The 111375-nt window shown below is 66.0% G+C and carries 114 protein-coding genes, 1 tRNA gene, 1 other RNA gene, 2 pseudogenes and 1 other annotated feature (2 of these 119 running past the window's edge); of the genes and pseudogenes, 30 read left to right on the forward strand and 88 right to left on the reverse strand.

The genetic code is table 11. From position 1 onward, the window contains the following. On the reverse strand, positions 1 to 282 hold the beginning of the coding sequence (gene mprF / locus DLJ53_RS17570) for a bifunctional lysylphosphatidylglycerol flippase/synthetase MprF (protein WP_111347574.1). 2370 nt of this gene lie to the left of the window's left edge; the window shows 282 of its 2652 coding nt (coding positions 1-282); its start codon is at positions 280 to 282; its stop codon lies beyond the left edge, outside the window. 220 nt (positions 283 to 502) lie between these two features. Further along, complete coding sequence (locus DLJ53_RS17575) at positions 503 to 1282, reverse strand: DUF1003 domain-containing protein (RefSeq protein ID WP_111347575.1); 780 nt, start codon at positions 1280 to 1282, stop codon at positions 503 to 505. A gap of 450 nt (positions 1283 to 1732) precedes the next feature. Between DLJ53_RS17575 and DLJ53_RS17580 the strand changes: the two genes are divergently transcribed. Then, on the forward strand, positions 1733 to 3628 hold the full coding sequence (locus tag DLJ53_RS17580) for a KUP/HAK/KT family potassium transporter (RefSeq protein WP_202913206.1): 1896 nt from the start codon (positions 1733 to 1735) through the stop codon (positions 3626 to 3628). Between the two features lie 38 nt (positions 3629 to 3666). Here DLJ53_RS17580 and DLJ53_RS17585 read toward each other — a convergent pair whose 3' ends face one another. From DLJ53_RS17585 to DLJ53_RS17605, 4 genes and pseudogenes are all read right to left on the reverse strand, one after another. Next, on the reverse strand, positions 3667 to 4893 hold the full coding sequence (locus DLJ53_RS17585; RefSeq protein ID WP_111347577.1) for a peptidoglycan-binding protein: 1227 nt from the start codon (positions 4891 to 4893) through the stop codon (positions 3667 to 3669). A 277-nt stretch (positions 4894 to 5170) separates the two neighbouring features. Then, the gene (locus DLJ53_RS17590) at positions 5171 to 6226 is read right to left on the reverse strand and encodes a S1/P1 nuclease (RefSeq protein ID WP_162409319.1); all 1056 of its coding nucleotides are present in this window, start codon (positions 6224 to 6226) and stop codon (positions 5171 to 5173) included. A 487-nt stretch (positions 6227 to 6713) separates the two neighbouring features. Further along, positions 6714 to 7769 (reverse strand): annotated as a pseudogene (locus tag DLJ53_RS17595) (IS3 family transposase); the annotation flags it as partial. Further along, positions 7356 to 7470 (reverse strand) — a sequence feature (AL1L pseudoknot). (Overlaps the previous pseudogene by 115 nt.) 105 nt (positions 7770 to 7874) lie before the next feature. Beyond that, on the reverse strand, positions 7875 to 9557 hold the full coding sequence (locus DLJ53_RS17605) for a hypothetical protein (protein ID WP_202913207.1): 1683 nt from the start codon (positions 9555 to 9557) through the stop codon (positions 7875 to 7877). A gap of 454 nt (positions 9558 to 10011) precedes the next feature. Here DLJ53_RS17605 and DLJ53_RS17610 point away from each other — a divergent pair, with 454 nt between their 5' ends. Beyond that, on the forward strand, positions 10012 to 10371 hold the full coding sequence (locus tag DLJ53_RS17610) for a site-specific integrase (RefSeq protein WP_111347584.1): 360 nt from the start codon (positions 10012 to 10014) through the stop codon (positions 10369 to 10371). A gap of 37 nt (positions 10372 to 10408) precedes the next feature. Here the strand turns inward: DLJ53_RS17610 and DLJ53_RS17615 are convergent. Further along, positions 10409 to 10484: transfer RNA gene (locus DLJ53_RS17615), tRNA-Ala, on the reverse strand. Positions 10485 to 10593: 109 nt separating this feature from the next. Between DLJ53_RS17615 and DLJ53_RS17620 the strand changes: the two genes are divergently transcribed. After that, positions 10594 to 11262: a hypothetical protein gene (locus tag DLJ53_RS17620; protein WP_111347586.1), complete on the forward strand. Its 669-nt coding sequence runs from the start codon at positions 10594 to 10596 to the stop codon at positions 11260 to 11262. A 78-nt stretch (positions 11263 to 11340) separates the two neighbouring features. Here the strand turns inward: DLJ53_RS17620 and DLJ53_RS17625 are convergent, their stop codons facing one another. The 13 genes from DLJ53_RS17625 to DLJ53_RS17685 all read right to left on the reverse strand — a co-directional run bounded on the left by DLJ53_RS17625 (position 11341) and on the right by DLJ53_RS17685 (position 22247). Then, the gene (locus DLJ53_RS17625; protein ID WP_111347878.1) at positions 11341 to 11898 is read right to left on the reverse strand and encodes a gamma carbonic anhydrase family protein; all 558 of its coding nucleotides are present in this window, start codon (positions 11896 to 11898) and stop codon (positions 11341 to 11343) included. 154 nt (positions 11899 to 12052) lie between these two features. Further along, entirely contained in the window at positions 12053 to 12883 is an 831-nt protein-coding gene (phnE, locus tag DLJ53_RS17630) for a phosphonate ABC transporter, permease protein PhnE (RefSeq protein ID WP_226577843.1), read from the reverse strand. An 84-nt stretch (positions 12884 to 12967) separates the two neighbouring features. Beyond that, positions 12968 to 13984, reverse strand: coding sequence for a phosphonate ABC transporter substrate-binding protein (phnD, locus tag DLJ53_RS17635; RefSeq protein ID WP_280525510.1), 1017 nt, complete (start codon positions 13982 to 13984; stop codon positions 12968 to 12970). A 13-nt stretch (positions 13985 to 13997) separates the two neighbouring features. Continuing rightward, positions 13998 to 14837 carry a phosphonate ABC transporter ATP-binding protein gene (phnC, locus tag DLJ53_RS17640; RefSeq protein ID WP_111347590.1) on the reverse strand — a complete coding sequence of 280 codons (840 nt, stop codon included), beginning with the start codon at positions 14835 to 14837 and terminating at the stop codon, positions 13998 to 14000. A 270-nt stretch (positions 14838 to 15107) separates the two neighbouring features. After that, the gene (locus DLJ53_RS17645) at positions 15108 to 15311 is read right to left on the reverse strand and encodes a hypothetical protein (protein ID WP_146619999.1); all 204 of its coding nucleotides are present in this window, start codon (positions 15309 to 15311) and stop codon (positions 15108 to 15110) included. Positions 15312 to 15413: 102 nt separating this feature from the next. Further along, positions 15414 to 15866, reverse strand: coding sequence for a secondary thiamine-phosphate synthase enzyme YjbQ (locus DLJ53_RS17650; RefSeq protein WP_111347594.1), 453 nt, complete (start codon positions 15864 to 15866; stop codon positions 15414 to 15416). Further along, on the reverse strand, positions 15863 to 16351 hold the full coding sequence (locus DLJ53_RS17655) for a hypothetical protein (protein ID WP_146620001.1): 489 nt from the start codon (positions 16349 to 16351) through the stop codon (positions 15863 to 15865). The genes DLJ53_RS17650 and DLJ53_RS17655 overlap by 4 nt, the downstream gene beginning before the upstream one ends. Positions 16352 to 16383: 32 nt before the next feature. Next, the gene (locus DLJ53_RS17660; protein WP_111347597.1) at positions 16384 to 17919 is read right to left on the reverse strand and encodes a Do family serine endopeptidase; all 1536 of its coding nucleotides are present in this window, start codon (positions 17917 to 17919) and stop codon (positions 16384 to 16386) included. Between the two features lie 21 nt (positions 17920 to 17940). Next, positions 17941 to 18129 carry a DUF2065 domain-containing protein gene (locus tag DLJ53_RS17665; RefSeq protein ID WP_111347598.1) on the reverse strand — a complete coding sequence of 63 codons (189 nt, stop codon included), beginning with the start codon at positions 18127 to 18129 and terminating at the stop codon, positions 17941 to 17943. After that, positions 18126 to 19574, reverse strand: coding sequence for an SPFH domain-containing protein (hflC, locus tag DLJ53_RS17670; RefSeq protein ID WP_111347600.1), 1449 nt, complete (start codon positions 19572 to 19574; stop codon positions 18126 to 18128). The genes DLJ53_RS17665 and hflC overlap by 4 nt, the downstream gene beginning before the upstream one ends. Further along, a complete protein-coding gene (hflK, locus tag DLJ53_RS17675) occupies positions 19574 to 20791 on the reverse strand; it encodes an FtsH protease activity modulator HflK (RefSeq protein WP_111347602.1) in 1218 nt (405 codons plus the stop codon). Before hflK ends, hflC begins: the two co-directional genes overlap by 1 nt. A 144-nt stretch (positions 20792 to 20935) precedes the next feature. Then, complete coding sequence (locus tag DLJ53_RS17680) at positions 20936 to 21418, reverse strand: dihydrofolate reductase (RefSeq protein WP_111347603.1); 483 nt, start codon at positions 21416 to 21418, stop codon at positions 20936 to 20938. Positions 21419 to 21440: 22 nt separating this feature from the next. Further along, positions 21441 to 22247, reverse strand: a complete 807-nt coding sequence (locus DLJ53_RS17685; RefSeq protein ID WP_111347605.1) for a thymidylate synthase — start codon at positions 22245 to 22247, stop codon at positions 21441 to 21443. 238 nt (positions 22248 to 22485) lie between these two features. On the opposite strand from DLJ53_RS17685, the gene ssrA reads away from it, so the two are divergent. Beyond that, positions 22486 to 22854: a transfer-messenger RNA gene (ssrA, locus tag DLJ53_RS17690) on the forward strand. An 82-nt stretch (positions 22855 to 22936) separates the two neighbouring features. Here ssrA and DLJ53_RS17695 read toward each other — a convergent pair. Continuing rightward, positions 22937 to 23371, reverse strand: coding sequence for a MarR family winged helix-turn-helix transcriptional regulator (locus DLJ53_RS17695; protein WP_111347607.1), 435 nt, complete (start codon positions 23369 to 23371; stop codon positions 22937 to 22939). A 63-nt stretch (positions 23372 to 23434) separates the two neighbouring features. On the opposite strand from DLJ53_RS17695, the gene DLJ53_RS17700 reads away from it, so the two are divergent. The 3 genes from DLJ53_RS17700 to DLJ53_RS17710 all read left to right on the forward strand — a co-directional run bounded on the left by DLJ53_RS17700 (position 23435) and on the right by DLJ53_RS17710 (position 24936). After that, positions 23435 to 23809, forward strand: coding sequence for an antibiotic biosynthesis monooxygenase family protein (locus DLJ53_RS17700; RefSeq protein WP_111347609.1), 375 nt, complete (start codon positions 23435 to 23437; stop codon positions 23807 to 23809). Between the two features lie 108 nt (positions 23810 to 23917). Next, a complete protein-coding gene (locus DLJ53_RS17705) occupies positions 23918 to 24469 on the forward strand; it encodes an SspB family protein (protein ID WP_111347882.1) in 552 nt (183 codons plus the stop codon). Next, positions 24469 to 24936, forward strand: coding sequence for a methylglyoxal synthase (locus DLJ53_RS17710; RefSeq protein ID WP_211100611.1), 468 nt, complete (start codon positions 24469 to 24471; stop codon positions 24934 to 24936). The genes DLJ53_RS17705 and DLJ53_RS17710 overlap by 1 nt, the downstream gene beginning before the upstream one ends. Before the next feature lie 118 nt (positions 24937 to 25054). Here the strand turns inward: DLJ53_RS17710 and DLJ53_RS17715 are convergent, their stop codons facing one another. The 4 genes from DLJ53_RS17715 to DLJ53_RS17730 form a co-directional block, all read right to left on the reverse strand. Next, positions 25055 to 25753: an anti-sigma factor gene (locus DLJ53_RS17715; RefSeq protein WP_111347610.1), complete on the reverse strand. Its 699-nt coding sequence runs from the start codon at positions 25751 to 25753 to the stop codon at positions 25055 to 25057. Next, entirely contained in the window at positions 25750 to 26289 is a 540-nt protein-coding gene (locus DLJ53_RS17720; RefSeq protein WP_111347612.1) for a sigma-70 family RNA polymerase sigma factor, read from the reverse strand. Before DLJ53_RS17720 ends, DLJ53_RS17715 begins: the two co-directional genes overlap by 4 nt. Before the next feature lie 238 nt (positions 26290 to 26527). Further along, on the reverse strand, positions 26528 to 26923 hold the full coding sequence (locus DLJ53_RS17725) for a helix-turn-helix domain-containing protein (RefSeq protein WP_162409323.1): 396 nt from the start codon (positions 26921 to 26923) through the stop codon (positions 26528 to 26530). Positions 26924 to 27014: 91 nt separating this feature from the next. Beyond that, positions 27015 to 27197 carry a hypothetical protein gene (locus DLJ53_RS17730; protein ID WP_111347615.1) on the reverse strand — a complete coding sequence of 61 codons (183 nt, stop codon included), beginning with the start codon at positions 27195 to 27197 and terminating at the stop codon, positions 27015 to 27017. Positions 27198 to 27622: 425 nt separating this feature from the next. Between DLJ53_RS17730 and DLJ53_RS17735 the strand changes: the two genes are divergently transcribed. Further along, positions 27623 to 29410 carry a bacterial transcriptional activator domain-containing protein gene (locus tag DLJ53_RS17735; RefSeq protein ID WP_162409325.1) on the forward strand — a complete coding sequence of 596 codons (1788 nt, stop codon included), beginning with the start codon at positions 27623 to 27625 and terminating at the stop codon, positions 29408 to 29410. A 108-nt stretch (positions 29411 to 29518) separates the two neighbouring features. On the opposite strand, the gene DLJ53_RS17740 is transcribed toward DLJ53_RS17735, so the two are convergent. Beyond that, complete coding sequence (locus DLJ53_RS17740) at positions 29519 to 29824, reverse strand: hypothetical protein (RefSeq protein WP_111347618.1); 306 nt, start codon at positions 29822 to 29824, stop codon at positions 29519 to 29521. A gap of 304 nt (positions 29825 to 30128) precedes the next feature. On the opposite strand from DLJ53_RS17740, the gene DLJ53_RS17745 reads away from it, so the two are divergent. The 3 genes from DLJ53_RS17745 (at position 30129) to DLJ53_RS17755 (ending at position 34387) form a co-directional block, all read left to right on the forward strand. Beyond that, positions 30129 to 31178, forward strand: coding sequence for a YcaO-like family protein (locus DLJ53_RS17745; protein WP_244935101.1), 1050 nt, complete (start codon positions 30129 to 30131; stop codon positions 31176 to 31178). Between the two features lie 63 nt (positions 31179 to 31241). Next, complete coding sequence (locus DLJ53_RS17750; protein WP_111347621.1) at positions 31242 to 32063, forward strand: hypothetical protein; 822 nt, start codon at positions 31242 to 31244, stop codon at positions 32061 to 32063. Between the two features lie 143 nt (positions 32064 to 32206). Continuing rightward, positions 32207 to 34387: an anthranilate synthase component I gene (locus DLJ53_RS17755; protein WP_111347623.1), complete on the forward strand. Its 2181-nt coding sequence runs from the start codon at positions 32207 to 32209 to the stop codon at positions 34385 to 34387. Between the two features lie 4 nt (positions 34388 to 34391). Here the strand turns inward: DLJ53_RS17755 and DLJ53_RS17760 are convergent, their stop codons facing one another. After that, on the reverse strand, positions 34392 to 34628 hold the full coding sequence (locus DLJ53_RS17760; protein ID WP_111347624.1) for a hypothetical protein: 237 nt from the start codon (positions 34626 to 34628) through the stop codon (positions 34392 to 34394). A 335-nt stretch (positions 34629 to 34963) separates the two neighbouring features. On the opposite strand from DLJ53_RS17760, the gene DLJ53_RS17765 reads away from it, so the two are divergent. Then, entirely contained in the window at positions 34964 to 35587 is a 624-nt protein-coding gene (locus DLJ53_RS17765) for a LysE family translocator (RefSeq protein ID WP_111347626.1), read from the forward strand. Between the two features lie 88 nt (positions 35588 to 35675). Here the strand turns inward: DLJ53_RS17765 and DLJ53_RS17770 are convergent, their stop codons facing one another. From DLJ53_RS17770 to DLJ53_RS17790, 5 genes are all read right to left on the reverse strand, one after another. Continuing rightward, positions 35676 to 36200 (reverse strand): superoxide dismutase family protein, encoded by a 525-nt coding sequence (locus DLJ53_RS17770; protein ID WP_111347627.1) that lies wholly within the window; start codon positions 36198 to 36200, stop codon positions 35676 to 35678. A gap of 134 nt (positions 36201 to 36334) precedes the next feature. Beyond that, positions 36335 to 36535, reverse strand: a complete 201-nt coding sequence (locus DLJ53_RS17775; protein WP_111347629.1) for a hypothetical protein — start codon at positions 36533 to 36535, stop codon at positions 36335 to 36337. 371 nt (positions 36536 to 36906) lie between these two features. Further along, complete coding sequence (locus DLJ53_RS17780; protein WP_111347630.1) at positions 36907 to 40275, reverse strand: calcium-binding protein; 3369 nt, start codon at positions 40273 to 40275, stop codon at positions 36907 to 36909. 308 nt (positions 40276 to 40583) lie between these two features. Then, positions 40584 to 41822: a GGDEF domain-containing protein gene (locus tag DLJ53_RS17785; protein ID WP_111347632.1), complete on the reverse strand. Its 1239-nt coding sequence runs from the start codon at positions 41820 to 41822 to the stop codon at positions 40584 to 40586. Positions 41823 to 42461: 639 nt separating this feature from the next. Further along, complete coding sequence (locus tag DLJ53_RS17790) at positions 42462 to 44213, reverse strand: tetratricopeptide repeat protein (RefSeq protein ID WP_111347633.1); 1752 nt, start codon at positions 44211 to 44213, stop codon at positions 42462 to 42464. Between the two features lie 383 nt (positions 44214 to 44596). Here DLJ53_RS17790 and DLJ53_RS17795 point away from each other — a divergent pair, with 383 nt between their 5' ends. Both DLJ53_RS17795 and DLJ53_RS17800 read left to right on the forward strand, forming a co-directional pair. Continuing rightward, a complete protein-coding gene (locus DLJ53_RS17795; protein ID WP_111347635.1) occupies positions 44597 to 44830 on the forward strand; it encodes a hypothetical protein in 234 nt (77 codons plus the stop codon). A gap of 128 nt (positions 44831 to 44958) precedes the next feature. Then, on the forward strand, positions 44959 to 46608 hold the full coding sequence (locus DLJ53_RS17800; RefSeq protein WP_211100620.1) for an arylsulfatase: 1650 nt from the start codon (positions 44959 to 44961) through the stop codon (positions 46606 to 46608). 111 nt (positions 46609 to 46719) lie between these two features. On the opposite strand, the gene DLJ53_RS17805 is transcribed toward DLJ53_RS17800, so the two are convergent. Further along, a complete protein-coding gene (locus DLJ53_RS17805) occupies positions 46720 to 47175 on the reverse strand; it encodes a GNAT family N-acetyltransferase (RefSeq protein WP_226577783.1) in 456 nt (151 codons plus the stop codon). 604 nt (positions 47176 to 47779) lie between these two features. Here DLJ53_RS17805 and DLJ53_RS17810 point away from each other — a divergent pair. Next, positions 47780 to 48694: a calcium-binding protein gene (locus tag DLJ53_RS17810; protein WP_146620002.1), complete on the forward strand. Its 915-nt coding sequence runs from the start codon at positions 47780 to 47782 to the stop codon at positions 48692 to 48694. An 853-nt stretch (positions 48695 to 49547) separates the two neighbouring features. Here the strand turns inward: DLJ53_RS17810 and DLJ53_RS17815 are convergent. After that, the gene (locus DLJ53_RS17815; protein WP_111347640.1) at positions 49548 to 51014 is read right to left on the reverse strand and encodes a DUF1254 domain-containing protein; all 1467 of its coding nucleotides are present in this window, start codon (positions 51012 to 51014) and stop codon (positions 49548 to 49550) included. A gap of 2169 nt (positions 51015 to 53183) precedes the next feature. Here DLJ53_RS17815 and DLJ53_RS17820 point away from each other — a divergent pair. From DLJ53_RS17820 to DLJ53_RS35230, 10 genes are all read left to right on the forward strand, one after another. Further along, positions 53184 to 53450: a hypothetical protein gene (locus tag DLJ53_RS17820; RefSeq protein WP_111347642.1), complete on the forward strand. Its 267-nt coding sequence runs from the start codon at positions 53184 to 53186 to the stop codon at positions 53448 to 53450. A 710-nt stretch (positions 53451 to 54160) separates the two neighbouring features. Next, positions 54161 to 54826: a GGDEF domain-containing protein gene (locus DLJ53_RS17830; RefSeq protein WP_162409329.1), complete on the forward strand. Its 666-nt coding sequence runs from the start codon at positions 54161 to 54163 to the stop codon at positions 54824 to 54826. Between the two features lie 12 nt (positions 54827 to 54838). Then, positions 54839 to 55045: a hypothetical protein gene (locus DLJ53_RS17835; protein ID WP_111347647.1), complete on the forward strand. Its 207-nt coding sequence runs from the start codon at positions 54839 to 54841 to the stop codon at positions 55043 to 55045. 143 nt (positions 55046 to 55188) lie between these two features. Next, positions 55189 to 55398 carry a hypothetical protein gene (locus DLJ53_RS17840; protein WP_111347648.1) on the forward strand — a complete coding sequence of 70 codons (210 nt, stop codon included), beginning with the start codon at positions 55189 to 55191 and terminating at the stop codon, positions 55396 to 55398. 133 nt (positions 55399 to 55531) lie between these two features. Continuing rightward, positions 55532 to 55807, forward strand: coding sequence for a hypothetical protein (locus DLJ53_RS17845; protein WP_111347650.1), 276 nt, complete (start codon positions 55532 to 55534; stop codon positions 55805 to 55807). Between the two features lie 96 nt (positions 55808 to 55903). After that, complete coding sequence (locus tag DLJ53_RS17850) at positions 55904 to 56182, forward strand: hypothetical protein (protein ID WP_111347652.1); 279 nt, start codon at positions 55904 to 55906, stop codon at positions 56180 to 56182. A gap of 572 nt (positions 56183 to 56754) precedes the next feature. Beyond that, positions 56755 to 56958 carry a hypothetical protein gene (locus DLJ53_RS34765; protein WP_146620005.1) on the forward strand — a complete coding sequence of 68 codons (204 nt, stop codon included), beginning with the start codon at positions 56755 to 56757 and terminating at the stop codon, positions 56956 to 56958. A gap of 113 nt (positions 56959 to 57071) precedes the next feature. Beyond that, complete coding sequence (locus DLJ53_RS17855) at positions 57072 to 57305, forward strand: phage antirepressor N-terminal domain-containing protein (protein WP_111347653.1); 234 nt, start codon at positions 57072 to 57074, stop codon at positions 57303 to 57305. Positions 57306 to 58470: 1165 nt separating this feature from the next. Next, on the forward strand, positions 58471 to 58680 hold the full coding sequence (locus DLJ53_RS17860; RefSeq protein WP_111347655.1) for a cold-shock protein: 210 nt from the start codon (positions 58471 to 58473) through the stop codon (positions 58678 to 58680). A gap of 745 nt (positions 58681 to 59425) precedes the next feature. Further along, a complete protein-coding gene (locus tag DLJ53_RS35230; RefSeq protein ID WP_162409333.1) occupies positions 59426 to 59584 on the forward strand; it encodes a hypothetical protein in 159 nt (52 codons plus the stop codon). Positions 59585 to 59756: 172 nt separating this feature from the next. Here the strand turns inward: DLJ53_RS35230 and DLJ53_RS17865 are convergent, their stop codons facing one another. Next, positions 59757 to 60080, reverse strand: a complete 324-nt coding sequence (locus DLJ53_RS17865; RefSeq protein ID WP_111347657.1) for a YnfA family protein — start codon at positions 60078 to 60080, stop codon at positions 59757 to 59759. A 321-nt stretch (positions 60081 to 60401) separates the two neighbouring features. Between DLJ53_RS17865 and DLJ53_RS17870 the strand changes: the two genes are divergently transcribed. From DLJ53_RS17870 to DLJ53_RS17885, 4 genes are all read left to right on the forward strand, one after another. Continuing rightward, on the forward strand, positions 60402 to 60746 hold the full coding sequence (locus DLJ53_RS17870) for a hypothetical protein (protein ID WP_146620006.1): 345 nt from the start codon (positions 60402 to 60404) through the stop codon (positions 60744 to 60746). Positions 60747 to 60929: 183 nt separating this feature from the next. Continuing rightward, on the forward strand, positions 60930 to 61520 hold the full coding sequence (locus DLJ53_RS17875; RefSeq protein WP_111347661.1) for a hypothetical protein: 591 nt from the start codon (positions 60930 to 60932) through the stop codon (positions 61518 to 61520). Between the two features lie 378 nt (positions 61521 to 61898). Beyond that, on the forward strand, positions 61899 to 62204 hold the full coding sequence (locus tag DLJ53_RS17880) for a molybdenum cofactor biosynthesis protein MoaE (RefSeq protein ID WP_111347663.1): 306 nt from the start codon (positions 61899 to 61901) through the stop codon (positions 62202 to 62204). Between the two features lie 43 nt (positions 62205 to 62247). Further along, positions 62248 to 62694, forward strand: a complete 447-nt coding sequence (locus DLJ53_RS17885) for a hypothetical protein (protein ID WP_146620007.1) — start codon at positions 62248 to 62250, stop codon at positions 62692 to 62694. Between the two features lie 121 nt (positions 62695 to 62815). On the opposite strand, the gene DLJ53_RS17890 is transcribed toward DLJ53_RS17885, so the two are convergent. The 4 genes from DLJ53_RS17890 to DLJ53_RS17905 form a co-directional block, all read right to left on the reverse strand. Then, positions 62816 to 63139 carry a hypothetical protein gene (locus DLJ53_RS17890; protein WP_111347666.1) on the reverse strand — a complete coding sequence of 108 codons (324 nt, stop codon included), beginning with the start codon at positions 63137 to 63139 and terminating at the stop codon, positions 62816 to 62818. Between the two features lie 6 nt (positions 63140 to 63145). After that, complete coding sequence (locus tag DLJ53_RS17895; RefSeq protein ID WP_146620009.1) at positions 63146 to 63598, reverse strand: hypothetical protein; 453 nt, start codon at positions 63596 to 63598, stop codon at positions 63146 to 63148. A gap of 82 nt (positions 63599 to 63680) precedes the next feature. Then, positions 63681 to 64187, reverse strand: a complete 507-nt coding sequence (locus DLJ53_RS17900) for a hypothetical protein (protein ID WP_146620010.1) — start codon at positions 64185 to 64187, stop codon at positions 63681 to 63683. An 83-nt stretch (positions 64188 to 64270) separates the two neighbouring features. After that, positions 64271 to 65092, reverse strand: a complete 822-nt coding sequence (locus DLJ53_RS17905) for an N-acetylmuramoyl-L-alanine amidase (protein ID WP_111347671.1) — start codon at positions 65090 to 65092, stop codon at positions 64271 to 64273. A gap of 136 nt (positions 65093 to 65228) precedes the next feature. Between DLJ53_RS17905 and DLJ53_RS17910 the strand changes: the two genes are divergently transcribed. Further along, positions 65229 to 66233 carry a glycosyltransferase family 2 protein gene (locus DLJ53_RS17910; RefSeq protein ID WP_162409335.1) on the forward strand — a complete coding sequence of 335 codons (1005 nt, stop codon included), beginning with the start codon at positions 65229 to 65231 and terminating at the stop codon, positions 66231 to 66233. Here the strand turns inward: DLJ53_RS17910 and DLJ53_RS17915 are convergent. The 49 genes and pseudogenes from DLJ53_RS17915 to DLJ53_RS18150 form a co-directional block, all read right to left on the reverse strand. Then, on the reverse strand, positions 66230 to 67219 hold the full coding sequence (locus tag DLJ53_RS17915; RefSeq protein ID WP_111347675.1) for a phage late control D family protein: 990 nt from the start codon (positions 67217 to 67219) through the stop codon (positions 66230 to 66232). The genes DLJ53_RS17910 and DLJ53_RS17915 overlap by 4 nt on opposite strands. A 4-nt stretch (positions 67220 to 67223) precedes the next feature. Beyond that, positions 67224 to 67448: a tail protein X gene (locus DLJ53_RS17920; RefSeq protein ID WP_111347677.1), complete on the reverse strand. Its 225-nt coding sequence runs from the start codon at positions 67446 to 67448 to the stop codon at positions 67224 to 67226. 9 nt (positions 67449 to 67457) lie between these two features. After that, positions 67458 to 67892, reverse strand: a complete 435-nt coding sequence (locus DLJ53_RS17925) for a phage tail protein (protein WP_111347678.1) — start codon at positions 67890 to 67892, stop codon at positions 67458 to 67460. A 55-nt stretch (positions 67893 to 67947) separates the two neighbouring features. Beyond that, positions 67948 to 71187, reverse strand: coding sequence for a phage tail tape measure protein (locus tag DLJ53_RS17930; protein ID WP_111347680.1), 3240 nt, complete (start codon positions 71185 to 71187; stop codon positions 67948 to 67950). A 158-nt stretch (positions 71188 to 71345) separates the two neighbouring features. Continuing rightward, positions 71346 to 71651: a hypothetical protein gene (locus DLJ53_RS17935; RefSeq protein ID WP_111347681.1), complete on the reverse strand. Its 306-nt coding sequence runs from the start codon at positions 71649 to 71651 to the stop codon at positions 71346 to 71348. A 3-nt stretch (positions 71652 to 71654) separates the two neighbouring features. Next, positions 71655 to 72173 carry a phage major tail tube protein gene (locus DLJ53_RS17940; RefSeq protein WP_111347683.1) on the reverse strand — a complete coding sequence of 173 codons (519 nt, stop codon included), beginning with the start codon at positions 72171 to 72173 and terminating at the stop codon, positions 71655 to 71657. A 32-nt stretch (positions 72174 to 72205) separates the two neighbouring features. Further along, positions 72206 to 73696 (reverse strand): phage tail sheath C-terminal domain-containing protein, encoded by a 1491-nt coding sequence (locus DLJ53_RS17945; protein WP_111347684.1) that lies wholly within the window; start codon positions 73694 to 73696, stop codon positions 72206 to 72208. Positions 73697 to 73791: 95 nt separating this feature from the next. After that, positions 73792 to 74013, reverse strand: coding sequence for a hypothetical protein (locus tag DLJ53_RS17950; protein WP_146620012.1), 222 nt, complete (start codon positions 74011 to 74013; stop codon positions 73792 to 73794). A gap of 3 nt (positions 74014 to 74016) precedes the next feature. Beyond that, positions 74017 to 75633, reverse strand: a complete 1617-nt coding sequence (locus tag DLJ53_RS17955; RefSeq protein WP_111347688.1) for a hypothetical protein — start codon at positions 75631 to 75633, stop codon at positions 74017 to 74019. Then, a complete protein-coding gene (locus DLJ53_RS17960) occupies positions 75630 to 75821 on the reverse strand; it encodes a hypothetical protein (protein WP_111347689.1) in 192 nt (63 codons plus the stop codon). Before DLJ53_RS17960 ends, DLJ53_RS17955 begins: the two co-directional genes overlap by 4 nt. Before the next feature lie 8 nt (positions 75822 to 75829). Further along, positions 75830 to 78151, reverse strand: a complete 2322-nt coding sequence (locus DLJ53_RS17965; RefSeq protein ID WP_111347691.1) for a hypothetical protein — start codon at positions 78149 to 78151, stop codon at positions 75830 to 75832. A gap of 9 nt (positions 78152 to 78160) precedes the next feature. Then, entirely contained in the window at positions 78161 to 79441 is a 1281-nt protein-coding gene (locus DLJ53_RS17970) for a phage tail protein I (RefSeq protein ID WP_111347692.1), read from the reverse strand. Further along, positions 79438 to 80325 (reverse strand): baseplate assembly protein, encoded by an 888-nt coding sequence (locus DLJ53_RS17975; RefSeq protein WP_111347694.1) that lies wholly within the window; start codon positions 80323 to 80325, stop codon positions 79438 to 79440. The genes DLJ53_RS17970 and DLJ53_RS17975 overlap by 4 nt, the downstream gene beginning before the upstream one ends. Positions 80326 to 80338: 13 nt before the next feature. Further along, complete coding sequence (locus DLJ53_RS17980; RefSeq protein ID WP_111347695.1) at positions 80339 to 80713, reverse strand: GPW/gp25 family protein; 375 nt, start codon at positions 80711 to 80713, stop codon at positions 80339 to 80341. A 6-nt stretch (positions 80714 to 80719) separates the two neighbouring features. Further along, entirely contained in the window at positions 80720 to 80920 is a 201-nt protein-coding gene (locus DLJ53_RS17985; protein WP_146620013.1) for a hypothetical protein, read from the reverse strand. A gap of 5 nt (positions 80921 to 80925) precedes the next feature. After that, complete coding sequence (locus DLJ53_RS17990; RefSeq protein WP_111347699.1) at positions 80926 to 81207, reverse strand: PAAR domain-containing protein; 282 nt, start codon at positions 81205 to 81207, stop codon at positions 80926 to 80928. After that, positions 81204 to 81689: a phage baseplate assembly protein V gene (locus DLJ53_RS17995; RefSeq protein WP_202913208.1), complete on the reverse strand. Its 486-nt coding sequence runs from the start codon at positions 81687 to 81689 to the stop codon at positions 81204 to 81206. Before DLJ53_RS17995 ends, DLJ53_RS17990 begins: the two co-directional genes overlap by 4 nt. After that, positions 81686 to 82429 (reverse strand): hypothetical protein, encoded by a 744-nt coding sequence (locus DLJ53_RS18000; RefSeq protein ID WP_111347700.1) that lies wholly within the window; start codon positions 82427 to 82429, stop codon positions 81686 to 81688. Before DLJ53_RS18000 ends, DLJ53_RS17995 begins: the two co-directional genes overlap by 4 nt. A 9-nt stretch (positions 82430 to 82438) precedes the next feature. Then, the gene (locus DLJ53_RS18005) at positions 82439 to 82807 is read right to left on the reverse strand and encodes a hypothetical protein (RefSeq protein WP_146620015.1); all 369 of its coding nucleotides are present in this window, start codon (positions 82805 to 82807) and stop codon (positions 82439 to 82441) included. A 50-nt stretch (positions 82808 to 82857) separates the two neighbouring features. Next, positions 82858 to 83163 (reverse strand): hypothetical protein, encoded by a 306-nt coding sequence (locus tag DLJ53_RS18010; protein ID WP_111347703.1) that lies wholly within the window; start codon positions 83161 to 83163, stop codon positions 82858 to 82860. A 66-nt stretch (positions 83164 to 83229) separates the two neighbouring features. Further along, positions 83230 to 84264 carry a major capsid protein gene (locus DLJ53_RS18015; RefSeq protein ID WP_111347705.1) on the reverse strand — a complete coding sequence of 345 codons (1035 nt, stop codon included), beginning with the start codon at positions 84262 to 84264 and terminating at the stop codon, positions 83230 to 83232. Between the two features lie 3 nt (positions 84265 to 84267). After that, positions 84268 to 84657 carry a head decoration protein gene (locus DLJ53_RS18020; RefSeq protein ID WP_111347706.1) on the reverse strand — a complete coding sequence of 130 codons (390 nt, stop codon included), beginning with the start codon at positions 84655 to 84657 and terminating at the stop codon, positions 84268 to 84270. Next, complete coding sequence (locus DLJ53_RS18025; RefSeq protein ID WP_111347708.1) at positions 84657 to 85736, reverse strand: head maturation protease, ClpP-related; 1080 nt, start codon at positions 85734 to 85736, stop codon at positions 84657 to 84659. Before DLJ53_RS18025 ends, DLJ53_RS18020 begins: the two co-directional genes overlap by 1 nt. Before the next feature lie 67 nt (positions 85737 to 85803). Further along, on the reverse strand, positions 85804 to 86040 hold the full coding sequence (locus tag DLJ53_RS18030) for a hypothetical protein (protein ID WP_111347709.1): 237 nt from the start codon (positions 86038 to 86040) through the stop codon (positions 85804 to 85806). After that, entirely contained in the window at positions 86033 to 87727 is a 1695-nt protein-coding gene (locus tag DLJ53_RS18035) for a phage portal protein (protein ID WP_202913209.1), read from the reverse strand. Before DLJ53_RS18035 ends, DLJ53_RS18030 begins: the two co-directional genes overlap by 8 nt. Positions 87728 to 87738: 11 nt before the next feature. Continuing rightward, positions 87739 to 89601 (reverse strand): phage terminase large subunit family protein, encoded by a 1863-nt coding sequence (locus tag DLJ53_RS18040; protein ID WP_342353599.1) that lies wholly within the window; start codon positions 89599 to 89601, stop codon positions 87739 to 87741. A gap of 37 nt (positions 89602 to 89638) precedes the next feature. Next, positions 89639 to 90244 carry a terminase small subunit gene (locus DLJ53_RS18045; protein WP_162409339.1) on the reverse strand — a complete coding sequence of 202 codons (606 nt, stop codon included), beginning with the start codon at positions 90242 to 90244 and terminating at the stop codon, positions 89639 to 89641. Between the two features lie 267 nt (positions 90245 to 90511). Next, the gene (locus DLJ53_RS34770) at positions 90512 to 91117 is read right to left on the reverse strand and encodes a hypothetical protein (RefSeq protein ID WP_146620017.1); all 606 of its coding nucleotides are present in this window, start codon (positions 91115 to 91117) and stop codon (positions 90512 to 90514) included. Positions 91118 to 91240: 123 nt separating this feature from the next. After that, positions 91241 to 91459 (reverse strand): hypothetical protein, encoded by a 219-nt coding sequence (locus tag DLJ53_RS18055; RefSeq protein ID WP_111347715.1) that lies wholly within the window; start codon positions 91457 to 91459, stop codon positions 91241 to 91243. 72 nt (positions 91460 to 91531) lie between these two features. Further along, positions 91532 to 91708 (reverse strand): hypothetical protein, encoded by a 177-nt coding sequence (locus DLJ53_RS35235; protein WP_162409341.1) that lies wholly within the window; start codon positions 91706 to 91708, stop codon positions 91532 to 91534. A gap of 13 nt (positions 91709 to 91721) precedes the next feature. After that, entirely contained in the window at positions 91722 to 92024 is a 303-nt protein-coding gene (locus DLJ53_RS18065; RefSeq protein WP_111347719.1) for a hypothetical protein, read from the reverse strand. A gap of 28 nt (positions 92025 to 92052) precedes the next feature. Then, on the reverse strand, positions 92053 to 95517 hold the full coding sequence (locus DLJ53_RS18070; protein ID WP_111347721.1) for a hypothetical protein: 3465 nt from the start codon (positions 95515 to 95517) through the stop codon (positions 92053 to 92055). A gap of 89 nt (positions 95518 to 95606) precedes the next feature. Beyond that, positions 95607 to 96350 carry a hypothetical protein gene (locus tag DLJ53_RS18075; protein ID WP_111347723.1) on the reverse strand — a complete coding sequence of 248 codons (744 nt, stop codon included), beginning with the start codon at positions 96348 to 96350 and terminating at the stop codon, positions 95607 to 95609. A 138-nt stretch (positions 96351 to 96488) separates the two neighbouring features. Then, on the reverse strand, positions 96489 to 96878 hold the full coding sequence (locus tag DLJ53_RS18080; RefSeq protein WP_111347724.1) for a spike base protein, RCAP_Rcc01079 family: 390 nt from the start codon (positions 96876 to 96878) through the stop codon (positions 96489 to 96491). Positions 96879 to 96896: 18 nt separating this feature from the next. Next, complete coding sequence (locus DLJ53_RS18085) at positions 96897 to 98027, reverse strand: hypothetical protein (protein ID WP_162409343.1); 1131 nt, start codon at positions 98025 to 98027, stop codon at positions 96897 to 96899. A 65-nt stretch (positions 98028 to 98092) separates the two neighbouring features. Continuing rightward, positions 98093 to 100468 (reverse strand): hypothetical protein, encoded by a 2376-nt coding sequence (locus DLJ53_RS18090; protein ID WP_111347728.1) that lies wholly within the window; start codon positions 100466 to 100468, stop codon positions 98093 to 98095. 4 nt (positions 100469 to 100472) lie between these two features. After that, positions 100473 to 100964, reverse strand: coding sequence for a hypothetical protein (locus DLJ53_RS18095; protein WP_111347729.1), 492 nt, complete (start codon positions 100962 to 100964; stop codon positions 100473 to 100475). Positions 100965 to 101252: 288 nt separating this feature from the next. Next, positions 101253 to 102029: a Rha family transcriptional regulator gene (locus DLJ53_RS18100; RefSeq protein WP_111347731.1), complete on the reverse strand. Its 777-nt coding sequence runs from the start codon at positions 102027 to 102029 to the stop codon at positions 101253 to 101255. 495 nt (positions 102030 to 102524) lie between these two features. After that, entirely contained in the window at positions 102525 to 103253 is a 729-nt protein-coding gene (locus DLJ53_RS18110; RefSeq protein WP_111347734.1) for a hypothetical protein, read from the reverse strand. Continuing rightward, positions 103253 to 103873: a GcrA family cell cycle regulator gene (locus DLJ53_RS18115; RefSeq protein WP_111347736.1), complete on the reverse strand. Its 621-nt coding sequence runs from the start codon at positions 103871 to 103873 to the stop codon at positions 103253 to 103255. The genes DLJ53_RS18110 and DLJ53_RS18115 overlap by 1 nt, the downstream gene beginning before the upstream one ends. Beyond that, positions 103870 to 104325, reverse strand: coding sequence for a hypothetical protein (locus DLJ53_RS18120; protein ID WP_111347738.1), 456 nt, complete (start codon positions 104323 to 104325; stop codon positions 103870 to 103872). Before DLJ53_RS18120 ends, DLJ53_RS18115 begins: the two co-directional genes overlap by 4 nt. A gap of 13 nt (positions 104326 to 104338) precedes the next feature. After that, positions 104339 to 105679, reverse strand: coding sequence for a helix-turn-helix domain-containing protein (locus tag DLJ53_RS18125; RefSeq protein ID WP_111347739.1), 1341 nt, complete (start codon positions 105677 to 105679; stop codon positions 104339 to 104341). Positions 105680 to 105682: 3 nt separating this feature from the next. Then, a complete protein-coding gene (locus DLJ53_RS35240; protein WP_162409347.1) occupies positions 105683 to 105847 on the reverse strand; it encodes a hypothetical protein in 165 nt (54 codons plus the stop codon). After that, positions 105844 to 108321, reverse strand: coding sequence for a DNA cytosine methyltransferase (locus DLJ53_RS18130; RefSeq protein ID WP_342353602.1), 2478 nt, complete (start codon positions 108319 to 108321; stop codon positions 105844 to 105846). Before DLJ53_RS18130 ends, DLJ53_RS35240 begins: the two co-directional genes overlap by 4 nt. Positions 108322 to 108324: 3 nt before the next feature. Next, a pseudogene (locus tag DLJ53_RS36410) lies at positions 108325 to 108426 on the reverse strand (hypothetical protein); the annotation flags it as partial. A 248-nt stretch (positions 108427 to 108674) separates the two neighbouring features. Further along, positions 108675 to 108965, reverse strand: coding sequence for a hypothetical protein (locus tag DLJ53_RS18135; RefSeq protein ID WP_111347743.1), 291 nt, complete (start codon positions 108963 to 108965; stop codon positions 108675 to 108677). Beyond that, entirely contained in the window at positions 108962 to 109858 is an 897-nt protein-coding gene (locus tag DLJ53_RS18140) for a DNA-methyltransferase (protein WP_111347744.1), read from the reverse strand. Before DLJ53_RS18140 ends, DLJ53_RS18135 begins: the two co-directional genes overlap by 4 nt. Beyond that, positions 109855 to 111261 carry an SNF2-related protein gene (locus tag DLJ53_RS18145; protein ID WP_111347746.1) on the reverse strand — a complete coding sequence of 469 codons (1407 nt, stop codon included), beginning with the start codon at positions 111259 to 111261 and terminating at the stop codon, positions 109855 to 109857. Before DLJ53_RS18145 ends, DLJ53_RS18140 begins: the two co-directional genes overlap by 4 nt. Then, positions 111258 to 111375, reverse strand: the 3' portion of a protein-coding gene (locus DLJ53_RS18150; protein WP_111347747.1) for a hypothetical protein. 119 nt of this gene lie beyond the right edge of the window; the window shows 118 of its 237 coding nt (coding positions 120-237); its start codon lies beyond the right edge, outside the window — the gene reads right to left on this strand; it ends in the stop codon at positions 111258 to 111260. Before DLJ53_RS18150 ends, DLJ53_RS18145 begins: the two co-directional genes overlap by 4 nt.

Raw genomic sequence — 111375 nt, forward strand, 5'->3', positions numbered from 1 at the left:
GAGCGCGCAGTAGGAGAGCGCGCTGGCGGCGAAGGCGGCAAGGATCACCCAGCCTCGCGTGTTCGCCAGCGCGGTGCCGATATCCGCGAGCGTGACGTCGCGCAGGACACGATGGAGCTCGGCCGCGATGGAGATCAGCAGCAGCGCGAGAACGGCCAGTCCGAGATAACGGACCGCGGACGGCGGGATCCTTCTGCGAAGCGCTCCGATCCACCCGGACCGGACAAGCCCGGACCGGGCCGCCGCGGGAGTTTCGACAGTCGTGTCTGCAGTGCCACGCATGTGCTTTACTCGATCGGGCAACCAACCCACCGCGGTCGGTGCGCACGCTCCGGCGAGCGGATCTATACTTCATTGCCCCAGGGCTTGGAAGCGCCAGCGAGGCGTCCGGAACGAACCCGCCTGCTGCCGCGTCGATCGATGCCGTCCCGATTTCGACCACCTCGGATGCTGCCTCCGCCCCCGTGCCTTCGGATCGGGGGCGGCGCCCGAACGCCGCGTGTCAATGCAGGCGGGCCAGCACCTCCGCCTGCAGCTGCTCGAGCCGCTCCAGCCGGGCGATGTGCTGGGTGAGCTGGTAGTCGATCTTCTCGTGGATCTGGCGGACCTCGAGCTCGGCCTTCAGGTTGACCTGATAGTCGTTCTCGGCGCGCAGGCGATCCTTCGCCTCCAGCCGGCGCTGGCTCATGATGATGATGGGGGCCTGGATGGCGGCGAGCGTCGACAGCGCGAGGTTGAGGAGAATGAACGGATAGGGGTCGAACGGCACGAAGAGCCAGCCCGTGACGTTCAGGATCATCCACAGCGTGCAGATCGCGCAGAACGAGAGGATGAAGCCCCAGGATCCGCCGAACGCGGACATGCGGTCGGCCATCCGTTCGCCGAAGCTCGCCTGCGCGTCGTAGGCCGTGCCCGCGACCTCGGTGACGAGATCGCCGGTCGTGATGCTCTCGATGACTTCCCGCTCCAGCGGGCCGAGCTCGCCTATGGCCGACGTCAGCAGCTCGGTAATGTACCTCCGCCGGTATTCGTCGAGGTCCCGGCGGCAGATCCATGCCCCCTCGCGCCAGGCGGGGTGGTCGCGCGCGAGCAGGGCCGACACCGTCGGCCGCACGGCGGCGTACGCGACCGCCTGATCGAATGTCACCGGCTGGCCGCATATGACGCACGCGACGTCGGGGACGGGGAGCGTCCCGCCGGTGTCGTCGCGGCGCGACGGGGCGCTGCCGGCCTGTGGTGCATCCGGCAACCCGCGGCCCGGACGTTCGGGGACGATCGACATCAAACGACCTCCGCGACTGCGCGGGATGGAAGACGCGCCGCAGTCGAAAACTCGCCCTCGAAAGGAAGCGTGGCGAAGCGCTCGGGCGGCGTCGCAGTCCGGCACCGCGTCGGCGGCATCTGAGCCTGAAACGGCAATGTGTCAAAGCGGTGCGGCATATCCGAAATGCGGGGTCGTTCCCTCGCCAAACCGGAAAGCCCTCGGCGCTCTCCGGACGCGACCGCTTGACATTCGTCAAGTCCACGACGGTTTGAATGGGGCACGCGCAGGCCGACCGCCGGCGTCTCGCCGGCGCGGCAGCGTCTCGCCGGCAACATGTGACCGCATGCGGATTGCCCCTGCCCTCGCCGTCCCGGACCGTCGGGGCGGAGTTGCCGCAAGGGCGCGGCCGGTCTCCGGTGGGAGGATCGCCGTGAGGTTCGAGGCGGCGCAGGATTCCGGAGGCCGTGCGTGAGCATCGAGAGATCACCGACCGCGCTGGCTGTCCGCGCTCCGGCCGAGCCCGCGCGCCAGGGCCTCGCGCTCGCCGCGCTCGGCATCGTGTTCGGCGACATCGGGACGAGCCCGCTCTACGCGTTTCGCGAGGCGGCGACGGCGGCCGGCGGCGCCACGGCGGTCGAGGTGATGGGTGCCCTGTCGCTGATCGCCTGGGCGCTCCTTCTTTCGGTCTCCGTCAAGTATGTCTCGGTCCTGCTTCGGGTCGACAACGGCGGCGAAGGCGGCATCATCGCCCTCGCCGCCTTGCTCGATCTGCATCGCGCCCGCCGCGGGCGCCGGGCGGTGATGCTCGGTGTGGCACTCGCCGGCGCGGCCATGCTGTTCGGCGACGCTATGATCACGCCGGCGATCTCGGTCCTTGCCGCGGTCGAGGGGCTCCGGATTGCCATGCCCCGGCTGGATCCGGCGGTATTGCCGCTCGCCGCCACGATCCTCGTCGTCCTCTTCGCGATTCAGGGCGCGGGGACCGAGTTGATCGGTCGTTGGTTCGGACCCGTCATGCTGGCCTGGTTCGCGGCCATCGGAACCCTCGGCGCGATCGCAGTCGCCTCGCGCCCCGAAGTGCTGGCCGCGCTCGACCCACGGCATGCGGCAACCCTCCTCGCGACCCATCCGCTGCGGGCCACAGCGATCCTCACCGCGGTCTTCCTCGCGGTCACGGGCGGAGAGGCACTCTACGCGGACCTCGGCCAGTTCGGACGCAGGACCATTGCCCGCGCCTGGTACCTCGTGGTGCTCCCGGCCCTCCTCCTCAGCTACTTCGGACAGGGCGCCCTGGTCCTCGCCGAGCCCCACGCGCTCGACAGCCCCTTCTACCGGCTCGTCCCCGACGCCCTGCGGCTGCCGATGATCGCGCTGGCAACGCTGGCGACGATCATCGCCTCGCAGGCGGTCATTTCCGGCATCGCGAGCCTGGCCCGGCAGGCCATGGAGCTTCATCTCCTCGTGCCGCTGCGCGTGGTGCACACGAGCCGGACCAACGAGCATCACGTCTACCTGCCGGCGCTCAACGTGCTGATCGCCACGGGGACCGTCCTCATTGCGGTCGGCTTCGGCTCGTCCGGCGCGCTCGCCGACGCCTACGGGCTCGCGGTCGCGGGGGCGATGATCACCACCACCATTCTCGCAATCGCATACCTGCGCCGGCGGCATCACCGTCACGCCGCCGTCGTCGTGGCGCTGTTCCTGCCGCTTCTCGCCATCGACGTCACCTTCTTCGGCTCCAGCCTCGGGAAGATCGCAAACGGCGGCTGGTTGCCGCTCACGCTGACCGCGCTGGCGTTCGGCGCCATGGCGAGCTGGCACATCGGGCGGCGCAGGCTCGTCGAGGTGGGCGGGCACGTCGGCACTCCGGTCCCCCGGTTCGCGCGCGAATTCGCCCGCAGCAAGGCGAACATCTCGGCACCGATCGTCGCGTTGATGCGCCCGGGCGAGGGAACCGTCGCCAGCCTCGACCAGCTGCGCCGCATCCTCGGGGTCAATCCGGACCGCGTCGTGATCGCCTCGGTCTGGGTCGGATCGAAGCCGCGGGTCGGGCAGGATGACCGGGCCACCGTGGTGTGCCTCTGCGATGGGATGTGCCGCGTCGACCTCAAGGTCGGTTACCTGCAGCAGATCGACCTTCCGTCGCTGCTGTCGCCGGAACTCCTGCGGCTGGGGATCGAGCCGGACGAGGCGGTCTATCTGGTAAGCCACGACCGCCTCGTGCCTCCGCCACGGATCCGCAGCCTCACGGACCTAGCGAGCGTCGCCTTCATCGTCCTGTTCCGTCTGGCCGAGCGGGCGACCGACCGGCTCCGCCTCCCTACAACGCGCACGCTCGAGGTCGGCGTACACAAGCAGCTCTGATCCCGGAATGCCACTCGCGCCGCCCGTCCATGTTCCGGCTAGCGCATCGACTCCCGGTGCCGCCGGAACGCGCTCTTCACGCAGGCGCCGTCCCGTTCGGCCTTCAGCGTCATGACGGTCGACGGCGACAGGCGGTGCGGGCTGAGCTGCGTGCCGGTCGCCGAATTGAACCGCTCGAGGGCCGCTCGCGACCTTGCCCCCCACACGCCGTCGACCGGACCCGGCTGGCAGCCCAGGCGGTCCAGTTCCTCCTGGACGCGCCGCACCGTCTCCGCAGCCCGCCGGTCGATCGGTTCCGTCGTGGAGCGGACCGCCTCGCTCGTCTCCGACACGATGCGGAAGGCGCCAGCGCCGGCATCGACAAGAACGAGTGTGAACTCCACCGAGCCGCTGACCCTCACGTTTCGGGCGGTCGCCTCGGCGGCGAAGTCGGCGACGCCGGACACGGCACACACGCTCCGTTCGCACTTCGCCGTCGGCGTGCCGCGGACCTGGAGGGAGCGAACCGGATACCGGCCGATGTAGGCCGCGATGCTCGCGACCACCTTCTCGCGCGGCAGCGCCTTCTGGCCGTAGTAGTCGACCACGTCCGCGTACCGGGTTTCGGCGGAATACCTCGCCTGGGCGGCGTTCTGCCGGCTCCCGGCCTCCATGTGCTCGACGACGAAGGCGACGGCCGCGTCCTCCAGCGCACGAGGCTCGGGCGATTCCGGGGCGGCCGCGGGTTCCAGCACGCGGACCATGATTCCCAGATAGCGGGCCCTGTCCGGGGTCAGCTCGGCCATCTGATAAGGTCCGGGCCGGGTCACGAAGTCGATGGCGGCTTCGTTCAATCCGAGCTTGGTGAGATAGGCGCCGACGCGGGCGTTGCCGACGCCTGTTTCGTGCTTCGCGCCGTTCCGCTCGACGTAGGCCGCGTGGAAGCCGATCATGGCGTTCGGCTGCATGGCTCTGGGCTGGCCGCCAAGCCAGGCAAGGGCGCACGCCGACAGGCATTCCGTCCCGTCGATGACCACGGTCCCCAGACCGCGGAGGCGGATCAGCTTGCCGATTTCAATGCCCGCGTCGAGGCTTCCTCCGGGACTGCTCAACAGGACGATCCCGACCGGAACGTCGGAGATAACCTCCTGGAATACGTATTGATCGCCAGGCAGAAGCTCGCCCTCGACGAGAAATATCGGAAGGGTCTCGTCCGCTGGCGGGAGCCGCTGGATCGTGGCCGCTCCCCCCTCGGCCGCCTCGAACACGAAAGCGGCCATGATCACGGTCAGTATCAGTGACTTTGAAAATCCAAGCGCCAACATGGCGCCACTTTGCCGCCTTGTTTTTCACAAGGCAATATTTCGGGCACGACAGATCTCCATTGCCCTTTCGTGACATTCACGATGAGGTTTATTGACGAGTGCGCCCTCGCGGCCGACATCCGCCCGCATGACGCCGCCTCGACCGTGCCGCCACGACGGCGACGGACCGGCCACGCCGGATCCAACGACAGACGATCTCGTGGGCTGCCGGCGGCAGTTCCGCGATGGCAGGTCCCGATCACCGACCCATGAACCGTCGCTGCGCCTCGATGCGGTCCGCCGCGGAGAGGATGACGTCGGCGATGCGGTAGCCGGCAAGGGTGATCCTCTGCTCCGCCGTCACCTGGAGCCGCTCCCAGTATCCGGGCGGCAGCTCGGGCGCATCCGTGACCGGCGAGACACCGTTGAGGATGAAGTTCACCATGTTCTGGACGAGCTTGTCGGCCGACTGGTCCTTGTCGGGGTCGCTGGCCGTCTCCAGGTCGAAGGCCCAGTCGACCGCGATCTGGTGGCTCTCGACGGCCCAGCTCCGAAATGCGTCGGGATCGCCGAGCGGATGAGCCTCCAGCTCGGCAAAGGCGGACCGGGGATGGCGGTTCGTGAAGGTCAGGGCCGCGCGGTCGACTGCTTCGAGAGACGGGACCCGCAGCGCGTTGCTGTCCCAGAGGACGTGGAGGGGAATCGGCGTCCGCGTCACCGGGTCCAGGACGTAGCTCATCGTCGCGCCCGCGTTGCCCGTCGGGAAGTCGGCCGAGAAGAGATCGCCGACATGCATCGGCTGGTGGATGTCCCCGATGATGTGGAGCACCCAGCAGAGGGCGAACGCGCGCTCGGACGGGTCCGCCTCGGGGTTGCCCAGCATCGCGGAGGTCAGCGACAGAGCTTCGAGCGCCTGCCCGGCGGGTCCGCCGCGCCGCGCCTCGGCCGCGGCGACCGCTTCGGGCGGCGCATCCTCGGCCAGCACCGGCCAGCGCGCCGAGTGCCATGTCAGTCGATCGTTCGGAGTGAACTTGCTGTCGTCCGGCCAGCGCGCGCACTCGATGAACATCCGCCGCACGCGCTCCTTCCCCCTGGCGTCACCGACGGCCACCCAGAACGGCGCCGGATCCGGATGCCTGAGAAATATGAGCCCCAGCTTGTCGATCAGGTCGGGACGGGCACGCTCGATCTCGGCGAAAGCGATGGCGGCGGTCACCATGTGTCCGGGATGGTCCCAGGCACGGGCCACGTTCACCGTTGCAGGAAGCGCCGCAAGCGCCACGGCTGCAACTGCGCCAGTCCATCGCTTCGGCATGTCCATTTCCTCCCTGCCCTACGTGTCCTGATTTCGGCCAGCTATGCCTCGGGTCATGATGCCTCGGTTCGTGATGCCGCCTTCCGCGACGCCAATGACTTCGCCCGCCGCCTGGCGTGCAGCGAGGGCTTCGCGCGTCCGGTCTCCCGGCCTCGCTCCCGTCCGGCCCGGAACCGGGTCGACTGACGGCACCGATCTCGATCTTGGCTTCGAGAATCCGAAGGCCGCGAAGTTTCCGATCGAGCAGTGATGGTCTGCGTCTCCAACACAGATCGCCGAGACACTATCCGCCATTCTGTTTCAATGATCCCCATCACGGGCGAGCGAGCCAAGCCCCCTCGCGCGATCGTGAGTTCGGCGTCCGGCCGAATGGCGGCTTCGGGTATTCGCAGGTGGGCCCGGAAACGGCCGCAAGCGGCACTGAACCGCCCCGGCATCACCGGAGGCTGTTTGGTTGAAGTCACGCCGCCATGACTTGCTCATCGGTCATCGTCGCGAATTCGACAGCTTCGAAGGAGCGCCACGGCCCGCGCCGATGAGTGACCTCAGTCTCGTAAAGGCCGTTGATCGTCTCGGCGAGAGCGTTGTCGTAGCTGCCGACGGAAGGCTCGACACCGGCTTCGGCGAGGCGTTCCGTGCAGCGGATGCTGACATATCGCGAGCCGCGGTCGCCATGGGTGCACCAGTCCGCTGCCGTGGACGGGTCGTCGTTCATGCAGGGCATGCTCGAGGGCATCCAGCACAAAGCCGGCATGAATTGCCCGGCTCACCCGCCAGCCGACGATGCGGCGGGCGTAGGCATCGATCACGAAGGCAATGTAGACGAAGCCCGACCAGGTCGACACGTAGGTGAAATCCGACAGCCACAGCGCGTTCGGCGCCGGAGCATGGAACACGCGGTTCACATGATCGAGCAGACATGGCGCCGACGTGCTGTGGGCCGTCGTCCGGATCGACTTGCCACGAATGACGCCTTGTAATCCGATCCCCTTCTTCAGCCGTTCGACGGTGCACCGGGCGACCTCGAGAAGAAACGCTCGATCTCCGGCTTCAGCGCCCGGTCCCGCGTCGCTCGCGGCGAGAGCTTTGGCGAATCAAGCCGCCGGGCGACGTTGCCATGGTAGGTCGATGGGGCGATCGGCAGCACTCGGCAGATCGGCTCGACCCCATACACACTGCGATGATCGTCGATGAACGCGATCATGTCTTCGACCGGGTCGAGCTCCGCCTGCGCGAAATAAGCCGATGCCTTACGCAGGATCTCGTTGGCCTGCCGTCACTCGCGGTTCTCCCGCTCGAGCGCCTTCAGCTTCGCGGCCATGTCCGTCGACACGCCGGCCCGCTTGCCCGCGTCGACCTCGGCCCTCTTCACCCACTCGTTCGGCGAGTGCGCCGAGCAACCGATCTTCGGGGCAGCCGACACGATCGCCTGCCAGCGCGAACGGTGTTCGTGCGCATGCTCGAGAACCGACCCTACCGCCCGTTCGCTCACCTCGGGTGAAAACTTGTTCCTGTCCTGCTCGTCATCGCTCCACCTTCTCAGGAGTTGGAGCCTCCGACAAACCCACGCCGTTCCTCTTGCGACAATTGCCGCGGTGCTTCTGACGGTCGCGTGTAATTCGGCGAGCGCCGCTAAGGGAGGCGCACGCTAGCGGGAGCGGACGAGGCCGGAGAAGGCGGCAACGGCGAGGAGGCTGAGCGCCCAGCCGGCTACCGTTATGAGGTGGATAATGCTCTTCACCAGTACGCCGAAGGGCTGGCGCGTGTCTGCGGACCAGTAGTCGCGCTGACCCGTTTGAAGGGCCGGAAGCATCGCATCGCCCGCGAACATCCACGCGTTGAACTTCGGGAAGCTCCCTGCTTCGGGAAGTGCCCTCCAGCACGCCAGCTGCGACTGGTCGGGCGCTGCGAGTCCCTCCCGGGTGTCCCCGAGCGAAACGAGATGAACCGTCTCGCCGACGGACCTCCCGCACTGCAACCATTCCGGCGAGCGCAGCACGAGCGCGACGTTGGGCCGGATCGCGTCCCGGTTCTCCGCGGCGGCCATCAGAAGCGCACCGACGAACCACAGGGCGGCGAGCCATATCACGGCGAGATGCGGTCGCAACCCGAAGCCGACGGTCACCAGGAGGACCGCGTCACGGACCGTGAGCGCCGTGCGTAGGAGCGGCGAGGCACGGGCGCGACGGGCTCGTCGCTGAAGCCGCTCCTTCTCGAAGAGGACAGCGCTCGCATCCTCGTGATGCCCCATGCGAGCGAGGACACCTGCGAGCGTCTCGTAGGGCTGGGGCCAGAATCCGTCACCTGACCGGGTAGGATCCTGGAGTGCAAGCCAGCGCAGCCGTGTCGCCGCGTCCACCGGCGAGGCGAGGAACCCGCCGTATAGAAAGCCATTGAGCGAAAGGTCGCCCGGCCCGGGCCAGCTAGCCGGAGCGTCGACGAGAAGGCCGACGGTGGTGCCGTTGAGTTGCAGTAGTCCGTTTACTGTCGCGCTCTCGCGCAGGATGAACGCGCCGTCCACCGTTGCGCGTGCGAGGCCGAAGGCGGCTCCGCCCGGAGCCGACAGGTGCGCTCCGGACAGGTCGAGATCGCCGCCGATATGCGCCCCGTCGAGAATTGCCTCCCCCTCCACGCTCGCCCGCCGCAGAGCAAGGTTTCCCGCGACGGTGATCCCGGATGCGTCGAACGCCACCGCGTCCGCCCGCGTGATCTCGAGCCCGATCGCCTCCAGGTCGCTCCCGACGGTGGCGTTCGCCAGCGAGATCCCCCCACGCACCCGTGCCCCTCGTAGGAAGAAGCCGCCACGTGTCTCGACGCCCGAGGCGTCAAGCGCGACGTCGAGTCCGCTGTCGAGGACGGCCGCATCGACGACAAGGCTGCCCCCGATCCGGCCGTTCCCGAGCCGCACCGCACCGTCAACCGCAGTGCTGCCGAGGCTCACGTCCCCGCGTGCCTCGATCCGCTCGGCGAGGAGGCCTGGAAGCGCAGACCCGTCGAGATGAAGGGCGTCTATCACTGCCGCACGCAGGACGAGCGTGCGCTCGAGTCGACAGTCGAAGAGGCCGAGTGAGCGGGCGATGCGGCAGCCCTCAAGGTCGAGCGTGCCCTCCACAAAGGCACCCGCGAGGCGGACCCCCTTCTCGTGGACGAACGGCACATCCTCTCCGCCGAGGAGGAGAACGCGAAGGAACGCTGCGCGGACGGTGCGGGCATCGTCGGGGCCTTCGGGTATCTCACCGTCCCCGAGACGCACGAACGTGCCGTCGCCGAGGCTGGCGAGAACGGCCCGTTCGGCGGTGCCCAGCGGCTCGAACGCCGCGAGGCGGGTCACGGACAGCTTCCGTCCCCGCCGGCTTTGCCAATGAGCCCAGCAAGAAACCGGACCGTCTGAAAGGCGTGGTGACCCGCGAGCAGTGGGCGACGCTGCCGCGCGCCGGGCGTATTCACCAAAGCCATCGTCACCTCTGCCTCACGTTCATCTCGGAACGCCCGGCAGCTGAAGACGTCAGGGACTGTTCCGCTTCGCCAATCGGAGAGGGTCAGCTTATCGCGTGACAGGCCGGCGGCAAGATATTCGCAGGCAATACGTCGTGTGGGACTTTGTCCATGTCGCGATCGACGAGGCCACGCGCCTTGCCGTGTCATGGTCCTAGCTTGATCGTGTGAGAGGGACGCCGCCGCCCGCACCTCGACGGCCTTCCCCGACACGAACGCGTTGCCGATCTCGGTGATGCCGCGCTCGAAGAGCGCTTCGCCCGCGATGTCGGGATCGTTCGCCAACCTCCATGAAGATCAGCTTGTCTTTCGGCGCTTGCTCCACACGAGCACTAGGCGCTTCGAGATGGAAAACCGCCTGCGGCGCGTCTAGATCGGGCAATGCATTCGGGGAGTGGTTCAAGCGGGCGTGCGCGAAGACCGGCGTGACAAAATCGACACATGGTCTGTGTCACGAGTTTGGGTCGGCCGGGGCCGAAGCTGGACTCGGCAAAGCACACATCGGCCCGATGTTGGGCCACGCGAGCCTCTCCGAAGCGGACACCTACACCAAGTCGGTGAACCGGAAGCGCATTGTCGAGGAGGGTATGGCGAGACTGGAGCAGGAACGGGATTTGGAAACCCGCCTGAAAAAACCTGGAAACTCGTGACCTAAGCCGTTGATTTTCCACACGCCTATGGTCGGCGTGGTGGAGCCGAGGGGATTCGAACCCCTGACCTCTGCAGTGCGATTGCAGCGCTCTCCCAACTGAGCTACGGCCCCGTGCGCGGCACGATATGCGAGGCTACGACGCCAAAGTCAACAAGCTTCGTGCGTGTTTGCACCTGAGGACCCCCTCGGGCTGTTGAAAGACCTGTGTGAAGGACCGGACGTGATCGTCTTCATCGAGATTCCCTTCTCCGCCGGACGCGGAGCGTTCCAGGCATTTACCAAGGCCCTGGGCGCCCAACGGGTCGGCTGGCTCGGCCGGAACGCCACCCTGGAGGATCTCACCTCGGCGGGCGCCGCTGACAAGTACGCCCTCGTCGGCGGGCGCTTCACCCTCGACGACGCTCTGAAGATGCAGGGCGTCACGCGATTCGCGACCGTCGCCGGCGACCCCATCCTGCGCATGATCTCGACCTGGAACGCCTGGGAGCGTCAGCACCGCCATCCGGACCACTGGGTCCCGCACACCTTCAGCCTGCGCGAGGCGCTCGACGAGCGGGTGCTGCCGGTGATGGTCTCGACCGAGGCGATGATGCGCTCGCTGCGCAAGAAGGGCGTCGGGACCGAGATCGACCGGATCATGGCCGACCTCACCGCCCTCCCCGTCACCGTGGGCTTCGGCGACCAGCCCGAAGCGTTCGCCGAGACCATCGCCGAACAGCTCGGCCTCGGGCCCGACGACCTCAACCCGAATGCCTTCGCCGAGTTCGGCCGCGCGCCGAACAACACGGGGCTCTACCAGTCGCTGGTCAACGGCACCGTGCCCGACCGCACGCTCCACATGCGCCTCCTGGAGGCGGCCGGGGACTGGCCCGTCTGGACGACGCACTGATCAGCGGTGCCGCCCGGGCGGTATCGCTCGAGCGGCAGGATGGCGCCCGCACCAACGCGGCGGGCAAGCCGGCCTTCGTCAGGCGGCGGCGCGGTTGGCTGCGGTGATGTCGATCTCGCGCAGGCCGTTGGTGAACTTCTCGGCGTTGCGGACGTAGCCGAGCCCCTGCTTGCGCAGCGTCTCGAACGTCGCCTCGTCGAGCTGGCGCACGACCTTGCCGGGCATGCCCACCACGAGGCTCCCGTCCGGGATCTCCTTGCCCTCGGTGATGAGCGCGCCCGCGCCGATGATGCAGTTGTTGCCGATGTTCGCCCCGTTGAGGACGATGGCGCCCATGCCGATCAGCGTGTTGTCGCCGATGGTGCAGCCGTGGATGATCGCCCGGTGGCCGACGGTGCAGCCCTTGCCGATCGTCGCCGGATAGCCGGGGTCGACGTGGACCATGACATGGTCCTGAATGTTCGTGCCCTCGCCGATGGTGATGGTGGTGTTGTCCCCGCGCAGCACGGCGCCGAACCAGATCCCGGTCTTCTCGCCGAGCACGACGTCGCCCATCACGTGCGCCCCCGGCGCGATCCATACGGATCCCGAGGCGGGCAAGGTGGGTCGAACGCCGTCGAGTTCGTAGATCGGCATGGTGTCCTCCAAAGGCAGGCCGGCTCACGGCGCCGGCTCGTTTTCCCCTGGATGATGGGCCGCCGACCCGCATGCTTTCAAGTCGCGGCGAGCGATGCCCTCCGGCGGTCTCGCGCAGGGTCGCTTCGCCGCACCGACAGGCCGCCTGAGGGCCTTACGTCACCATCCGGCGCAGGCGCTGGGAAACCATGTCCGTCAGCATGACCGTCAGGATGACGATGATGAGGATCGCGGAGGCCTCCGGATAGTAGAACCCGCGAATCGATTCGAAGAGGATCTGCCCGATGCCGCCGGCGCCGATGACCCCCAGCACCGTCGCCGAGCGCACGTTCGATTCGAAGCGGTAGAGGGAATAGCTCATCCACAGCGGCAGGACCTGCGGGATGACGCCGAACACCACCTCCTGAATGCGCGTCGCGCCCGTCGCGCGGATCCCCTCCACCGGCCGCGGGTCGATCGCCTCCACCGCCTCGGAGAAGAGCTTGGCGAGGACGCCCGTGGTGTGGACGAAGAGCGCCATCACGCCGGCGAACGGTCCGAGCCCCACGGCCACCACGAAGAGCACCGCGAAGACGATCTCGTGGATCGCGCGGAAGGAGTCCATCAGGCGGCGCACCGGCTGCCAGATGTACCAGGGCACCATGTTGTGGGACGACAGGATGCCCATCGGCACCGACAGCGCCACCGCCAGGATCGTCCCCCACAGCGCGATCTGCACCGTGACGACCATCTCCTCGACGTAGTAGCGCCACTCGGAGAAGTCGGGCTTCGTGAACTCCGACGCGTACTCGCGCATGTTCGCCGAGTCGGTGAAGAGATAGGTCCAGCGTCCCATCTCCGCCGGCCCCCAGCTCCAGGCGAGCAGCGCCAGGAGGACGAGCCACATCGCGGCGTTGATGAGGGTTCGCGACCAGTCCCGTTTCAGCTCGAGACTGCGGGTCGGCATCCCCGCACCGCCCGCCCTGTGGCCTGCCGTATCGCTCATGTTGCGTCGCCCATGGTGCGCCTTGCAAAAAAGACGGCGAGCCACAGGGCTCGCCGCCGGACGTGTCGATGGATCGCGGCGCGATCAGCCCTGCTGCGCGTTGGCGTCGATCTGCGCCTGGAACTCTTTCTTCTGAGCCTCCAGCGCCTCGACCTTCGCCGCCTTCTCCTCGTCGGAGAGCTTGTCGTCGGCCTGGATCTTGGCCTGCTCCTTGGCGATCTCCATCACGCGGATCGGCAGGAGCTGGTCGTTGTTGGAGGCGCGGAAGGGCGCCCAGGCGAGACCCTCGAGCACGGCCTTCTCCTCGGCGACGTCACCGGCGGAATCCTCGGTGCCGTAGGTCAGGAAGAAGGTCTTGATCTTCTCCTTCACGTCGGCCGGCAGGTCCTTGCGCCACACGATCGGGTCGGAGGGGATCAGCGGCGACTTCCAGATGATCTTGATCTTCTCGAAGGCCTTGGGGTTGTTGGCCTCGATGCGGGCGAGGTTCTCGGTGTTGTTCGCCGCCGCGTCGACCTGGCCGTTGGCGACGGCCATGGCGTTCGTCTCGTGGTTGGCGTTCGTCACGTTCTTGAAGCACGCCTTCGGGTCGACGCCGTTGGCCGCGAACACGAAGGTCGTCGGGACGAGGAAGCCGGAGGTGGAGTTCGGGTCACCGAGGCCGAAGTTCAGCGACTGGTCGCACTTCAGGAGATCGTCGAGCGAGTTGAGCGGCGAATCCTTCGGGGCGAGGATCAGCGACCAGTAGCCGGGGTTGCCGGCCGCATCGACGGTCTGGACGAAGATCTCGCCGTCCGAACGGTCGACGGCTTCCATCGCCGACTTGTTGCCGAACCAGGCGACCTGCACCTTGCCGAAGCGCATGCCCTCGATGACGCCGGCATAGTCGGACGCGAAGAACGGGTTCACGGGCATGCCGATCGCCGCTTCCATGTCCGACAGGAACGGCTCCCACTGCTTGCGCAGGTTCTGCTGCGACTCGGTGGAGATGATGCCGAAGTTGATCTCGGTCACCTCTTGCGCCACGGCGGGCGCCGCGATCGCGAACGACAGGGCCGCCGCGCCAAGCGTCTTGACGATGTTCATCGTGCTTCTCCTCATGTGGTTTTTCGGATCAGGCGGTGGCCAGCTTCGGGCCGTGCAGGATCCCTTCGCGTGAGGCGTGCGGCTGGAAGGGTGCGTCGGGCAGCACCAGCTCCTCGGACGCCTCGCCGTAAAGCTCTTTCAGGAAGTCGGAGGTCAGCGCCGTGGAGGGGCCGTCGAAGGCGACCGCCCCGTCCCGCAGCGCGATCGTGCGCGGGCAGTAGCGCCGCGCATACTCCACCTGGTGAAGCGAGACGAGGACGGTGATGCCCTCGTCGCGGTTGATGGTGGCAAGGGTCTCCATGACCTTCTTCGCCGAGGCCGGATCGAGCGAGGCGATCGGCTCGTCGGCGAGGATCACCTTCGCCTTCTGGACCAGGGCCCGGGCGATGGCGGCGCGCTGCTGCTGGCCGCCGGAGAGCGTCGAGGCGCGCCGGTGGGCCGTGTGGGCGATGCCGACGCGGTCGAGCGCCACGAGCGCGGCCTGCTTCTCCGCCCGGGTGAAGAGGCCGAGCGTCCCGCGCCACTGCGGCACATGGCCGAGCACGCCGACGAGGACGTTGGTGATCACCGCGAGGCGGTTCACCAGGTTGAACTGCTGGAAGATCACACCGACACCGCGGCGGATCGTCTTCGCGTCGGCGGAGAGGCGGCCGTTGTGCTGCATCGTGCGCTCGCCGATCCGCACCAGCCCGCCCCGGGCATCGCCGCGGACGAGCCCGGCGATGTGCCGGATCAGCGTCGACTTTCCGGAGCCGGACGCGCCGATCAGCGCGACCATCTCGCCCGCCTCGACCGACAACGAGACGGCGTTCAGGGCCTTCTGGCCGCTGAACGACTTCGACAACTCTTCGACGCGAACGTCCGCCATGGGCACCTCGTTTGCTGGAGGTCCCTTAACGGTCGGACTTAACGGATATGTGCAGGTACGATGACGGTTCGGTGACGGTGGAACCGGCTGGTATCGTGTGACTTTACTTGCGGCAATCTGCGCCGCCGTCCGCGAACCTCCGCCGGCGGCCCGCAGAACGCGACGGTTTCCGTCAAACGCGTCGACAATGCCGGGCCAACTTCGGGCGTTGAGGGGACGGACACGCGCCCGGGACCGTGCCGGGTCAGGGCCGCCCTCCCCGACCCGTCGTCAGGTATGGCGGCGCAGCGCCTCGTTGAGCAGCCTCAGTACGGTCTCGACGCCGCCGACGCCGCTCGTCGCGATCTTGTACTCGATGGCCGCTTGCAGCTCGCTGTCGATCTCCGCCGTCATGGACAGATGATCGTAGGCCACGTCGGGCGCCTCCGACGGGTCGTCGTCACTCTCGAAGAAGGGTGGGTTTTGCCTCAGCATCAGCACAGACCTCTGGACCCACGAGCATCAATCTCACGACGCTAGCAACGGAATGGCCCCGATGGCAACCTGTAATATCATATGATCTAAATTTTACGTTGATTATCGTCCAACATAAGTGAGATCGATCGAGCGGTGCCGCCCGCCGTCCCGGTGCTCGATGAGGTAAAGTGCCTGCCAGGTGCCGAGCCGCAGGCGGCCGGCGGCGACTGCGATCGTCACCGCCGTATCCGACAGCATCGCCTTGATATGGCCCGGCATGTCGTCCGTGCCTTCGAGGCTGTGGACGTAGGGCCGGTTGCGGGGGGCGAGGCGGTCGAGCGCGTCCAGAAGGTCGGTCTGGACGTCGGGATCGGCATTTTCCTGCACGGTGAGCGACGCGGTGGTGTGGGAGACGAACGCGTTGAGCAATCCGTCGCCGAGCGCGTTGTCGCGCAGGAAGCTGCGCAGCGCGGCGGTGACGTCCGTGAAGCCCGGGCCGCGGGTCGCGACGTCGATGCGGCCGTGGACGACCCGGCCGACCGCGGCCTCTCCCAGAGTCTCGACGTGGATCAATTCGTCCCGGCCGTCAGCGCGTCGACGAGACCGCGGAAGCTGCGCAGGGCGTAGCCGGTGACCTCGACGGCGTCGTCGATGTCCCGCCGGGCCTTTTCGACGTCGATCCGGTCGTCGGGGCTCGCCGTGGCGACAGGCGCCGGGCCCGCCTCCCCGTCGGCATTGGCGCCGATCTCCGCACCGCCACGGGCGATGGCGGCGATCTGGCCGAGGCGCCGCTCGAGCACCTCGACGCGGGCCTTGAGGCGGCGGTTCTCGTCCAGAAGTGCCGTGGCGGGCGCCTCGGCGTCCTTCGCCGGCACCAGCGTCTCGCAGACCCAGCCCGAATCTCCGGCGCTGCAGGAGGCGATCTCGCCGGTCTCCCGATCGAGGCGCAGGATGTTGGGGCCGGACGGCTCCATCTGGAAGCGTCCGGACTGTGCCGCCGCGGGCGCCGCGAGGACGCTCGCGAGGGCCACCACCGTCAAGCCTTGCCGTACGGCCATGATCGTCCTCCCCGCACGGACAACGCCGTGCGTTACTGTTCGATCCTCAGCGCGGTGAAGCGCAGGGCGCCGTTGGCGCTGGAGAGCGTGAGAAGCGCGGTGTTGCGGTTCTTCTCCTTGAGGGCCTCGATCTGCTCGGCGACGTCCTGCGGCGAGCTCACGGGCTTCTGTCCGACCTCGATGATCACGTCGCCCGCGGTGATCCGCTTCTCGGCCGCGAGGCTTCCCTCCTCGATGTCGACCACCAGCACGCCCTTGACGTCGGCGTCGATCTTGTAGGTCGACCGGAGCTCGTCGGTGATCGCCGAGAGGCCCATGCCGAGCAGCGTCACCTTCGGGGTCGTGTCGGGATCGGCAACGACCGGGTCCTCGGTCGTCGGCGCCTCCTCGGCCTGCGGCTCGGGTTCGGCGGCAGCAGCGGCGGCCGCGGCGCGCGCCTCGTCCTCGGCGAGCAGGCCGATTTCGACCGAAACGGTGATCTCCTCGCCGTCGCGCTGGACGCCGAGGTCGACCGCGCGGCCGATCTCCGTCTGCGCCACCAGCAGCGGGAGCTGGCGCATCTCCTGGATCTCGTGACCGTCATAGCGCAGCACGACGTCGCCGGTGCGCAGACCGGCCGTCTCGGCCGGTCCCTCCGCCGTCACGCCGGCGACGAACGCCCCATGCGGCTTTTCGAGCCCGAGGCTCGTCGCGAGCTCCGGCGTCACCTTCTGCAGGCGCACGCCGAGCCAGCCGCGGCGCGTCTCGCCGTACTGGCGAAGCTGGTCGATCACCGCGGTCGCGATCTCCGCCGGGATGGCGAAGCCGATGCCAACCGAGCCGCCGGAGCGGGAGATGATCGCGGTGTTGATGCCCACCACGTCGCCGTCCATGTTGAACAGCGGGCCGCCGGAGTTGCCCTGGTTGATGGCCGCGTCGGTCTGGATGAAGTTGTCGTACGGGCCGGATCGAAGGTTCCGGTTCCGCGCCGAGACGATGCCGATCGTCACCGTCCCGCCGAGGCCGAACGGGTTGCCGATCGCCATCACCCAGTCGCCGACCCGCAGCCGCTCCGTGTCGGCGAAGTCGAGCGGCTTCAACGGCGTCTCGGGCTCCACCTTGAGGAGCGCGATGTCGGTCTTGGGGTCGCGACCGACGATGGTCGCGTCCAGCACTGTGCCGTCGGCGAAGTTCACCACCACCGCCTCGGCGTCCTTGATGACGTGGTTGTTGGTGACGACGAAGCCGTCGGCGGAGATCACGAAGCCCGATCCCATCGACTGCGCCCGGCGCTGCGGCGGGCCGTCCTCACCGAAGAAGTCCTCGAAGAAGTCCCGGTAGGGCTCCTCGGCGTCGCCGTCGCCCTCCTCGCCGTCACCGTCGGGGATGGGGGTGGAGCGCTCGGCGACGATGCGCTCCGTGGTCGACACGTTGACCACCGAATTGAGCAGCGACTCTGCAAGGTCCGCGACCGAGCGGGGACCGTGCTGCTCCTGCGCCAGCGCCGCGTCGGTCGTGATGGCCAACGGGGAGATCGCCAACATCGCGCCGGTGAACGCGGCACACAATCGACGGGTGATCAGACTCATCTGGCTCCTCCCAGCGCCGCACTACGCGGCCCGTACGATCCACACAACAAGCACCCCGACCGCTGCCGCGACGAGCCCGGCCATCCGTAATACATCGTCCGGGGTCGTCGTCAGCTTGGTCATCATGTCACGCATCGTGCCGGGAGCCAGAGCGTACAAAGCGCCTTCCAGCACCAGCACGAGTCCGATCGCGCTGACCAGATCGCTCACTGCTGAGCGTTGGTCTCACCAGCCCCGTCGACAGTGCCATTCGCCCCGCCACTGTCACCGGCCGGAGCGGTCACATTCGCGTCAGAGGCATCGCTGCCGCCGGCCGCTGCCGTCCCCGATCCGGTCGTGTCGTCGGTCGGCGTCGACCCGGCGGAGGACGCGCTGTCGTCCGGCTCGGACATCGCCGGGATGTCCTCCTGCGGGATCGCCTCGCCGGCACCGGGGGTGGCCGCCTCGCTCGCCGTGCCCGACGGCTGGGGCACCGAGATGTCGACCGCGGCTTCCGTCGCGCCCTGCTCCGGCTCCGCCTGCTGGATCGCCTGATCCGCCTGCTGGAGAGCGGTGCCGACGTCGCCGGTCGTCGCCGGCAGCGTGCCGACGGCGGCGGGATCGACGTGGGTCAGACCGCCGGACAGCTCCTTGATCTCCTCGCGCACGGCCTCGGGGTCGGCGCCCGAAGGCGCGTCGGTGAGGACCGAACCGGTCTCGGCGGCGGCCTGGTCATCAGGCGCCTCTTCGGCCGGCGCGGCATCGGGGGCGGCGCCGCCCGCGGCCTGCCGCGACCCGATCAGTCCGCTCGGACGGCCGGCCGGATCGGCGAAGAAGCGGAAGAACTCCGCGTTCGGCGACAGCACGAGACGCGTGCCCTGCGAGCGCAGGCCGGTCTCGTAGGCCTGCATCGAGCGGTAGAAGTCGAAGAAGTTCGGGTCGAGCGTGTAGGCCGCCGCGAAGATGGCGCTCTTGCGCGCGTCACCCTCACCCCGGATCTGCTCCGACTGGCGCCGCGCTTCGGCGCGCAGCACCGTCGCGGTACGGTCGGCGGCCGCCTCGATGCGGCGGGCCGCCTCGGCACCGCGGGCGCGGATCTCGCGGGCTTCCTGCTCGCGCTCGGTCTTCATCCGGCGGAAGATCGCCTCGGAGTTGGCCTCCGGAAGGTCCGCACGGCGGATCTTCACGTCCACCACCTCGACGCCGATCGCCTGGGCGCGGTCCGCGACGTCCGCCGCGATGCGGCGCATCAGCTCCGGACGGTTGTCACGCACGATGTCCTGGAAGGTCGCATCGGCGAGGACGGCGCGCAGCGAGGCCTGAACGAACGTGCTGAGGCGCTGGGCACCTTCGTTGACGTTGTTCACCGTCTGGTAGAACTCGACCGGGTTGCGGATGCGGTAGCGCATGAACGCGTCCACCACGAGGCGCTTCTGGTCGGCGGCGATGATTTCCTGCGCGGGAACGTTCAGGTCGAGGTTGCGCTTGTCCAGGATCAGGACGTCCTGGATGAACGGCACCTTCACGTTGAGGCCCGGCTCGCGGATCGTGTTCTTCACCTGGCCGAACTGCAGGACGAGCGCCTGCTGGGTCGGGTTGATGATGAAGAGCGAGTTGAGCGCCGCCACCACCGCCAGAATGACGACGATGACGAATGCAATGAGACCGGCGCGCATCAACGGTTCCCCTGGCTCTGGGTCGTATTGCCCGACGCGCTCTGGCTCATGCGGTCGAGCGGGAGGAAGGGCACCACGCCGTTGCCGGCCGACTCGTCGATGATGATCTTGTCGGTGTCGGAGAAGACGCGCTCCAGCGTCTCGAGGTAGATGCGCTGGCGGGTAACGTCCGGCGCCTTGGCGTACTCTTCGTAGACCGAGAGGAAGCGGTCGGCCTGACCGGTCGCCTCGGCGACGACCTGGTCGCGGTAGGCCTGGGCGTCCTCGACGATCTTGGCCGCCTCACCGCGGGCCTGCGGCACCACTTCGTTGGCGTAGGCGTCGGCACGGTTCTGCGCCGTCTCCTGGTCCGCGCGGGCGGCCTGGACGTCACGGAACGCGTCGATGACCTGCTCGGGCGGGTCCACCTTCTGCATCTGCACCTGGGTGACGTCGATGCCGGCGTCGTACTGGTCGAGGGTCTGTTGCATCAGCTCCTGCACGGCGAGCTGAATCTGCTGTCGCTCCTGGGTCAGGATCGGCTGGATGTTCCGCCGACCGACGACCTCGCGCATCGCGCTCTCGGCGACCTGCTTCACCGTGCCTTCAGGGTCTTCGATGTTGAATAGGAAATTGGCCGGATGATCGCGGTCGACCTGCCACTGAACCTTGAAGTCGATGTCGACGATGTTCTCGTCGCCGGTCAGCATCAGGCTCTCGGCCGGCATGTCGACGGTCGAGCCGCGGCCGCTGCCGCGCGTGCCGATCACCAGCTCGCGGATACGCAGGACGTCGGGCGTGTAGACCTCGCCGAACGGGTACGGGACATTGTACCGCAGGCCCGGCATGGTGTTGCCCACATGCCGGCCGAGCACCAGCTCGACGCCCACCTCGCCCGGACGCACCGTGTAGAAGCCGGTGAGGCCGTAGATCACCGCGACGACGATCGCCGCCAGCGCCACGCCGCGCGCGCCGATGCCGCCCAGCGACGGACCGCCGCCACCGCCGGACGGGCCACCGCCGCCGCCCTTCTTCGGGAAGACGCGCTTCAGGCGTTCCTGGCTGCGGCGGAGCAGCTCCTCGAGGTCGGGCGAATTCTGCGGATCCTGTCCGCCGCCACGGTTCGGTCCGTTGCCCCACGGGTTGTTGGGACGGTTCGGTCCGTTGCCCCACGGGCCATCGCCGCCTCCCCAGGGTCCACCGCCCTTACCGCCGCCCGACTGGTTGTTCCAGGGCATTCTTGCTCCCTTTGCCGCCTAAGCCTTTGATGCCGGGCGCGAAGCCCTTCGCAGCGCACATAATGGTGCTGGTTGTCTTCGCAAACGCGGCGAAACGCGCGCCCTGCGTGTGCCGTTATAGGCTGACGGACCTCACAGCCGCAATCAAGCCGATTTCGGCAACCTTACGTAGGTCTCGAAGTCGAAGCCATACTCGTCGCGCGGGCCGCGCTCGCCCGGCGCCGTCTCGGCGAGACGGAAGCGCGCGGTGTCGATCGTCGGAAACACGGTGTCGCCCTCCGGCTCGCCATGGACGCGGGTGATGTGGATCGTGTCGGCGTGGGCCATGCCCTCGGCGTAGATCGCGTTGCCGCCGATCAGCGCCACCGGCCCCTCCGCCGCGGCGAGCGCGGCGTCCAGCGAGGGGAAGGTCTCGACACCGTCGATGGCCCGCGACGTCACCACCAGATTGCGCCGCTGCGGCAACGGCTTACCGAGTTCCTCGTACGTCCGCCGGCCCATGATGACCGTCCGCCCGACCGTCAGTGCCTTGAAATGCTTGCGATCCGAGGGGATGTCCCAGGGAAGGTCCCCGCCCTTGCCGATCACGCCGTTGCGGCCGACCGCGGCCACCATGATGATGCTCAACGCTTCGTCCTCACCCTCTCCGTCAGACTGCGACGGGGGCCTTGATCGCCGGGTGCGGATCGTAGCCGACCACGCGGATATGCTCTGCCTCGATGGCAAAGAGATCGCGCGGCGCAGCCGAAAGATCGAGCGCCGGAAGCGGCCGCGGCTCGCGCTTGAGTTGCTCCTCCACCTGCTCGAGGTGATTCAAATAGATGTGCGCATCGCCGAGCGTGTGGACGAGGTCGCCAGCCTCCAGCCCCGTCGCATGCGCGACCATATGCGTCAGGATCGCGTACGAGGCGATGTTGAACGGAACGCCGAGGAAGACGTCCGCCGACCGCTGGTAGACTTGGCACGAGAGGCGCCCCGGACCGTCCTCCTGCGGGGCGACGTGGAACTGGAAGAGCAGATGGCACGGCGGCAGCGCCATCTCGTCGAGCTGGCCGACGTTCCAGGCCGAGACGATGTGCCGGCGCGAGGCCGGATCGGTCCGGATCTGCTCGACGACGCGGGCGAGCTGATCGACCGGGCCGCGCTCGGTCGGCCAGGCGCGCCACTGCCGGCCGTAGACCGGGCCGAGCTCGCCGTCCGCGTCCGCCCACTCGTCCCAGATCGTGGCGCCGCGCGCCCGGAGCTGGTTGGCGTTGGTCTCGCCCGCGACGAACCATAGGAGCTCGGCGATGACGGACTTCATGTGCACCCGCTTGGTGGTCACCAGCGGGAGGCCCTCGGACAGGTCGTAGCGCGTCTGGTGGCCGAACACCGAGAGCGTGCCCACGCCCGTCCGATCCGCCTGGCGCACCCCTTCAGCGAGGATGCGACGCAAAAGGTCGTGATAGCTCTTCACGTGTCGCTCTCCGGCGTCTCGTTACCGTGTCGTCCGGCTGCGGGCGGCGTTCGGGTCACCGAAGCCGGCCACGTTCTGCCAGAGGGACACATCAGTCGTCCCCCGGCCCGGGTTCAAGTGGTGGAGCCATGCCTTTCCACGATTGCGGTCGCTCGCCCCCAGCTGGTGCCCTCTCGCCACGAGGCGGCGCCCCGGTAGCTCGTGCCCCGGTGCCAATCTTGCAACGCGACGGCACGTACCCCTTCTCCTGCGGGGACGGATCGCCTATATTCCATCCTGCCAGCGACGGTTGGCTATGGCGATAAACGAAGTGCGGAATAAGCCTTTCGGACCCGGGGGCGGTACCCGGCGCCTCCACCCAAGCGGCCTGCTCCTTCCTTGCGGGGAGCCGGCCGTTTCGGCGGGGGCGAAATAGGATCGACGAGGGTGTAAAGGCATTTTTTTCGCTCGGCATGGTTCCGCCGATATCGGGCCACCTTTGTAGTTGCGAATGACAACTATGCCGAGGCACGTCTCGCTGCGTAAGCGGCGCGACACCTCAAATTAAGTCCTCCTACCGCAAGTAGGAGGCGGGGTCGGGAGGCACCTGGCAACAGAAGCCCCCACTTTACCCTCCCCCAGCTCTTCAATCGTGACACGCACCCGGACACGGGGACGCCGTCGCGCGCCTGACGTGCCCGTCACTTTCGTCACTCCTGGCAGTTGGCGATGGCGCGCTGGATCAGGCCCACGAGCGCCCGGCGCTCCTCGTCGGTGAAATCGCGCAGCGCCTCGTCGTTCTGCGCATGCGCGGCCCCCTTGGCCTGGGCCTCCAGCGACTTTGCGTATTCGGTGAGATTGACCGTCTGCGCGCGCCGGTCGGTCTCGTGCGGCCGTCGGACGATCAGCCCGTCCCGCTCCATCCGGCGCAGCGTGTTGGCCATCGTCGCCTGCTCCACGTCGAGGCGCTGGATCAGCTCGGCCTGCGTCTGGCCGTCCCGCTCCCAGAGCTCCAGCAAGACCGGGAACTCGCCCGTGCTGAGCCCCAGCGGCGCAATCCGCCGCGTCAGCCCGCGCGCCATCAGCCGCGCGAGGTGGTTGACGACGTAGCCGGTCGACTCGCGGCGATCGAACGGCACATTCATAGCTTGCTATGCAAATCAGGAACTATTATATAGCTTGCTATCCTTATCGGATGGAGACACCCCATGCACACCCTCCTCGACAACGTTCCCGCCCACGCGGCGAACACCGACCAAGGCGCCGCCATGCCGCGTCCGGTCACGCTAATCAATGTCTTCGAGGTTCCCGAGGGCCAGCGCGAGGCGACCCTCGCCGGCTGGGAGCGCGCCGCCGCCTTCCTGTCGGTGCAGCCCGGCTACCTCGGCACCGCGCTGCACGAAAGTCTCGCACCGGATGCGAGATTTCGCTTTATCAACGTCGCGCAGTGGACAACTCCCGACGCCTTCAGGGCGGCCGCCGCCGCGATGCGCGAGCAGCGCATTTTCCCCAAGATCCCCGGCCTTGCGATCCATCCGGCGCTCTACACCGTGATTCGGAACGCCGCACCCGAAGCCGCCTGACGCGCCGGATCGAGGAAAATCGTCGCGGAACTGCACAGTTGCGTGCAATCGTGTGTTGGATTGCGTCAGCCCCTGCGCTACCTATCGCGGACCGAAGGAGGCGTGGTCGTGGCTGACGATCTCATCCGATACGACGTTCTAGTACAGGACGCCCTGCGCGGTGTCGTGCGCAAGGTGATGCGCGAGGTCGCGGAAGGCGGACTGCCGGGCGAGCACCACTTCTACATCGCGTTCGACACGACGGCGCCGGGCGTGCGCATGTCCTCGCGCCTGCGCCAGCAGCATCCCGAGGAGATGACCGTCGTCCTCCAGCACCAGTTCTGGGACCTCGCCGTCTCGGACCACGGCTTCGAGGTCGGTCTCTCCTTCGGCGGCGTGCCGGAGCGCCTGCTCGTCCCGTTCGCCGCCGTGAAGGGCTTCTTCGACCCGTCGGTCCAGTTCGGACTGCAGTTCGACCCGGCCACCGCCGGACAGAACGGCGAGGCGGGAGCGCCCGAGCCCGCCATCGGCTCGATCCCCACCGCCGGCGTCCCCGCTCCGACGCCGATGCCGGTCGCCGAGCAGGACGACACCGACAGGACGGCGCCCGACGACGAGGAAAAGAAGCCGAGCGAGGGCGCCGAAGTGGTCTCCCTCGACGCGTTCCGGAAGAAACCGTAGTGGACATCCAGAAGCGAATTGCGCTGACGGCACACGATGCGATGAAGCCGTCGCTGGCGGCCTGGGCCTTCGCCAACGAGCGCGCCCTCGCCCAGCACCGCCTCACCGCCACCGGCAACACCGGCCAGCTCCTGATGCGCGAGACGGGCCTCTCCATCGACCTCGTCCGTTCCGGCGCGCTGGGCGGCGACATGGAACTCGGCGCGATGATCGCCGAGGGCAACATCGACATCCTGATCCTATTCGCCGACCCCGTGACGCGCCAGCCGCACGACGTCGACCCGTCGGCGCTGCTTCGCGTCGCGACGCTGGCGCAAACGGCGATCGCCATCAACGAGGCGTCGGCCGACTTCCTCATCCGCTCGGAGCTGATGAGCCGGATCTACCGGCGCCCGCACGCCCAGGCGGCCCTGCCGTCGGCACGCAAGCGCCTCTCCGCCCGCTCGGACGTCACCGAGCTGAGCTGACCCGCCGCGACGCCGTCACGCGCGGCGTCCACGGTCACTGCCGTTGCATGCGAGTTTTGGCCGGCCCCTGCCGCCGGTGCTTTTCGCTCTCCCGCGACCCGAACGTCGCAGGCGCCGCTCAGATGCGCGTCAGGGAGCCGGAGCCGAGACGCTCGCCGGTCGGCTGGCCGGTCGGCGAACCGCCCATCGGCTCGGACGTCACCACGAACTCCGATGTCGCGTCGATCATGTTCGCCGCCCCCTCGGGGAGCGACATGTGCGAGCGCTCCGAGCGGTCCAGCACGCCGAGCGACATCGGCGTCCCGGAGGCCGGCACGACCCAGAGCTCCGCGACGCGCTGCTCGGCCCCGGGCGAAACCGGCTCGACCACGAGCTGCCCGTCGTCGTCGACGCGGGCGAGCGCGATCGTCCCGTCGAGCCTGACGATCGCCGCGATCCAGTCCTGTTCCGGCGCCGTCACCCCGAGGAGGTCGGGCCGCATCACGGTGACCACCAGACAGGCGACCGCGATGCCCGACGCGGCCATGAACAGCAGCGCCGCATCGCGCCAGAACGCGACGGCCCGGCGCGCCTGCCGCAACACCTTCTCGTCCGCGCCGAAGAGCCGCGCGGTGATCGCCCGCCAGACGCGGGACGGGGCGGAACGCGGGCGCAGCCCGTCGGCCAGCGGGCGGAATTCCTCCTCCCAGCTCCAGACGGCCTGCGACAGCTCCGGGTCGTCGATCAGCGCGGCCTCGAAGCGGCGCCGCTCCGAGCCCTCCTCCAGCCCGAGGGCATATTCCCCGGCATCGATGCGGTCGCTCTCACTGATACTCATCCCGTGAGGCACTCCTTGAGAGCCGCCAGTGCACGCCGCATCCGGCTCTTGATCGTGCCGAGGGGCGTGCCGTCACGGTCGGCGATCGCCTTGTAGGTGACGCCGCCGAAGTAGGCGATTCGAATGAGCCGGCCGTCGGTCTCGCCGAGGCCGTCGATGCAGTCGACGAGGCGCTTGGCCTCCGCCGACGCGAGGGCTTTCTGGTCGGGGCGCATGGCCGCGTCCGCGACGTTCTCGGCCGCCTCCAGCGCCGCCGCGGGCGTGCGCTTGGCCCGCAGCCGGTCGATGCACTGGTTCCGGGCGATCGCCACCATCCAGGTGGTGGCCCGGGCGCGCGAGGCGGCATAGCGCTCCGCATAGCGCCAGATCTTCACGTACGCGTCCTGCATCGCGTCCTCTGCCTCCCCCTTGTCCTGGAGGATACGTAGGCAGAGGGCGTAAAGCTTCGCGTTCGACCTCTCGTAGAGCATTTGGAACGCGCGCCGGTCCCCGAGCGCGGTCTTGTTCAGAAGCTCTTCCAGACTGGCTTCGTCCATTCCACCGCAGCCCCAGCTCACCGCACGCCCCGCGCCACGGCCGACGGGTCATCCGCGGGCGTGACGGGGAGAGTGGCGGCCGAGGTGGAGCGCGCCGTCCGACCGGAACCGGTCGTGTCAGCGCCACCGTGTCCATGGCCGCACGTTCGTCTTCAGCGCGCTAGCCATAACGATGAAGCCGACCAGAAACAATCGGCGGGCCGGCCCCCGGCGTCGTGCGCGGCGGTGCGGCGGATGCTCAGGCCGGGACCGGACGTCTCGATCCGACCAGAAGCTCGATGACCCGTGCCTGGTCGCGTGCGGTGGCGTGGCGGTAGAGGTCGGCGATGGCGCCGGGGTGCGCGCGCCAGCCGGGCAGCTCCACCGGGTCCTCGCGCGGCGCGCGCTCGTCCCGGACCAGGTCGCAGAGCGGGATGTCCAGCGCGTCGGCCACCGCCTTCAGCCGCACGATGGAGATGTTGCCCTTGCCATGCTCCAGCTGCGCCAGGAAGCGCTCGGATACGCCGCTCCGCTCCGAAAGGACGCGGCGTGAAATTCGTGACTTGTTGCGCCTGAACTTGACCCGCGCCCCCACGCTGGCCAGGAACGAGTCGCGAAGTCCGGTCTCCTCAACCTCGAAAAGGTTGTCGTCCAAGATTGGCTCAATCATTCCGTCCCCACATGTTCTTATAGATGAACAGAGTCGAGGATTAGCCTCTTGCGCATCGTGTTTGCGGCGGCTGGTCCTAGGTGATCGTCAGAGGTTCCGACAGCATTTCGAGGCACCACTGGTTGGCCTCGCCCGGCATCATCTCCAGCGCGAGCAGCGCGGCGGACAGGAAGCGGGCGCAGATGACCTGGCCACCGCCCTCGGCTTCCGCCCGGGCATACTCGATCAGCCGGCTCAGAACCTCGCGATCGTTGAGCATCGTGACGTGATCGCCATCCCGGCTCGGTTGAAAACAACCTGACATTTCCAAGACCCTTTCTCAGTCAACCCGACGTGACACCGGATACGTAATATGTCATCGTGATTTCATCGTGAATTGACCAGGATTGAGCTAGATCAGACGATGGGATTGCGAAATGTACTGATCCTTCGGGCGATTTGGCTCCACCGGTTGGCAACGCCATGATGACAGCACCCGTCGGCCTGCAGATACGTTTGTTGGGAACACCATCCGTCGCGCACGGCGCCGACCGAATCGAGTTTCCGAGCCGGAAATCAGCCGCACTTTGTCTATATCTTATTGCAAATGGTGGCCGCCACATCGAGCGGAGCCAACTTGCTGCCTTGCTTTGGGGCGACAACGACGCTGAAGCCGCACGCGCTTCACTGCGCAAGTCGCTGTCATTGCTGAGGGCGAACGAGGCGACCGCCCAGCTGATCGGATCCGACCGCGCCCACGCCTGGTTCGCCGGCGACCCCACCCGCTCCGATCTCGCGACCTTTAATCGTTGCCTCGGTGCAGGGACCGAGCGCGCCTACCGCGAGGCCGCGCGCCTCTGGCGCGGCACCCCGCTCGCCGATCTGGAGACGGGCGAGGCCCTGTTCGACGAATGGATCGCGCAGTTTCGTGCCGAAACCATCGGCGTCACCCACAAATGCCTCGCCAAGCGGCTCGATTCGATGCCCGAGGCGACGACGCCCATCAACCTGCAGATCGCCTGCTGCGAACTCCTGATCGCCATCGAACCCTCCGACTCGGAGGCCAACGAGAGGCTCCTCCGCCTCCTGCTGCGCGACGGCCAGAAGGCCGCGGCGGCCCGCCAGCTTCGCAGCTATATCAACGCGTTGAAGGAGCTCGACCTGACGCCGCCGCGCGAGCTCGTCGACTCGGTTCGCCGTGCCGCGGCGCAGGGCAAGGCCGAGCCCTTCCCCAACGCGAACGTCGAGTACCGGCCGAAGCGTTACGCGGACCGGCCGCACGTCGCCCTCATCCGCGCGCGGCCGACCGGGCAGTCCGTGCCCGACCTCATAAGCTTCGCTCACTCAGAAGTGATCCATCAGCTCACCCGATTTCGCTCGATGCGCTGCTTCGAGCGGGACGACCGGGACGAGGTGGACAACCTGAACAACGGCCTCATCAGCCGGATCGGCTTTTCCGACGCCCTCGACCACGACTACCGCCTCCTCCTGTGGGACGAGCCGCGGGCGCGGTCGATCTACCTGCGCTGCGTGAACGCGCGGCGGCAGGACACGGTGTCCTGCGTGCGGATCGGCTACGACTGCCTCGAGGACCGTGTCGCGGCCGAGACGATCATCGCGACCGCGATCAACAGCCTCGAGCAGGACATCGTGATGGACGACCGTCCGCGCACGAGTTGCTCCCCGTTCGACCGCTGGCTCGAGGCCTACCAGCTCCTCACCCAGTGGAGCGAGGCGGCGGCGCGGACCGCGATGCCGATCCTGGAGGACCTCGCCAACGACGACCAGGGCCGGCGTCTCAGCCTGGTGCACTCGTCGATCAGCTCCCTCCTGATGATTCGACGCCTCACCATCCCCACCGCGGCCAAGATGGCGCTCGCCGACCAGGAGCGGGCGCGCGAGGCCGCACTGCAGGCGATCGCGATCGACGCGCTGGAGCCGTTCAACCACGTCGTGCTCGGCTGGATGCGGATGCAGGCGAACGAGCACGACACCGCCCTCCTCTCCTTCGAGGACGCGGTCGCGCTGAACCCCTACTCGGCGGCGACCGTGGTAGCAGCGGCCGAGGCGAACGCGTTCGCGGGGAACGTCGTCAAGGCGCAGAACCTGGCGGACAGGGCGCTCTCCCTCTCGGGCCGCTACACGCCGGCGTACTTCTACGCCTACCTCGCCAACATCGCCTATCTCCGCGGCGATCTCGACGGCTGCATCGAGTGCCTGCGCCGCGCGCCGGAGAGCATCCACACCGCCATCCTCCTCGTCGCCGCGCAGTCCGAGCGCAATGACACCAAGGCGACGGGCGCCGCGCGGGTCCGCTTCGAGCGCGAGCTGCGCCGGGCCGAGCCGTACGCCCAGATCGACGGCACGACGCTGTCCAAGTGGCTGGTGTCGACGACGATGCACCGCGACGCATCCGTGCGCCGGCGCCTGTTCAATTCCCTGGAGCGTGCGGGCGTCCCCATCGCGTACGCGAGCGGCGGATCGATGGCGTAGCGTCCGCTGCGATGCGGGCGCGGCGCTTCAAGCACCAACCGTCGGCGTGGCAGCAGAGCCGCCTGGCCGGGAGTGCGCGCGGCCGGTCCGGTCGAGTCCGGGGACGGGTTAGCGGACGGGGCGGCAGCAGCCCAGAACGGCCATCGTTCCGAGCATCTTGAGGTAGTCCTGGTCCTGTACAGCGAGGCGGGTCTCGTCCACCTTCGCCGGCAGGACGAGGTGGAGCGTGCTGTCGTCGTCCTCGTGCAGGACCACGTTGAGGCCCTCCAGGCTCTCCTCGGACACGCCGCAGGCGCGCAGGTACGCGGCGGGGTCGGCGCGGAACGCCTCCCGCTTTTCCGGATTGTTCGCGGCTTCGCCGAAGGCCTGGCCGATCTTCGCGATGGCCGACTTGCTCACGGGAATGCGCGCCATGGTCTCACCTCTCACGTCGCGCTCGACGGGACGCTCCGCTTGATCCGACAGTTCGATGCAGGGAGAGTCAATTTGAGCGCTGAAGAACATGCAAGACGCTTCCTTGGTTAACCCTGACAAATCTCAACCACTCGGCCGGACGATCGAACTGCCGATCCGCGCGCCCGACCTCGACCACGTCACGCTCCGCCTCGTCCGCACCGTGATCGACGGCTGCCCCGCGGCGTTCGTGACGGCACGCCCCGAGATGCCGCCGTCCGCCCCCGCCTGGTTGAGCGATTGGGCCGCCGCATCGGGACGCGCAATGACCCTCGAAGATGCCCAGATCGGAGCCGTCTTCGAAGCGATCGAACGGGCAAGTCTCATCAGCGAAGGGCCGGACGACCCCCGCCCGAAAAACCGATCAAACCTGCCGTTGCGTGAGGACAATAACTATTGGCACCTGAGCGGGCAACAACTCAGCCGGCTTAAATCGTATGATGAACGGGAGGGCATCGCGACCGCCGGTCCACCCGGCGAGGTCGCGTGGATGCCTGCCTTCGACCTGCTGACGGATAAGGAGCGCCTCGTCCCCTGCACCGCCGTCTTCAGCAACGAGGACGTTCGGCTCGGATGGCCGGCGCTCATCTCCTCGTCGACCGGCGCGGCCGCGCACACCGACGTCGAATCGGCGATCAGGACCGCCGTGCTGGAGCGGGTCGAACGCGATGCGGTGGCGATCTGGTGGTACAACCGCCTCCCTGCGCCGCGCCTCGCGAAGCCGGAGATGATGGCGGCCCTTCCCCCGGCCCTCGCGGCGTGGCTGGCGGAGCGGCGGCGCATCACCTGGGCGCTCGTCACCGCCACGGACCTCCCCGTTCCCGCCTTCGTCGCCCTCTCGTCGGCGCCGGACGGAACCCAGCCCGCCCTCGGCACCGCGGCCCACCTCGACCCGCGGATCGCGCTCCGGTCCGCGGTCCTCGAGATGCTCCAGTGCGAGATCGGCCTGACCCACATGCGCGAGCTCCAGGCGACGGCGGACGCACCGCCGCGCCCCGCGCTGCTGGTCTGGTCCGACGCGACCAACGCGCTCGCCACGCCCTACATCGCCGGTGAAGGCGCCGCCCGGCTCCCCCCGGCGATCGACTTCGAGACGCTGCTCGGCGCCTTCGCCGAGCACGGCATCGACATCGCCGTCGCGGATCTGACGCGGCCGGAGTTCGCGATTCCCGTCGTGAAGGCGGTCTCGCGCACGCTCCGGGACTGGCAGCCGCGCTTCGCGTCGGGGCGTCTCTATGATGTCCCCGTCTCGCTCGGCCGCCTTGCGGCACCGCGGCGGGAGGCGGACCTCAACCCCGTCCCATTCGTGATTTAGCGGTCCACGCGAATTCCGGTACATCGGACGCCAACGCGCCAAAGTACGGACGATAGACTGCCCATGACATCCCTCCGCTTGTCGATCCTGTTGGTCTCGACCCTTGCCGCGCTGGTGCTGGCCGGCTGTGTCGGCGGTGCCGGGACGGAAGGCAGTGCCTTCAGCGAATCCTGCGCCGCGCCATCCTCGATCGGCGACCGCGACGACAACCTGTCGATCTTCGGCAACGCCTGCGCCAGCGTCGTGGAGTTCAGCGAAGGCGGCGAGACGTGGCGCATCCAGACCTTCCGCAAGGGCAGCGGCCCGCTCTTCGTGGTGCCGCACGACGACGAGAACGCCGCCCTCGCCACTGCCGCCGCCGCGCTTCAGAAATACGGCGGCACGGTCACTGTGGTGGAGACCGGCGGACGGCGCTTCAACGGGCGGATCGACCCCAACCGGAACTTCGACGGCGGCCGGCTCTCCTGCGGCAAGCCGGGCCGCAGCCCGCAGTTCGTCGCGGCGATGGTGCCGGGCGGGCGGCCGATCATCGCCCTCCACACCAACAGCCGGGGCTCGGCCGGGACCGGCGGCAGCGGCACGATCTCGATCAACTCGGCGACGCCCGGCGCCACGGCCTTCCCCGCGTCCGGCCCTCTCGCCAGCGAGGACGCCATGGTGATCCTCGCCAGCACGCGCGGCGCGGACGCCCATCGCGGCCTCGTGGAGCGGCTCAACAAGGCCGGCGTCAACGTCATGGTGGAGACGGTCGACCTCTCCAAAACCGACTGCTCGCTGTCTCACTACGCCGCCGCGAACGGCATCACGTACGCCAACGTCGAGGCCGCGCACGGCGACAGCGCCACGCAGAAAGCGATCCTCGATATCGTCATGCGTGAGTTATGAGGGCGTGACTTAACCGCCTCGGCGCAGACCCAACCGCTGCGCCGACGACATCGAACGACGCCAAAGCGTTGACACCGCGGTCCGGCGGCGGCAGCGTCCGCCCATGCCCCGGCCCGCCGGGCGCCTCATCCACGAGGCCAACCATGACCTATACGTTTACAACCGCCGGCGGTGTCGGGATCACCCGGACCGACCAGCTCGTCGACTATGCGACCGCGCTCGATCGGTGGATCTCCCGCCTCGATCATGAACGCGGCTGCGTCTTCACGTCGAGCTACGAGTTTCCGGGCCGCTACATCCGGTGGGACTTCGCTCTCGTCGATCCGCCGCTGGCGATCGAGGCGAAGGGGCGCACCGTCACGGTGAAGGCGCTCAATCCGCGCGGCCGGCCGCTGCTTCATGCCGTCGAAGCGGCGTTCGCGTCGGGCGACCTCGTGGCGACGCGTGACGGCGACACGGTCGTTACGACCGTGCCGGAGCCGGACGATGCACTCCTCTTCGAGGAAGACCGCTCCCGCCGGCCGAGCGCGTTCACCGCCCTGCGCGCGCTGCGGGCGTTCTTCGCCACCGGCGAGGATGCGCAGCTCGGGTTCGCGGGCGCCTTCGGCTACGACCTCGCCTTCCAGTTCGACCCGATCCCGCTGGTGCTGGAGCGGCCGGAGAACCAGCGCGACTTCGTGCTCTATTTCCCGGACGAGATCCTCGCGGTCGACCACTACTCCAAGCAGGCGACGGTCGCCTCCTACGAGTTCTTCTTCGGCAGCGAGAGCACCGAGGGCGTGCCCCGCGTCCCCTCGCCCCGCCCACTGGCGACCAAGCGCAACAGCGCCGAGGACGACCACAAGCCCGGCGAATACGCCGACACCGTCCGCCACGCCTTCGAGTACTTCAAGCGCGGCGACCTCTTCGAGGTGGTGCCGAGCCAGACCTTCCGCGATCCGCTCTCCGACGCGCCGTCCGCGATCATGCGGCGCCTGACGCGCATCAACCCGTCCCCGTACGGCTTCTTCATCAACCTCGGCGAGGACGAGTACCTCGTCGGCGCGTCGCCGGAGATGTTCGTGCGCGTCACCGGACGCCGGGTGGAGACGTGTCCGATCTCCGGCACGATCAAGCGCGGGCGCGACGCTATCGAGGACGAGGAGCAGATCCGCAAGCTGCTCAACTCGGCCAAGGACGAGACCGAGCTCACCATGTGCTCGGACGTCGACCGCAACGACAAGAGCCGCGTCTGCGAGCCGGAATCGGTGCGCGTCCTCGGTCGGCGGCAGATCGAGATGTATTCGCGCCTCATCCACACCGTGGACCACATCGAGGGGATCCTGCTCGACGGCCGCGACGCGCTCGACGCGTTCCTGTCGCACGCCTGGGCGGTGACGGTGACCGGCGCGCCGAAGCGCCGGGCGATGACGTTCATCGAGGCCAACGAGCGCAGCCCGCGCGCCTGGTATGGCGGCGCGGTCGGTCTCGTCCACCTCAACGGCGACCTCAACACCGGCCTGACGCTGCGCACGGTTCACATCCGCGACGGCATCGCCGAGGTGCGTGCGGGTGCGACCGTGCTCGCCGATTCCGACGCCGACGCAGAGGAGGCGGAGACCGTCCTCAAGGCGTCCGCCATGCGCGCCGCGATCCGCGGCGACGGCAGCAACACGGTAACCGCCAAGGCCAAGCCGAAGCCGGGCGCGGGCAAGCGGGCTCTGCTGGTCGACCACGACGATTCCTTCGTCCACACCCTCGCCGGCTACCTGCGTCGCTGCGGGCTCGACGTCGTGACGATCCGCGCCCCGATCGACCGGGCCACCTTCGCGCGAATCAAGCCGGACATCGTCGTGATGTCGCCGGGTCCGGGCATTCCCTCCGACTTCGACTGCACGGCGACGATCCACCTCGCCGAATCGCGCCGCCTGCCGGTGTTCGGCGTCTGCCTCGGCCTCCAGGCGATGGTCGAGGCGCACGGCGGCAAGCTCGCCTTCGCCCCGCCGATGCACGGCAAGGCCTCGACGCTGGTGACGGAGAAGGACTCGGCGCTGTTCGACAACCTGACCGGACCGCTGACTGTCGGCCGCTACCACTCGCTGGTCGCCGACCCCGAGGCGCTCCCCGACGGATTCAACATCACCGCCCGCTCGCCGGACGGCGCGATCATGGCGATCGAGCACCGCGAGCTTCCCATGATGGCGGTGCAGTTCCACCCCGAGAGCATCATGTCGCTCGGCAACAACGTGGGCCTGTCGATCCTGGAGAACGCGATCGCCGCGCTCTTCGACAAGGAACCGTCGTCCAGCGGCGCGACGGCCTCCTCCAACGAGGCGGCGGCCTGAGGCACTACCCTCTGGCGCGCCGCCACTGCAGCGCCAGGCCGAACCCGATGAGGGGAAGGCCCAGGGCTAGGTTCGTCAGCGTCTCCTGATCGGCGCGCCACCCGGCGATGTCGATCAGGCCTCGTGCGGCGAGGACGACCCCCAGTACCGCCGCCACCAGGCCGAAGAACTCCCGCGCGACGTAGTAGAGCAGCCGCCCGAAGACGCCGAGAAGCCTCGCCAGCAACTTGATGATCGGCATCGTTCTCCCCCGTCGCCCGCTCCGCGACGTGGGGATCGGGCCGCTCCGCGTAAACCGGCTGCGACAACCCGCAGGTCTTTCGGTCCCGGACGCGGTCGGGCCGGGCGTCGATGGCCGCTCCCTCCAGGGCGCATCCGCCGGCACGCTTCGCCCTTGATTCGCATGACATCGAGCGAGGCCGCCGCCCCTGTCCGTCGGGCTGCACTCGCCCGCATCAAGCGTCCCGGCTCTTCGGAGCGGCGTCGTTCCGCGCGTCTAGGGGCATTTTTTCGTAGCAAGGCGGGCGGTGGAGGAGTCAGAGTGGTCGGCGTCTGATCCGTTGCCGGAGGACCGCCATGGATGCCGCCACGCTCGCCGCCGTCGCCATGCTCTGGACCGCAGCCGCGATGATGCCGGGGCCGAACTTCCTCATCGTCGCGACCACCGCCGTCCAGTCGGGACGCCACCACGCTCTCGTCACGGTGGGAGGAGTGGTGCTCGCTGTCTGCATCTGGGCCACGGCGGGCTACCTCGGGATCTCGACCCTCTTCGCCCTCGCGCCCTGGCTCTACGCCACCTTGAAGCTCGCCGGCGGGATCTACCTCATCGTGGTCGGGATCACGCTGCTGCGGGCGTCCGGGCGCAAGGGGGCATCCGCCCCGGCACCGGAGGTCGCCGTCACGCGGCGCCTGTCGCGCAGCTTCGTCACCGGTTTCGTGGTCAACATGTCGAACCCGAAGACTGCCATCTTCATGGCCAGTATCTTCGCGACGGTCCTGCCGGCGCACGCCCCCGTGAGCCTCGGCGTCACGACGATCATGCTGACGACGGCGATCTCCACGCTCTGGTACGGGTTCGTCGCCGTCGTCATGTCGCGTCCCGCGGTGCAGCGCTTCTATCGCGACCGTCGCGCCTGGGTGACGCGCGCCGCGGGCGGGCTGTTCACGTTGTTCGGCGTCAAGGTCGCCGCCTGGGGCTGACAGCCGGCGCGGTGCGGCAGCCCGTCCGACTGGCCCGCCCGGAGGAGAAAGCCACTCCGGGCGGCGCCGTTTTGTCGTCGCAGGCTCTCTACTCGATGACCGCGCAGGCGATGCGGCTTCCGGCGTCGCCCGCCGGCTGAGACTCGTAGTCGTCGGCGCCGGAGTGGATCATGAGCGCCGACCCGTCTTCGTCGAGGAGCGGGTTGGTGTCGCCCTTCACGGATACGCGGTCGTTGAAGACCTCGACCTTCAGGACGCCGTCGCTGCCGACGTGGACGTTGGGCATGTCGCCCGGATGCGGCCCCCCTTCGACGAGGAAGCCGTGCTTCATGTCACCGGCGTAGTGGCCGCCGGCGGACTTGAAGCCGTCCGCCGCGTCGCACTTGCCCGTTTCGTGGATGTGGAAGCCGTGCACCCCTTCCGGCAGACCGGTGATCTCGGTCTTGATGAGGACGCCGTTGGGCGTCTGCTCGAAGGTGATGGTGCCGAGCGCGCCGCCTTCGGCCGAGATCATGTTGCCGGCCGCGGTCTCCGAGACCTGGGCGGTGGCGGGCGCGAGGCCCGCCGCCAACAGGGCGGTGCCGGTGCCGAGGGCGAGTAGGACGTTGCGCATAAGGGTCTCCTATGGTCGCGGCGATTGCCGCGTCTTGAAGCAAAACCCTGCCCCGGCGTCGAGTGTTCCGTGGTGCGACGGTTCGCGATCGCACGGTGCGTTTGCGCGTGTCGGCCGGCTTCGATCGCCCGGCGTCAGTCGATCCGGGGCATGGCCTTATCGCCGAACTTGCGATGCCAGGCGGGTCCGGGGCCTCGCATGTAGTGCCGTTCCGGGTGGTAACGCTCGGCGGCGAGGGTCCGGGCGAAGTCCGATGCGGCGTGCATCCAGCTCCGCAGTCGTCCGGGTGTGCCGAACGGCGCCACCGTATCGATGTGGTCCAGTTTCCAGTGCATGACGCGACACTCCGAGAGGCTGCAAAAGGAAGACGGTCCTCCTTCAATGCCGCGATGACAGGACTGGCTGTCGCGGGGCTTGCGGCACGCTGTGCGGAATGCCGCCGGCCGCGCATGCTGCCCCGCGGCTGACGCGAGGCTCCCTTCGCCCGGTCGGCCCGAACGCGGCCCATTCTCCCGAGTGTTCACCGTCTGAACGAAAGTGCAGCCGTTCCGCCGGGAGCCGACGCTGCTCCCATATCGGATGACTGGTATCGCCATCACCGACGGGTCAGGCCGGAGCGGCCGCCACGCAACGTCCGGCAAGCCCCGCTCGAGTGTGGAACCGGCGTACCGGCGGCTCGTTGCCCCGAGTGACGGCAGCCGGACGGCTACAGGATGAAGTCCGATGCGGCGAGCGATAGGATCCCGTTCAGCTCGATCTGGAGTTCGGGTGCGGGGTCCCCGTCGGTGTTGGCACTGACGATCGTGCTGTCTCCGGACGTCGTGAAACCGAGCTCGCCGGCCGCGAGCGACCCGCCGCGTCCGGCGAAGACGAACGTCTGGTTCCCGGGCTCGGCGCTGTCGGCGTCGATGGCCGAGAGGTCGAGGCGGTCCACGCCGTGCACGAAGTCGAGCACGATGTCGCGCCGCGCCGCGCCGACGCCGGTATCGCCGGGGCCGAACATCACGAGGTCGCGGCCCGCGCCGAGCGAGAAGGTGTCCTGGCCGGAGCCGCCCGTCAGCGTGTCGTTCCCGTCGCCGCCGACGAGCGTATCGGCGCCGCCACCGGTGGTCAGCGCGTCGTTGCCCCCCTCGCCGCGGACATAATTGTCGAGCCCGTTGCCGGTGATGACGTTGCCGGCCGCGTTGCCGTAGCCGGAGTTCACGCCCGCGCCGAGGATCAGGCGCTCCACATTGTCGGCGAGGTGGTGGTTGGCGACGGTGGCGACCACCGTGTCGGTCCCCTCCCCGGCGTTCTCGGACACCGCATCGTCGTTGCTGTCGACGAGATAGAGATCGTTGCCGCCGCCGCCGCGCATCACGTCCCGGCCGGTTCCGCCGTTCATCGTGTCGTCGCCGTCGCCGCCGACGAGGGTGTCGTTGCCGCCACCGGCTGCGAGCGCATTGTCCGCCGCGTTGCCTTCCAGCGTGTTGTCGCCGCCGTTGCCGCTCCCGGACGCGGTGCGTCCACCGAGAACCAGCCGCTCGAGGGTCGAGGCGAGCGCATATCCGTCGATGTAGGTGACGACGGTGTCGGTGCCCTCGCCGGCCTTCTCGTCGACCACGTCGCCCGCGAGGCCGACGACGTAGGTGTCGTCACCGGTCCCGCCGACCATCGAGTCCGCGCCGGAGCCGCCGTCCAGCGTGTCACTGCCCGCGCCGCCGACCATGGTGTCGTCGCCGTTGCCGCCCTCGATCTCGTCCGCGCCGCCCTCGCCGCGCAGGTAGTTATCGAGGTCGTTGCCGACGATGACGTTGTCGAGGTCGTTGCCGTGGCTGGCGTTTGTCCCGGCACCGAGGATCACCTTCTCGACGTTGTCGGCAAGGTGGGCGTTGGAGACGTAGGTGAGGACGGTGTCGAACCCCTCGTCCACCTCCTCGCGCACGACGTCGGCGGGGATCCCGACGATGTACATGTCGTCGCCCGTGCCGCCGCGCATGGTGTCGGCATCGGCGCCGCCGTCGAGGGTGTCCGCGCCGGCCGCGCCGATGATGGAATCGGCGCCCGCGCCACCCGCGAGGCTGTTGGCGTAGCGGTTGCCGACGATGATGTTGCCGAGCTCGTTGCCGGTGCCGTTGCTGGCGATGTCGGTCAGTTCCAGCCGCTCGACCCAGCTCGCCAGCGTGTAGTCGGCGGCGGAGGAGACGACCCTGTCGCTTCCTTCGCCGCTCTCCTCGCTGATCACGTCGTCGGAGCGGTTGACGAGGTAGGTGTCGTCGCCCTCACCGCCCGTCATGACGTCACGGCCGGCACCGCCGTCGAGGGTATCGTCGCCCTCCTGGCCGTAGAGGTAGTCCGTCCCGCCGAGCCCTGACAGCGTATTGTCGAGGTCGTTGCCGAAGAGGGAGTTCTTCCCGTCGTTGCCGGTCGCGAGCCGGGCCGTCCCGGTGAGGATGAGGCGCTCGAGGTTGTCGCCCAGCGTGAAGCCGGTGCTGGAGACGACGGTGTCGGTCCCCTCGCCCGCCTCCTCGAGGATGGTGTCGACACTGGCGTCGACGATGTAGCGGTCGTCGCCCGCCCCGCCGATCAGCGTGTCGAGGCCGGTGCCGCCGTCGAGGGTGTCGTCCCCGGCGAGGCCCTTCAGGACGTCCGCGCCGGCGAGACCGGCGAGGATGTTGCCGATGGCGTCGCCGACCAGCGTGTCGTTGCCCTGCCCGCCTTCGAGGTTCTCGATCCCGCTGAAGGTGTCGACGCCGTCCACCGTCAGCGTCGCCGCGCCGAGGTCGGCGCGGAACGCGCGGGTCTGCGCGGCGAAGCTCACGGTGTCCGACCCCTCGCCGCCGACGAGGGTGTCGTTGCCGGACCCGCCGACGAGCAGGTCGTCGTCCCCGCCGCCGTCGATCCTGTCGTTGCCCGAACCGCCGAGGAGCGTGTCGTTCGCATCGCCGCCGGTCAGGCTGTCGTGGTCGCTGCCGCCGTCGATGCTGTCGGCGCCCGTGCCGCCGTCGATCGTGTCGTCCCCGCCCGCACCGGAGAGAGTGTCGTTGCGCGCATCGCCGGAGATCTCCTCGGCGAGCCGGCTGCCGAGGAAGCTGTCGCCCTGCGTGGTCAGCACGAAGCGCACCGACTCCACGTTGCGGATGACGCTGCCGTCGCTGAACTGGTAGACGACGTTGGCGCCGTCGACGACGGCACCGCCGCTGATGGCGGGGTTCGTCCAGCCCGACTGGTGCCCGCCCTGCTCGCCCTTGCGGGTGAAGAAGACGTTGTCGACGCCCGGGCCGCCGTCGAGCGTGTCGGCGCCGCGGCTGGTTTCCATGAAGTCGTCGCCGTCGCCGCCGAACAGGTAGTCGCTGCCGAAGAGGCCGAGCGCGCCGCCGTCCTCCGTCAGGTAGTCGTTGCCCGCGCCGCCGACGAGGTAGTCGTCGCCGCCGGCACCGATCAGCGTGTCGTTGCCCTCCCCGCCGTCGAGCGTGGTGTCGCCGGTGGGCTGCTCGGTGAGCTGGTCGTAGCTCATCGGCGTCGCGGCGAGCCTGTCGTTGCCCGCCTCGCCGTTGACGACGTCGCTGCTGTCGCCGCCGAAGATCGTGTCGTTGCCGTCACCGCCGAAGATGGTGTCCGTCGACGCTCCGAGGCCGATGAGGTCGCCGAAGCGCGTTCCATGGAGGACGACGGCCGAGAAGTTGCGGATCTCGGTCCCGTCGGCAAAGTCCACGTTGGAATAAGGCTGCGCCGCGTCGGAGAAGCCGACGGATGTCATCTGCAGCCGCGCCGCGTCGAGCCTGCGGTCGAGGAACAGGAGATCGGCACCGCCCGCCCCGCCGTCCAGCGAGTCAGGCCCGCCGAAGCTCTGGATGGTATCGTCGCCGAAGCCGCCGAGGACGGTGTCGGCTGCCGTGTTGTACTGCGGATCGGCCGGGTCGCGGCCGTCGGCGTCGGTCAGGAAGTCGTCGCCCGCGTCGCCTTCGATGAGGTCGGCACTGGCGCCGCCGATCACCGTGTCGTTGCCGGCTTCGGCCTGGACGGTGTCGGGCGCGTCGCCCAGGACGATGACGTCGTCACCCAGCGTGGCGGTCTGGTCGTCGCTCTCGTCCATTCTCGTTCCTTCGCCCGTCCCCTCGGCCGCGGCCGGCGGCCTGCCCGCTCGCCTCCCCGCCCGCACCGAACGTGCCGCAGCGGCAACCTTTCGGTGATGATCTTTTAGACGGCGCGACCACAGTTTGTGTCAATTGGCTATATCATCGGTCAGGATGATTTGACCAATGGGACACCACAGATGACGGGCAATTAAAGAAAGCGATGGGGAAATAGCAGATATATTGCCAGCGCATCGACCCGATCACGCAAAAGCAGTCAGCCGAATATTGCTGATGTCGGCCGGCGCCCCCGCCGATACCGCTGTGATCAGCTGGTGACCGGGATCATGCTGCGGTTGGCCTTCGCCTCGTAGAGGCGGCGGTCGGCGGCGGTGATGAGCTCGCCGAGCGAGGCGCCGTCGGTCCCGAGGTCCGCCCAGCCGATGCTGGCCGACACCGAATAGGGCGGACGCGCCATCCGCGTGTTCCTCGTGAGGTCGCGGAGCTTCGCGGCGATGCTGGAGGCCGAGGGCGGATCGCAGTTCGGCAGGACGATGAGGAACTCGTCCCCGCCGATGCGGTAGATCTGGTCGGTGCTGCGGACCGTGCCCCTCATCAGGTCGGCCAGGAAGCACAGCGCCTCGTCCCCGGCCATGTGGCCGTGCCTGTCGTTGACGGACTTGAAATTGTCGAGGTCGACCGCGAGCAGCCCGAGGTGGGACTTCTTGGCGAGCGCCTCGTCGACGTACCGCTCGCCCTCGCGCGTCAGCGCGCGGCGGTTGCGGACCCCGGTCAGCACGTCGAGGAGGCTCTCCACGTGCAGGGCCTCGTAGCGCTGGCGGTAGGTCAGGACGTCGAAGACATCCGCGATCGAGCCGCCGAAGGTGGCACCGGCCCGCTCGGCGAAGTGCAGATAGAGCGAGATCAGGGTGCTGTAGAAGAACGCCGCGGCCATCTTGCCGACGAACCCGCCGTACCCGGCACTGACCGGCACGTCGAAGAAGATGTGCAGCGCGGCGAAGAAGAGGACATGGTCGGCGGCCAGGATGACGACGGTGGACAGCCACACCCGCACGAACAGCGGCATGTGGGCGATCCGCGACAGCCTCTCGTACAGGAGGATGACCGCGATGCAGTCGACGAAGAGCAGGAACGTGCCCCAGACCGTGAGGGACGCCGAGTCGACGACGATCTGGACCGTCTTCTCGCCCCCGAGCATCGGCGCGGCGGTCTGCTGACCGATCAGCAGCAGAAGGCCGACGATCAGAAGGTTGCCGAAGAACAGCCCGTAGATCGGCTGGCGGACCGTCTCGGCGTCCTCCCGGATATAGACGAGCAGCAGCAGCGGGAGCTTGCCGGCGAACAGGATGACCGAGCCGGGCGTGTACATGATGTCCGCGACGCCCACGTACACCGTCGCGGCGAGGTAGGTCTCGACGAAGGTCAGGGCGCAGAGGGCACAGCAGAAGGTCCCGACGCCGAACACGTCGCGGCAGCGGAACAGGGTCAGCATTACACCGTAGTACAGTGCGCCCTGTGCAATCGCGAACGCTGCGTCGGTCGCCATTCCGACCCTACCTCCCGTCCGGACCGTTCAGTAGGCCGGGAGTCTCAGCAAGGCGAGCGTTCCGCGCTTCGGGACAGAAACACGCCATAACTCAAAGCCACCTGATCATAATATCTTGGCGCCGTCTGTGCGCATCGAATTGTCTATAACCGCCTCCGCCCCCGGGATCTAGTTTGAGCATTCAAGCAATTCACAAAATGGGGAGCGCAACCTTTACGGGACAGTATGGTTGCAAATGTTTTTCAATGCCGTCCAATTCTACTTGCCACCGTAGAACCGCCCCACGGAACGCGCGGTGATCGACGGCACGTCGGGGCGTGATCTCGCCCACCCTGTCGTTGCGGCGGGCCGATGGAACGCTCGACTTTCCTGCCTAGCTACTGCCTAAAACATGACCAGCTCGCCGAATTCGGCAGAAATGTCAGCGCATAACGGCAACCGTCGGGTGGCGCACCGGTGGGCAGGAGCCTCCCGGCCCGGGTATCGCCTCCGGAACGCCGCTCCCTCGACCCGATTCGGTCCCCTGGAAGGCGCGACCGGCGGCCGGCCGCACGGCACGCACGCCATGCTTGCAACCGATCCCGGCGACGGCGGCCGGGTTGGTTTACCATGTGCAAAAATTGCCGGGGCGGGCGGCGCTCAACTGCCGGCAGCGACACGCCGGGCCTGCTCCAGACCGGCGGTCAGCGCTTCGACGATCTCGTCGGTCGCACCGTGGCGGCGGAAGTAGGCCGCGGGGTCGCGTATGAGCGGGCCGTATCCGGCCATCTTGGCGAGCGCCTCGCGGGCGATGTCCGGCTCGCCGAGTTCACCCGCGGCGATGGCGACGAGCGCCTCGCTGATCCCGATCCCATCCGCCACGGAGCCCTGCGAGATCTCCAGCATTTCCTGGTAGCGCCCGTTCATGAAGTGATCGATCGAGATGAGGTGGTTGTACCAGACCGGCGGATCGACGCTTCGCGCGATCGCGCGCTCCAGCAGCGGAATGCCCTCGTCGAACCGCCCGCGCACGGCGAGCCGCCATCCCAGCTGAGCCAGCGCGTCCGGGTCCGAGGGATTGAGCGCGACCGCCTCGCGCGACAGCCGCTCCCCTTCCGCGTACCGGCCCATGTAGTGGTTGATCGAGCCGAGCGCCTTGAGCGCGAGGACGTTGTGCGGGTCGAGCGCGACCGCCTTCGAGGCCGCCGTGTACGCCCTCTCGTAGGCCTCGGCCTGCGGCAGACCCTTCAGGAACTCGAACCGGCCGGCATCGAGGTAGAGCCAGCCCAGCATGGCAAGGGCATCCGGGTAGTCGGGATCGCGCTGCACCGCGGCCTGGAGGCACGAGAAGACCGGCGGGAATGCCTTGTTCGAGAAGCTGCGGCGATAGATGTACGCCCGCAGGACGCAGACATAGCTCGCCATGCTGGCGTCGAACTGCGTGGCCGCCAGCCGGTTCCCGACGTCGCGGCTGACGACGCCGTAGGGCTGCGCGAGGACGCTGGCGATCTCGCCGGCGAGGTCGCGCTGCAGGTCCATCAGCGCGGCGGGGACCAGCGGGCGATCGTAGCTCGCGGACCAGATGACCTGACCGGTCCGCGCATCGTAGAGCTGCACCCCGATGCGCGCCGTCTCGCCCTCGACACCGACGGTGCCGCTGATGACGTACGCCACCCCGAGGTCGCGCCCCGCCTGGACGAGGGCGCCGTGGCCGCCGTCGACGTCGACGCTGACCGGCCGCATGTAGACCCGCAGGCTCGGGAAGCGCATCAGGTGATCGATCAGCTCCTGGCTGATCCCAGCGGCGAGGAACGGCCCGTCCTGTGCGCCTCCGAGCGAACGGAACGGAAGGACGACCACCGCCGGCTCGCCGACCCCGGCGCTCGCCTCGGTCCGCGCCGTCTCCTGCCACAGCGACCAGACGGCAACCGTCAGCACGGCGAGAACACACAGGCCGATCAGGGACGCGGCGACCGCGCCGGCCATGATGGCGACCGGGTAGCGCCGGCCCCCGTCCCTGCGCCGGACCGGTAGAGGCGCCTCGGGCGGCACCTCCGGCGGGGTGTCCGGCTCGTCAACCTCGTCGGCCCGCGGCGCGGCGGCGGACGCCTCGTCCGGCTGGGGCTCCCCCTCGGGCTCCGGCTCGACCGCCACCGGCACGGGATCCGGGCGCGCGGCCCCCGCCTGCCACTCGAAGGTCGGAACGTAGCCGCCCTTCGGGATCGAGATGCGCAGCGGGTCGGAGCGCCCGGCATCCACGTAGTAGCTGTCGAGGTCGCGTCGGAGGCGGCGGGCCTCCAGGCGCACCACCGGGTCGGCGCTGTTGTCGAAGGTTTCGTCGCGGCCGAACACCGAGACGGCGATTCCATAGCCCTTGAGGCGTTCGGTCCGCCCCTCCAGCGTCTCCTCCACGACATATTGGAGGAAGGCGCGGCGGCGATCGCTGGTATCGAAATGCGGGCTCGAAAGCAGTCGCGCGAGAGCGTCCCGAACATCGCCCTCGGACGGCGGGGAACGGTCCCCGGCCGGTCGTATTGCGCTGGAAACGGTCCGCATGGCCACCCTGGTCTTGCTCAGCCGGCGAGCCATGCCGCCCGCTAGGTCGGCATCCTATACCATCCAGCGAAATACTCCCAAGAGTAATCGCACACCCGAGTCATACCCCGCGCTGCGGGGGGTACGAACATGTTCGTACTGCGTGCGGCGCGCGCGACGGTGCCACACTCCCGCACGACCGCTGTCTTTTGGGTGCCTGAATGTAGCGTCCGTCTGGGTCCCGGGAGGGGAATGGAAACATGCCCGATAGGATCTCGTCCATCGTCGCACGATTGCCCGAGTTCGAATTCGAGCTTCACCGGCGCTGCAGCCACGACCCCGATTTTCGCGCGGTCTGCGCGGACTACGAGGAGGCGGCTGCGGCGCGACGGCACTGGGAAAGAGTGCCCGGCGGAGAGCTGAGGGCGGCAGAGTACCTGCACTTCCTCGCCGAGCTCGAGTCCGAAATCCGCTCGCACCTCGGACCCGTCTGACCGTTCGAACACCCATGGACCGCACCGGGCGCCGTTGCCGTGTACCGGCAGACGGCGAACTACCCTGCAAGGAGGAAAGTATGACCGACACCCGCAGACCGGGGCAGCCCAATCCCTGGGTTGGCAGAATGCGCATGGCGATGCTGGCGCTCGGCGCCACGTCGCTCGGCGCCGTCCCCGCGCTGGCGCAGGCGACGACGCCGGCCGCAACCCCGTCCAAGCCGAACATCCTGCTGATCGTCTCCGACGACACCGGCTGGGGTGACCTCGGTCCCTACCTCGGCGGTGCGGCGCGCGGCATGCCGACGCCGAACTTCGACAAGCTCGCCTCGGAGGGGATGTTCTTCACGAATTTCTACGGCCAGCCGAGCTGCACGCCGGGCCGCGCCGCCATCCAGACCGGCCGCATCCCGAACCGGTCGGGCATGACGACGGTGGCGTTCCAGGGCCAGGGCGGCGGCCTGCCCCATGCGGAATGGACGCTCGGCTCCGTCCTGAAGGAGGCCGGCTACAAGACCTACTTCACCGGCAAGTGGCACCTCGGCGAGTCGGACTATGCGCTGCCGAACGCGCAGGGCTATGACGTCATGAAGTACGCCTTCCTCTACCACCTCAACGCCTACACCTACACCGATCCGAAGTGGCACGCCGGGATGAGCCCGGAGCTGCGGGAGATGTTCCAGAAGGTGACCAAGGGCGCCCTCTCCGGCACCGCCGGCGGTGAGGTGAAGGAAGACTTCAAGGTCAACGGCGAGTACGTCGACACGCCGGACCAGGGCGTCGTCGGCATCCCCTTCCTCGACAAGTACGTCGAGGCCGCGGCCGTCGAGTTCCTCGAGGACGCCGCCAAGACGCCGGACACGCCGTTCTTCATCAACGTCAACTTCATGAAGAACCACCAGCCGAACCTCCCCGCGCCGGAGTTCGAGGGCAAGTCGATCTCGAAGTCGAAGTACGCGGACTCGGTCGTCGAGCTCGACACGCGGGTCGGCAATGTGCTGAGCAAGCTCGACGAGCTCGGCCTCGCGGACAACACCGTCGTCTTCTTCACCGTCGACAACGGGGCCTGGCAGGACGTCTATCCCGACGCCGGCTACACGCCGTTCCGCGGCACCAAGGGCACGGTGCGTGAGGGCGGCAGCCGCGTTCCGTCGATGGTCCGCTGGCCCGGCAAGGTCGCTCCCGGCTCGAAGAGCGACGAGATCGTCGGCGGCCTCGACCTGATGGCGACCTTCGCCGCGGTCGCTGGGACGGATCTTCCGAAGACCGACCGCGAGGGCGCGCCGATCATCTTCGACAGCCTCGACATGATCCCGGTCTGGACCGGCGAAGGGGCGCCCAACCGCCACGAGTGGTTCTACTTTACCGAGGACGAGCTCAGCCCCGGCGCGGTGCGGGTCGGCAAGTTCAAGTATGCCTTCAACCTGCGCGGCGACGACGGTGCGATGACCGGCGGCCTGTCGGTCGACACCAACCTCGGCTGGAAGGGCGCGGAAAGCTATGTCGCGACGGTCCCGCAGGTGTTCGACCTGCTGCAGGATCCGCAGGAGCGCTACGACGTCTTCATGACGACGTTCACCGAGAGCACGTGGTCCCTCCCCGCCGTCAACGACGCGGTGAGCAAGAAGATGAAGACCTACGTCGAGTATCCGCCCCGCAAGCTGCAGAGCGAGGGCTACTCGGGTCCGCTCACGCTGACGCAGTACGAGCGGTTCCAGTGGGCGCGCGAGCAGCTCAACAAGGACGGCATCTCGATCGGCATGCCGAGCGGCAACTGATCGGGCCCACGCCCGTCACGGCAACACCGACCGGGCCCCGCGGGGCCCGGTCTCGTCATTTCGGGGGCGCCGGCCGGAGAGTGTCACGGGGCCCCCCTAGAGGTTGGGCTCTCAGTCGAGGTCGCGGCGCATCGTGGCCATGCCGGAGCGCCGCGACAGCTCCTCGTAGCCGGCGCTCTGGTAGACGCTCAGCGCCGGGGCGTTGTCCGTCTCCACCTTCAGGCTCAGGGAGCGGGCGCCCAGCCGGCGCGCCATGTCCTCGGCCATCGCGGTGACCGCGTGTCCGGCGCCGCCGCGCATCTCCGGCGCGATGTAGACGTAGGTGAGATGGCGCACCTCGGGGCCGACCCCGACGCGCAGCGCGAAGAAGCCGACCTCCTGGCCCGCCTCGTCCAGCACGTAGAAGGAAGCGTCGTCGGGCTCGGCGAGCCACTTCTCCATCCACTCCAGCGGATCGAACGGGTGCTTCGCGCTCGGATTGACGAGCGAGAGATCGGCCGCGTCGGTCAGGAGCGACGACAGCGGCTCGAGGTCGAGGGGATCGTTGGGACGAAGGGACAGCGTCACGTCGGGGCCTCGTGCGTTGGGGCTTTTTGGCTTTGGCGTGTGTGCGCCGCGCCTCGCACGGGACGCCCGGCCTTCGCAACAGGCGACCGCGAAGAACATCACCGATCCGGTCCGATATGTGGAAAGGCCGGTGCGCCGGCGCGCCAGCCGGCGGCGTACGGTGCGGGGCGCGCGTGCCGGCGGCGGGTCGAGGGCGCGGGTTCCGGCGCTTTACCGCTTACGGGACTACCGGGCACGACGCCCGGACCACCGAGGCGACCGGCGGCAGGCAACCCCGGGCACCAGCGACTCGCGCCGTACAGATGTTCGCGAGCCGTCCCGGCGTCTTGCGTTCGATTGCAGCAGAGCATGTTTCGAAGCAGGGACCGCAGGATATCAACTATTATATATCCGCATCGGTCAGGAGCGTGCTGGATCCGTCAAACAGCTGATTCCATCTGATTTCGCGCAGCTTATCAGATCCCCAGATCCGCACCGGGCGATCCAGGATGGATCAGAGCGGTTCGAATTGCATTATCGCAACAACTCTCTCTCATAAGTTTGAATTCTGGAATTCATGAATATGCTACGGATTATGCCACAATTTTGACGACAAGGTATCACAGTGCCCGACACGATCGACAATCCGACACTATTCCCCACCGATACATTGGACACTCTGCTGACCGCGACCGACGATGACGCGTTGATGCGGGTCAATTACTGGTACCGTACGGCGCCGGCCGTCGCATTGAGCGATGTCACCGCGTTCGACACGACCGCGAAGACTGTCAATCACTCGCGGGATACGCAGCCCCAGAAGCTGATCGGCACGAACGGGCCGGACGACCTTACCGGCGGGACCGGCAACGACACGATCTCCGGGCTCGGGGCGAACGACCTCCTCGACGGGCAGGCCGGCAACGACACCATTCGCGGAGGCGACGGGGCGGACAGCATCGAAGGCGGGGTCGGCGACGACTACATCCTCGCCGGTGCGGGCGGCGACCACGTCGACGCCGGGCGCGATAACGACACGGTGGCCGGCGAGAGCGGCAACGACAGCCTCCTCGGCGGCGCGGGCCACGACGTGCTCCATGGCGGCGACGGGAAGGACACCCTCAACGGCGAGCAGAACAACGACACGATCTACGGCGGAGCCGCGGCAGACTCGCAATATGGCGGCGGCGGGCGCGATTCCCTTGTCGGCGAGGACGGCAACGACACGCTGCGCGGCGAAGGCGGCGACGACTTCCTGTTCGGCGGCAATGGTCTCGACATCCTCGACGGCGGGCGGGGACGCGACGTCATGGTCGGTGGCGACGGTGGCGACATCTTCGTCCTGTCAACCGCGGACGGTCAGTCTCGGATCAAGGGGTTCGAACATGACAGCGACAGCTTCATCGTCAGCGGGGTGTCGCACTACTATCAGCTCGACTTCGACGGCAGCGACATCTCGGTCAACGGCGACGTAATCGCGGTCGTGGTCGGCTTCGACACGTCGGAGCTGACCAGCGGCGACTTCATTTTCGTCAACTGAAGACCGACCCACCGCACACGGCGTGCCAACAACCCCGACCGTCCGGAGTTCGGGGCGAATGGCGCACCGATCCGGATGAATTCCGACAGTCGCAGGGAAGTTGTGGGAAGTATGGTGGGCGCGACTGGGATTGAACCAGTGACCTTTCCGGTGTGAACGGAGGGGCCGTATCGTAACGTATTGATTTTCTGCGTGCAGGTCATTCCGTTTTGAGGCCATTCTGGGCACATGTTCGCGCCTTGTGCTCCTGGTCTGGTTCAATTGCACCAGAGGGAATTCCGCAAACTGTGATCACAACGTCGCGTGTTGCGAACCGGAGAGCCTCTCCATGGCCAGGGTCCCGCCGTTTCGGACGCGGCAGTCTTTCGGTCTGTCCATGATGAATGACACCGCGCGGACGCTGCTACGGCGGCAGTCATGAACACGCCTCGCACCATCGCGACGCTGGGCGACCTTCGAGAGCCTGGCCTCACTCCTGCCGATCGATACGCGGGGCAGGCTGAGGGTCGATTTCTGGAGATGGAGCGGCCGCGGGTCTGCGGGGCGCGTCAAGAACGAGCTTGGTCGTGAGATCGAGCCCTTCGATCAGTGGACGATCCGGCGCGAGAAGGCGTCGAGATCCACGGCGCGGTAGAGGAAGCCGGCCTAGGGCAAGTGTGTCCGCGAAACCGGGGCAATTCCAGCGGGCCATGATCCGCCGGCGGTGCTAGATCCGGTTGAAGAACCATTGCCAGGTGCTCCACGAAAAACCAGCTTGCCGCGACCTGCGGCAAGCTGACAGCGCCATACCTGCGCCGGAGTCGATTGAACTAAAGGTCCGGTTCAATCATATGCCAGTCAATGGACTGGCCAACTACTGTGTGACCATTCCTGGAGTCGACGTTGCTTTTTTGACCGCCGGTGGCACCCATCGGCCCGTGAGCACATCCGACTTCGGCGCGTAGAGGCGCATCGTCAGGTTGAACGCGCCGGTCGGCGCCGGCAGCCAGTTTGCCTCCCACTCCTTTGCGGGGCTCTCATTCTGGATATATAGCTCGAGCGACCCGTCCGAGTTCGTCTTGAACGGCATGTAGCTGCTGACCGCGAACCGGTTCAGGCTGTTCGCGACCTGATAACCTTCCGCATCGTACAACGTGACCGACCAGAAGGCATTGGCAGGCGGCAACTCACCCTTCTCGAAGTGGATCCGGTACTTATGCGCCCCGTTCAGCGGTTGTCCGTCGGCATCAACGAGGTTCAGCGGATAGACCGCATCCGCCACGCGGTTGGCACCGAGACCCTGCTGCGTGACGATGGCGCGCTTCAGGTAGTAGACGCCGTAGACGCCCATCGTGTCGGTGTTGATCGACCAGCCGTTCGCCGTCGTCGCCAGCCGAGGCAGCATGTACTGCATCAGCGACTGCGCCCTGGCCGGCGCCTCGCTCACCGCCTTCTGCACGACGTCGCTCTGCGCGGAAACGTCGTAGCTTTCGCCCACGATGAAACCGATCCGCTCGAGACGCTGCAGAAGCGGTGCGTCGATCAGATGCGGCGGATTAGTCTTCATCAACTCGGCCGCATAGCTGAAGTAGGCGTCCGCCTTCATGGTGTCGACCTGCTGCTTAGCCGGCGTCTTCATGTCGATGGAGGAGTCGACGGGAGCATCCGCGGGCTCCGCCGCCGGGTCCCCCCAGGCTGAGAGAGGCACGATCTCGAGGCCCTCCTGGATCTTGTTGACGGCAGCGTAGTCCGCCTCGCCATCGGTCTTGATGCGGCCGATCACCCACGCGTGCGGCGTCGGCGCGTCGACGCGGATCGTGTCCGCCGGCAGGCCAATCGAATCGAAGCCGCTCCGGAGCTCCGGCCGCCATGTCTGCGGCGCGACCAGAAGGGTCTGCGCATCGGTTCCGGTGGTACGCCAGCCGGTGGAGGAGAAGACGTCCGTCCACATGTCGAGGATCGGCAGTAGGTAGTAGCGGCCACCGGTATCGGGGACGCTGATGACGACAGGCACCTCGGTCAGATCAAGCCACGCGCTCGAATACAGGGTATCGAAGTTGAGCCGTACGACGACCTTGTTGTCCGCCGAAGGATAGGCAAGGACATTGCCGAAATGATTGGTCGGCGCGGCATAACCGTCGGGCTTTGGCACGTTGGTCATCTGCTTTCGCGTCACGTCCATCGTGATCAGGGGGTAAAAATAGAGATAGGCGTCCTGCGCGTTGGAGGCCGCCTCCTCCGCAGTCACGTCCTGCGCGCGCAGAGGGCTCGCCGAAAGCGAGACCAGGGCCAGGAGCGCCAAGACACCCAGCCTTCGAGACAAGAATACGATGTTCGCCATAAGTTCTCCGAATTTCTTATCGGTTTGTCTTCATGCCAAGCGCTCGGCTAACCCGAACGTAGACTTTGGCAAGGCCTGGAGTGGGCCCACGGATTATTCGTCGAAACCATGTCACGGTAAAGTCCGCTTTGCCCGCATCTCGAACAAGCGCCTTGGTCGGATCTAGGTCCCGCATGCGCTGAAGTGCGGACATCGGCATGTATGGGTACACGCCCTAGCAAAAGTGTGCTTTTCGGACACAGCGCCTCTCACGGTTAATGTTCGATGAGAGAGAACGTCGGCAGTCAAATATTGGAATTGGAGCAGAAATGACCGCTAAGTGCCTGTTAAGGCATGTCATTTCCGAGCTTTAATCAAGGGGTCAATTTGGAGTCGCGCCTCAGAGCAACCGATTGTACGATGTGTTGCCCGACCCCAATCAAAAATGTCGGCAAACACGAACAATGAACGAGGAAACAATGCTTTCGTATCACTCTCTAAGCAGTGCAGTGCTCGCTTTCGCAGTATTAGCGGGCCACATGCCGAGCGCGGCTGCCGCCGATCGGGTCGCCAACCCAATCACTATCGCACAAGCTACTCCGCAAGAGGGCGCCGCTGCCCCTGTAACTCCCGAGAGCGCGACGGACACTAAGCCACTTCCAGGCGACAATCCAGAAGAGGGCGCTGCCGATAAAGTGACACCTGAGAGCGCTATGGATACGAAGCCGCTACCCGGCAATGAGCCGGAAGAAGGCGCGGCGGCCCCAGCGAAAACGCAGTAATCCGCCCAGCGCGCCAATGCGGTCGATAGCGCATCTCCGTTTGTGCTATCGGCTATCTTCCGGACTCTGGAGGCTTGGTTCCTGGCGTCCTTGCGCCTCGACCGCCGGCCCGCTCCCTGCGGGATCCGCATTGCCTCGTGGGTCATCCGCACCACCTCGGCCACCTTGTCGAGGGCCGCCGGTACCTTGCCCGGCGGCCGGGACTTCTCCGAGACCCTCGACCCCGTCCGCGGCGGACCGCCCCTTCCATCGCCAGACGCTGGCCTTGCTATTGCCCGTCGCCGCGTTGCCGAGACCGTAAGGAGATGCCTGTTCGCACCCGCCTCCTTCGCATGAGCCGCTCGCCAGCGGAATCCCAATACGGCCTCTTGGAATGGGTCAATCGACTAGCATGCCAACCAGTCCGTTAACTCGGTGACGGCCGTGGGATCCAACAAACGAAGCGCAGCGTCGGTAAGCTGTGTTTGCGTTGTATCGGATCTTCATGATCCGCACATATGCCGATGCACAGCAAGATGGCGCCACGCCGGGTGGTCTCGCCCGCCGTCGCGTTCGTATTTATGACCCCCGGCCCTCAGACGAGGCATTGCCACATTGAAATTTGCGGGGTATGAATATTGATGCGATCGTGATTTTGCGTTGATCCTTCGGCTACCGCTGACCACCGGTAGCCGGTTTTTTGTTGGCCCGTTGAAACTACCGCGGGACTGAATGCCTGCCTTGCAACTTTCTGGCTCCGCTGCAAATCACTGAAATTATTGTAGCAACCTGCCTGGACTAACGTGCCCCACAGAGGGTTGCCGCCGCGCCCCTTCCAGCGTATTGTTAACTAATAATCAAGTCGATCAACCCCGTCCTTCCGGCTACCACTGCCCCGTGGTAGCCGGCTTTTCTATGCCCCTCCTCACTTCTGATTCTGCCGCGCCTCATCCCGGTCGAGAGGGACACCATTGCGCACTGATCAGCCTGGCGTTTTTCTGAAACGTTGATCTTACTCCACAATTTGCCCAAGCGATGCATTATGGCTGCTTTCCATCGCGGTTCGCGGCCGAGGACGTACTAATCCTAGTAGCCGTAAATCCAGCGACAGATGCGATGGGAGCAGATGCCCAAGGTCGGGCGGTGTCACCTGCTCCCCCACCAACGACTTAACTTCGGCGTTCGGTGGACGAGGCATCGGCCATCGCACAAACTGCCGACCTGTATTACTGTGTCGTAACCTCGTAGCTCAGCAGGAAGAGGCACGTGCTTCCTAGTCTCGGGCTGGAAGGTTCGAGCCCCGTTGGGGACACCAACAGATTCAATCACGTGGGATGACCCCTCTGCCGATTTCATGTTGCAACTGAATTCCACTGATTTCCTGGTGTTTCTCGGCAGTCCCGGCGGCTCCACGCGACATGGACGCGACATGAAGAACAAATCGAAGCGGCCGATTGAGGGTGAAGCGCTTGCTGAAATTTTGCAGGAGTTGGCGCGCGCGGACATGCGGGCCGTGTCGCTTAGATTCGATCTCGATCCGCTCTCGGATGAGGACAAGAGGTCCGGAGCCAAGCCGCTTTCGATGAGAGAGATCCAGGACGAGCTGGAGAACATCAGCCGCACCATCACCGGAGTGGCGCTTTTTCATCTAGGGGCGAGCCGCGACGAGTGGTATGCCGCACATGAAGATATCTAGCGAAATCGAAGCCGCATGAGTTCCCCTGCACCTTGTTGCTAGGGGTAATTCGTTGCCGGGACCACTTGCTGCAGACAAGCAGCATTGATAGAAATCATATTAGATAGGCGATGGCGCCTGTTGATGCGCTCTTCTTATAGTTGAGATTCGCGATGATCACGTCACGGCAGGTGAAAGCCGCTCGAGCGTTGCTAGGATGGTCGCAATCTGACCTATCCGCATGGTCGGGGGTGTCCGCGCCGACCATCGCTAGGCTAGAGGCCATCGACGGACCGCTCGGCGGCCGCGCCTATACGGTGAGAAGGATTTGCCAAGCCCTCGAGGCAGGCGGCATCCAGTTTATCCTGGCGAGCCGTCGTGGCGTTGGGGTGCGCTTGAAAACAGCTCGTAAGGCGACTGATAAATCGATGACGAGCCCTCCGACATCCTCATCACCAGCGGGATTGATCGACGCCGAGCCGCCGGCGGATTCTGAGTCCGAATCAACTCGATCAGCCGAGAGGCAAGATTGACGAACTGAGTTGGTTCGGCAACTACCCACCCTCCCAGCCATCCCGCCTATCGACCTACACGGCCACGACGAGATGACTAAACCCACTTTCCGAGCCCTATGGGGTTCGCGGCACTTGCGTGCAAACGCGGTGCCTCTCGCCATCATCGCTGCAGTGATGCTAACGGCGGCTTTTTTGTTCCTCGAGTATGACGTCCTCATGCATTTTGAGGAGCGATCGCCGGAGGTCCTGCTTCTGGAGATCGAGGAGGCCCTGATCCTGGCCGGCATCCTGATCGGCGGATTGTTCATTGTCTGGTATCGGCGAAGCCGCGCATACCGGCTGGAGCTGGAGCGTCGCCTGAAGGCGGAAACGGAGGCGCGGCGGGCGTTGGAGCTTGCCCTCCTCGATCCGCTCACCGGCCTCGCAAATCGGCGCCACTTCGAGGAGATCTTCCACGCAGCGGCCGAACCCGGGCTCGTCACCAAGCACGCGCTGATCCTCCTCGACGTGGACGACTTCAAACCGGTCAATGACGTCTACGGGCATCCGGTCGGCGACGAGGTGCTGAGGGTCATCTCAATGCGCCTGAACAATGCCGTGAAGCAGGGCGATCTTGTCTCGCGGCTTGGGGGAGATGAGTTCTCGGTGATCGTTTTCGAGGTCGAGACCGTTGAGAGGGCGATGGAGGTTGCTGAGCGTCTCATGGGCATAGTGAGAGAGCCTATTGCAGCCTCAGGCAAGCTCCTGAACGTCTCGGCGAGCATCGGCCTCACACTGTTCCCGGATCAGGGGCGGTCGCCGGCGGAGATTTATGCGCGGGCTGACGAGGCACTCTACGCGTCGAAGACCAAGAAGCATGAGCACAGACCGATTTATCGATAGGCGAACGGCACCATGATCGGTGACACCAGCGAAAGGCTCCGGCAGCGTCTGATGACAGCGGAGAGCCGCCTCGAGGCACTGGAGATGCTGGGAGCGGCCGAGCAGCACGGAACTCGGCTGAACCAGGCGCGTCAGGAGGTGCTGTATCTGCGGCGCCTCTTGGAATATTCGGAGTCCGCGCCAAAAGACCGTCTTCCCGCGATCGACGATCGCCGGTAAGCCATGACACCGTAAATCCACCGGCGACGATTAGCGCCCATATCGGGGACCGGCCGATGATGGTCAGAGCCCTTAAATTCGAATGTTGGTTGACGCCGGCTGGACCGGCGGTGAGGCCAGCAGACTTGGCAAGAGCAGCGGATTTGCCCCTTACCGACGTTGCGGCGGTGATGGATAGCTGGTCCGATGAGACCTTGCTGGCTGCCGTGGTTATCCCGGAATGCGGAACTGTCTGGCTCACCCGCGCCGGCATTAATCTAGTCCTGGCGCGTCTCGCGCTCGACGAAGAGCGCGTCGAGGCGATCAACCTGATGCTGGACGAGCTGGAGCATGCAGCGCCGCCAATCGGGTGATCCATCCGGTCTCGGTGGACGGGCCCCAACGGCAGTCGTGCATCGGCGCCGGTTAACCCTCAATCCGGCCGAGGCCTTGTTGGATCCCCAGGCACGTGATGCCCTACCCATAAGAAAAGCCGGGAGGTGTCCCATGAGCCGACGTCGCCAATCCGCGCGCAGGAAGGCGCTGCTCTTCCGCCGGAACTACATCTTCGAACGGCGCAGGATGCTGGGGCTGACTCTTCAGATGCTCGCGGAGCGGGCGGAGGTCGAGGAGGAGCGGCTATTCGAACTCGAGGAGCACTACGATCCTCGCGTCTTCGATATCGCCTCGATGGCACGGATCGCCGACGTCTTGGACTGCCCTTATCTCTTCCTATGGGTACCGCCGGAGGGGCTTCGCGAGGGTGGCATCACGCTGCACTGACCGGCGTTCGGGGATCATGCATTCTCGTGATGCGGTCGGCGCCGGGCCATCGTACGCCGGCCGCTGCCATCCACGCGATCGGAGATCTGGACCGCCATGGACGAACGAGAAATCGAGTTGATGAAGGTGCGGCTCTCGTACCTCGAGGCGACGGTCGGCGCACTCATGCGACACCTGGCGCTGCAGGATCCTTACGAGGACATCCGGGAGGACGTTTCCGAGTCGATCATGGAACGGCGCTTCCAAGGGCGAGCCGAGTTTCAAGCATGGCACGACGTTTTCTCGGGGCGGCACCTGCACCGTGATGAGAAACGCGTTGACGTCGGCCGGCAAACGCTCGAGGCGATTTTTGGAGACCGCATCCCGCCCCTCTGATGCGCCGGTCAAGCCCCAACCGGAACCGGCGAGGATTGCTGCCGGGCGTCCCCTCGCCGGTTCCGGCGCACCGCCGAGGGAGAGCTCGGCAGCGACGTCACCGATGGCCACTGTATGTCGTCCGCCGGAGACATCCTTTGATATCACTGCTCTGGATAGGGGGGCAAAGCCGATCGCGATGCCCCTATTCTGGCCTTGAGGCGGCCACGCGGAGCCAGAAGCGGCACAAGCGCGTCGTCCCAAATTCGGCCGCGCCATCGCCAAAATAGACTGGCCAATCCAGGTTTCGACATTGCCACCGAGATTATTCCAATTTAGAACTTTTCACGCACAGTATGTCCCTCAAAAGGTACATATGTTGCACTACTCTGAACAAACTTAGCCGGCTGCTGCGCCTTCGAGCAGCAGCCGGTCCCTTTGCCGGTAGCCTATCGACCCTCGCACATCCCCGCGGCTCGGCCGAGGCCGATCGAGAGGGTTGGGCCAACCCGACGACCGCTTCGGAACCTTTCTCGGGAGCGCTCGGATCCTGCCTCCGGTGGGCATATGCTACAATGGTCAAGGGGCGTCCTATGACCAACACAGACTTGGAAATTGCAAAGCGCTTGTGGGCTGAGACTGAGGAAGAGTACGTCCTGCAAGACATCCGCGTTGGACAATTGGAGGCGATGTACGTCGACACAACCGATGCGATTGCACTTCTGGCCAATCTGCATGCCGTACTTCGGCTTCGGCGGATTCGGGTACGAGATCTCACCGAACGCCTCCGTCATTGAAGGCCGATCGTTCTTCGCTCTCGTCCACACTGCTGCGGCGGTCCCGCACAGCGGCTCCTAATCGGATCGACGTGGGGCCGGGACTGATCATCGCGACAGGGCAGACGTGGTAGATGATAGTAGCGGCGGCACAGCACCAACACCGCGAGCCGCACGTGGCGCTGAAGCCCATCGTCGAAGCCATGGGGGTGACGTGGCAAGGGCACCATGATCACGTCCGGCGCGACCCGGTCCTCTCGGAAGCCATCAGTGTAACGCTGATGGCTTCGTCCGGTGGGCAGCACACGACCATTCTCCCGCTGAAGCTCCTGAACGCTTCCTCTTCGGTATCAATGCCGACCGGGTGAAGCCCGAGCTGCGGGACCGCGTCATCGCCTACCGGCGCGACGGTGAAGACCGACACCGGCGCAGTAGCGTGAGCACGGCGGGATGTTTCAAAGACCCGAGTTCAGTGAAGCGTTTCGTCACTCATCAATACAACTCGCCTCCGACAGTTTGAGGCAAAATCGGCCCGCAGCCAGCGAAGCCCATCATGCTTGGATGCAAATGGAAGGCGTCTCACCGAGCGATCTGAAAGTAATTCAACCCCAAAATACGGTATCATACTGCGCAAAGTATCGTCGCCGCCGATTGACTTCATGAGCCAGCGCGCGCCATTCCGAGCGACTGCCTTACCAAGAGGTGGGCTCATTGGAGAACTCGTTGGAAGGTGTTGATGCCCGAGCGTGCCACACAGGACGTTGGCTTGAAACCGCAGCAGAACTTATAGTTGCCACGGATTTCAGCAGCAGGTTATTTAAGGGGTCCGCTGCTTACCGAGCCCGATCTGGCGCGCGTTGTAGGAGCGGCGGTGGGCCGGGGACTAACGCGGCACGTAGAGCCTATGCTCGCCCCTGTGTCAGCGCGTCCGCGCAAGTGCAGTAAGGACATTTCAGTTTGGGGTTGCACGGGCGGACCCATTCTGGATCGCTGGAGCTGCGCGCAGCACCCCTTAGCCCAGCCCCAGCGCTCACCACCGCTCATGTGTCCGGAAGGCCAAGCGCGACGACGAGATCGTGGGACTGGGGAAGTGTCAACACAACCAGCTGATGCGCGGAACCACCAACCCACTGGGAAGAAACGTATCGATCCGCGGCACTGCTTTCGTTGCGGGTTCTACACGCTAATATGGGGGCGTGATAGGCGCTTTGAGCGCAGAAAATCCTACATTGAGACGCAATCGGACACGCGCGGGCAGAATAGGATTGGCGCCGCCACCAAAAATGAAAACCCCTCAGCCAGCCCGGCTTTTTCTTTATCTGCGCCAAGAAATTTAAATAATTTTCGCAAAAAATTCCGCTCAAAAAGGATTCTCTGATAAATTATCTTGAATTTTTGGGGCATCGAGACTAGCTTAATCAAGCTGAGTTAGGACTATCAACTACTGTCTCCTTTGTGGCCGCAGTCCGCGATTTGCTCTGACAGCGCCAAAACTGCCGCACTCTGCGGGCAGCGCATCTCAAGGAGACACAAATGGCTACAGGCACAGTGAAATGGTTTAACTCGTCTAAGGGTTTCGGGTTCATCCAACCGGAGACCGGGACGCGAGACGTGTTCCTGCATATTTCTGCCGTCGAGCGCGCTGGCTTTCATCAGATCGATGAAGGCCAAAAGTTGACGTTCGACATCGAGAAAGGTCGCGACGGTCGCGAGTCGGCCACGAATTTGGGACTTGCGGACTAACCGATCGCGTCCTGATGAGCGGCGGCTCCTAAGGCGTCGTCCTGCCGACCCCGTCCAGGAGTCGTCGCTCATCGAAGCTACTTTACTATCAATCACAGGTCCATTTTCAGAAATCCGGCGCCATTAGGTCGAATGTCCCCGCTCATCGGCACCGCCTGTGAAGGTGCCTTCCTCGTGGCAACTCGAACGAAATGGTGGGTAGGTTGCCTCGATCCGGGTTGCGTCGAAATCCACACCGAGTTGGCTTTCGTCCGCGGTCTCCATATGGGGGATCAACTGGGCCAGCAGCGAATTTCCCAGTGGTCGAGTTCGGATCGCGACCGGCCGCCGCGCATAGGTCGATAGCCTATTAGCCCGCGTCTGAATGTTGCACTAGAATCAGGAAAGTGGCGTCCATGACCCCCCCGCCGGCAAGCGGTTTGGCCGATTTGATCGTAAGCAACACACCGCTAGGAACGATTAGCTTCGCTTTGCGCAGAAGGCGCGATCGTAGAGGCGTCCTGACAATCAATGGCAACGCAATGGTCAGTGAATCTCAAAAGATAGCCTTGCTATCTCAAATCAATTTTGACCTCAAATTCAACAACTGTGCGATATTACATTGCACGATGCTATTAATCCATGGAGACGAACTCCATTTCATCGGAAATATACAAAAATATTGAAATATATTTCAATAATAAACCCAATAGCGTATGGATTAAGAGATGTCCTCTTGTGTAAGTGATCAATAGGGATGGTGTATATGGCTAAGAACGAAAAGCGAAGCCAGAGAGAACCCAAAAAAATCGGGGACAGCGACGCCAAGAAAGCAAAAAAGCGCGCTGGCCCCAAATATTTGCAGGAGTCGATCACGTTAGCACCCGGGGCGCTCAAGGGTATTCGCATCGGAAAAAAAGGTTAAGAGCGGAGCGTCTGGACACAAAAGCCTCCAAGTCATCGACGCGACGGTGTCCCGGCTGGATGCGACCCCTGCAACCACTAGGCGGCGCTGACATCGGCGAAGGAGGAGATCGTTGCCCGTTCGATGATGCCGGGCGTGAACGTGTCGGCATTAACCCGGGCGTACGAGAACCCTACCCCGTCCTCGGCGCCAACAAAATGATCCCGGCGCCGACCAGGCAGAGGGCAGCGCCGCCGAGGTCGAAGCGGTCCGGCGGCCGGTTCTCAATGAGCCACAGCCATAGCAGCGACGACGCGATGTAGACCCCGCCATAGGCGGCGTATGCCCGGCCGGCGAAGTCGGCCTCGACGCGCGTGAGCAGCCAGGCGAAGCCGATCAACGACAGGACGCCTGGCACCAGCCAGAGCGGCGATCGATCGAGACGCAACCACGCCCAGAAGGCGAAACATCCTGCAATTTCGGCGAGGGCGGCGAGGGCATACCAGACGACGGACATGGGACGCATCCTAGGTCACGACGCGACGAATGCCTCAAGTAGATCCATTTACGCCTTCGAACCTATGTTGGCCATCCAGGCCAATCGTTGCACGGGTCGTTCCGACCACCAAGTCCTGTTCGCGATAGCCTGCCGTCTCGGCAGCTCGCTTGGCTTCCCATGGGCTGAGCCTCGCCGCGTGCTGCCGTTGGCGAGCTGCAGTATATATCTCTTGCGGACGCCGCCAGATCCCCTACCGTTGCGCAAACTACAGAGGACAAGCGACGGGAAAGGAAGCCGTTCGTGCGAATAATCTCCGTCTCAGAGAAACCCTACCTGCTCTTGAGCTACCTGCAAGAGATCTCCCCCCTCATCGCGACTGACCGCGGCCGGATCTTCTATCTCGACGAGCCAAGTCAATCGGAGACAGAGCGCACATCGGACCTTGAAGAGAAGCTGAAACGGATTGTTGCGCAGAAGCCATCCGTGTCTGACTTCATCGTTCTCGACCGGTCCACCGAGGTCGGATGGATCTCGACAAAGCGGGCCGCCACTATCGCCGAATTCTGCAGCGCGCACGACATCCCCATCTCGCAGTTCGTATACGTCTCACAGGACCGCAACGCTCCCGCCAGACTAGCCGAGTCATTCGCTAAGGTAGGTAGCGCACCGCCGCGATGGATCTAGTTCCACCACTATCTGGCGGACCTAGAAGCGGCCCACTCCGCCAGTATTGTCGGAACCCACGACTTCCAAGGTCTTTACGGCGCGGACCCGCGCTTCCTCTTTCTCAACAATAAGGTGAGGCCACATCGCCTCGCTGCCGCGTCCTACGTGCTTTCGAAGCCCGCTCTCGCCGATCGGGCGATCATGTCCTTCAATGTCGACCGGGCGAAGCTGTTCGACATTGAGAGTGCATCCGAGGAGGTGCGAAGGCTGCTCCCAAGCTTCGCGGCCGCGGTCGAGGCGGAAAGGGCAAAGCTCGAGCAAATTGAGCCGATCATCGAGTCCGGCGGCTTGCTGCGCTTTCTGCCAGCGAAAGCACTATCACGGTCCCTGTTATGCCTGGTTGCCGAATCGGACTATTTCGGGACGATAAGGTTCACAGAGAAGTCCATCAAACCGATCATATTCCACCGCCCATTCCTCGTAGTCGGTAGCGCCGGCACGCTCGCCGAGATCCAAGATATGGGCTTCATCACGTTCGCCGAGCTGATCAACGAAGCGTACGACAATGAGCCCCAACCGGACCGACGCCTCATGATGGTGATGAAGGAGCTCCACAACATCCTCGAATGGACATCGGCGCCGAAAGGGCGTCGCTACTTCCTCGACGCTGTCCGTCCTCGCCTCGTGGCCAACCAGCTCCACTTCCAGAATTCGATTAAGCGAACGATGTTGGAGCGGCTGCGCGGCGACTTGAGGTCGGTGATCTCCGCAACCGCTCATAATGGCGCGTAAGCCGCGGACCTGAGAAACGACATGCATGGCACGATTCAGTCGGCAGTCCACGTCTCAGTTAACGGGCTCCCACCGGTTGAACTACGATCGGGCACGGTCTGAATCACATGGAACGGCAACCGGTCGCACTCGCTTCTGCGCTCGAGGCTACCGCTGGACGTGCCCGCGATCGCCGAGCGCATCGGCCGGGACTACAATCCCAGCAAGTTCGGCGGGCGCGTCCCCCTGCGGTGCGTCACCTGTGGGAACAGGGATATAGGCCTTTCCCCTGAGCCAAAATTTTAACCAGTCACTTCACATTGGGCCTTGAATTATGGGCTTCAGCCCATAAATTATGAGCATCGACAGGGCATGGCGCCCACATTGGAGGTCGATGCAATGGAAACCAAGATCATCATCCCGAACCTCGACAACGACGGCTCCAGCAACGCCGACGTTCTCGACCGCGCGATCGGCAACGTGTGCACCCTCTTCGGCGGTGCCACGGTCTATGCGGCCAAGGGCTATTGGCTCAACGACGAAGGCCGCCTCTACGAGGATGAGGTTTCCGTCATCGTCTCCGCGTCCACCGATGGCGACGCCGCTGTCGACGCTCTCCGCTCCCTCGCCCGCGACGTCCTCGCGGTCACCGATCAGGAAGCGGTCTTTATCTCCGTCGGCGGCAAGGCCGAAATCATCGAATGAGACGGAGGGGCTTCGGCCCCTCCCACTTCCAATGGAGGATCAGATGCCTGTTGCAATCGTGTTTCACGACGACGGAACCGTGCCGGCGCTTTTCAGCGAGAAGAGCGACAAGCTGCTCGCCGCGCGAATCGGTGCCTTGCCTGGTGCGCCGCCGAACGCCGACATTGCCTCGCTCAGGGCGTGGCTCGCGTCGCTGCCTGACCCGTCGGGCTGGTTCGGGTCGGTGGAGGAAGCCAAGGCCTATGTGGCGCGGGTCCGCGCCGAGCATGTGATGGGCAAGGACGAGCTCCGATCTATCCGTGAAGCCACCGGCTTGAGCCGGGCAGCGTTCGGCGAGGCCCTGGGTTTCGGCGGCAACGACAACACTCGGCACAAGCAGGTGTTCGAGATGGAGTCCGGCGCGAAGCCGATCATGCCGGAGCGCGCCCGCCGGGCTCGGGCGCTATTCGCGGAGAATGAGCTGAAGCAGCATCCTAACGTTGCCGGCTGACAGGGTATGGCTGCGCTACGGGTGAAGGCCGCGGAAACGCAAAAAGGGCCGCCCCCTGCCGAAGCAAGGAGCGACCCTTCGCGGAGGCGTAAACCTCCGAAAAGACACAATTTGAAGATGGCTACTGGCGCCGGCCAGCCCTGATGGTTTCCTGCGTGAGGTCCTGGATCTCGCGCTCGAGGCTCTCCATCGCGTGCGTCGTCTCGCGCCGGCTCTGGTGAATGGCCCTGGTGTTGTCTTCGAGCGCCTCGGTATGGGCGACGAACGCTGCCTCGAGCTGTTCCGCCTTGGAGTTGTCGATGACGGCGCCGGCGAGCTGCATGGGCTCGCCTTGGCCGTCCGCGGTTCTCGTACCGAGCTTCCGGCTGACCCACGCCAGGGCGAGAGCCCCGACGATCATGATCCCGTTGAAGACCTCGGTGAGGTTGATGTCCGGCCACTTCATCCGGGCCTACCGCGCGGACTTGCCGATGTCGGAGAACGACCTGTGCACGTTGACCAACTCCAGGAGCAAGAGGGTCGAATGGACAGCCACTGCGGTCCATGCGCCCTCGCCGGCACCTGCCGCGATCGCGAACCCCAGCGTGACCTGCGACCAGAAAGCGACCCCGACGAACGATGCGAAGGCCCGAAGGTGCGGCGACTTCGTGAAGCCTCGGAACGTGCCATTGACCATGAGCGCGGTGAAGCGGATGAAGGCGCACAGGATTGCAATGCTGGACCAGACGCGCTCATCGGCCCACCGAGCCAGCTCGGCAAAGGACGGAGAGCTATCGAAGATGTCCGGCTGAGCCATCAGGGCCACGCCCATCCAGAAGGTCGGGTGGACCATCACCCACTCGGACACGCGAATCGGGAAGTGATCTGCGACGCCTCTGGAGATCCGCCGGACGATCAGCATCAAACCGGCACCCGATCATCCGGAAGGAGGACGCCGTTGAAACGGCGCCCCATCCCCATGCGGTACATCTTGGCTCGGAAGTGCATCAGGTGAGGCCCCCTTCGCCGGGGCTGTACGGGGGGGCGGCCGGCGCCGGTGTCGCCTTCGCGATCGCCTCGGCTCCACCGGTCCAGTCCTCCACCATCTCGTGCGCCAGGCGCCGGACGTTATCGGCGGTCATCCCGAGCACCTTGAGCCCGTCGGGAAGCTGCTCGGCCGCGTAGTCCACGAGCCGATTGACGACCTCGCTCTTGGTCGTGAAGTCGATGGTGCCAGGTAGGCGACTTCCGAGCTCAGCCCGAAGCTTGCGCTCCAGAGCGATCTCCAGTCGCGCTGCGGCCGCGTTGAGCGCCTCCTGGTCCACCTTCACGCCGTACTTCTCGGCGGTCTTGCCGGCCTTGGCGATGAGCCAGAGCATCCCGGCTCCGACGGCGGAGGCGACGATGGTCGCGAGCGTCTCGGTGAACACGTTGACGACCGGGGCGAAGTCGGCCGCCGCGGCCGGCGTGCATGCGAGCGCGAGCGCGCCCGCCATGATGAGCGTTCGTTGCATCAGGGTTCTCACCTGTGATCGTGGGATAGGCGGGCTGTCGGGTCGGCGCGCGGCGCCCGCGGACGCGGCCGGATCAGATCAGATCAGATCAGGTTGACGTAGGCGGAGTGGACCCAGCCCAGCTCGGGATGGCTGGCCGCCTTCACCAGGTGCCAGCGCGCCTCCGGGAAGCCATTGGCGTAGACGCCGGACCGGATGACCTCGATGGTGTCGCCGTGGTTGAGGACGGCGATGACGTTGTCGTTGTTGGACGGCCACCGGCGCAGGTTGAGGCCGTCCACGGAGACGGTGCCGTCGGCGTCGGGATCCGCGTCTATCGGATCTGGGTCCGCATTGCCCTTGGCAATCGACCGGAACTTCTCGAGCGGAAAGAGCGGCGTGGTGTCGTACTTCCGCCCGGGCGAGATCTCGAAGTGAGCGGCGAGCTCAGTGATGCCGTAGTGGCGGCAGATGGCGGTGACGATCTCCGCGCCGGTCTCGATCTGCGCCTCGGTGTACGGCAGCGCCATCACGTGGCCGTGGTACTCGGAATAGCAGTCCTCGGCCTCGTCGTAGCGGCGCCCTGTCCAGGCGGCGCCATGCTTGTCGAGGATGCCGGGGTTGTCGAACTCGATCCCGATCGAAAAGCCGTTGCAGTACTGGCGGCCCTTCCAGGACGACGAGCCGGCATGCCAGAGCTTCTGATTGAACGCGCCCATCTGGACGATGTCGCCGGCACGGCCGATGAGGAGATGCGCCGCCGCCTTGGCCGCCGGGTTCGTCATCCAGCTTTCCGAGCTGGAGAACGACGAGCCGGCGGTGTCGTGGACAATGATCAGCTCCGGGGTGATCGTGCCGGACGACCTGTTCGGGGTCGCGTTCCACCGGACACCGTCGAGGCGGTGGTTCTTGATGGCGAATGTCATGAGGGTCCTCTCCCTGCGGCTGCTTCGTGCAGCCCTGAGGGGCGCTGAAACGAAAAGGGCGACCCGATGGCCGCCCTTGGCGTTGTTGTCTGTGGCTGGTCGGATATGCTGACCCAGCTTAGGCTTGGGAGTTGATGTGAAGATCGCCTTGCTAGTGATCGCCTCCAATGAGGCGGCGTATATTGCGGAGTTCGTCTACCACCATCTTCGGCATGGCTTCGCTCCGATATCGATCTACGTGAACAATACAGATGATCGAACCGTCGAAATCCTTGCGGCGATCTCTAAGGCGAACAGCGATATTCAGTTCTTGCTCGAGGACCCGGCCAATCCGATCCCCAAGTCGAAGGACTTTCAGCCTACGGCCTACCGGAGACTGGTCGATGCGCTTGGCGTCAGCGCCGACTATTTCGCTGCCCTTGATGTCGACGAGTTCTGGTGCCCTGCCGGGCTGACCGCTTCCGTGCAGTCCTATCTCGCAGACGTCGGCCAGCCCGACGTCGCGTGCGCGAACTGGGTGATGCCGGTGAACGACGAGCGCCCATTTGCGTCGCTGGCCGACCAGGATGTCGTCGGGCACATCAACTCGCACATCAAGTCGATCTGGCGGGCGGACCTGCCGGTTCGCCGGTTCCACCCTCATCACCCGGTCCTGGACGGTGCGGTCACGACGCACGTCGCGAGCGGCCATCGGCTGGGCTCGTCCAACAGCAAGACTGTCGCCATGCCGACGAGCGTTGGGCCGGCGTTCGTCTACCATCGGATGCACAGGAGCTTGATCGAGTACCTCGCCCTGTTGAGCCGCGGCCGCCCGAGAAGCACGGAAGTCTTCAAGACGAACCGAGCTGGATACCGGTACTACATCAACAAGAAGTTCGCGTCGCAGTTGGATGCACCCAAAGACGCCAGGGCCCGCTGGGCCGCCGGTTATCGAGAGTTTTTCAAGTACTGCAAGATCGATGATCTGATCCGCGCCGCGCGCCTCGACACAATCGATCGCGCGGTCGCTGCCGTGGAAACCTATCGGGCCTTGGACGACGACACCAAGCTCTACTACGAGCAACCATTCCGGCTTGTGAACTTCGAGAAGGCGCTGGCCCAGGCCGAGGCAGCGCGCGCGGAGATCATGGCCAACGCCTAGACCTGCAGCTCGGCGTCAATGTCGGTGGTGTAGCCGCCACCTTTCGAGAAGCTGTGGCGGACCGTCTTGGCGATGAACGGGACCCCATCCACGCCCGGGCGGACGCCGGCGAGGGTGACCGACTGGCCGGCGGCGACCGCCGGGTTGCCTATGATGGTGACCGACAGACGCTTGGTGGCGCGCTGCAGATCCTTCGCCTTGCTGTCGGCCGCCTTCTTCGCCTCGTCCTGCGTCGCGAATATCTCACCGATGCGATAAATCGCTTCGGCGTCGTCGTCCGCGATGGCCTCCTCGATCTTCCGCTTCGCCTCGGCCTTGTCCTGCCAGAACGCCTCGACCTTCTGGTGCGACGGGCGATCGTCGGCGGTGAACCGGCACGTGCCCTGGACGATGACCGACGGCGTGATGACGAAGCCGGGGATCGACACTCCGGCCGCCGTCTGGCCGCTGCCGCGCTCGGCGAAGATCAGCGACCCGTTCTTGACCGTGAAGAGCGCGTTGAAGCGCGCCGCCAGGCGCTCGAGGAAATGGATGTCGCCCTCGTCGACCTGGCCCACCCACGGGAGCACGGTGGACCCGACCGAACCGCTCACCTTCGCGGCGAGGCCGTGCTCGCCGGCGATCTCCTCGACGATGGTGCTCAACGGCTTCTCGTCCCAGTGCCGGGACTTGTTCTGCTTCATCTTCGCCCGGATGTCGGCGGAGGACCCGCCGATCCGCATCGCGTAGGGGAGGCACTCCACCTCGACGGTATCGACTGTGTACCGGCCGAGCAGCACCGGTGCCCCGTAGCCCAGCGCGACGGTGACCGGGTCGCCCGTGTTCGGGATCGCCAGCATCCCGGCCTCCCACCCGTCGTTCAGGTGGATCGAGACCGTGTCGTTGCTGGTGCCCTCGGCGTCGGTGACGTCGATCGAGACCAGGCGCGAGTAGAAGGGCGAACCCATCACCTGTCCGCCGACGGTGACGATCGCGGATGGCTGCATGGCGTCAGTCCCAGAGGCGGATCAGGTCGGGCTGCGCCCGCGCGCTCTTTTGCTCGACGGGTGGACACACGACCTTGGTGCCGATCGGCAGGACCGGTCCGATATCGTTGAGGCGGCGGTTCGCGGCCATGATCAGCTCGGTCACGCCGGCGGTTTTGCCATAGTGGCGATAGGCGATGGCGTCGATCGTGTCGTCCTGCAGCGCCTTGATGGTGACGGGCGAGGGCATGGCGCGCTCCTACGTGAAGAGGCGGATCGCGCCGCCGATGACAGAGCCGCTGGTGATGCCCGGGTAGCGGCGCAGGTGGATCCCATACTGGTCGACGCGCGCGCGGCCGCGTCCGGAGAACGTGTCCTGGCGGCTGTCGACGTCCTCGACGACGAACAGACCGAACACCACACCCCCCAGCGAGATCAGCGGGACGGGGACGCCGGAGACGGCAAGCGCCTCGATCCCCGCCTTCTCGGCCTGACCACCGAACTCCTCGGGATGGAGGACACCCTTGATCGACACCGTCTGCTTGGACGGGCCGAGGTACTGAAGCGCGTCCCAGCCCTGCGCGGTCTTGATCTCCGCCCACCCGGTCTCCATCCCGGTCTCCAGGTCACGGAAGGCGAAGCCGAGGGCCTCGAAGGCGTATGGCCCCAGGATCAGAACAGAAGGTCCGGCCATCGCTCACCTCGGCTTCAGGGGTTGGCCTGGGCAGCGGGGAGCCGCCCTGGCATGGTCAGATGACGTCGCCGAACCGCAGTCGGGGGACGGAAGCGAGGCGCCTCTCGATCGTCTCCATCGTCCGGTTGGCGATCTCCTGCGCGTTGCCGGACCCCGCCTGGACGTTGATGTCGCCGAACGTGATGGAGACGCCGCCGGCCGGACCAGCGGCCGGTGCCGCCTGGCGGGCGGCGTCCACCATGGTCACCCGGCGCGCCATGGTGGCAGCGCGCTCGGCGCGCCCACCGATGCTGCCGGGCTCCGCAGGCGCGCTGACGGTCACGTCTGGCACCTGCAGTGCGGATCGGAGCTCGGCGAGCGCGGGCGTCGCGCCCCCCAGGCCGCTGAGTGACCCGGAGACGATGCCGGCCAGGACCGCGGACTGCCGAGCCACCGGCGCCGTCCGGCTCATGCCGTCGGCGAGCTGGACCGGGATGAGGCCACCAGAACGCACCAGGGCCCGCAGCGGCCCGACCTTCGCCGGGGACTGAGGGAAGTGGTCGGCGACGCCCTGAGCCATCTCAGCGGCCGCCGCACGCGCCTCGCCGGCCCTCGACCGGATGCCAGCGGCAAGCTGCCCACCGATCTTCGCTCCGGACGCAAAGGCCCGCGCCGCCGCTCCGTCGAGGATGGCGGTGAGGCCGCTCACGCCGGACTGGACGCCCTGCTGCATCTCTTGGCCGCCTCGCACGCCCGCGTCGGCGAGCGCCTGGCGGATCTGGTCGACCGCGCCGGCCGCGTCCGTCGCCCCGGACTGGATGTCCCGGATGACCGCCTGCACCCGTGCGCGGACCTCCGGCATGCCGTCGGTGACGGTCCGGATCTCCGCGTTGATGCCGGCGAGCTCGCCCTGCTGGTCAGGCGACAGGAGGTTGCCGCGGAACGTGCCCGCCGGCGACGCCATGGACCGAAGCTCGCCGGCCCGCTGCGCGAGGCTGATGAGCCGCTCGAGCGACGCCGCTTCCTCCGCAACCTGCTTCGGGTCAGCGACGAATGGTCCGGCCCCTCCCCTGCCCTCCTCCATCCCAGTCGATGTCATCGGACGAATCGGGGGCGTCGGTGGTGCACGATCGGTCTCGGTGCTGCCGGTCCGACCGAACATCACATCCCGGAAGCGCTTGATCTCCGCCGCGAGGTCCGGGTCTCCGGTGCCGGCGCCAAGGTACTGCTCAGGCCGGTCGGGTTTCGCGCGGTCGTCATAGACCATGCTGGCGATCCAACCCGACGCCAGCATGTTCCGGAACGCCCAGACGAGACCCTCGCGGATATCCGTCCGGCCATCGTTTGGGTCGCTGCCCGGCTTCGTGCTCTCCGGCCGTGGCTTCGCGCGAGGTTGCGCCGGAGCGCCATCGCGGGCTTCAGGGCCGACCTCGGCGGCGTCTGCGGTCCAGTCATTGAGGAGGGCCGCAAGTGAACCGATGCCGACCGCGCCGAGACCAATGATCTTCCCCCATTTGCCGGTGCTCTTCGCAGCCTTTCCGAGCCCCTTCGCAACACCCGTCGCCCCGCGGAGCGTGGCCATCGCGGTCTTGATGGTCTTCGCTGCGATGAGGAACGCGCCCGCGCCGGCGATCAGCTGCGTCGGCAAGCTGAGTTCGCCAAGGCGCTCGAACCCCTCGGCGATGCTGGTGACGCCGTCCAATGCCTCGGCCAGCGTGATGATGGCGTGGGCCATCAGGAAGACGCGACCGATCCTCGACAGCGCCAGCCCGGTGGTGAACGACAGCAGACCCTTGCCGATCGTCGCCAGAGCGGCGACGCCGGCGGCAACACTCGCGGCACTCAGGCCGCCCAGGGCCGCGCCCAGCTCCTTGATCGACGAGCCCAGGTCGCCCAGGGCGCCGAAGTCGCCGGAGACCACGTCCCGCAGCGCGGAGCCGAGCCCTCGGAACTTCTCGGTGATGCCGACCAGGCTGCGCTCGTTCGCAATCGACGCCGCGATCTTCTCGAATGGCGGAGCGTCCTCGCCGAGCTTCCGGTACGTCCCGAAGACGAAGTCCTCGAGCGCCTCGAACTGGCCCCGGATGCCCCCGAAGATATCGCCAGCGCCGAGGCCGTCGCGGAGCCCCGCCCATGCGGCGCGGATGCGGTCGGTGACGTCGTCGTTGCTGGTCGCGAGGCTGGCGAGGTCGTCGCTGAGCCTCTCCGAGCCGGCGGCGATCGACGGCAGGAACCGAGACCCGATCTCGACGCCGATGGCGGCGATGTTGTTCTTCAGGCGCTGGAGCGCGAACTCGGTGGTCCCCGCCCGCGTCTCGAACTCTTTTGCAACCGAACCGGCGCGGTCAGCAGCGTTCGCCATCGCGGCATAGGCGTCGACTACGGTCTTCAGGTTGAGCTTCGAGAAGTCGTCCGAGAAGTCCTTGCCAACAAGGTTGGCCCAGACCTCGGCCGCCTCGTCCTTGTCCATCTTCTGGATGGTCTCGAACATCCGGGTCATGGCCTCGGGACCGTTCTTGTCCCGGAGCTTGCGCCAGTCCTTGAACGAGATCCCCATCGCCTTGAACGCGGCCCGGACCTTCGCACCGCCGACGGACAGGTTCGTGGCCATCGCGTTGACGCCGCGCGCCGCGGTCTCAGGGACGATGCCGCTGGCGACCATCGACGCGCCGAGGGCCTGCAGCTCGGCCACGCTGTGGCCGAGCCCCTTGGCCGCGCCGGCGGCCCGGTTCGTGAATTCCAGAACCTCGCCGGCCGTCGCGGCGAACTTGTTGGAGAGGTGGTTCGCGCCGTTGGCGAGGTCTACGAGTTCAGACTGCGTCAGCCCGAACACGTTCTTGAGCTTCGCGAACCGGTCACCGGCCTCATCCGCGCTCATCCCGAACGCGACGGCCGATTTCGCCGTCAGCTCGGTGAAGGCGAGGAGGTCCTTCGCGGCGATGCCGGACTGACCAGCCGAGGCCATGATGTTCGCCAGGCCGCTGGACGCAACCGGGATCCGCTTCGACATCTCCAGGATGCCGTCGCTGAGCTTGGCGAAGCCGGCCGGCGTCGTGTCGACGACCTTCTTCACGTCGGCCATCGCGCTCTCGAACTTGATCGCGCTGCCGATGGTGCCGCTCATCGCGCCGCGGAGCGTCATGTACCCGGCGCCGAGAGCGAGGATGGACTTCGTCATCCCGCCGAGGCCGAGGTTCATGCCGCCCATGCGGGCGGTGTCGCGCTGGAAGCCCTTCAACCGCTTGCCGAGGAGGCCGAGCCCCTTGGATGCCTGGTCGCGCAGCCCAATGATGAGGGTACTCTTGGCTACGCCCACGGGGACCTCCTATCGCCGGCGCGCGGCCCGCTTCTCCGCCTTCTGGCGTTCCCTGATCTGCTGGACCGCGAACTCAGCCCAGCCAACGGCATCGCCGAGGCCGAGACGAAGAACGTCCGGCATCGGCCAATGCAGCTCGCGTGCGATGGTCGCGGCGATTACTCTCCAGTCCCCGCCGCTTCCTCGTTTCCCCCGATGCACTCCGCCACGTGCTTTTCGATCAGCGCGAATGCGTCCTTGTTCGCGACCAGCTCGCGGAGGAAGCGCGCGGGCTGCTTGAAGATCACGTCGCGCGGGACGCCGGAGACGATCTGGACCATCTCCATGATCAGGCCGTTCTCGGTGGACTCGTGTTCGCCGACCTTCACGGCCTGCTCGACGTTGATCTCGTCGGGGATGGTGATCTCCGACCACTTCATGCCGCCGACGTCGATGGTCTTGGGGAGCTTCAGAGTGACGGGCATCGGTTAGACCTGCGTGAGAACGGACATGCTGTCGAAGATCTTCGTGCCGTCGACAGTGAGCTCGAAGTCGTCCCACTCCAGCCGCACGGTCTCGTCGCCCTCGATCGTCAGCTTCCCGTAGGTCGGCTTGATCGTGTAGCCGTGGGAATGGTCCTTGCCGGGGCCCCAGCTGTCGAAGTCGATCTCCGACATCATGCCGCGCACGTAGTAGCGCGCGCGCTGCTTCGACCCGTCCTCACCGCGCATGTCGCCGATGAAGAGGAACTCCTGGTCGGGCCGGCCGAGGAAGCTGATGTTGTGGGCGCTGAGGCCCGTCATCGTGATCTCAGCGTCCTCGACGGAGAACCCGTGCAGGGACGGGCGCTCCTTGTTCATGCCGGCGTTGCGGATGTCGTTGAACTCGAGGGTGATGTTCGGCGTCTGCATCTCAGACGCCTGGCCGATCATCGAGTTGTTCTCGTCCGTCCCGACGTAGACGGTCGCGTTCTTGATGATCGAGCGCGGAAGGTTGCTGCGAGCCATTGGCCGTTATCCTTGCGTGTGAGGTTGCGCGATTAGCCCGCGGCCGCGGTGATCGGCCCCTCGCGGAGCACGCCTTCCACCTGGTCGAGCAGGAGCTGGTAGTAAGCGATGTTGCGCTTCGCCCGGACGAGGATGGCCTCGATCACGCCGACCGGCTCGAAGGTCACGTCGAGGTAGAGGCGCCCGCTGGCGAGGCTCTCCGACGTGTTGAGGTCGCGCGGCAGGTCGACCTCGCCGGCGTAGATGTTGTCGGTCGCCACCATCGTCCGCAGCACCGCGTTGATGCCCTCGACGATGAAGGTGATGTTGTCCACCGTCATCCGCTTGCCGATGTACTTCATCAGCGTCTGCTCGATCGTCTCGTTGATCAGGTCGGCCGTCGCGCGGACGCTGTCGAACTGCCAGAGCGGATCGTCGTAGGCGAGGCGCGAGCCCCAGGTCTTGAAGCCGCCGGCCTCCGACTTGAGGAAGCAGCTCACCTGGTTCTCGTTCAGGTAGTTCGTCTGGTTCGGATAGCGCAGCGTGCGCGACAGACCGACGATCGACCGGACGTCCTTGTTGTCGACCGGAACCGAGACCGCCTGCTCGGTCGCGATGCGGCCGCGCACGCCTGCGAAGACGACGGAGCCCGGCCGCGCCACGTTCTGCTCGGTCGCCTCGTCGTACTGCAGCACCGGGTGGTCGATGACCATGATGCGGCCGTTGTTGATGGCGCCGCGGTAGGCGATCGCCTCGGCATCCGTGGTGCCGGGACCGTCGACATAGGCGCGCGCGGTCACCGACCGGTCGTGCGCGACGATGCCGAGGGCGATCGTGACCGGGTTCATCGCGTCGCCGACGTTGGCCGTCGCGGTCGGCAGCGTCGGGCTGCTTCCGCCACCGCCGGTGAAGGCGACGACCGGAGCCTCGGTCATGTTCTCGCCGGCCTTCGTGATGGTGAAGCCGACCACGGTGCCCTCGTCGGCCGAACCCTCGTCGCCGAGGATCGCGGTGGCCACCGGAAGCACCAGGCCCGGGTCTGTGCCGCCGCCGGAGAACGCCACCGTCGGCGGCTCCGTCATGCCCGAGCCGGCCGCGGTGATCGTCAGCGACGTCAGACCGTCGTTGATGTACCGGCTGGTGAAGGTCGGGGCGATCAGGACGCGGGGGCGGTAGCCGATCAGATCCTTCGCCTTGAGGAAGGCGTAGCAGCCCGTCAGGGCCGTCAGCGAGCCGACGACGTTCGCTTCCGTGGCCGCAGCGTCGGCGCCCTCCGAGACGCGGACGACGACCATGTAGGACGTCCCCTCGGCGATCAGGGTGGAGATCGCCCACGGCAGCGTCCCGTCGGCCCCCAGCGTCGTCGCCAGGTTCACGGTGCCGGCCAGGAGGAGGACGGGCTGGTTCAGCGGGAAGATCGACGCGTCTGCATCCTCGGCGGTGCCGATGACACCGACGACGCCGAACCGGTTGTATTCCGGGATCGCAGCACTGGCTTCGGCCTCGGTGACCTGCGTCCCGTGGTGATAGTTGAGAGACACCATTCCTGGGCTTCCTTCACGGCAAAAAGCCCGGCGCGCGGCCAGGCGTCATGTGGTCGATGATCCCGGTGCTCGGACCAGGAGAGGGTGGAGGTGGCTTAGAAGCGCGTCCCGCTCGGGACCGTGATCTCGATGCCGTCCCCTTCGGGATCGATCGCGTCCAGGACGATGACGAACGCCTCCTCGTCCTGGTTATCGTCGGTGAAGATCCGGATCTCGCGCGTCTTCGCCCCGGTCTCCTGATCGGTCACGATCTCGGTGACCGCGATCGTGCTGACCTCCGTCAGCTTGACCGTCTGGCGCAGCAAAGTAACCGCCATGGATCAGCTCCCCTGCGCCTTCAGCGCCTCGATTTCCGCGATCAGTTCCTTGACGACGCAGAACAGGACCATCGTCATGCCGGACGTATTGAGGACCCAGCTCCCGTTGCCCGCATCGAAGCGGACGAGGCGCTTGATCTCGTCCGGCATCGTCGCCCAGTTCGTGTCCTGGACGACCAGCCCCGCCTCGCGCTGACCGTCGCCCCCCTTGCGCAGGAACGAGCGCGCCGGGATCGCAGCGAGCGCCTCGGCGAGCGCGGGGGCGGCCTGGACGTCCTCCTTCGCCTCGGCGTCCGACAGGGTCAGGAAGGACCCGGTCTTGGAGTAGACGTCGCCGCTGAGGTGGACCTCGTAGCGCACCTCGGGATCGCCCGTGCCGCCATTGTTGCCGATGACCTGCTGCATCCGCTTGGTCGACGGGGCGGACTGAAGGGCCTTCTGGACGATGTTCCCGGTGATGCCGAGGACGAGACCGTTGCTGGTGGTCGTGGTCTCGTCACCGTTGCCGACGACGATGGATGGCGCTCCGTCGAGATAGGCAGCGATATGGGCGTCGGGGTCGAAGTTCGCGGAGTTCCAGACCGTCCACCATCCTTCGATGGAGTTGTTGAAGCGGCGGACGCGGACGTCGCCCGCCCCACCGACCATCATCTGGAAGCCGTAGTTGACGTCCTTCTTGAACGTCGCGACCGCGGCGTTCGGAGATGCCGGACCGGTGATCCAGGTTCCCTGCTCGACATAGATGCCGTTGTTCGCCGAGGTTCCGTTCGTCGTCTGGGTCGTCTCGATCCGTTGAAGCGTGGCGGCGGTGCCGCTGCGAACGGCTTCCTCGAACAGCGTCCCGTATTGGGACGACAGCGCCGTGACCGTGCTCTGCACTGATGCCAGCGTGGCACCCTGCGAATTCACCGTGGAGATGAGGGTCGAGATCTGACCGCTGTGCGTCCCGATGGTCGTCGAGTGCCCGCCCACCGTTCCGCTGAGGGACGAGATGGTGGCCTGGGCGGTGACGAGATCATCGGACACGCCGGTGACGGTGACAGCGAGCGCATTGAGGTCGCTCTCGACGTCCGCGATCAGCCCCGTCACCGTCGCTTCCGACGCCGCCACCGTAGCGTCGACATAGCCCTCGGTCGCGCCCGAAGGCACCGCCGGCGTGATCGTCCAGTCCGCGAAGCTGCCGGCGCCATTGGTGGAGATGACGTCCACCGCGAGCGAGCCCGTGTCCTGGTCGTAGGAGGTGAAGGTCACCTCCATCCGCGAGAGCGGCGCCCCCGTGGAGTAGATCAGGAGCGTGCGGGTCGGGATGAAGTAGGGGCGCTGCTCCGCCGGCACGACGAAGGTCTTGGACCCCGTCCCGATGGTCGCCGGCGTCGTCGACGTCGCGGTGAAGTAGGCGCCCGGGTCGGTGACCTCCAGCGCGGCCTCGATCGCCGGCTTCAGGACATCGTCGATGCGCGTGAGCCCGAGCTCGACGATCGCCGTCTCGGTCTCCTGGAGGGAGATGCGCTGCTCCTCCAGCGTGTTGAGGCGGAGGCTCAGGTCCCGCATCCGCCGGTTCAACGATGCCCGGTCGAGTGTCTCACCGGCGGAGAACTCGAGCTGTGCCAGCGCGCTCAAGGGATGGCATCGACGCGGATAGTCGCGATGACGTCCGCGCCGATCTCCTCAACCGCCGAGCCCTTGATGCCGTACCCACGGCCGGGGAGCGGATGCAGAACCATGCCCGACGAAGGCACCTGCACCCGCTGGCTCACGGTCACGTAGTAGCGGCCCTCCGGCTCGATCTCGATGCCTTCGATCTTCATGGTTCACCTCAGAAGGTCTGGTAGGTCATTTCCTCGACGGCGAAGACGTCCGCCGTCGCGACCACCGAGCCGGTCATCTTGAAGGTCAGGGCGCTGATCGCGCTCGTGATCTCCGTCGCGGTCCAGCTGAAGGTTCGCTCCACGCGCTTGTGGACGCCGTCCGCCGCCGTCTCCAGCACGCGGTCCTCGTAGCCGGCCGCGGCGTTGTCGTTGACGGTCATCGACAGCGCGTGATCGGCCGCCTTGAAGTGCTCCAGCACCACCTTGGCCTTCACGACCTGCGTGGACGGGACCGTGTACGCCTCCGAGATCCACGTCATCGCCGTGCCGAGCTTCCCGACCTGGACCCGAGAGCCATTGAGCTGGATGCCCGGCATGAAGTCCTTGGTGCCGACGAAGCGGAGCCGCAGGTTCACGGTGATCGGCTGGGTCGACAACGGCAGCGCGGCCGCCTTCGTCAGCGGCACCCACTCGGAGGTGCCCTGGCGCCGGATCTCGGGAATGATCGACCCGTCCGGCGAGTGGACGTAGCTTGCGCAAATGTCGATGTCGTTGATGCCGGCCGGAAGGGACAGATCCTTCATCCGGACGACCTCGGTCGTCTTCTTGAACTCGCAGGTCCGCAGCTCGAACATGACCTGCGTCTGCGTGTCGGCGAGTTCGAGGCCGCTTGCCGTCGAGACGTAGAGCGCGCCATCCGGGAACTCGTCGTCCGGCACCATCGCGATCTTGTGCGAGCCGCTCGAGCGAATGGCGAAGGCGTACCGCTTGCCCGGCTGCAGGAGCCCGCGGTCGAGGAACACCGTCGTGTAGGTCTCGAAATTGCCCGGCACCCAGGTCTTGATGTTGGCGTGGGTGCAGGTGCCGATGGTGATGACGCGGTCCGGGTCCGGGAGGCCGTCGCGGGTCTCCATCAGGGCGACCGTGATGTCGCCGGCCGGGCCCTTCTCGGTCACCATCAGGTCGACACGGATCACCCAGCCGTACTGGCCGCTCGCGAAGGTCTGGACGACCTCGGTCCCGGAGACGATCTGCTCGTCGATCACCATCTCCTGCGAGAAGCCGGGCTCCTCGTCGTACCAGTAGCCCTCCAGGCGGGCGATGGTGCCCGACAGGCCGGACTGCTCGGCCGGGTTCGGCGTGAGCGACGTCGTCTCGTAGTAGGCGTCCGGCACAACGTAGGTGCGGCCGTCGTGGATGAAGGTGGCCCGGCGGTACTCGATCTCGGGGCGCTCCGCCCAGAAGCGAGCGTTCCGGGTCGGCGTGCGGCCGGCGCCGGCGCGGATGCGCATCGCAGAGCGCTGCATCACCTTGTAGGTGGTCGTCGCGAACTCGTACTGGGAGAGCGGCAGCGGGTTCGCCGTCGTGTCCTCGTTCCGCGTCGAGAGGCGCGCGACCGAGTTGAAGGCCGGGATCATGAAGCCGGACTGGTTGCTGACGTGGACCCGGTTCTCGTTCGGGTTCTCCAGCTCGAGTTCGCTCTCGGCGACGCTGGAGAAGGGGAAGCGCACACCGTCCTGCACCTCGGCCGCGTAGCTGACGCCGTCCGTGTCGCTCTCCTCGTCGTCGAGGAAGCGGTCGCCGCCGTAGGCCGCGTAACCGCTCTCCAGCTCGAGCCGCTCCTTCAGCAGGGCGATGTCCGACGCCATGCTCTCGACGACCCACCGCGGCACCAGGCCGTTCACCGACGCCGCGACGCCGGACAGGTCGGTGCGGATCGTCGCGACCTGGTCGCCGATGACGCTCTGCACCGCCTCCTGATCCTTCAGGCGAAGGTCGAGCTCCGGGATCGAGGCGGCGTAGTACTCCGTCGCCGAGCGATAGGTGACGATGCCGGACGTGCCGAGGAGCACCCAGCCGATGACGATCTGGTCGGCGTTCAGGATCGGGTAGGTCGGCGCGGCCGCCTCCGTTCCCAGAACCACCGCCAGGGACGCCACGCGCGCCGACTGCATCGCGACCGAGGACGGCTCGGCGTCGCCGGTGTCCACGTCGATTAGGAAGTCGCGGTTCTGGATGTCGGTGTCGATGTCGTTCGCCCGCAGCACCAGGCCGACCCACCGCTGCGTCAGCACCGGCAGGTTGACCAGGAAGTTGAAGGTGACGGAGACCTCCATCGCGTAGCGCTGGCCGCTGACGTAGTAGGACCCGGGCCCGACGGCGAGCGTCGTCTCGCTCGGCTGGGTAACGTCGAAGCCCCGCCACTTGCGATCCGTCGTCAGAAGCTCGGCCGCGATGGTGTCGAACTCGTTGCGCGCGAAGCCCTGGAGGTTGTTGAAGTCTTCGGCCAGCAGCTCCTGCCGCTCGCGGAACAATACCTGCTTCTGCATGTAGAAGTCCTATTCCGTATCTGGCAACAACGTGCCGAGCTTGAACCCCTTATCGAGGTTGATTGGGTCATCGACTGTCAGGTCGCGGTAGGTGCGGGTCCGGACCCAGATTTTATCGCGCGCCGACTTGGACACCCGGACGGCTTCGAGGGCCGCCGAGACGCGGTCGGTCTTCACCGCGAGGCACCCGCGAAGGTGCTGGCCGACGAAGATGCCGGTCGGGCGACGGGCCACCAGGCGCACATTCAGCTGAGCGTGGTAGGCGGGCATGCCGAGCCGGACGTGGCCGGCGAACGTCCCGCCGCCGCGGGGCGCCATCTTGTTCCGCCCGGCCTCGAACAGGTACAGGCGCTCGTAGACCTTGAAGGGCGCCAACGACGGCGGGAGGAAGATCCTGCTGTCCTTCCGTCCGTGAGGGTAGCTCGGCCGCGGCGTGACGAACTGACGGGCGCTCGGGAACGCGGACCCGTATTGCGCCGGGCCGCTCTCGACGACCTTGTCCGGGATGATGTTCACCGGGGTCGCCGACGGCACGACGGTCCGCTTCCGGACGACCTCCTCGAACTCGCTCACGTCGGCCGGCGTGTAGGTCGCCACGACGCGGCCGCTCGCCGACGAGGGGTCGGGGAAGCACCGATACAGAGGGCCGTTCGGAAAGCAGCCGTGCGCTTTCGCCGGGATGTAGGTCTCGACATAGTCGATCGCCGTCGTCCCGGTGACGACCAGCGTGCGCTGGGCGGTGACCGTCGGCGTTTCCTCGCCGGTGGCCGGGTCGTAGACGAAGGACCGAATGCCCGCGCGCTCGAACGCGGTTGACGCAATCATGAACCGATCGCGCCCCTCCACGTAGAAGCCCGCCCCCGGATAGACGCCATAGGCGACCTTCCCGCGGTTGCGCTGCTTGTAGGTCCGCAGCTGGCGGAACTGCGCCAGGTAGGCCGCGATCTCCTGCGGTGTCCGGGCGAGCCCGGCGTAGGCCGTATCCGGCGGCGTGCGCGCACCGACGACCTCGCCGCCGACCAGGGCGACGTGCGCCTTGATCCCCTTCAGGGTGCCCTTCAGCCGGTGCAGGCGGATGGCGTTGGCGACGACCCAGCGTTTCCGCTCGATTGACCAGTCGTCGTCCCAGATGTCGATCGACATCTCCCAGGCCAGGTACGGCAGGAGATGCTCGGGGATCCGCGCCGGGTCGCGCGCGAGGTGAAGCGGGACCGGGATGGCGCTGAGCGGCGCCCCGGTCTCGGCCAGCGCGCCCTCCAGCTCCGTCTGGTTGATGGGCAGCATGTTCATGCGCGGGCCGCCGTGACGTTGATCACCTCGACGAGCACCACGCCGGCCTGGTCGCCGCTCGGCGCCACGTCATAGCTCGGCTCGATGAGGTTGACCGACACGACGCCCGGCACGTGCAGCGCGGCCGTGATGCCGGACCGGTAGAGCACCGAGCCGATCGCCATGCGGCTCTCGATGTAGGTGTTCAGGGCCGCCTTGGCCTCGGCCACGATGACCGGCTTCGTCGGCGTGTCGCTGACGATCAGCTCGGCGGTGACGGTCGCCCGCACGACGCTCGGCGCCCGGACGGTCACCATGTCCGTCAGCGGCGCCACGCCCTCGTCGATCAGGCGTTCGCGGACCGCCGAGAGAATGGCCGCCGATGGGCGCGGATCAGTGCCGACCGCGCGGCAGGTGACTTCGACCCGGCCGGGCTGCGACTTGCGCACGTCCACGTCGAGAAGGGTCGGCTCCGCACTGAGGGCGAAGTAGATGTAGCCGCCGACAGTCCCCGCAGTGGAGAGGGCCTCGGGCGCCAGCTGCACGCGGCGCCGGAAGCGTTCGTCGGTCTCGCCGTCCTGCCGCTGCACGCCGTAGAGCGTGCCCAGCACGTCCAGCGCGCTCCCGACCGCGTAGGGCAACGTCGCATCGAGATAGCGGTCGTTGACCATCTGGCGCAGCACCAGCTCGCGGTAGGCGCTCTCCTGCAGGAGCACCGCGACCGGGTCCGTCTCCAGGACGAGGGTGTCGTAGGCCGGCAGATCCGGGTTCTCGGCGCGCGCTTCGTCCCACAGCTCGAGGAACCGGGCCTTCCGCTCGTCGAGGATCACCTCATAGTCGAGCGGATCGATGGCTTCCGGCGGCGTGAGGCTGGCGAAGTCGATGTCGTAGAAACGCTGCGCCATGGCCCGCGCCTCCTCAGATGTAGACGGTGAAGGTCGGGATGGTCACAGGCGCGACCTGCCCGCGGTCGAGGTGGCCGGTGGGATAGTACTCACCCGTCAGATCGAGCCCGAGGCGCCCGTCCGGGCCCGCCTGGCTCACCTGGACGTTCGTCAGGTTGAACCGTGGCTCCCACCGCACCAAGGCAACGTAGGCGGCAACGTAGAGCGCCAGGATGGTCTTCGTCGTCATCGGCTGGCCGATCAGCGCCGGAAGCTCCGAGCCGAAGTCCCGGCGCATGACGCGCGAGCCGATGGGGGTGGTCAGGATGACGTGGATCGATTGAAGGACATGGCTCCAATCTGTGAGCGGTGCGCCGGTCACCCGATCGGCGCCGGCGCTGTCCGCCATGGCGCCTTACCCCTCGGAGGAGGACGACGAACTCGCCGAGGACTTCTTCTTCGGCGGCGTCGGCTTCGTCTCGCTGATCGCACCCGACGAGAGGTACATCTTCGCGCGCGCCGGGGTGAGCATCACCTCGTCGCCGGGCGCCTGCAGCACGTCGTAGATCCACGTCTCGCGGAGGACGTAGAACTTCTTTTCCTGCTCGTTCGTCATGATCTTCATCCGTTCAGGTTTATGACGGCGCCCGAGGAGGCGCGGGCGTGACCGCAGCTGTCGGCATCGCCGGTGCGGTTGGCGGGGATCCCGTTGATGCGGAACCACGAGACACCGTTCGCTGTGACGGTGGTGATGTGCGGGGTCGTGAACGGCGTGTGAGGCGCGACGGGCGAACCGTCGACCGCGACCAGCTTGCCGCCGTCCCGAAAGAAGGTCTGAAGGCTGTCGGTCACCGGCGCGCCGGCCGTGTTGGTGTCGCCGACGCGGTGGGCCTTGTTCGTCATTCGGGGAACCAGTCGAAGCTTGGGGCGGTGGCGACCCACTTCTCAGCCTTGAACGCAATCGACCCGGTGGTGATCGTGATCCCGTCGCCGGTCGCGACGATCTTCGTGCCGCCGACGTCGAGGAGGACGAACTCCTCGCCCGACTTCGACGGCCGCTCGATCGACGTCTGCGGGATGCTCAATTCGATCTCGGCCTCGGTGAGGTCGCCGTTCTCCGACACGACGCGCACCTGCTGCCCGACGCTGGGCGGGAAGTGCGTCCGGGCGGCTCCCATGGCCTGCTCCCGCCAGGGGAGCCACGGCGTCCGGAGCGGCTCATAGTCGCCGCCCTCGGTGAGCTTCACCCGCGCGAGGCCCTTCTCGGCGTCCACCTCGTCGATGGTGCCGATGCGGTTGCGATTGCGGTTGCGGCGCTCGTCGTCGGCGATCTTCCAGAGGATGAAACCGATGACGTCCTCGATCCGCGTCGGGAGCGCGGTCACAGCTCGCCCGACTGGCCGGCCTCGGCACCTATGACGGTGTCGATGGTGTCGGCTCCATCGGCCTCCGGGGCCACGCCGAGGGTCCGCGCGGCGCCGGCGGATAGACCGTAGCGCATCGCGATCTCCTGCCAGCCGATGACGGGCGCGCTCGGATCGAGCAACCGGCGGAAGAAGGCCCCATGCTCGTTCAAGAGCTGGGAGTCACTCGCCTCCAGGGCCTCAATCAGATTGGCCCACGCTCCGGTGGGCTCACCCGATGGCGTTGGCTCGATGAGCGGCCTCAGCTTCATCGTCAGTTGGCGAGCCGCGAACCGCGTTGTCTTGGCCTCGGAAGCGCGGAGTGAGCGGTAGTCATCGTCCAACTTGGTGGACAGCGACTCCAGGATGTTTGCCCATGGGTTGCCTGGATCACGGAGGGCCATCCTGATCTGCCACTCGATGGTGTCGATCAGGCGCTCCATCTGTCCATCGGTGATCGGATTGATGTTCTCCGTCACGGGATTGCCGTCATCGTCAAAGCCGCTGACGGAGGCGAGCACGGCGGTTTCGAAGACGAGTGAGACCTCGTCTTCGGTACTGTCGTCGGTATAGACGACGATGAAGGGCGCCTTGTCCTGCGTCCCCGCCTCGATCTGGTCGATGACGCCCATGTCGCTGTCGGAGACGTTTTCTCTTGCCGAGGTGCGATTGTAGATCGCCTCCATCGCGGCAATTCGGATGGCAGCGCGGACGAGGCTCATGGGCTCACCTCAGGTCTGGGGGAGGCTCAAGGGAGTGACGCGAAAGACCAGGCGACCGCGGTGGCTACGCATCACCTGCGCGACCTCGAAAAGAGGCGTCCCGGATCGGTCCAGCGCTCTGACGTGATCACCGGTCCTGACATAGCCCGGCGCTAGCGCGTGCTGGATGCTCAGCGTCGCGTAGTCCGCGGGCACCTCGCCGCCCCACGCTTTGCCTTGATACGCGCCGCGCTCGATTTCCCCGGATCGGTTGGTCATCACCCCAGTCACAGTCGCAGATTCCCGGCCGGGATCGTCCCCCGGGAGATTGCGACTGTTACCGGGCAGACGCGGGACGATCTCGAACCGCTCGCCGAGCTTGTCGTCGATCACGTCCATGACGCGGGTCTGCCGAATTTGCAGGGACGTCGGCATGACGTTGGGCCAGATTATTCAGCGCTGCGGAGAGCGGCGAGAATCTCGGCCTTCGACATCGCCGGCTTGGCATTGAGACCACGCTCCTTCGCCACCGCGAGGAGCTCGTCCTTCGTCATGCCATCCAGATCGCCGCCATGGTTGGCGTCACCACCCGCGTCATCACCCTCCCCTTCGCCACCGGGCTCGGCGCCGACCCGCTCCTCACGAGCCGGCTCGCCCTCGTTGACGATTTCATGGGTTCCCGCCTCGACCGCGGCCATGGCCATGGCGTAGCGCATACCGACGACCTCGCCGGTAGAGATGTCTTTCAGCTTCATCGTCCCGGTTCCTGTTCCGAGCCGGGCCCGGCCGAGCAAGCGAACTCACCCGGCCGCGCCGGCGGCTTAGTTGGAGGTGTGAAGCCGGACGAGAAGCTTGGGACGCTTCACGATCGGCAGCGGGTTCGACTGCGTGTGCAGCTTGATGAACCGGTTGAAGTCGCGATCCGGCGCGGTCACGGCGTAGACCTCGTCGCCGAGGGTGTTGACCGTGTCCATGAAGTCGGCCGGCGCGAAGTAGGTCCGGAAGACGTCCATCGTACCCACCGGGAAGGCAATCGCTTCGCCGGTGGGGATGAAAGCGCGGCTGGCGTAGGTCCCGTTCTCCTGCAGGTACTGCGCCTTGCCGCGATATTCCTCGATCGTGAGGCCGTGGAACTCGAAACCGCGACGCACATCCCGCCGCAGCGGGTTGTTCGGCGCGTCATAGTACCGGAAGATCTCCTCGACCTTCGCGTGGCCGATAAAGTCATCGAACCACTCCGGCGACGCCAAGACGTGAACGCCGGACATCACCTCGCCTTCGAGGTTGTCCTCGATGTAGCCGACGACTTCGCGGGCCTTCGCCTTCACGTCCGTCGTGGCGGTCCCGAGAACGAAGTCGACCGACTTCTGCGTCACGCCGAACTCGGTGAAGAGGTTCAGCAGCGTCGACCCGTCGCTGTCGAGGATCTGCCCCTTCAGGGCCCCCATCCGCATGTGTTCCAGCGTGATGCTGTGCTTCTTGCGCATGGTCGAGAGGCGGCGATTGACGACGCTCATTACCGCTTCGAGCTCGCCGCCCTCGGCCGTGCGTGCCAGGACGTTCTGGACATCGTCCGCATTGACGAAGTCGTCGTGCGGGATGTGGAACGTCTTGAACATCCTGGCCGACCGCTTCTCGGGCATGGCGAGAGACGGCGGCGCGCCGCGGGTGCGGGTCGGCAGGAGGTTCAGCGTTCCGTTCACGAAGGACACGGCGACAGCGGTCGTCGCGATCGGCTCGGCAGGGAAGAGATCCATCTCCCGGAGGCGGCCGTAGTCGTTCGGAACGATGTTGATCGCCGCCGTCATCTCGACGGCGCTGAAGGCATCGTTGTTGAAGATGTCGAGCACAGGCATCGGTTAGGCCCCTTCCCGGACCAGAATCGGCGGGTTCAGCGCGCCGAGAGCGGTGTGGATCGCGGCACGCTCCGGCGCCGTATCGACATCGGCGCCGTAGAGCAGGCCCTGGTGAACGACGATCGCGTCGCGCGCGATGATGACGGCCGTGGCGTCCGCCGAGGTGGCGTCCACGGTCCACAGCAGGACGCCCGCAGGATTCTCGCTGCCGTCGGTCGCCGCGACGGTCACCGGCGTGTACTTGCCCGACGCCGTGATCTTGCCGACGACCGTGCCGGACTTCACGACGCCGGCGCCGGAGATGACCGTGACCTCCTCGCGAGAGAACAGGCTGTCAGCCTCGCGCTTCAGCCAGTCGTGGGCATACCGCCCTTCCGTGAGCACCGTCGCCATTATGCGACCTCCTTACCGAGAAGCTTCCGCATGTTCGCGGCGAGCGACGGCGCGGCCGCCTTGGTCTTGCCGCCGCCGTTCAGGCCCTCGCCGTTGAGGCGCTGGCGTTCGTAGTCGGCCACCGACGGGGCCGGGTCGGTCGTTCCAGTCGTCTGGGGCTCATCGGCCTCCGGGGCCTCGGGCGCCGGCGCGACGGCGAGCGTCGCCTTGATGGCCTCGACGGACATGTCCGTGTCGATGAGGTGCTCCGCGAGCGCCTCACGGCCCTTGGCCTCGTCGAGCGCCAGAACCGTCTTGCGGCGCTCCTTGTACGCCGTGACCGCAGCCGTTGCGGCTTCCGCCGCGGCTTCGGTCTTTGCCTTTTCGATGGCGGCGGTATCAGTCCCCGCCTCGGTCTTGTCCGTCATGGATTTCTCCTTGTGTTGACGGGGCTGGTCGTCCGCCGAAGCGGCGGTTCGCTCATCGGTCTCGAAGGACCAACGATGTCGTTTGGAGAGCGTCTTCAGGCGCTCAGGCGCCTTCGCGTAGCTGCGGAAATCGAAGGCAGCGATCGCGCGCGCCTTCGCCTTTTCGACGCTGTCCGCATAGCCGTTGGACACCGCCTCGTCGGCGGTCATCCACGTCTCGGCCTTCATCTGATCGCGGACAGCGTCGTCGTCCTGGCCGCTGCGTTCAGCGTAGATCGACGCCATCTGCGTCGCCTGAGCCGTCAGCTGCTCGATCGACTTCTCGTGATCCGCGACGGTCCCGAAGGTGATGTTGGCGGGGTCATGGATCATCATGATGGACCCGGCCTTCATGATGATGTCGTCGCCGGCCATCGCAATGATGGAAGCGGACGACGCGGCCATGGCGTCGACCTCCACGCGAACCTTGCCGCGGTGCGCGATCAGGCTGTTGTAGATCGCGATGCCATCGTCGATGTAGCCGCCGCCGGAGTTGATCCGCACGGTGATCTCGTTGTCTCGGCCGTGCACGGCGAGCGCGGCGAGGACTTCGGATGCGGTGAAGCCCTCGCCCCAATAGGAATCGCCGACGAACCCGTAGAGCACGAGCTCGCCGTCCTGCAGAACGGGCATGGTGGTGTCCTGTGAGATGGCGTGAAGCGTCAGCCCATCACGTTGGGCGGAAGCACGCGGTGGGTCATTAAGGCCGCATCATCCGGCCGCGAATTGCGAAGCGGGTCCGCTTCGGCTTGCCTCCTGCCTCGATATCGGCCTCGCGCTCGGCATCGGCGATCTCCCGCTCGAGGAGAGAGAGGTTGGCCTGGAAGTATCGGACCTCGTCGTCTCCGAACCGAGCCATCGCAACGGTGTCGCCCGTCGCGATGGCGGTCCTGATCTCGCGAAGCCGAATGAAGCGTTCCGAGGCTGTCTCAGGCATTCGCACTCTCCCCTGTTCCAGCAGGTTCGCGTTCCCCGTCGACCGAGCCGCCGAGTGGCCCCCCTGCTCCACCCTGCTTCCGTCCGAACGGATGCGGGATGCCCTTCTCGGTGAGAAGCTTCATCTCCCGCGCGATTTGCTCGGCGTTCTCTTCCCAGTCCAGCCCGGCGGCCGCGCATTCGTCGGCCAGGCTTGTGATCCCGAGCTCGAGCCGCTTTCCAGCGGCCTGGGCCGTTTTCCAATCGTCCGCTGAGGGGCGGCTTGGCCCCTGCCATTCGGCGAACTGAACCTTCGAGCGATTGGCGAGGAACGCCTGATAGCCCCCGCGAAAGCCGATGCGTCCCGTCCCGATCTGCTCGTCGAGCCACGCTTGATAGACGCGGTCGGCAAACGCACCAGCGATCCGGAGCCGGCGACGAAGCACGATCGGCCAGATCGACGAGATCCCCATCCGGACGCTGGAATAGGTCGCCCTCGAGAAGTCGAGCGTCAGGCTTTCGAACATCACGCCCAGGCGCCGAGCGATCTCGCGCTGCAGGTTCTGCGAATAGGGCACGTACTGGGCGCCCGGGGTCTGCGTCGTGTGAAGCTCGAACTTCTCGCCGGGCCCCAGGTGGTTGATCCGAGCATGGTCGCTCAGCGCGATGCCGTGCTCCTTGAGTGCCGAGATGCGCTGGCCCCAGACCTCGTACAGATCGGCCTGCAGGCCACCGATGAAGGCCTCCCAGTCCGCGGGATCGTAGCCCGGCGGGACGTCGCCGGTATCGGCGAGCGTCTGGATGGCCTGGAACGCTTCCTCGCTCGGCTCCGGACTGGTGATGGTGGCGGCGAAGATCGTCTGCATCAGCGCTGTCGCCAAGGTCGCGTCGGCGAGCTGGTCGTATTGCGCGATCACCTTCATGATCGGCGCGAGCACCGAAATGCCTCGAGGCGCGCCAGGGTTTTCCGAGTGATCCATCACATGGATCACGTCCTTGGCCGCGACGTCCTTGTCGGCTTCCATCCCACCCGAACGCTGGCGGAATCGGTACATCGTCGGCCGGCCGTTGGCATCGTGGAAGATGCCGTCCTCGAGACCTTCGAACTCGCGTGTGATCCGCGGCAGCCGGTGCGGAGAGATCAGCGAGACTTTCGTCCCCGTCTCGATCCCGTAGCCGCGGCGGCCTCGCACCGTCAGGTAGTCGAGCACACCGAAGGCCTCACCATGGACGAGGTAGTGCCGGATCACACCGTCGAGGATTTCGCTGAACGTGCTGCGCCCTGCGAGGTCGACCTCTCGGGCATCCCACGACCAACGCCGCCAGGCCGCTTCCACCTCCCGGCACCACGCCGCACGATCGGCCTCGTTGTAGCCGAGCGAGAGCAGATCCGGCCGGGCGTTCAGCTTCAGCTCCTCGCCTATCGTATCGGCGATGATCTGGTCAGCCGCGCCGGCGAGCCAGCCGGAGTTGCGCATGAAGTCGAGGGCCAGCGCTGAGGCGCGATCAGCGGCCAGTCGCACATCCCATGCGGCGTCCCGATTCCCGGCACGCCGCATCGAGAGAAGGCCGGATCGATCCCCCCGAAGGTACTGACCCGTCGTCTTCTTGGGGGTTCGGCCCGACACCATGGGCAACGCACCGCCCCCGCCGCGCGGGAAGGCAACATGTCCCGCCCGCACCCTCACGCGAGGCTTCGCTGCGTCCATGGTTCAACCTCTCATGTGTAAGCGCCCCAGCGTCCGCGGCGTGGATTCCCAGCCGCAGATTTTCGCAGAACCGGTTCAGGAGTTGGCGCCGTCGGCGGGATCTCGATCACATCGGGACTGACGTCCGACCGCCGCAGGTGATGACGCGGCCTGCTCGCAGCGAGCCGCTTGTTCAGCTTCGTTGGCAGTGAGAGCCGAGCCGCCATGGCATACACGAAACAGTCCAGGGCCTCGTTCCGAGCGCCTTGCTCCTTCACCTCCCACTTCCGGACCGGCACACCGTTCTTCCAACGGGTCACCGCGTGCTCTGCCGTGAGCTGCACGAAGTAGTCGGAGCTCAATCCATCCTGCGGGAAATGGACTGCGCGCGGCGCCGGCTCACCTTCCTGCGGGATGATCGCGAGTGACGCGAACAGGGCGTCTTTCGCAGTGTCGACGCCGATCGCGTAGAGCTTGTCGCCGGAGTTCTTGGTTCGGCTCGCCGACTTCGGCCAGATGAGCTTCGACCCGCGTTCATCGTTTCCGCGGCCCATGGTGGCGAAGATCCGTCGGTTCTTTCGTTCGCGGCAGAACGCGTGGACCATTTCACCTCGGTGGCCCTGGCTGTCGATGCACCCGGCCTGGGGCACCAACATTCGCCCGTCCACGGTGTACACAGGCTCGCGGACAAGCGCGTCGAGCTCGTCCCACACGGACTTCTTGGCGGTGTCTCCGAAGAGAACCTCGTGCCTGAGGACCCAGACCTCCTCATCGTCACCGTAGCCGAGGAACGTCGCCTCCAAGCGGTCGTCCTGCGTGTCGGCTCCGAAGACGACGAGCCGGACCTCTTCCGGCGCACTCTCGTGCGTATAGGCCTCTCGCCGGCCGGCCAAAGCACGGGGATCCAGTGCATCCACCCGCTCTTTCCAGACATCGGCGAGCGCCGTGTTCACGAACTTGCGGAGCTTGTCCGGAGACTTCTGCGCGCCGAGCCACTCCCGGACGACGTCCGCCAAGTCGTGGCGCGTCGAGTAGAGCTTGGACACGTGGAAGCCCGCATGCCCTCCGTACGGGGCGCGGTTGCCGCAGGTCGGGCAAAGCGCCCTGCCCGCCTCATTCCACTCCGAAGGAATGTGCTCTTCACCGCAGCACTTGAACGGCCGCGTCTGCCTCCAGCCCCGATCCGACGCATGAACCAGCCCGCGCAGCGCCCGGAGCCGCTCCGCCTCTGACCAACCAGCGCCGCACCCCTCGCAGTGATATCGCACCGTGTCCGGGAGATGGTTCCCGTTTGCATCCTTGTCCCAGAGCACCGTTTCTTTCGACCACCGCAGGATCTGCTCGTGACCGCAGTGAGGGCATGCGACGAAGCAGCGGCGCTGATCCGATGCCAGGTACTCACGATAGATGCGCGATGATGCCTCGTCGGACGGAGAGCACGCACGGACGTTCTTTCGGCGCTTCTTGAACGTCGATGATCGCTCCTCCGCTAGAGAGAGCGGGTCGCCCATTCCGCCGGCATCGGCCGGATAGAGGTCGATCTCGTCGGCAAGAGTGACGCGCTTTGGTCTCGAGGCCAGATCCACCGGAGAGTTCGCGCCCACAAAGTCCAGCGTGCCGCCGGGATACTCCTTGTGCGTGATGGTCACGCCGCTGTCGCGGCTCTTTGCGTCGGGAACCAACGCCCTCAGGACCGGCGTAGCGTCTCGCGTCGGCGCGAATCGCTCCTTCGAGAAGCTCTCGGCTAGCTTCTGCGTCGGCTGGACGAACAGGATGCTCGCCGGATCCTGGTGGATGAAATAGCCGGCGATGTTGATGAGCATCTCCGACTTGATGATCTGCGTGCACGCCATCATCGAGATGACCTGCGTGTCCGGCTCGGTCAGCGCCAGCATCGGACCGTACGCCACGGGGACGCGGCTGGTCTTCCATTCACCCGGATTTGCGCTGTTTTGCTTTGCGATCACTCGATACGCGTCGGCCCACTCGACGAGGCTCAGCTTCGGCGGCGGGCGCAACGCTTCCGCCCTCGCCTTCCTCAGCCGGAGCTTTAGCGTATTCTCCATCGACTGAGAGGGCATGAAGGATTTCCACCACCTTGCTGTAGAGCAACTCTTCGATCTCGCTGGCGGTCCGGTGCTCTAGGTCGGCAGCGACCTCCCCCGGCAGCGCGAGGATGTTCGCCCGGACGGCCGAATATTCCTCCTCGACCGCAGCGCCCACCAACTCGATCGGCACGAGGTCGCGCCGCTTCATGTCGAGCTCGATCTCGGCAGATGCGGCTTCCGCGACAATCTTCCGGCGCCGCGCCTCCTCGACGTCCATCGCGGCCAGATCGCCGGATGCAGCAAGCGCCGCCTGCTCTTCGCGCCAGCGGATGACCGCCGCCGTGTTGTACTTCGAAGCCTGGCCGCGTACGCCCGACCGCTCCGCCGGACATCCCTTCCGCTCCCACACCCGAACCGTGTTCGCCGCGACACCGAACAGCGCGGCCAACTCGATTTGGCTGACGGTCCTGCCGTTGAACTTGTCCGCCACTGCGCGCCTCCCACACCGCGGATCGAAATCCCGCAGAAACCCTGAGCTTCAGATGAGTAGCAAGGCCGATTTTCAGGAGGCTGGACCTAGCCACTTTTCGGGCGGTCGCCGCCGCTCCCCCTTGCCCCCCTCGGCAGAGGGACCCGTACCGGGGGCCTTACTGTCGTGTTGTAAGCGGCCGCGATCAGCCCTCTCGGGGGCTGTCCGTGGTCACCTGGCGCACGCCGTGCGTGGCGTGGCGTGACCTGCCGAGGCCGAAGCGACGTGTCAGCGACGCCGCCTGCCGCGTCCCGATCCAGCAGCGCTGATGAGGCCATTGGTCGTCTTGGTGATGATGCGCTCGACCCGTTCGGGTAGGAGGCCTGCCGTGTCCTCCCATGCACCGAGCGTGGCGCCCTTGATCATCTCGTCCGGGATCCTGAGGCCTGACTTCACGATGCGGAACTTGCGGCCCACGGTGCGCTCGAAGACGTGGCCTCCGAGTGCGAGGGTCTTCCTGTTCGGAAAGGCACCGCCTTTCATGAACGTGCCCTCGTAGAGGCGACGCTGTCCCCACGGTGCGGCCGTCACACCTGGTCTGGTCTCTCGTGCTCCGAAGAACTTGAGCTCGATCTCTCCACCTTTGCCAGAGACCGCGTAGGTGGGGTCCGATGCATTTGCGCGGCGAGCGACCCTGAGCGCCCTCTTGGTCACGCCAACTTTAAGGCCGGTCTGCCCCGCCAGTGCTCGTCCCGCGGCGGTCTTGGCGAGCCCACCGACTTCATTCACGGCCTTGGCGTAAGCGGTTCGCCCCTTGCCGGCGCCAAGGTCAGAGCATGCCTTCGCTAGCAGCCGAATGCCGTCGCCCTCGAAGCGGATCTCAACGTCAGCCATTGCGCTTCTCCGACGGTCGGTGAGTTTGCCTCGAAAATAAAACCTTTGGTCGGTTCATTTTAAATGGATGGCGGTATCTAACGCGTGGAAATAGCGAACCGATCGAGGCCCACAGGTTGCATTTCACGCTTCCTTGGGCTCATCGGTCCCCCGCTCGAAGGGGCGTTGGATCGTTCCCTTCACGCGCTCGCGCCCGCGCTCGCCCTCGGACCAGCCGAGATCCTCGATCACCTTCGGCTTGATGGTGACGGTCATGAGCCGGCGCTTGCCCGGCTTGGAAATGCGGACGCTGCCGGAGGCGTCCTTGTCGGGAGTGCTGATCTCGACTTCCTTGGACGCCATCGACGCCCCCCTGGGCTGGTATGTGGGTGATCTGGTGACGAGCGGGCGCTAGGCCCGTCCGTCGCTGCGAGACTAGGATCCGATGCGGCCGATGCGGTTCCCGTTACCCATGGTGACGCTGATCCCGGGATTGAAATCGACCCAGGGGACAGCGGCGAGGGCCGCCTGAGGCGTCTTGAAGTCGCCGTCGATCCATCCGTCCTGATCGGCGACGACCCAAGTGCCATCATCGGTCTCGTGGATCTTCACCACGCGCTTCCGGTCAGGCGCGGGCATCCGACACCCCTTCGGATTTGTCGGACGGCGTAGGCGGTGCTTTTCCGGCCACTCCCTTCTCGGGCTGGGCCTTGGAAGCAGCCTTCGCCTCCGCGCGGGCCGCCTTCGCCTCCTTGTTCGCCTCGGCCGTCTCGACATCGGCCTCGGCTTGCAGGCGCTCGATCTCTGCGCGGAGTTTCTGGCTCTCGTAGCCGGCCATCTCCGCGTCGAGCTTGAAGCGCTCCGCGTCCATCACGCACTCGCCAATAATGGTCGCGATGCGGGCGTTATAGACCTGGTTGGGGTCCATTAAGGGCGTCTCCTGATGTTGAGGATGCCTACGGCGAAGGCGTCGGGCCGAAGTACCCGTGTGTGAGGCCGTCATCGATCAGGCTCTTCACATGCTGCGCCAGCACTTCCAGGGTCACCGTGGCGGTATCAAATCCAGACCGAGCTGCGGTGCCCGTGGCTGCGGCCCAACCCGTGATGCGGGGCCCCAAGACCTTGTTGCCCTTGATCTGATACTCGGCGGTGTCTCGAGGCAGGTTGAACCTGCCGTTTCCAAGCAGAAGCGCGGCCGCACTGGTCGCGCCTCCCGACGTCGTTTGGAACGTGAGCTGAGCATCACCAGCCGCGGCAGCGGCTCGGATGATGGCCGAATTCCCCGTGCGCCCAAATGTGAGCTCGTCGGTCGACGCAGCACCTTGGATCTTGACGACTTGGCCGTCGTCAGCGCCGGTTCGGAATACGACGCTGTCACCCTTGGCTCGCATCACTGCGACGCCGTCCGCCTCAAGCTCAATTGCGCTGGTTGCCGGGTTGTAACCCATCCTCCAGCCGCTCGGCACGGTGTCGCGATAGATATTCCGCCCGGGCCAACGAGAGTGCGTAGCGTTGAAGTCGATCCACTGGTCCTGCTTCATCGACAGCGCGTTCCCCAACGTGAGCGTTGAGTTCGAGAAGTCGATGCCGGACTTCCAGAGACCGGCGAAGTAAAGACCGACGTTGACCGCCTTCGACCCGGCAGAGAACATCCTCATGCCATACCAGGAGCACTCGTTCTCCTCGTCGTCGTTCTCCCGTTCGAAGACGAAGTTCGGACCGGCGCCTCGGACATCATGCCCACCGTCCTGCGTATGGAATTCGCCATACGAGATCTGCACGAAGTCAGAGTTTGCGACGATGGTGCCGCCGTAGACGGCGCCGGATGGCTTGTCGACGGCAGTCGCCGCGGTGCCGGACCCATCACCGACACGAACGAACGGCCGATAGACCACGGTGTCGCCCGCCCCTTCCTGGTAGAGACAGGGACGATGCATCGAGTAGTTCGTCCGAGCGGGCTCGCCAGGATCGCCGTTGTAGCCGCTTTCGTTCAGGACGGCGTCGTGCGTTAGGGACGTGGCGAAGCCGCCATAGTACCCGATGTAATCGGGGCCCGGGTTTGGCTTATTGCCAAGGGTATCTGCACCCTTGATCCGAAGCGCGCGCCGGAACGGTAGCACCTTCTCGTAGTCGAAAATCTGGCCGTAGAAGTTGCTCCAGTTTTCCGTCGGTGCAGTCTCGATCACCTTGAAGTAGTTCGGGCCGCCGATACCTCCGGAGCCGAGGAGTTGGCCATGATCTTCGGCCCAGATGTCTCCGTTCGGCAGATTGTACCAGTAGAGCTGGCCGAGCGTAACGTCACCCCTGAACCGCGCCGGACCTTTCCCATGGCTGGCCGCATACGACATCGCGGCCGAGATCGCCGAGGCGTTCGTGTCGTTCCAGTGGAGCGGGTGCGGTGTTCCGTTCGGAAGCCACCCGGGAACGAGGGAGATCGTCGAAACCCCAGAGCTCGCTTTCCACTGGAGGTCGCCAATTTCGGCAATATGCCCGTCCGCCGGTGACCACCCATCGTCGACCCGCGCTTTGAACTCGGCAAAGCTCGAAAAGACGGTCTTCTCCGGGACCGGGTCGTACCAGTTGGCAGGTTCGTTGATGCCGCCGATGGCGATCGGCTTCCACCCGCCATCCTGCCAAACGACAAAGCACGGGCGGCCGCCAGGTCCATCCGACACGCGATACATATCGCCATCGCCGGCCGTTGCGGGCAGTTGAGCCCGCGTCCGCGCGACATGGCGGGTCGCGTTCGCGCTGAGGAGGTCCGCCTGGGTCTCGTCATCTCCGATCGCCAGGAAGTTCCCGCCAGGCGTATCGAAGCGCATGCTCTCGCCATCGTAGTGTAGCGTTCGGCCGCCGAACGTGTTCGGGATCAGGTTGAGGCCGTTCACCGGCGCGACGCCGGTGTCGAACTCAATCTTCTGCCCCTCGGCGAGGCCGACGCTGTACTCGACATTGGATGCGGCAGAGCTGTAGCCGACTTTGAAGCCAGACCCGAGACCCTGAAGGTTGAAGCCGACGTTCACCGGCTTGGACCCACGCGAAACGAGGGTGACGCCTTCCCAGACCTTGCCGTTGCTCTCGTCGTCGTTGTTGCGCTCGAAAATGTACCGATAGGCGTAGCCGCGGACCGCGTTGCCTTGGTCCTTGATGTGCTGCTCGCCGAGCTTGATCACGACATTGCCGGCACCAGCCCTGACGGTGCCGCCATAGACATCGCCGGCCGCCATCGACTGGACGTGGGTGGCATTCGCCCGGATATCCGGGTCGCCGATGACGAGGAGGTCCGGCGCATAGACAGCGCAATCGCCGCGACCCGCCTGCGTCACCTTCGTGCGATAGGTCGTGAAGCCCGATCGTCCGCCGTCGGTATCGTAAGACTCCTGATAGCCCGACTTGTAGTAGACGTGATCAACGTCGAGTGAGGCCTCCTCCGCGAACTGAAAGTCCGGCACAGGGGTCGCCGTGGCATCATTGGAAACGTTGTAGTTGCGCCGACGCAGGCCCTTCGGAACGGTTCCATTGAAGTAGCCGGTCGACCCACTTCCAACCGTGATGGCCGATCGCAGATTGACGATGGACGTCCCGAGCTTCTGGTTCGTTCCATCGACGATCTGAGACCCGTCCAGGCTCAGAAACGTCCCGTCGAGCTGGTTGAAGTTCACCAGGCGGGTCAGGAACGTCCCGCGTCGCATGATGATCGTCTTGCCGGTCTGCGCGGAGTACGCGTCGGCGGCGTTCACGGCGTCGGTGTCATCGTTGCCGTAGTAGGCATCGGCATCAACAACGGCGCTCGTCGCCGGATCCGCAATCTCGACCGACTGCGGGGAGTTGATGGACACGATCTCGCTGGACAAGACGGCGCCGCCGTCCCCTGCGCCACTGATGGCGATCAGGTCGCCTACGTTCAGCGCGGACCAGTTTGCGGAGGCACTGTTGAACGTCACCGACCCAGCGTCGATGGCGCCATCCGTGAGCCTCACTGCGTCGCCCAATGCGGAGAATGCCTTCAGGGGAACGGTGTCGCCCGCGAAATCCCACCAGCCGCCGTCGAGGGTCTGGAGCCCCCACGCGTGCGCAGGCTCGCTATCGACACGCTCTACAGAAGCTCGCCCGCCGTCATTCGGGACAGCGAAGCCCTGGAGCGTCATCTCAACGACCTCCGAGGGAACATCCAGCGCCTCTGCAGCCGCACGCGTCGGGGCCGACTGAGCGGCCCGGCCGCCGAGCGTCAGCTTCGCCTTCGCGGCCAGATTGAGATCGATCCCAACGCGGCCGCTGGAAACGGAACTGAACTCGAGGTCGGACCCGTCGGTCGCGACAGACGCCTTCAGCGCATTGGCCAGGCCATGACGTCCGAATTTTCTCGGCAGACCCGCGCCATGAAAGACGAGCTGATGCAGGTTGGGATCATATGCGGTCATCGACAGAAGCCCTATGCGCTTGATCGGACGGTGGCTCCCTACGCTCAGCGGAGGGGGCATTGCGGGAGCACCGGCGCGCTCGCGCAGAGCTACCCGACCGTCAACTCCTCCAGGGACAGGTCAAGCGCCACGGTGACGCCGAATGGATCAGCATCACCGTCCGTTCCGACCGACCAAATCGCTTCGGCATGGTCGATCGTGTTTGGAAGGCGCACGACATAGTACGAGCCGGTGTAACCGGCTGGCGTGGTAAGGGTCACCGTCTCGACGACAGGTGCGATCGGGTCGCCGAAGGCAGTCACCCACCCCACATCGCCGAACACCACGGGATACGCGTAGAACAGGTATTGCCCGCCGGTCGCGTCAACGGTCATGGCTCTGTGCAAGGACCCAGCGAGCGAGCTTTCGGCGAGGTTGAGCACGCCCGCCGCATCCAGTGTCTCCGACGGTGAGACACCCCAAAAGACCCGGTATTTGAAATCGACGGAGACGCTCGCGCTGTCCTTGCGGCCGCGGTGGTCAGTGACCGTGACGGTGTAGGTGGCGTCATCGGTGATGGTGACTGGCGCGGTCCAGGTCTCGGTGTTCGGCGCAATCGGCGAGCCGTTTACGGTCTGACGAACCACGGGTGCGGCGCCGTCCAACACCCAGGTCAGGGCCGGTGTGAAGTCTTGCCCGTACTCTGCCACCGGTGTGTCGACCGCCAGGTTCACGACCCGGACCGTCTCGAGGATGGTCACTCGATCCGTCACTTGCGAGAGATTGTCGAGCCCAATATTGATCTTCTCACGCACCGCCTTCATGCTCTCGCGGTTCGCGAACCATAGAGCCATGACGATCCTCCAAGATTAATCGTCCTCGTCGACCCATTCCCCGTCGTCGTCCCACAGCTCGCCGTCGCCCCAATACCGGAGCTTGCGCGCAATCCGCTGGAGGATGCCGAGGCCGAGAATGAAATTCATCGAGACCTCCTATGCCAGTCCCAAGATGTACTTGGCGATCATCGTTGTCCCTTCGGAGTTTACCCGAAGGGCCGCAACCGGAAGGATCATTGGCGCGACGAGGCCGTAGAAGATGCGGTCGTTGCCGGCCAAGGTTCTGATGTTGAGGTCGCCGGCGGCGCCGATGTAGATCGATCGGGCAACGCGGCTGTAGTCTTGATCAAACGTCGTCGGCATCGCGTCCCGGGCCGATGACGTCGAGAGATACGGGATGACGTCGCCGAACAGAGCCTCCAGGGCGCCCGTTGCTGCGTAGTACTCTGCCTGCTCTCCGGTCAGCTGGATCTGCTCGCCCTCGGACAGGAATTTGCCGTAGAGCTCAACCGGTCGGGTCGCTCGGAATGTGATCAGGTTGGTCATCTGCTGCCCTATGGATGCTCACGTCAATTCGACGGCGGCGCCGTAGACAAGACCAACGACCTCGCTGGATGGAGCCGCGTTGTCGGCCCGATTGAGACTGGCGATGGTCGCGGCTGAAAGCGAGATCGTTCGGTTTGTGCCGAGGCTTCCGCCACCTTGCAGGCCCTCGCCGGTCCCCACGGTCCGTGTCGTCGGAACAGCACCGATATCCCCTGCGGCAACCGGAACAGCGAGCGCAGTCTTGAGCGCGCTCTTAGCGGTCCCGTCGGCATCGACCAGTGTCACGATCTCCGATGCCGTCAGGTCATCGGTGGCGCCAGCCTGGATCCCGCTAAGCTTCGACAGCTGCGCTTGCGAGATGAACTTGTGTGACGTCGTTGCGTCGTCGAGGTCGTCCGGACTGATGACGACGTCGCCGGTGCGATTATTGACGCTCGTCACCTCGCCGCCGCTACCCCCCGATTGCCAATTTGCCGAGCCGAGCTCGTCGTTGATCGCGGCAACGATCTCAGAACCCGTTTGATCATCGGTGGCATATTCGTCGATGTTGGAGAGCTTGACCCTTTCGGATGCGGAGAAGAACACCTTGACGGTCGCACTGTCGTCGATGTCGTCCGCTGTCAGGACAACTGCACCCGTTTGACCGTTGACGCTGTCGACGGCGCCGCCACCGGCGCCCCCTGACTGCCAGTCGGTCGATCCGAGGGCGCCATTGATCAGGGTCACCATCTCGGCGCCGGTCTGGTCCGCCGTGGCGCCAATCTCGATGTTGGAGAGCTTGTTCAGCAGGGTTTGGGTAATGAACCGCTTCTCGGTCGATCCACTATCGTCGATCTCGTCTGAGGTGAGCACGACGTCGCCGGTGAGGCCGTTGACGCTGTAGACGAGGAGGTCAGCAGTCCCGCCGGACTGCCAGGTGCTCGAACCAAGGGCATCGTTGACCGCTGCCACGATCTCGGCGCCGGTCATGTCCGCGGTCGCGCCGGCTTCGGCATCGACACTGATTGTGACCGTGCCCTCTGGCTCCTGATAGGAGATCGAGATTGCGGCGCCGTCGACCACCAGCGTCTTTGCGAGGACGCGACCAGGCCCGATCACGCCGAGCCAGCCATTGTCCACGTCGTAGGCCACCAGCTTGTCGTGGTCCACGTCGAAGATCACAGGGGTAGGCATTGCTGATCACCCGGAGCTTGCATGGTGGAGGGGACGGCGCGCTACACGCGCACCGTCATCTGGAAGACGATGTCACCGTTGCCATCGGTAACGTCACCGATCTTAATCGCCCGATTGACGATCCCGTCGCGACTGCAGGTAATGCGCGCCCAGGTCATGTCTTCGAGGCACTCGATTACTGGAGAACCGTCCAGGGCGATATACGTGGTTCGCACCGAGCCGACGTAGTAATCGACACCATTTCCAGCGACGTTTGCAGGCGTGGCCGGAAGCCCCGAAAGATCGATGTATAGATCATTTTCGACGTTCATTCCTGTCGTGCTGATGTCACGCAGGAAGCCGGTGAAATGCAGAATATTCCCGACCCTATTCCAGGTGCCGGAAACGTTTGACGTCGTCGCTACGTTGCCACCGGTCGGAGCGTCTCGAATGACCGGAACCCATGAACCAAAGGTGTTCATCAGGTTCTGGATCGGAGTGTTCTTGTCGAGGTACTCGATTTTGCGCGGCGTTCGATCCCACGCGGTGATGCTGCCATCGAACCGGAGAAGCTCGGTCGGATCGAGGAAAGCCTCCTGCGGGATCGTGATGTTCCCGCCCATGATGTCGAACTTCGACGCCGGGTAGAAGACGCCCTCCAGCGCCACGTTCGGCACGCCGTGCCAGCCCAGCAACTTCAGACCCCGGAACTGCACCGTTCCCGTGCCGAGCGCCCTGATGAGGCTCCGACCGGGATCCTGCGAGTGGTTCGGCAGATTGAGGTCGATGTCCCAAAGGATGTCCGTCCCGGCCGAGTTCCGAATGGCGATCGGATCGAAGCAGTGGCGCTCGAACTGAGCGTTAAAGTGGAAGTCCTTGAAGGTGCCGTTGGCGGTGTCGAGGACCAGCGCGGGCTGACCATACGAGAGAAGATATCCGCCCTGCGAATAGAAGGTCCGGACGCCGGACATGAGAACTGCCGGACCCATCCGCATTTGAAGCGTCGCACCGCCGGTATAGGCCGAGAAGCCGGTGGAGTTAACGCCGGACAACTGGAACGTCTTCGCCGCGACGTTGAGGTTTGCGACCTGGAAGTAGCCGTAGGCGACCTCGTCCATCGTCCCGCCGGTGATGAAGATCCAGTCGCCGTTGACGAGGTCGACGTTGTCCATGGTCGCGAGCGTGACGACGGCCGGGTTCGCCCGCGTGATGCTCGTGATGCTCACGCTGAAGGGAGACGACCGCGCGATCGTCGGGCACACCATGTTGTGGCAGACGTTCGAGTGACTGGTGCCGGGAGGCGGCAGCGTCTGGAACTCGGACGTGATCATCGAGCCGGCGAACTGATCGACGAGCGCCTGGGTGTTGTCGACCATCGCGAACGCGACGGCGTAGTAGTGCTTGTGCTTGTTCCGAAAGTTCGGCGCGATCCACGTCGAGACCTCCGACGCGATGGCAATGCACGCCGCGCGCCTGAAATATCCGTTGGCCTTGACGTTGTCGATGATCATCGTCGAGGAGCCGGCGAAGTCGTTCAATGCTCCAGCAGCGCGGCTGAACAGGATACCGACGTCCGGCGGCGCATCCTCGGCACCGTTCACGTCGATGTTGCTCAGGGTGATGTTGTTGCCGCCCGTGAAATCCAACGCGATCTTGTTCTGCGCGCGGGAGTAGATCTCACCGTTCCGCATCCGGAGACCGGGCTGGCGGATGCCTGTCAGGTTGAGGCTCTGGTCGGACCGGAACAGCATCCCACCCAGGTCGATGTCCATCGGGAACGCGTACCCGTCGAACGACCGGACCACATAGTCGAAATAGTCCTGCAGTTGCGGACCGCTGTTGACGTCCTGTCCCGGTACCGCGCCGAATTGAAGCGGGGTCAGGGTCATGCCGTTGCCGGCGACGATCTCCCACCATCCGCCGTTGGTCGCACTGATGGAGCCGTCGGAGCGTATGCGGTCCTGGCTCCGGAACTTTCCGGCATGCGACGGCTCGCTGTCGACGCGCTTCCACCGCGCGCCACCCCCATCGCCCGGAGCGGCATAGCCCCAGGCGACCATCTCCTTGACGCTGGCCGGGAACGAGAGTGCCTGCGCGGCCGCGCGGGACGGAGCCCACGCCGGGACGGAGAGCGCCGCCTTCAGCACATCCTGCGCGGCGGAGCCGGCAGCGATCAGACTGGCAATCTCGTCGGCCGTCTGATCGTCCTTGGCGTCAGCCTCGATGTCGGCGAGCTTGTCCTTTTCCGCCGTCGTGAAGCTCTCGCCCGCAAGAGAGATCGTGATCTTCCCGTTAGCATCGGGGGCGCCGATGGTGATTTCACTGGCACCCCCGCTCAGAACTTTGGCCAGCAGCTTCGCCGCCTGCATGTACCCAAAGCCGCCCTGGCTGGCGTCTCGGATCATCAGTGCGTCTTCGACAAGATCCATCGCCGGCATGAGGTCACTCCATATCTACGAGCGCCCCACGTAGAGCCTCGATAATCGCAGCTGGTCCGCCTTCCGGCAGGTCCACCGGGAGGGCCGCCACCAGGGCCGTGGCGGCGTTCGCATCGGCCGCGAAAAGGTTGGCGATCTGATCCGCGGTCTGCGCCGCGGCGATGTCATCGACACCGAGTGCATCTGCGAGCTCGGCGGCCGCTTCACTGTCGGCCGAGATCAGTGCGGCAATAAGCGCCGCCGTCACCAGGCTTGATCCGTCGATACCGAGATGCGCGCGCATCGCGTCGACGTCGACACGCTCGACGGGCAGCGTCCCCGTTAGCGACGCCGCGTCGCCGTCCCGCGCCACCTTGGCGAGACCAGCGATTGCGACCGCGAGCTTGGCGTTGACCCCCTCGGAGTAGGTCTTCGCGCTGTCGGCCGCCGCACGGGCGTCCTGGCGCAGCTTCTGAAGGATGGGCAGGGTCGCTGCCGAGTTGTCCTGGATGCCCACGGCGACGCTCCCTGAATTGACGCCCCCGGTCTCGGGGTGCCGGAATGGTTGGCGGGATGCGGGCGATTGGAGCCTTTGCCTCTGCCGGGCGCCTGACCGACAGGCATCCGGCCACTCACGGCATCGCCCCCGTGTATGACCTGCCCTCCCGCCGGGGGCCCAGGTGAGACTACGGCCGGATGATGGAGTTGCCGCTGTTCCCGTCGATCATCGTCGACGGCGAGGCTTCGGCCCTGCCACCCGGTCAAGGTCCGGGCTCCAGGCGCTCGCGGCGCTCCTCGCTGGTATTCAGGCGGCGGCGCTGCGCTCGTTAACGGAGCACTTCACTTCGGTGCCGCCGACCACCTTAAAGGGGAGCCGCCCCTGCCCAGTAACCTTGTCCACGTGTTCGCGGATCATCGGTCCGCAGTGGTCGCGAACGAAAGCGATCGCATCATGACGCGGAAACAGCCACGTCCCGCTGTGCGCGCACCGGAATGCTTTGATGCCGTGTGCGAGGCAGTGGTCCTGCAACCTGGTGAAAACCTTGCGCTGAATAGATCGGCGGCCTTTGGCAGGCACCCGCCACTCGTCGGCAAGGATCTGCTTAACGCTGATGTGCGACATGACCGAGACACGGGAGTCGGCGGCGATGGCTCGCATGATGGCCTCATCAACGATCTCGTTCACGCGCGCCTCGATGCCCGTCACCTTCTTCGCGAGCATTCGCGAAATGCCATCCACCCGCTGCACCAGCGCCTCGGTCGAGGCGGCGGTCGCGTTGCGCTCCAGCGTCTCCCACCGATCAATCACCTTGGCCCGAAGCGGGACGCTGTAGCCAGTCAGAAGGATCATCAACTCGCGGTGCGGGAGACGGAAGCAGGGGTAGGACTGACCGTTCTGCGGGTTGATGTAGGTGTCCCCAAACTTGGGGAGACCCCCTTCCCCATGCAGCTCGGTAAGGACAGCGCGAATGTCCCGCACAACGTGGTCGTGCCGCTTCCCCGTCTGCTCGGCAATTTCCAGCGAGGACATGGTGAGCGGCTTTGCGCCGTCCGCAGACGGCGTGGTAATGAGGATCGTCATCGTCGGTTCCTTTTCAACCGTCGGTGATGGATGGCGCCGAGCGCTAACTCGGCGGTGTCTCTCGGAAGCGGCGGGGCCATGCCTGGAAAACCTGTCCCTCGCCGCTTCCACCCAGCGCGCACCAACGCGCCGAACTCCCTCAAGATGACAGATGCGCCTCTTGGCATGGAGTCACCGCGAACTCATCCACAGGCTTTGTCCCCGAATTACGCATTATCCCCTTTGTTCACATGCCAGCGTCGATTAGCTTGACTTCAGCCTTCAGATGTGAAGCGTCGCGAATACAGGCGCATCGACGCCGTTCACCCTGCACGCTCAAGACCCCACTCGATCACCGTCCGGATGACCTCCGAGACCGTGCAGTTCTCACGGCGGGCCATCCGCTGGAGTTCGGCCAGGGTATCCGGGTCCAAGTTCGTGACGACCTTGACCTTACGCGCGCCCGGCCGCCGGCATCCCTGTGCAAGCCGCTGTTCGCCCACGCGGGTTCCTCGCCTATCCGTCGACAAGGCCGAGCTTGGCCCGGCGCCGCGCCTGCGCTTTCCGCGCGCGTTCACGCGCCTTATCCAGCCGATTGATCATCGCCGCGACCGCTTCGGGGTCGCTGTCATCGTGAGCGACGGGCTTCGCGCCAGGCTCCATGTGCCAGTGCTGATGCCGTGGCGGAGCGCCGTCGTCAGATGTCCTCAGCGTATCGAAATGAGTATCGAAATCAGGTCGCTCTGTACACACCGCCAATTCCTCGGCCTGAACCAACAACTCGGGAAAGTTGGGTGCGTGTGTCGCGATGTCATTCACAGCATACGAAACGAACCGCGTTCCCTGATTTGCGTGTATGCTGTGTCGCCTGCACCATGACCTGAAACTCTCTCCCCCAACTTCCTTCTTCACTTGGCCACGGGCCCAAGCGAAAACTGCTCGGCGGTGCATCGCGTCATGAACATACCTTGCAACCCACCCGATGGTCTCCATCATTCTGGAGACGTCTGCCGGGGTAGCCGGCCGCCTCCGGATGAGCGCTTCCCACGCCTCCCGCTTCGCTTCGGCCTTCTCCTCATCGGTGTAGCCGTAGGCGTCGACCTCCTCCTTGGTGGGCGGGTCCATCTCTGGCCATACCGCCCGCATCGCCGAGGGGCCGAGCGAGCCGGCAGGAAGGCGGCGCTCGGTCCGGGCCGCGTCCTTCAGGCGTTCGCGGATGACGTGCTCCAGCAAAGCGCGATCCATCACCATCTCCTCGAGCCCACCGCCGAGAGCACGGCATCCATCACGGCCGTCTTTGATACCCCGCGCGTCTCGCTCGGTGGCTTGATCCGCGTGGAGTGAATGGCCTGATGGAAGCGCTTGTGGTGCTCAGCGCAGTAGGATCCTTCCTCGATTGTCTTGGCCCCGCAGAAGCGAAAGTCGTCGATCGAGACCGGTGGGTACTGTCCCCAAAGCGGAGCTCGGCAAGACCGGTGCGAGAGGTCCATGAAGGCCACGCCAGAGGTCATCGGAACAGGGTCTGAGGCCACTACGGGAGCCGGTTCGATCTTCTGGAGAGGCGGCGCCGGCGTCACCTTCGGGATCGGCGGCACCTTCTGCGCAACGACAGCCTTCTGAGGTGCCGCCTTCGCTTGGCCTGCTGCCGCTCGGGCGACCTTCTGCACTCGGCCCGCCCGGTGGACAAACTTCAATCCGAATGACAGCCCGGCCCGGTTGGCGACACCGATGATCGCGTTCCGGCTGATGCCGAGCGGCTCGGCAATCTTGGACGCCGAGAGGCCTTGCCGAATTCCCTTCTTCACGATCTCGGTCTTCTCGCTCGGGGTTAGGAGCGTCCAATTCACGTTCGTCGGCGCGTTCATGCGCTCGCTCCCTCATATCGTTCATCAAAAAGTTCGGGGGTCGGCGGGGCAAACTCCCCCGCGAGTTCTCGGTAGAGTTCGGTGGCAATCGCCTTGTCGGCGGGGACCGCCTTCATGTTGCCCTTCACGAACGTGTGGAGGCGATTGAGGTCGATACGGTCCAGGACCTCGAGCCAAGCCGTGGTGTCGCGACGCCACCATTCGGGATGGGCCCGGAGAAGCGACGAGACTGCCTTGATGATCGGCGCCAGCAACGCCATCGCGTTGTTCTCGGTGTGGAGAAAGCACGTCAGAACGTCCTGCAGGTGGCCCTCGCCGTGTTGCTCCAGGAGCTTCACCAGGGTCTGCTTGGCCTTGGTCTGGCGCGGCTTGATGTCCGGGCCCTCGTTGTCCAGAACCGTGACGTCGTAGTCCTTCAGGACCCTCGTCAGGATGGCTTCGGGATCATCCACGGGGCGGCCCCTGTCAGGCGAGGCCGCGGGTGATAATCTCGATGTCCTCGGCGAGTTTCTGGTCCCTCTCCTTCAGATCATCGATCTTCCGCACCGCATGGAGGACGGTCGTGTGGTCGCGGTTCCCAAATCGACGACCGATCTCCGGAAGGGACCTCGGCGTCAGCATCTTGCAGAGGTACATCGCTACCTGTCGCGGCCGAACGATCACCTTGGTGCGCCTCGCCGAGACCAGGTCGCCCCGCGAGATTCCGTAGTGCTGACAGACGACCCGCTGGATGTCCTCGATCTTCGGCGTCTTCACCGTGTTGGCGCGGAGCAGATCGAGGATCGCCAACTCGGCCATCTGCAGATCGATCGTCCGGCCGGCGAGCTCGGAGTGGGCAACGATCCGGCTGACAGCACCGACCAGGTCTCTTCCGTTGGTCGTGATCGACTTGGCGATGAACTCCGCGACCTCGTCCGGGAATGCCAGCGCTGCGAAATCCGTCCGGTGGATCTCGATCCGCTTGGCGACGATATCCTTGCGCTGGCCATAATTCGGCGGCGCCATCTCAGCGACCATGCCGGAGGACAGTCGCCGGCGCGTCTCCGGGCCGAGCATCTCCAGAACAGCAGGAACCACCCTCGATGTGCACACTACCTGCTGTCCACCGCTGGCGAACAAGTCGATGGCCTGCTCGAAATGCGGCACGAACATCGAGCCGGTGATCCGATCGATGCCGTCCACCAGGAGGACCTCCGCCTGGGCCAGCGTCTTCCGCATGGCTTCGCCCTGACCCTTCGTGAGGGTGCCGACGAGGCGGTACATGAAGTCCTCGGCGGTGACGTAGAGGCACTGCTGCGGTGAGGTGGCCGCGATCGCTTGGAGAAGATGCGTCTTGCCGAGGCCATCGCCGCCGTAGATCACGATCGGGCTGTGCTCGACGCGGCTCCAGCGCTCGGTTGCGGCAACCTTGCGAGCAAGCGCCAGTGGCAGGTCGGAGCTGGCGACGAACGTCTCGAACGTCATGGACGGGTTGAGAGGCGTCCATCCCATGGGCGTCTGATCGCCGGTGTCCTTCACAGGTTTCGCCGCTGGCGGGACGTCCTGCTGCTGGACCAGAGCGGGACGCGCCGCAGTGTCGATCTCTCGCGCGCAATTCGAAGCGACGCGCCGCATATGCGCGGCGTGGGCGTCCTCGCGGGACCGTGGTTCTGGCCATCGCTCATGTTTGGCCTCAGGATCTGCGGTCGCGACCTCGACGACGCGCGGCGCCGGTCTCATGTCCCCTTTCTCGGACACACGCCTGAAGTACGCCGCCCGGGCCTCTGGCGTTCCCGCGAGTGAATATCCCTGCATCTTCTTCTCCATGCTTCAGGCCGCCTCGGAGAGCCGCAGCCGGACCTGCCGGCGCGTACGGTGTTCAGGCAGCGATTTGAGATTCTCGGGGCGCTCCACACGCGCCTTGCGTTCGACGGTCACCCAGCGGATCCGGCGCGGCTTGCCGGTCCGGACCATGATGCGTTCCAGGCGGGTCACGCGGCCGCCTCCTCCGTCATGCCAACGGCGAGGTCCGCGCAGTTCGCATTGACGAGGGCCGCGGCCAGCGGCGGGCAGACGCTGTTGCCGCACATGCGGCCTTGGGCGGTGGCCGTGAGCCGTACCGGGTTTCCGTCGGCATCGCGGCCGACGTCGATCTGGTAGTCGTCGGGGAAGCCCTGGGCCCGGAAGCGCTCGCGTGGAGTGAGCATCCGCATTCCGATGTCGGCGATGGCGTAGGTGGCGCCATCGATCTCGACCGTCACCAGACCGAACCGGTCCTTGGTGGTGTCGGTATGCATCGGGCCGTCAATCGCGGCGCCTTCGCCCTGGCCGTAGTACTTCGACAGGAAGGCCGAGATCAGAGCCGAATGCTGGCCGCCGGCGGTTTGCGTCCAAAGCGGATCGTTGGCCTCTCCATCTCTCCGGGTGCTTCCCCTCATGTTCATGAGGTGGGCCGCAACCACGCTCTGCTGGGACGCTCCGTAGGAGCCTCCCGTGGTGAGCGTCGACACCGGCTCTCGGGCGTCATGGCCGACGACGCCCGTGTTGTGCTGCGCCAGGAACGCGGCGACGACGGCGTGCTTCGCGCCGCCGGCAACCTGGGTTCCGAGCGGTTCCTGAATGTCGAGCGATCGCGGTGCCTGTCCCTCCCTCTCACCGTATCCGGTCTGCACCATCGTCGCGGCCACGAGACCTAGCGGTGCCGCGCCGCCGGGGCGCTTCACGTAGCTGTTGGCGGTCACGGTGGGCACCGGCCCATCCATCGGCGCGCCCGTCGAGCCGGTTTGGAACTTCGTCAGGTGCGGCATGATGAGCGCGTGCTCGCCGCGATTTGCGGTCGTCTGGGTTCGCACCGGCTCCGTGACCCCGTGCGAGCGGAGATCGCCGTGGTGCGTGACCGGGACGATGAACGGATGCCCACACGTGAGGACGTACCGGACGACACCGCGCGCGATCCTCCTCATCGTGGCGTCGGCGAGCGGCCGGATCGCGCGGATCCCGAACTTCGCGCGGATCTCCTCGGCGGTGTCGAAGATTGACGGGCACGGGATCGACCAGTCGATGATCTCGGCCGCCGTCCGCCATGGCTTCAGCTTGCCGCTGCGGACACCATCGCTGTCAGGCGCGCCGTGCGTCGGCTTCGGCCAGACGATGCGGCGGCCGTCGCGCCGGGCGATCACGAACAGCCGCTTGCGGATCGTCGGCGCGCCGTAGTCGCACGCCCGAAGCTCACGCCACTCGACCTTGTAGCCGAGCCGCTTCAGCTCTCCGGTCCACCGCGCGAAGGTCTCGCCGCGGCGGTCAGGGCACGGGGTGAAGACGCCTGGCGCGCGCTCCACGAGCGGCCCCCAGTCCCGGAACTCCTCGACGTTCTCGAGGATGATGACGCGCGGCCGGGCACGCTTCGCCCAGAGCACGACGGTCCAGGCGAGATCACGCACGTTGCGCTTCACCGGCTTGCCGCCCTTCGCCTTCGAGAAGTGCTTGCAGTTGTGGACGACGATCCCGTCCGCGACGTAGCTCTCGTCCTCCTCGACCGAGATGTTGAACACCGGCGCCGTCTCGCGGGCGTCTGCCACGTCCTGAAGACGTGTCCAGAAGTGCAGATCGTCCCGCTCATGCTGACGGCGAGCGGGTTCATGACGCCAGCGCACCGAATAGAACGGTCTGGCGTTGACGCGGCGTCCAGCTATGACGCTCGTGCTCTGGCGCGGCCCATAGATCTTCGCCGGCGTGCCAAGGCTCTCGACAAGAGCCTTCGTGCTGAAGGCGAGCCGCCGGGACACGGTCGTGATGTGGGTCAGCACCACCTCACGGATCTTGGGCTCCGACCCATTGGCGGAGACGTAGCCCGCCAGGAGCGCGGCGCGCATGCGCTCTGGCATCCCCAGCGCCCAGGCGGGGAAGGCCTTCTCTGCCTCGCCGTGTCCGAACTGCTGCCGGAGCCAGATCACCAACCCCTGGTGCGACGTCGAGAACTGGTAGGCGGTGGAGGTCTCCCTCTCGTGCCAGGCGAGTTCATCGGTCCCAGCCCGTTGTCCGGCACGCGGCCACGCGCTGAGGCGCTCGCGAAGCGCGTCCGCATCGCGGCGGTCGCACGTGATGACGAGTTCCGCGCGTCCTCCACCAAGCCGCGTCCAGCCCTCGCCGACGTACCTGCCGGCGAGCCACATCAAGCGTTCGTCGAGCACCATGCCGCGGCCCGGCACCTCGGGCACCGGAAGCGCCGGAAAGACGGCCGGCGAGGCCCAGAACGACAGGTCGCCGCCAGCGGCGTTCATCGGGGCGCCGGTGGTCCGCAGATCAGCGGCGGGGGTCCATGTCGGTTCACCGAGCGTCCGCCGGTACGCTCGGCGCTCGTTGTTCCACGCGTTCGTGGCGGAGCGAGTGTAGAAGGGGTGCTCGGCGGTGACCCGGATCGGCGGCACCCCTTGTCCTGAAACGCTGAGGAGCGGTTTGACCGCCTGCATGGTCGCGTAGACCCGCCGGTAGCGACCATTGTGGGTGAGGACCATGTCGCCCTCATCCACCGTCTCGATCGCCTTGTAGCCGTGATCGGTGAGGATCAGTGTCCCGGCTGGGAAGCAATCCGGCGAGAACCACGCGAGGCCGACAGGCCGGCGGCCGACGACGTCGAGCGGGTCGACCTGCCAGATATTCCGCGAGAGGTGGACCGTGTCGGGATGGTTCGCCGCGTGCAGGGCAAGGGCCTCGGCATCGTGGTTGATCGCGTAGTCCGGGGACCGGCCGAGGGCCATTTCGATCCCGGTCGAGGCCCCTCCACCACCGGCGAAGGAGTCGATGATGAGCTCGGCAACTCCGGTCACGCGACCACCCTTCCCTCGATCCGACTCCAGACGAACGCCATCCGCTCAGCGTGATCGTCGACGACGGCCTGTCCGAGCCGACCGATGTGCACCCCTCGCCCGGCCGACGCCGCGGCACGGTCCATGTCTGCGAGCCAGCGGTGGAACTCGTGGAACCGGAAGTCCGGCCGTGTTGCCGTGAAGCGTTCGACGATCTCCGCGTGCGTCGAATCGGGGTCAGGCTCGAAGCCGTTGGAGATGAGGTAGGCCAGGAAGAGGTCGCTGATGTTCGGGTGGGTTCGGGTCATGCCGCCGCTCCGAACAGGTCACCCGCGACGCGATTTCGTTCGGCCTCTCTCAGGTGGCGACACGCGAGCTGCCAGTATTCAGGCTTCAGTTCGGTGCCGAGAAATTTTCGCCCGTTACGGACGGACACGACACCTTCACTCCCGATCCCCAAGAACGGCGAGTAGACGGTCTCTCCGGCGTTCGTGTACTGGAGAACCAGGCGCCGGGTCAGATCGAGTGGCATGGGGCACAAGTGGCGCTCCTCATCACCCTTGGCGCCGACGTTCAAGACATCTGTCTCGCGCGTATCCATCCAGACCGGCGAGGCCCATTCTTGCCAAACGTCGAGCGGGAAATCGGCCGGCGGGTGGAGCACCGGTGCAACGCCTTCCATCCCCTCGGACCACTTGCGGAACACGAGGATGTACTCCGGCATTCCGCCGCCCGTGCGCGCCGCATCTTCCCGGAAATGTTTGTAGAGGAGCCGGTCGGCCTTCGTCTTCTGCATCTCCTTCACGGGGCACCGCCACACCGTCACCTGGCGGTGGAAGGTCCACCCTTCCTCGACGTGCGCGCGGATGCAGTCTGATGTGAACGAGTAGAGACCGCGGTCCCCCTTGGCCGAGCTGTTCGAGTAGTAGACGAGGTCCTTCACATGGATCGCGCAGAGGCGCCCCGGGCGTGTCACGCGGAACAGGTCGCGGGCGAGATGCCGATAGGCGACGAAGAACTCATCGTGGCTCGACACGTTGCCCATGTCGCGCTCGCTGTCCGAGTAGATGTAGAGGCTCGAAAACGGCGGAGAGAAGACGCTGAGGTCTATGCTGCTCTCAGGCATTTCGGCTGTAAATTCTACGGTATCGCAGTTGAAGGCGGCCCACCCGTCGCCGCTCGCCTGATCGAGAACGTTCATCGTTGCACCATCCACGCCGGTAGGCGGGCCTCTTGCTCGGGGATGTACGAAAGGCGGACGCCGGACTTGCGAGCCGCTCGCGCCATGGCGGCCGTCATCTCGGCCTTCATCACGTCGTGGTCGCCGGCCTTGCGGTTGACCGCATGCCAGATCGCGTCCTCGGTATCGGCACAGACCACGTGCACATGGACGTCGCGCGCCTGACGGAACCGCCAGCAGCGCCTAACGGCCTGATAGAAGCTCTCGTATGAGAAGCTGAGGCCCATGAAGGCCATCCGAGCGCAGTGCTGCCAGTTCAAGCCAAATCCGGCGAGCGAGGGCTTGCTGAGGAGGACGCGCACCTCGCCGTCGGAAAAGGCGCGTAGGCGCTCTTCCTTCTTCTCGATCGACATGGAGCCACGGACCTCGACGACGCCATCAAGAACCGCGTGGACGGCGTCGGCGTCATAGTCCGTCTCGACCCAGATCACCCACGACTCATCGGGTTCGGCCGAGACGATGCGGGCAACCTGCTCGGCCCGCATTGCGCTCGTCAGCCGCTTCTCACGGTGGATCGACGTCGCCGAGGTGTCGGGCACGCGAAACAGCCGCGCTTGGCCGTCCTTCTCGCCCCCAGCATTCGCGCTCCGGTCGGCCGCCACCAGATGCCGATGCATGACGAGCTCAGGCATCTGGAAGCCCTCGTCGCTGAACCCGAGGTCGGACGGCTTCGACACACAGCGAGCCCACGACGCAACCCAGTCCCAGAACGGGCCCACGGCAGGCTTCTTGAGGCGATAGCGTCCCATGTTCGTCTGGTCCGCGATGAACCAGCGAGACAGCATCTCCGGCGCGTCCATGACGCCGAGGAATTGAGAGTGCTGCCCCAACTCGGTGTGGTCGTTCGGAGCGGGCGTAGCCGTGCAGCAAAGGCGGTACGGCGTGCGCTTGAACGACTTGATCAAGGCGCGTGTCGTCTTGCCGGTGAAGCTCTTGAGGACGGAACTCTCGTCGAGGATCACCCCGCCCCAGAGATCCGGGTTCACATCCTTGAGCCGCTCATAGTTGGTGACGACGACCTTCGGGGAGACGGGCGCCGATCCGGTCCGGGACTGTTCCGCCTCAACGCCTAGCTCGACCGCCTCGCGCACGTGTTGCGTGCCGACGGCGAGCGGCGCCAGCATGAGCACCGGCTTCCCGGTCTTCCTCATCACCTGATCGCCCCATGCGAGCGCTGTTCGCGTCTTGCCGAGGCCGGTGTCGTAGAACAGCGCGGCGCGGCCGCACTCCAGGGCGAATTGCACGCCGTGACGCTGATGCGGAAACAACGAGGACGGAATCGTCGCCTCGTCTACGCGGAAGCCCGCCGGGTCGAACGCGATGGCCTTCCGCGCGATGTGATCGCGGTAAGCGTCGAGGCTCATGCGGCGCCCCCGAGCTGGTAGACCACAGCCCGGTCGAGCCGCCCTCGGCCGCCGCGGCGAATGGACGAGACCAGCCCCTCGCGCTCGAGGTCCCGCAGCGCGCGGCGGACATCG

Source organism: Acuticoccus sediminis (assembly GCF_003258595.1).
GTDB classification, from domain to species: Bacteria; Pseudomonadota; Alphaproteobacteria; order Rhizobiales; family Amorphaceae; genus Acuticoccus; species Acuticoccus sediminis.

Bases quoted from the DNA above. Each gene is read 5' to 3' on its own strand.
- DLJ53_RS17575 (WP_111347575.1), bottom strand. From the start codon at position 1,282: ATGTCGATCGTCCCCGAACGTCCGGGCCGCGGGTTGCCGGATGCACCA.
- DLJ53_RS17590 (WP_162409319.1), bottom strand. From the start codon at position 6,226: ATGCCGAAGCGATGGACTGGCGCAGTTGCAGCCGTGGCGCTTGCGGCG.
- DLJ53_RS17610 (WP_111347584.1), top strand. From the start codon at position 10,012: ATGAAGATCAGCTTGTCTTTCGGCGCTTGCTCCACACGAGCACTAGGC.
- DLJ53_RS17625 (WP_111347878.1), bottom strand. From the start codon at position 11,898: ATGCCGATCTACGAACTCGACGGCGTTCGACCCACCTTGCCCGCCTCG.
- phnE (WP_226577843.1), bottom strand. From the start codon at position 12,883: ATGAGCGATACGGCAGGCCACAGGGCGGGCGGTGCGGGGATGCCGACC.
- phnD (WP_280525510.1), bottom strand. From the start codon at position 13,984: ATGAGGAGAAGCACGATGAACATCGTCAAGACGCTTGGCGCGGCGGCC.
- phnC (WP_111347590.1), bottom strand. From the start codon at position 14,837: ATGGCGGACGTTCGCGTCGAAGAGTTGTCGAAGTCGTTCAGCGGCCAG.
- DLJ53_RS17645 (WP_146619999.1), bottom strand. From the start codon at position 15,311: ATGCTGAGGCAAAACCCACCCTTCTTCGAGAGTGACGACGACCCGTCG.
- DLJ53_RS17655 (WP_146620001.1), bottom strand. From the start codon at position 16,351: ATGGCCGTACGGCAAGGCTTGACGGTGGTGGCCCTCGCGAGCGTCCTC.
- DLJ53_RS17660 (WP_111347597.1), bottom strand. From the start codon at position 17,919: ATGAGTCTGATCACCCGTCGATTGTGTGCCGCGTTCACCGGCGCGATG.
- hflC (WP_111347600.1), bottom strand. From the start codon at position 19,574: ATGCGCGCCGGTCTCATTGCATTCGTCATCGTCGTCATTCTGGCGGTG.
- hflK (WP_111347602.1), bottom strand. From the start codon at position 20,791: ATGCCCTGGAACAACCAGTCGGGCGGCGGTAAGGGCGGTGGACCCTGG.
- DLJ53_RS17695 (WP_111347607.1), bottom strand. From the start codon at position 23,371: ATGAATGTGCCGTTCGATCGCCGCGAGTCGACCGGCTACGTCGTCAAC.
- DLJ53_RS17700 (WP_111347609.1), top strand. From the start codon at position 23,435: ATGCACACCCTCCTCGACAACGTTCCCGCCCACGCGGCGAACACCGAC.
- DLJ53_RS17715 (WP_111347610.1), bottom strand. From the start codon at position 25,753: ATGAGTATCAGTGAGAGCGACCGCATCGATGCCGGGGAATATGCCCTC.
- DLJ53_RS17720 (WP_111347612.1), bottom strand. From the start codon at position 26,289: ATGGACGAAGCCAGTCTGGAAGAGCTTCTGAACAAGACCGCGCTCGGG.
- DLJ53_RS17730 (WP_111347615.1), bottom strand. From the start codon at position 27,197: ATGCTCAACGATCGCGAGGTTCTGAGCCGGCTGATCGAGTATGCCCGG.
- DLJ53_RS17740 (WP_111347618.1), bottom strand. From the start codon at position 29,824: ATGGCGCGCATTCCCGTGAGCAAGTCGGCCATCGCGAAGATCGGCCAG.
- DLJ53_RS17745 (WP_244935101.1), top strand. From the start codon at position 30,129: ATGACCCTCGAAGATGCCCAGATCGGAGCCGTCTTCGAAGCGATCGAA.
- DLJ53_RS17750 (WP_111347621.1), top strand. From the start codon at position 31,242: ATGACATCCCTCCGCTTGTCGATCCTGTTGGTCTCGACCCTTGCCGCG.
- DLJ53_RS17755 (WP_111347623.1), top strand. From the start codon at position 32,207: ATGACCTATACGTTTACAACCGCCGGCGGTGTCGGGATCACCCGGACC.
- DLJ53_RS17760 (WP_111347624.1), bottom strand. From the start codon at position 34,628: ATGCCGATCATCAAGTTGCTGGCGAGGCTTCTCGGCGTCTTCGGGCGG.
- DLJ53_RS17765 (WP_111347626.1), top strand. From the start codon at position 34,964: ATGGATGCCGCCACGCTCGCCGCCGTCGCCATGCTCTGGACCGCAGCC.
- DLJ53_RS17770 (WP_111347627.1), bottom strand. From the start codon at position 36,200: ATGCGCAACGTCCTACTCGCCCTCGGCACCGGCACCGCCCTGTTGGCG.
- DLJ53_RS17775 (WP_111347629.1), bottom strand. From the start codon at position 36,535: ATGCACTGGAAACTGGACCACATCGATACGGTGGCGCCGTTCGGCACA.
- DLJ53_RS17780 (WP_111347630.1), bottom strand. From the start codon at position 40,275: ATGGACGAGAGCGACGACCAGACCGCCACGCTGGGTGACGACGTCATC.
- DLJ53_RS17785 (WP_111347632.1), bottom strand. From the start codon at position 41,822: ATGGCGACCGACGCAGCGTTCGCGATTGCACAGGGCGCACTGTACTAC.
- DLJ53_RS17795 (WP_111347635.1), top strand. From the start codon at position 44,597: ATGCCCGATAGGATCTCGTCCATCGTCGCACGATTGCCCGAGTTCGAA.
- DLJ53_RS17800 (WP_211100620.1), top strand. From the start codon at position 44,959: ATGCGCATGGCGATGCTGGCGCTCGGCGCCACGTCGCTCGGCGCCGTC.
- DLJ53_RS17815 (WP_111347640.1), bottom strand. From the start codon at position 51,014: ATGGCGAACATCGTATTCTTGTCTCGAAGGCTGGGTGTCTTGGCGCTC.
- DLJ53_RS17820 (WP_111347642.1), top strand. From the start codon at position 53,184: ATGAAGAACAAATCGAAGCGGCCGATTGAGGGTGAAGCGCTTGCTGAA.
- DLJ53_RS17830 (WP_162409329.1), top strand. From the start codon at position 54,161: ATGCATTTTGAGGAGCGATCGCCGGAGGTCCTGCTTCTGGAGATCGAG.
- DLJ53_RS17835 (WP_111347647.1), top strand. From the start codon at position 54,839: ATGATCGGTGACACCAGCGAAAGGCTCCGGCAGCGTCTGATGACAGCG.
- DLJ53_RS17845 (WP_111347650.1), top strand. From the start codon at position 55,532: ATGAGCCGACGTCGCCAATCCGCGCGCAGGAAGGCGCTGCTCTTCCGC.
- DLJ53_RS17850 (WP_111347652.1), top strand. From the start codon at position 55,904: ATGGACGAACGAGAAATCGAGTTGATGAAGGTGCGGCTCTCGTACCTC.
- DLJ53_RS34765 (WP_146620005.1), top strand. From the start codon at position 56,755: ATGACCAACACAGACTTGGAAATTGCAAAGCGCTTGTGGGCTGAGACT.
- DLJ53_RS17855 (WP_111347653.1), top strand. From the start codon at position 57,072: ATGATAGTAGCGGCGGCACAGCACCAACACCGCGAGCCGCACGTGGCG.
- DLJ53_RS17860 (WP_111347655.1), top strand. From the start codon at position 58,471: ATGGCTACAGGCACAGTGAAATGGTTTAACTCGTCTAAGGGTTTCGGG.
- DLJ53_RS35230 (WP_162409333.1), top strand. From the start codon at position 59,426: ATGGCTAAGAACGAAAAGCGAAGCCAGAGAGAACCCAAAAAAATCGGG.
- DLJ53_RS17865 (WP_111347657.1), bottom strand. From the start codon at position 60,080: ATGTCCGTCGTCTGGTATGCCCTCGCCGCCCTCGCCGAAATTGCAGGA.
- DLJ53_RS17875 (WP_111347661.1), top strand. From the start codon at position 60,930: ATGTCCTTCAATGTCGACCGGGCGAAGCTGTTCGACATTGAGAGTGCA.
- DLJ53_RS17880 (WP_111347663.1), top strand. From the start codon at position 61,899: ATGGAAACCAAGATCATCATCCCGAACCTCGACAACGACGGCTCCAGC.
- DLJ53_RS17885 (WP_146620007.1), top strand. From the start codon at position 62,248: ATGCCTGTTGCAATCGTGTTTCACGACGACGGAACCGTGCCGGCGCTT.
- DLJ53_RS17890 (WP_111347666.1), bottom strand. From the start codon at position 63,139: ATGAAGTGGCCGGACATCAACCTCACCGAGGTCTTCAACGGGATCATG.
- DLJ53_RS17900 (WP_146620010.1), bottom strand. From the start codon at position 64,187: ATGCAACGAACGCTCATCATGGCGGGCGCGCTCGCGCTCGCATGCACG.
- DLJ53_RS17905 (WP_111347671.1), bottom strand. From the start codon at position 65,092: ATGACATTCGCCATCAAGAACCACCGCCTCGACGGTGTCCGGTGGAAC.
- DLJ53_RS17915 (WP_111347675.1), bottom strand. From the start codon at position 67,219: ATGCAGCCATCCGCGATCGTCACCGTCGGCGGACAGGTGATGGGTTCG.
- DLJ53_RS17920 (WP_111347677.1), bottom strand. From the start codon at position 67,448: ATGCCCTCGCCCGTCACCATCAAGGCGCTGCAGGACGACACGATCGAC.
- DLJ53_RS17925 (WP_111347678.1), bottom strand. From the start codon at position 67,892: ATGGCCGGACCTTCTGTTCTGATCCTGGGGCCATACGCCTTCGAGGCC.
- DLJ53_RS17935 (WP_111347681.1), bottom strand. From the start codon at position 71,651: ATGCCCGTCACTCTGAAGCTCCCCAAGACCATCGACGTCGGCGGCATG.
- DLJ53_RS17940 (WP_111347683.1), bottom strand. From the start codon at position 72,173: ATGGCTCGCAGCAACCTTCCGCGCTCGATCATCAAGAACGCGACCGTC.
- DLJ53_RS17945 (WP_111347684.1), bottom strand. From the start codon at position 73,696: ATGGTGTCTCTCAACTATCACCACGGGACGCAGGTCACCGAGGCCGAA.
- DLJ53_RS17950 (WP_146620012.1), bottom strand. From the start codon at position 74,013: ATGGCGGTTACTTTGCTGCGCCAGACGGTCAAGCTGACGGAGGTCAGC.
- DLJ53_RS17960 (WP_111347689.1), bottom strand. From the start codon at position 75,821: ATGAAGATCGAAGGCATCGAGATCGAGCCGGAGGGCCGCTACTACGTG.
- DLJ53_RS17965 (WP_111347691.1), bottom strand. From the start codon at position 78,151: ATGCAGAAGCAGGTATTGTTCCGCGAGCGGCAGGAGCTGCTGGCCGAA.
- DLJ53_RS17970 (WP_111347692.1), bottom strand. From the start codon at position 79,441: ATGAACATGCTGCCCATCAACCAGACGGAGCTGGAGGGCGCGCTGGCC.
- DLJ53_RS17975 (WP_111347694.1), bottom strand. From the start codon at position 80,325: ATGGCGCAGCGTTTCTACGACATCGACTTCGCCAGCCTCACGCCGCCG.
- DLJ53_RS17980 (WP_111347695.1), bottom strand. From the start codon at position 80,713: ATGGCGGACAGCGCCGGCGCCGATCGGGTGACCGGCGCACCGCTCACA.
- DLJ53_RS17985 (WP_146620013.1), bottom strand. From the start codon at position 80,920: ATGACGAACGAGCAGGAAAAGAAGTTCTACGTCCTCCGCGAGACGTGG.
- DLJ53_RS17990 (WP_111347699.1), bottom strand. From the start codon at position 81,207: ATGACGAACAAGGCCCACCGCGTCGGCGACACCAACACGGCCGGCGCG.
- DLJ53_RS18000 (WP_111347700.1), bottom strand. From the start codon at position 82,429: ATGAGCCTCGTCCGCGCTGCCATCCGAATTGCCGCGATGGAGGCGATC.
- DLJ53_RS18005 (WP_146620015.1), bottom strand. From the start codon at position 82,807: ATGGACGTGATCGACGACAAGCTCGGCGAGCGGTTCGAGATCGTCCCG.
- DLJ53_RS18010 (WP_111347703.1), bottom strand. From the start codon at position 83,163: ATGAAGCTGAAAGACATCTCTACCGGCGAGGTCGTCGGTATGCGCTAC.
- DLJ53_RS18015 (WP_111347705.1), bottom strand. From the start codon at position 84,264: ATGCCTGTGCTCGACATCTTCAACAACGATGCCTTCAGCGCCGTCGAG.
- DLJ53_RS18020 (WP_111347706.1), bottom strand. From the start codon at position 84,657: ATGGCGACGGTGCTCACGGAAGGGCGGTATGCCCACGACTGGCTGAAG.
- DLJ53_RS18025 (WP_111347708.1), bottom strand. From the start codon at position 85,736: ATGCCCGTTCTGCAGGACGGCGAGCTCGTGCTCTACGGGTTCGTCGGC.
- DLJ53_RS18030 (WP_111347709.1), bottom strand. From the start codon at position 86,040: ATGCCTGAGACAGCCTCGGAACGCTTCATTCGGCTTCGCGAGATCAGG.
- DLJ53_RS18035 (WP_202913209.1), bottom strand. From the start codon at position 87,727: ATGGACGCAGCGAAGCCTCGCGTGAGGGTGCGGGCGGGACATGTTGCC.
- DLJ53_RS18040 (WP_342353599.1), bottom strand. From the start codon at position 89,601: ATGCTGGCGCTGACCGAGCCGGACACGCAGGTCATCTCGATGATGGCG.
- DLJ53_RS34770 (WP_146620017.1), bottom strand. From the start codon at position 91,117: ATGGCTGACGTTGAGATCCGCTTCGAGGGCGACGGCATTCGGCTGCTA.
- DLJ53_RS18055 (WP_111347715.1), bottom strand. From the start codon at position 91,459: ATGGCGTCCAAGGAAGTCGAGATCAGCACTCCCGACAAGGACGCCTCC.
- DLJ53_RS18065 (WP_111347719.1), bottom strand. From the start codon at position 92,024: ATGGACCCCAACCAGGTCTATAACGCCCGCATCGCGACCATTATTGGC.
- DLJ53_RS18070 (WP_111347721.1), bottom strand. From the start codon at position 95,517: ATGACCGCATATGATCCCAACCTGCATCAGCTCGTCTTTCATGGCGCG.
- DLJ53_RS18075 (WP_111347723.1), bottom strand. From the start codon at position 96,350: ATGGCTCTATGGTTCGCGAACCGCGAGAGCATGAAGGCGGTGCGTGAG.
- DLJ53_RS18080 (WP_111347724.1), bottom strand. From the start codon at position 96,878: ATGACCAACCTGATCACATTCCGAGCGACCCGACCGGTTGAGCTCTAC.
- DLJ53_RS18090 (WP_111347728.1), bottom strand. From the start codon at position 100,468: ATGCCGGCGATGGATCTTGTCGAAGACGCACTGATGATCCGAGACGCC.
- DLJ53_RS18100 (WP_111347731.1), bottom strand. From the start codon at position 102,029: ATGACGATCCTCATTACCACGCCGTCTGCGGACGGCGCAAAGCCGCTC.
- DLJ53_RS18110 (WP_111347734.1), bottom strand. From the start codon at position 103,253: ATGGATCGCGCTTTGCTGGAGCACGTCATCCGCGAACGCCTGAAGGAC.
- DLJ53_RS18115 (WP_111347736.1), bottom strand. From the start codon at position 103,873: ATGAACGCGCCGACGAACGTGAATTGGACGCTCCTAACCCCGAGCGAG.
- DLJ53_RS18125 (WP_111347739.1), bottom strand. From the start codon at position 105,679: ATGGAGAAGAAGATGCAGGGATATTCACTCGCGGGAACGCCAGAGGCC.
- DLJ53_RS18130 (WP_342353602.1), bottom strand. From the start codon at position 108,321: ATGCAGGCGGTCAAACCGCTCCTCAGCGTTTCAGGACAAGGGGTGCCG.
- DLJ53_RS18135 (WP_111347743.1), bottom strand. From the start codon at position 108,965: ATGACCCGAACCCACCCGAACATCAGCGACCTCTTCCTGGCCTACCTC.
- DLJ53_RS18140 (WP_111347744.1), bottom strand. From the start codon at position 109,858: ATGAACGTTCTCGATCAGGCGAGCGGCGACGGGTGGGCCGCCTTCAAC.
- DLJ53_RS18145 (WP_111347746.1), bottom strand. From the start codon at position 111,261: ATGAGCCTCGACGCTTACCGCGATCACATCGCGCGGAAGGCCATCGCG.